The organism is Pseudomonas sp. GW821-FHT02A08, assembly GCF_059422045.1.
The window spans coordinates 1-115,343 of record NZ_JBWKWD010000007.1 but is presented as its reverse complement, the minus strand read 5'-3'; the positions used below and the strand labels follow the sequence as shown (position 1 = coordinate 115,343).

Annotated in this window: 98 protein-coding genes, 2 tRNA genes and 1 pseudogene (1 of these 101 running past the window's edge); 49 read left to right on the top strand and 52 right to left on the bottom strand. The window is 60.1% G+C overall.

Annotated elements, in window-relative coordinates; genetic code table 11:
- From AC07W4_RS07630 to ureC, 21 genes are all read left to right on the top strand, one after another.
- On the top strand, positions 1-350 hold the final stretch of the coding sequence (locus AC07W4_RS07630; protein WP_495032029.1) for a cobalt-precorrin-6A reductase. It extends 379 nt beyond the left edge of the window; 350 of the gene's 729 nt are visible here — the last part of the coding sequence; its start codon lies off the left edge, out of view; the stop codon is at positions 348-350.
- A 373-nt stretch (positions 351-723) separates the two neighbouring features.
- Complete coding sequence (locus AC07W4_RS07625; RefSeq protein WP_495032028.1) at positions 724-1,122, top strand: DUF2946 domain-containing protein; 399 nt, start codon at positions 724-726, stop codon at positions 1,120-1,122.
- 47 nt (positions 1,123-1,169) lie between these two features.
- Positions 1,170-1,649: a copper chaperone PCu(A)C gene (locus AC07W4_RS07620; RefSeq protein WP_495032027.1), complete on the top strand. Its 480-nt coding sequence runs from the start codon at positions 1,170-1,172 to the stop codon at positions 1,647-1,649.
- A 21-nt stretch (positions 1,650-1,670) separates the two neighbouring features.
- Positions 1,671-2,120 (top strand): DUF2946 domain-containing protein, encoded by a 450-nt coding sequence (locus tag AC07W4_RS07615; protein ID WP_495032026.1) that lies wholly within the window; start codon positions 1,671-1,673, stop codon positions 2,118-2,120.
- A gap of 206 nt (positions 2,121-2,326) precedes the next feature.
- Complete coding sequence (locus AC07W4_RS07610; protein WP_495032025.1) at positions 2,327-4,444, top strand: TonB-dependent copper receptor; 2,118 nt, start codon at positions 2,327-2,329, stop codon at positions 4,442-4,444.
- Between the two features lie 106 nt (positions 4,445-4,550).
- Entirely contained in the window at positions 4,551-5,930 is a 1,380-nt protein-coding gene (locus tag AC07W4_RS07605; RefSeq protein WP_495032024.1) for a PepSY-associated TM helix domain-containing protein, read from the top strand.
- 180 nt (positions 5,931-6,110) lie between these two features.
- Complete coding sequence (locus tag AC07W4_RS07600; RefSeq protein ID WP_495032023.1) at positions 6,111-6,899, top strand: ABC transporter ATP-binding protein; 789 nt, start codon at positions 6,111-6,113, stop codon at positions 6,897-6,899.
- Positions 6,896-7,855, top strand: coding sequence for an ABC transporter substrate-binding protein (locus AC07W4_RS07595; RefSeq protein ID WP_495032022.1), 960 nt, complete (start codon positions 6,896-6,898; stop codon positions 7,853-7,855). Before AC07W4_RS07600 ends, AC07W4_RS07595 begins: the two co-directional genes overlap by 4 nt.
- A complete protein-coding gene (locus AC07W4_RS07590) occupies positions 7,852-8,862 on the top strand; it encodes a FecCD family ABC transporter permease (protein ID WP_495032021.1) in 1,011 nt (336 codons plus the stop codon). Before AC07W4_RS07595 ends, AC07W4_RS07590 begins: the two co-directional genes overlap by 4 nt.
- Positions 8,863-9,062: 200 nt before the next feature.
- Positions 9,063-9,485, top strand: coding sequence for a hypothetical protein (locus AC07W4_RS07585; RefSeq protein ID WP_495032020.1), 423 nt, complete (start codon positions 9,063-9,065; stop codon positions 9,483-9,485).
- A 329-nt stretch (positions 9,486-9,814) separates the two neighbouring features.
- Positions 9,815-11,080 (top strand): urea ABC transporter substrate-binding protein, encoded by a 1,266-nt coding sequence (gene urtA / locus AC07W4_RS07580; RefSeq protein WP_008053994.1) that lies wholly within the window; start codon positions 9,815-9,817, stop codon positions 11,078-11,080.
- A gap of 163 nt (positions 11,081-11,243) precedes the next feature.
- Positions 11,244-12,746, top strand: coding sequence for an urea ABC transporter permease subunit UrtB (gene urtB / locus AC07W4_RS07575; protein ID WP_495032019.1), 1,503 nt, complete (start codon positions 11,244-11,246; stop codon positions 12,744-12,746).
- A complete protein-coding gene (gene urtC, locus AC07W4_RS07570) occupies positions 12,746-13,825 on the top strand; it encodes an urea ABC transporter permease subunit UrtC (protein WP_495032018.1) in 1,080 nt (359 codons plus the stop codon). The genes urtB and urtC overlap by 1 nt, the downstream gene beginning before the upstream one ends.
- Entirely contained in the window at positions 13,822-14,691 is an 870-nt protein-coding gene (urtD, locus tag AC07W4_RS07565; RefSeq protein ID WP_495032017.1) for an urea ABC transporter ATP-binding protein UrtD, read from the top strand. Before urtC ends, urtD begins: the two co-directional genes overlap by 4 nt.
- Positions 14,692-14,823: 132 nt before the next feature.
- On the top strand, positions 14,824-15,522 hold the full coding sequence (gene urtE / locus AC07W4_RS07560; RefSeq protein WP_495032016.1) for an urea ABC transporter ATP-binding subunit UrtE: 699 nt from the start codon (positions 14,824-14,826) through the stop codon (positions 15,520-15,522).
- A 42-nt stretch (positions 15,523-15,564) separates the two neighbouring features.
- On the top strand, positions 15,565-16,401 hold the full coding sequence (locus AC07W4_RS07555) for an urease accessory protein UreD (RefSeq protein WP_495032015.1): 837 nt from the start codon (positions 15,565-15,567) through the stop codon (positions 16,399-16,401).
- A 155-nt stretch (positions 16,402-16,556) separates the two neighbouring features.
- Positions 16,557-16,859, top strand: a complete 303-nt coding sequence (locus AC07W4_RS07550) for an urease subunit gamma (protein WP_007999380.1) — start codon at positions 16,557-16,559, stop codon at positions 16,857-16,859.
- A gap of 9 nt (positions 16,860-16,868) precedes the next feature.
- A complete protein-coding gene (locus AC07W4_RS07545) occupies positions 16,869-17,402 on the top strand; it encodes a GNAT family N-acetyltransferase (RefSeq protein ID WP_495032014.1) in 534 nt (177 codons plus the stop codon).
- 6 nt (positions 17,403-17,408) lie between these two features.
- Entirely contained in the window at positions 17,409-17,942 is a 534-nt protein-coding gene (locus tag AC07W4_RS07540; RefSeq protein ID WP_495032013.1) for a GNAT family N-acetyltransferase, read from the top strand.
- Complete coding sequence (locus AC07W4_RS07535; RefSeq protein WP_495032012.1) at positions 17,942-18,250, top strand: urease subunit beta; 309 nt, start codon at positions 17,942-17,944, stop codon at positions 18,248-18,250. Before AC07W4_RS07540 ends, AC07W4_RS07535 begins: the two co-directional genes overlap by 1 nt.
- Before the next feature lie 160 nt (positions 18,251-18,410).
- Positions 18,411-20,111, top strand: a complete 1,701-nt coding sequence (ureC, locus tag AC07W4_RS07530; protein WP_495032011.1) for an urease subunit alpha — start codon at positions 18,411-18,413, stop codon at positions 20,109-20,111.
- A gap of 223 nt (positions 20,112-20,334) precedes the next feature.
- On the opposite strand, the gene AC07W4_RS07525 is transcribed toward ureC, so the two are convergent.
- Positions 20,335-20,721: a DUF6124 family protein gene (locus tag AC07W4_RS07525; protein WP_495032010.1), complete on the bottom strand. Its 387-nt coding sequence runs from the start codon at positions 20,719-20,721 to the stop codon at positions 20,335-20,337.
- 449 nt (positions 20,722-21,170) lie between these two features.
- Positions 21,171-26,441 carry a dermonecrotic toxin domain-containing protein gene (locus tag AC07W4_RS07520; RefSeq protein WP_495032009.1) on the bottom strand — a complete coding sequence of 1,757 codons (5,271 nt, stop codon included), beginning with the start codon at positions 26,439-26,441 and terminating at the stop codon, positions 21,171-21,173.
- 247 nt (positions 26,442-26,688) lie between these two features.
- Here AC07W4_RS07520 and AC07W4_RS07515 point away from each other — a divergent pair, with 247 nt between their 5' ends.
- On the top strand, positions 26,689-27,816 hold the full coding sequence (locus AC07W4_RS07515) for a sensor histidine kinase (RefSeq protein ID WP_495032008.1): 1,128 nt from the start codon (positions 26,689-26,691) through the stop codon (positions 27,814-27,816).
- Between the two features lie 26 nt (positions 27,817-27,842).
- Positions 27,843-28,003: pseudogene (locus AC07W4_RS07510) on the top strand (hypothetical protein); the annotation flags it as partial.
- A gap of 66 nt (positions 28,004-28,069) precedes the next feature.
- On the opposite strand, the gene AC07W4_RS07505 reads toward AC07W4_RS07510, so the two are convergent.
- From AC07W4_RS07505 to AC07W4_RS07495, 3 genes are all read right to left on the bottom strand, one after another.
- Positions 28,070-33,172, bottom strand: a complete 5,103-nt coding sequence (locus AC07W4_RS07505; protein ID WP_495032007.1) for an NEL-type E3 ubiquitin ligase domain-containing protein — start codon at positions 33,170-33,172, stop codon at positions 28,070-28,072.
- Positions 33,173-33,415: 243 nt separating this feature from the next.
- Positions 33,416-33,721 (bottom strand): chaperone modulator CbpM, encoded by a 306-nt coding sequence (locus AC07W4_RS07500; RefSeq protein ID WP_495032006.1) that lies wholly within the window; start codon positions 33,719-33,721, stop codon positions 33,416-33,418.
- Positions 33,722-33,748: 27 nt separating this feature from the next.
- Positions 33,749-34,693 (bottom strand): DnaJ C-terminal domain-containing protein, encoded by a 945-nt coding sequence (locus AC07W4_RS07495; RefSeq protein ID WP_495032005.1) that lies wholly within the window; start codon positions 34,691-34,693, stop codon positions 33,749-33,751.
- 297 nt (positions 34,694-34,990) lie between these two features.
- On the opposite strand from AC07W4_RS07495, the gene AC07W4_RS07490 reads away from it, so the two are divergent.
- Complete coding sequence (locus AC07W4_RS07490; RefSeq protein WP_008001051.1) at positions 34,991-36,265, top strand: Hsp70 family protein; 1,275 nt, start codon at positions 34,991-34,993, stop codon at positions 36,263-36,265.
- Positions 36,266-36,401: 136 nt separating this feature from the next.
- Here the strand turns inward: AC07W4_RS07490 and AC07W4_RS07485 are convergent, their stop codons facing one another.
- The 3 genes from AC07W4_RS07485 to AC07W4_RS07475 form a co-directional block, all read right to left on the bottom strand.
- Positions 36,402-37,415, bottom strand: coding sequence for an AI-2E family transporter (locus tag AC07W4_RS07485; protein WP_495032004.1), 1,014 nt, complete (start codon positions 37,413-37,415; stop codon positions 36,402-36,404).
- Positions 37,416-37,666: 251 nt separating this feature from the next.
- A complete protein-coding gene (locus AC07W4_RS07480; RefSeq protein ID WP_495032003.1) occupies positions 37,667-37,978 on the bottom strand; it encodes a PsiF family protein in 312 nt (103 codons plus the stop codon).
- Between the two features lie 64 nt (positions 37,979-38,042).
- Complete coding sequence (locus AC07W4_RS07475; protein WP_495032002.1) at positions 38,043-38,837, bottom strand: AraC family transcriptional regulator; 795 nt, start codon at positions 38,835-38,837, stop codon at positions 38,043-38,045.
- 97 nt (positions 38,838-38,934) lie between these two features.
- Here AC07W4_RS07475 and AC07W4_RS07470 point away from each other — a divergent pair, with 97 nt between their 5' ends.
- Complete coding sequence (locus AC07W4_RS07470) at positions 38,935-39,822, top strand: DMT family transporter (RefSeq protein WP_495032001.1); 888 nt, start codon at positions 38,935-38,937, stop codon at positions 39,820-39,822.
- A 114-nt stretch (positions 39,823-39,936) separates the two neighbouring features.
- Here the strand turns inward: AC07W4_RS07470 and AC07W4_RS07465 are convergent, their stop codons facing one another.
- The 3 genes from AC07W4_RS07465 to AC07W4_RS07455 form a co-directional block, all read right to left on the bottom strand.
- On the bottom strand, positions 39,937-40,827 hold the full coding sequence (locus tag AC07W4_RS07465; protein ID WP_495032000.1) for an alpha/beta fold hydrolase: 891 nt from the start codon (positions 40,825-40,827) through the stop codon (positions 39,937-39,939).
- A gap of 107 nt (positions 40,828-40,934) precedes the next feature.
- Entirely contained in the window at positions 40,935-41,240 is a 306-nt protein-coding gene (locus tag AC07W4_RS07460) for a DMT family transporter (protein WP_495031999.1), read from the bottom strand.
- Positions 41,241-41,879, bottom strand: coding sequence for an FMN-dependent NADH-azoreductase (locus tag AC07W4_RS07455; protein ID WP_495031998.1), 639 nt, complete (start codon positions 41,877-41,879; stop codon positions 41,241-41,243).
- 109 nt (positions 41,880-41,988) lie between these two features.
- Between AC07W4_RS07455 and AC07W4_RS07450 the strand changes: the two genes are divergently transcribed.
- From AC07W4_RS07450 to AC07W4_RS07440, 3 genes are all read left to right on the top strand, one after another.
- Complete coding sequence (locus tag AC07W4_RS07450) at positions 41,989-42,936, top strand: LysR substrate-binding domain-containing protein (protein WP_495031997.1); 948 nt, start codon at positions 41,989-41,991, stop codon at positions 42,934-42,936.
- A 183-nt stretch (positions 42,937-43,119) separates the two neighbouring features.
- The gene (locus AC07W4_RS07445; protein ID WP_495031996.1) at positions 43,120-43,905 is read left to right on the top strand and encodes a hypothetical protein; all 786 of its coding nucleotides are present in this window, start codon (positions 43,120-43,122) and stop codon (positions 43,903-43,905) included.
- Between the two features lie 88 nt (positions 43,906-43,993).
- Positions 43,994-44,686 (top strand): hypothetical protein, encoded by a 693-nt coding sequence (locus AC07W4_RS07440; RefSeq protein WP_495031995.1) that lies wholly within the window; start codon positions 43,994-43,996, stop codon positions 44,684-44,686.
- Between the two features lie 60 nt (positions 44,687-44,746).
- Here the strand turns inward: AC07W4_RS07440 and AC07W4_RS07435 are convergent, their stop codons facing one another.
- The gene (locus AC07W4_RS07435) at positions 44,747-46,816 is read right to left on the bottom strand and encodes an AsmA family protein (protein ID WP_495031994.1); all 2,070 of its coding nucleotides are present in this window, start codon (positions 46,814-46,816) and stop codon (positions 44,747-44,749) included.
- A gap of 387 nt (positions 46,817-47,203) precedes the next feature.
- Here AC07W4_RS07435 and AC07W4_RS07430 point away from each other — a divergent pair, with 387 nt between their 5' ends.
- The 7 genes from AC07W4_RS07430 to AC07W4_RS07400 all read left to right on the top strand — a co-directional run bounded on the left by AC07W4_RS07430 (position 47,204) and on the right by AC07W4_RS07400 (position 52,539).
- Positions 47,204-47,716, top strand: a complete 513-nt coding sequence (locus tag AC07W4_RS07430) for a hypothetical protein (RefSeq protein WP_495031993.1) — start codon at positions 47,204-47,206, stop codon at positions 47,714-47,716.
- 176 nt (positions 47,717-47,892) lie between these two features.
- Positions 47,893-48,525 (top strand): TetR family transcriptional regulator, encoded by a 633-nt coding sequence (locus AC07W4_RS07425; protein WP_495031992.1) that lies wholly within the window; start codon positions 47,893-47,895, stop codon positions 48,523-48,525.
- Between the two features lie 268 nt (positions 48,526-48,793).
- Complete coding sequence (gene ureE / locus AC07W4_RS07420; protein WP_495031991.1) at positions 48,794-49,294, top strand: urease accessory protein UreE; 501 nt, start codon at positions 48,794-48,796, stop codon at positions 49,292-49,294.
- Positions 49,291-49,965: an urease accessory protein UreF gene (locus tag AC07W4_RS07415; protein ID WP_495031990.1), complete on the top strand. Its 675-nt coding sequence runs from the start codon at positions 49,291-49,293 to the stop codon at positions 49,963-49,965. Before ureE ends, AC07W4_RS07415 begins: the two co-directional genes overlap by 4 nt.
- A 23-nt stretch (positions 49,966-49,988) precedes the next feature.
- Positions 49,989-50,603, top strand: coding sequence for an urease accessory protein UreG (gene ureG, locus AC07W4_RS07410; protein ID WP_495031989.1), 615 nt, complete (start codon positions 49,989-49,991; stop codon positions 50,601-50,603).
- A gap of 29 nt (positions 50,604-50,632) precedes the next feature.
- Positions 50,633-51,205: a HupE/UreJ family protein gene (locus tag AC07W4_RS07405; protein WP_495031988.1), complete on the top strand. Its 573-nt coding sequence runs from the start codon at positions 50,633-50,635 to the stop codon at positions 51,203-51,205.
- Between the two features lie 200 nt (positions 51,206-51,405).
- Positions 51,406-52,539, top strand: a complete 1,134-nt coding sequence (locus AC07W4_RS07400) for an AGE family epimerase/isomerase (protein ID WP_495031987.1) — start codon at positions 51,406-51,408, stop codon at positions 52,537-52,539.
- Positions 52,540-52,562: 23 nt separating this feature from the next.
- On the opposite strand, the gene AC07W4_RS07395 is transcribed toward AC07W4_RS07400, so the two are convergent.
- The 10 genes from AC07W4_RS07395 to amaB all read right to left on the bottom strand — a co-directional run bounded on the left by AC07W4_RS07395 (position 52,563) and on the right by amaB (position 63,916).
- The gene (locus AC07W4_RS07395) at positions 52,563-53,468 is read right to left on the bottom strand and encodes a cation diffusion facilitator family transporter (RefSeq protein ID WP_495031986.1); all 906 of its coding nucleotides are present in this window, start codon (positions 53,466-53,468) and stop codon (positions 52,563-52,565) included.
- Between the two features lie 172 nt (positions 53,469-53,640).
- A complete protein-coding gene (locus tag AC07W4_RS07390; protein WP_495031985.1) occupies positions 53,641-54,411 on the bottom strand; it encodes an SDR family oxidoreductase in 771 nt (256 codons plus the stop codon).
- Positions 54,412-54,925: 514 nt separating this feature from the next.
- On the bottom strand, positions 54,926-55,174 hold the full coding sequence (locus AC07W4_RS07385) for a hypothetical protein (protein WP_008048120.1): 249 nt from the start codon (positions 55,172-55,174) through the stop codon (positions 54,926-54,928).
- Between the two features lie 295 nt (positions 55,175-55,469).
- On the bottom strand, positions 55,470-56,186 hold the full coding sequence (locus AC07W4_RS07380; RefSeq protein WP_008048119.1) for an ABC transporter ATP-binding protein: 717 nt from the start codon (positions 56,184-56,186) through the stop codon (positions 55,470-55,472).
- Positions 56,183-57,055, bottom strand: a complete 873-nt coding sequence (locus AC07W4_RS07375; protein ID WP_008048118.1) for an ABC transporter ATP-binding protein — start codon at positions 57,053-57,055, stop codon at positions 56,183-56,185. The genes AC07W4_RS07380 and AC07W4_RS07375 overlap by 4 nt, the downstream gene beginning before the upstream one ends.
- Positions 57,052-58,335 carry a high-affinity branched-chain amino acid ABC transporter permease LivM gene (gene livM, locus AC07W4_RS07370; RefSeq protein WP_008048117.1) on the bottom strand — a complete coding sequence of 428 codons (1,284 nt, stop codon included), beginning with the start codon at positions 58,333-58,335 and terminating at the stop codon, positions 57,052-57,054. The genes AC07W4_RS07375 and livM overlap by 4 nt, the downstream gene beginning before the upstream one ends.
- A 3-nt stretch (positions 58,336-58,338) precedes the next feature.
- Entirely contained in the window at positions 58,339-59,253 is a 915-nt protein-coding gene (locus tag AC07W4_RS07365) for an ABC transporter permease subunit (RefSeq protein ID WP_008048116.1), read from the bottom strand.
- Between the two features lie 238 nt (positions 59,254-59,491).
- Positions 59,492-60,625 carry an ABC transporter substrate-binding protein gene (locus AC07W4_RS07360; protein ID WP_008048115.1) on the bottom strand — a complete coding sequence of 378 codons (1,134 nt, stop codon included), beginning with the start codon at positions 60,623-60,625 and terminating at the stop codon, positions 59,492-59,494.
- 362 nt (positions 60,626-60,987) lie between these two features.
- Positions 60,988-62,271 (bottom strand): L-pipecolate oxidase, encoded by a 1,284-nt coding sequence (gene amaA, locus AC07W4_RS07355; RefSeq protein WP_495031984.1) that lies wholly within the window; start codon positions 62,269-62,271, stop codon positions 60,988-60,990.
- 154 nt (positions 62,272-62,425) lie between these two features.
- Positions 62,426-63,916 carry an L-piperidine-6-carboxylate dehydrogenase gene (gene amaB, locus AC07W4_RS07350; protein ID WP_495031983.1) on the bottom strand — a complete coding sequence of 497 codons (1,491 nt, stop codon included), beginning with the start codon at positions 63,914-63,916 and terminating at the stop codon, positions 62,426-62,428.
- Between the two features lie 174 nt (positions 63,917-64,090).
- Here amaB and AC07W4_RS07345 point away from each other — a divergent pair, with 174 nt between their 5' ends.
- The 3 genes from AC07W4_RS07345 (at position 64,091) to nadE (ending at position 67,267) form a co-directional block, all read left to right on the top strand.
- Complete coding sequence (locus tag AC07W4_RS07345) at positions 64,091-65,002, top strand: LysR family transcriptional regulator (RefSeq protein ID WP_495031982.1); 912 nt, start codon at positions 64,091-64,093, stop codon at positions 65,000-65,002.
- A gap of 206 nt (positions 65,003-65,208) precedes the next feature.
- Positions 65,209-66,435: a nicotinate phosphoribosyltransferase gene (gene pncB, locus AC07W4_RS07340; RefSeq protein ID WP_495031981.1), complete on the top strand. Its 1,227-nt coding sequence runs from the start codon at positions 65,209-65,211 to the stop codon at positions 66,433-66,435.
- Between the two features lie 4 nt (positions 66,436-66,439).
- Positions 66,440-67,267: an NAD(+) synthase gene (nadE, locus tag AC07W4_RS07335; protein ID WP_495031980.1), complete on the top strand. Its 828-nt coding sequence runs from the start codon at positions 66,440-66,442 to the stop codon at positions 67,265-67,267.
- A gap of 200 nt (positions 67,268-67,467) precedes the next feature.
- Here the strand turns inward: nadE and azu are convergent, their stop codons facing one another.
- Positions 67,468-67,914, bottom strand: a complete 447-nt coding sequence (gene azu, locus AC07W4_RS07330) for an azurin (protein WP_495031979.1) — start codon at positions 67,912-67,914, stop codon at positions 67,468-67,470.
- 344 nt (positions 67,915-68,258) lie between these two features.
- Here azu and AC07W4_RS07325 point away from each other — a divergent pair, with 344 nt between their 5' ends.
- Together AC07W4_RS07325 and AC07W4_RS07320 are read left to right on the top strand one after the other, a co-directional pair.
- On the top strand, positions 68,259-68,846 hold the full coding sequence (locus tag AC07W4_RS07325; protein WP_008048102.1) for a cytokinin riboside 5'-monophosphate phosphoribohydrolase: 588 nt from the start codon (positions 68,259-68,261) through the stop codon (positions 68,844-68,846).
- A gap of 68 nt (positions 68,847-68,914) precedes the next feature.
- A complete protein-coding gene (locus AC07W4_RS07320) occupies positions 68,915-69,094 on the top strand; it encodes a hypothetical protein (RefSeq protein WP_007973286.1) in 180 nt (59 codons plus the stop codon).
- A 225-nt stretch (positions 69,095-69,319) separates the two neighbouring features.
- Here AC07W4_RS07320 and AC07W4_RS07315 read toward each other — a convergent pair whose 3' ends face one another.
- The 11 genes from AC07W4_RS07315 to rnr form a co-directional block, all read right to left on the bottom strand.
- Positions 69,320-70,210 (bottom strand): transglutaminase family protein, encoded by an 891-nt coding sequence (locus tag AC07W4_RS07315; RefSeq protein ID WP_008048096.1) that lies wholly within the window; start codon positions 70,208-70,210, stop codon positions 69,320-69,322.
- On the bottom strand, positions 70,210-72,696 hold the full coding sequence (locus AC07W4_RS07310; protein WP_495031978.1) for a circularly permuted type 2 ATP-grasp protein: 2,487 nt from the start codon (positions 72,694-72,696) through the stop codon (positions 70,210-70,212). Before AC07W4_RS07310 ends, AC07W4_RS07315 begins: the two co-directional genes overlap by 1 nt.
- A gap of 88 nt (positions 72,697-72,784) precedes the next feature.
- Positions 72,785-76,060 carry a transglutaminase family protein gene (locus AC07W4_RS07305; protein WP_495031977.1) on the bottom strand — a complete coding sequence of 1,092 codons (3,276 nt, stop codon included), beginning with the start codon at positions 76,058-76,060 and terminating at the stop codon, positions 72,785-72,787.
- A gap of 366 nt (positions 76,061-76,426) precedes the next feature.
- Positions 76,427-78,730 (bottom strand): YgiQ family radical SAM protein, encoded by a 2,304-nt coding sequence (locus tag AC07W4_RS07300; protein ID WP_495031976.1) that lies wholly within the window; start codon positions 78,728-78,730, stop codon positions 76,427-76,429.
- A 216-nt stretch (positions 78,731-78,946) separates the two neighbouring features.
- Positions 78,947-80,344, bottom strand: a complete 1,398-nt coding sequence (gene dnaB, locus AC07W4_RS07295; RefSeq protein ID WP_008048089.1) for a replicative DNA helicase — start codon at positions 80,342-80,344, stop codon at positions 78,947-78,949.
- Positions 80,345-80,477: 133 nt separating this feature from the next.
- A complete protein-coding gene (gene rplI / locus AC07W4_RS07290) occupies positions 80,478-80,924 on the bottom strand; it encodes a 50S ribosomal protein L9 (RefSeq protein ID WP_007973276.1) in 447 nt (148 codons plus the stop codon).
- Positions 80,925-80,943: 19 nt separating this feature from the next.
- Positions 80,944-81,837, bottom strand: coding sequence for a hypothetical protein (locus AC07W4_RS07285; protein WP_495031975.1), 894 nt, complete (start codon positions 81,835-81,837; stop codon positions 80,944-80,946).
- 36 nt (positions 81,838-81,873) lie between these two features.
- Positions 81,874-82,104 carry a 30S ribosomal protein S18 gene (gene rpsR, locus AC07W4_RS07280; protein WP_002551829.1) on the bottom strand — a complete coding sequence of 77 codons (231 nt, stop codon included), beginning with the start codon at positions 82,102-82,104 and terminating at the stop codon, positions 81,874-81,876.
- A gap of 28 nt (positions 82,105-82,132) precedes the next feature.
- Positions 82,133-82,555 carry a 30S ribosomal protein S6 gene (gene rpsF, locus AC07W4_RS07275; RefSeq protein WP_008048087.1) on the bottom strand — a complete coding sequence of 141 codons (423 nt, stop codon included), beginning with the start codon at positions 82,553-82,555 and terminating at the stop codon, positions 82,133-82,135.
- A 306-nt stretch (positions 82,556-82,861) separates the two neighbouring features.
- Positions 82,862-83,629 carry a 23S rRNA (guanosine(2251)-2'-O)-methyltransferase RlmB gene (rlmB, locus tag AC07W4_RS07270; RefSeq protein ID WP_007973273.1) on the bottom strand — a complete coding sequence of 256 codons (768 nt, stop codon included), beginning with the start codon at positions 83,627-83,629 and terminating at the stop codon, positions 82,862-82,864.
- Positions 83,626-86,253, bottom strand: a complete 2,628-nt coding sequence (gene rnr / locus AC07W4_RS07265) for a ribonuclease R (protein WP_495031974.1) — start codon at positions 86,251-86,253, stop codon at positions 83,626-83,628. Before rnr ends, rlmB begins: the two co-directional genes overlap by 4 nt.
- A gap of 225 nt (positions 86,254-86,478) precedes the next feature.
- Here rnr and AC07W4_RS07260 point away from each other — a divergent pair.
- From AC07W4_RS07260 to AC07W4_RS07245, 4 genes are all read left to right on the top strand, one after another.
- Positions 86,479-86,565 (top strand) — tRNA-Leu (locus AC07W4_RS07260).
- A gap of 167 nt (positions 86,566-86,732) precedes the next feature.
- A tRNA-Leu gene (locus AC07W4_RS07255) sits at positions 86,733-86,819 on the top strand.
- A 237-nt stretch (positions 86,820-87,056) separates the two neighbouring features.
- Complete coding sequence (locus tag AC07W4_RS07250) at positions 87,057-88,067, top strand: extracellular solute-binding protein (protein WP_495031973.1); 1,011 nt, start codon at positions 87,057-87,059, stop codon at positions 88,065-88,067.
- Positions 88,067-89,623 carry an ABC transporter permease gene (locus AC07W4_RS07245; protein ID WP_495031972.1) on the top strand — a complete coding sequence of 519 codons (1,557 nt, stop codon included), beginning with the start codon at positions 88,067-88,069 and terminating at the stop codon, positions 89,621-89,623. The genes AC07W4_RS07250 and AC07W4_RS07245 overlap by 1 nt, the downstream gene beginning before the upstream one ends.
- Positions 89,624-89,743: 120 nt before the next feature.
- On the opposite strand, the gene AC07W4_RS07240 is transcribed toward AC07W4_RS07245, so the two are convergent.
- The 12 genes from AC07W4_RS07240 to AC07W4_RS07185 form a co-directional block, all read right to left on the bottom strand.
- Positions 89,744-91,678: a methyl-accepting chemotaxis protein gene (locus AC07W4_RS07240; protein WP_008048080.1), complete on the bottom strand. Its 1,935-nt coding sequence runs from the start codon at positions 91,676-91,678 to the stop codon at positions 89,744-89,746.
- 150 nt (positions 91,679-91,828) lie between these two features.
- Positions 91,829-93,118 (bottom strand): adenylosuccinate synthase, encoded by a 1,290-nt coding sequence (locus tag AC07W4_RS07235; RefSeq protein ID WP_046039830.1) that lies wholly within the window; start codon positions 93,116-93,118, stop codon positions 91,829-91,831.
- Between the two features lie 54 nt (positions 93,119-93,172).
- Positions 93,173-94,360, bottom strand: coding sequence for an ATP phosphoribosyltransferase regulatory subunit (locus AC07W4_RS07230; RefSeq protein WP_495031971.1), 1,188 nt, complete (start codon positions 94,358-94,360; stop codon positions 93,173-93,175).
- 313 nt (positions 94,361-94,673) lie between these two features.
- Positions 94,674-95,543, bottom strand: coding sequence for a protease modulator HflC (gene hflC / locus AC07W4_RS07225; RefSeq protein ID WP_007973264.1), 870 nt, complete (start codon positions 95,541-95,543; stop codon positions 94,674-94,676).
- The gene (gene hflK / locus AC07W4_RS07220; protein WP_008048073.1) at positions 95,543-96,718 is read right to left on the bottom strand and encodes an FtsH protease activity modulator HflK; all 1,176 of its coding nucleotides are present in this window, start codon (positions 96,716-96,718) and stop codon (positions 95,543-95,545) included. The genes hflC and hflK overlap by 1 nt, the downstream gene beginning before the upstream one ends.
- A 96-nt stretch (positions 96,719-96,814) precedes the next feature.
- Positions 96,815-98,116 (bottom strand): ribosome rescue GTPase HflX, encoded by a 1,302-nt coding sequence (hflX, locus tag AC07W4_RS07215; protein WP_008048071.1) that lies wholly within the window; start codon positions 98,114-98,116, stop codon positions 96,815-96,817.
- 12 nt (positions 98,117-98,128) lie between these two features.
- Positions 98,129-98,389 (bottom strand): RNA chaperone Hfq, encoded by a 261-nt coding sequence (hfq, locus tag AC07W4_RS07210; protein WP_007902656.1) that lies wholly within the window; start codon positions 98,387-98,389, stop codon positions 98,129-98,131.
- Between the two features lie 94 nt (positions 98,390-98,483).
- Entirely contained in the window at positions 98,484-99,455 is a 972-nt protein-coding gene (miaA, locus tag AC07W4_RS07205; RefSeq protein WP_495032074.1) for a tRNA (adenosine(37)-N6)-dimethylallyltransferase MiaA, read from the bottom strand.
- Positions 99,455-101,365: a DNA mismatch repair endonuclease MutL gene (mutL, locus tag AC07W4_RS07200; protein ID WP_008048066.1), complete on the bottom strand. Its 1,911-nt coding sequence runs from the start codon at positions 101,363-101,365 to the stop codon at positions 99,455-99,457. The genes miaA and mutL overlap by 1 nt, the downstream gene beginning before the upstream one ends.
- Entirely contained in the window at positions 101,362-102,792 is a 1,431-nt protein-coding gene (locus tag AC07W4_RS07195) for an N-acetylmuramoyl-L-alanine amidase (RefSeq protein WP_008048064.1), read from the bottom strand. The genes mutL and AC07W4_RS07195 overlap by 4 nt, the downstream gene beginning before the upstream one ends.
- Positions 102,793-103,263 (bottom strand): tRNA (adenosine(37)-N6)-threonylcarbamoyltransferase complex ATPase subunit type 1 TsaE, encoded by a 471-nt coding sequence (tsaE, locus tag AC07W4_RS07190; RefSeq protein ID WP_008048062.1) that lies wholly within the window; start codon positions 103,261-103,263, stop codon positions 102,793-102,795.
- On the bottom strand, positions 103,251-104,750 hold the full coding sequence (locus AC07W4_RS07185; protein WP_495031970.1) for an NAD(P)H-hydrate dehydratase: 1,500 nt from the start codon (positions 104,748-104,750) through the stop codon (positions 103,251-103,253). The genes tsaE and AC07W4_RS07185 overlap by 13 nt, the downstream gene beginning before the upstream one ends.
- Before the next feature lie 63 nt (positions 104,751-104,813).
- Here AC07W4_RS07185 and queG point away from each other — a divergent pair, with 63 nt between their 5' ends.
- Entirely contained in the window at positions 104,814-105,893 is a 1,080-nt protein-coding gene (gene queG, locus AC07W4_RS07180) for a tRNA epoxyqueuosine(34) reductase QueG (RefSeq protein WP_495031969.1), read from the top strand.
- On the opposite strand, the gene AC07W4_RS07175 is transcribed toward queG, so the two are convergent.
- Positions 105,875-106,486, bottom strand: a complete 612-nt coding sequence (locus AC07W4_RS07175) for a trimeric intracellular cation channel family protein (protein ID WP_008048059.1) — start codon at positions 106,484-106,486, stop codon at positions 105,875-105,877. The two genes, queG and AC07W4_RS07175, sit on opposite strands and share 19 nt — an antisense overlap.
- Before the next feature lie 150 nt (positions 106,487-106,636).
- Positions 106,637-107,179: an oligoribonuclease gene (gene orn, locus AC07W4_RS07170; protein ID WP_493725248.1), complete on the bottom strand. Its 543-nt coding sequence runs from the start codon at positions 107,177-107,179 to the stop codon at positions 106,637-106,639.
- A gap of 106 nt (positions 107,180-107,285) precedes the next feature.
- Between orn and rsgA the strand changes: the two genes are divergently transcribed.
- From rsgA to AC07W4_RS07150, 4 genes are all read left to right on the top strand, one after another.
- Positions 107,286-108,317, top strand: coding sequence for a small ribosomal subunit biogenesis GTPase RsgA (rsgA, locus tag AC07W4_RS07165; RefSeq protein WP_495031968.1), 1,032 nt, complete (start codon positions 107,286-107,288; stop codon positions 108,315-108,317).
- Positions 108,318-108,517: 200 nt separating this feature from the next.
- Positions 108,518-108,925 carry a TIR domain-containing protein gene (locus AC07W4_RS07160; protein WP_495031967.1) on the top strand — a complete coding sequence of 136 codons (408 nt, stop codon included), beginning with the start codon at positions 108,518-108,520 and terminating at the stop codon, positions 108,923-108,925.
- A 2-nt stretch (positions 108,926-108,927) separates the two neighbouring features.
- Positions 108,928-109,887 carry a caspase family protein gene (locus AC07W4_RS07155; protein WP_008048055.1) on the top strand — a complete coding sequence of 320 codons (960 nt, stop codon included), beginning with the start codon at positions 108,928-108,930 and terminating at the stop codon, positions 109,885-109,887.
- A complete protein-coding gene (locus tag AC07W4_RS07150) occupies positions 109,887-110,378 on the top strand; it encodes a toll/interleukin-1 receptor domain-containing protein (protein WP_495031966.1) in 492 nt (163 codons plus the stop codon). Before AC07W4_RS07155 ends, AC07W4_RS07150 begins: the two co-directional genes overlap by 1 nt.
- Positions 110,379-110,481: 103 nt before the next feature.
- On the opposite strand, the gene AC07W4_RS07145 is transcribed toward AC07W4_RS07150, so the two are convergent.
- The 4 genes from AC07W4_RS07145 to AC07W4_RS07130 form a co-directional block, all read right to left on the bottom strand.
- A complete protein-coding gene (locus AC07W4_RS07145; protein ID WP_495031965.1) occupies positions 110,482-110,751 on the bottom strand; it encodes a PAAR domain-containing protein in 270 nt (89 codons plus the stop codon).
- On the bottom strand, positions 110,748-112,436 hold the full coding sequence (locus AC07W4_RS07140) for a type VI lipase adapter Tla3 domain-containing protein (RefSeq protein ID WP_495031964.1): 1,689 nt from the start codon (positions 112,434-112,436) through the stop codon (positions 110,748-110,750). The genes AC07W4_RS07145 and AC07W4_RS07140 overlap by 4 nt, the downstream gene beginning before the upstream one ends.
- Entirely contained in the window at positions 112,433-114,457 is a 2,025-nt protein-coding gene (locus AC07W4_RS07135; RefSeq protein WP_495031963.1) for a T6SS effector phospholipase Tle3 domain-containing protein, read from the bottom strand. Before AC07W4_RS07135 ends, AC07W4_RS07140 begins: the two co-directional genes overlap by 4 nt.
- Positions 114,454-115,343 (bottom strand): DUF2345 domain-containing protein (locus tag AC07W4_RS07130; RefSeq protein WP_495031962.1); only part of this gene is annotated, 890 nt, incomplete at its 5' end. The genes AC07W4_RS07130 and AC07W4_RS07135, both read right to left, overlap by 4 nt.

The following is a 115,343-nucleotide window of genomic DNA, read 5'->3' as shown; positions in this document are numbered from 1 at the left end:
TGTTCACCCTCGGTCGCGAGCCTCTGCAACACCTGGATGAAATTCCTGCGGAGCAATTCTGGACCCTGCGCGCGCTGGACGTCTATCCGGGCAACGAGCGCTGCGAAGTGATCGGCGCACGCGGGCCCTTCCTGATCGACGATGAACGAGCGTTGTTCGAACGCCGGCAGATCGATGTGCTGATCAGCAAGAACAGCGGCAGCACGGCGACCGAGCCGAAGCTTGAAGTGGCGCGCGAGCGTGGGGTGCCGGTGATTGTTTTGAAGCGCCCTGAATTGCCAAGAGTGGAACAGGAGTTTGATTCGGTCGCAGACCTGTTGCGAGCGATGACAGAGCAGTTTTTAACCTGATTTTTGCGAACACGTCAGGACGCCTTCGCGGGCAAGCCCGCTCCCACAGTGGACCTCACCGAACACAAGTCCAGGGCTAGATAAAGAAACCCTGTGGGAGCGGGCTTGCCCGCGAAGGCGCCATTAGTGGCGACGCAAAGGTTGGAACCTACCAGTCACTCAGACTTTACGTACAAATCTTTAAGGAACGACTGACTCTCTTGAGATTCTGAACAATGTTTAAGCGGTGCTGGCATTCTGGAATTCGCGGCTATGATGAAATCAATGAACGCAACGCGCTGCGACACCAAACCGCACACCGCCTTTTTACTTATCGGCCCTGATCAGGCTAAATAGCCCGCGCCTGATCGCCCACCCAAACGGATTTTGTCCCATGTCCCGACAACGGCTCGCAATTGCCTGGATAGCCTGCTTCGCAGTGCTGTTCAATTTGCTCGCCATGCCGATGTCCGGAGCGATGGCGCAAACGTCGAAGTCATCTGCCGAACAGTTGTTGTGGGGCAGTTTCTGCAGCTCCAGCGGCACCAGGATGGTGGCGATTTCCATCGGCGATCTTGAACAGAAAGCCCCGCAAAGCGACGATCACTCCAACATGCAGCATTGCTGGTGCTGCTCGGGTTCTGCGCCATTGGTGGCGTTGCCGGGGCATTCGCCACAGCTGTATTTCGCGCACTTCGAATCCAACCGAAGCCTGCCCGCCACCTCGCTCCAAAGCCCTTCACCGCGCCAGCAATGGCCGAGTCTCAACCCCCGTGCGTCCCCTCTGGTGTGATTTTTTCTCGCAATTGACTGCGTTTTAAATCGTTCCGGAGAACTGCCATGTTGAACAAACTCATCGTTCTGGCTGCGTTGCTGCTGCCTGCCTGCTTTGCCAATGCCCACGAATACAAGGTCGGAGCACTGGAAATCGCTCATCCGTGGTCCCAGGAGTTGCCGCCCAATGCGCCCACCGTTGCGGCGTATTTCGTGATCGACAATGAAGGCAAGACCGCCGACCGCCTGCTCAGCGTCGACACCCCCATCGCGGGCGAAGCGCAATTGCATGAGCACGTGATGCAAGGCGACATGATGAAAATGCAGCACGTATCGAGCGTGGAAGTGCCCGCTGGTGGCCAGGTCACTTTTGCGCCAATGGCCTATCACGTGATGTTGCTGGGCCTCAAGGACCGCAGCCTGCTTGTTGACGGCAAGCGCTTCCCCATGACACTGCACTTCGAGAAGTCCGGTGACGTGACGGTCGAAGTCGCGGTGCAGAAGCAGGCGCCGGACAGCATGCAAGCGCACGTGCACAAGCCGTAATCGCCTGAGCTGAAAACGCCCATGCGCCCGCTTAGCGCCAGGTCATCCAGGCCACGCAATCAGGCATTGAGCCTGACACGCGGCAGCTGGATCAGCCTGTTCGCCATGCTGATGATCTTTATCGGTCCGCTGATTTCTCAGTCTATGCCGATGGATTCGCGCACCATGTCGATGAGCATGCCTGCGGGTATGAGCATGGACATGAGCATGGCGGCGATGGAGCATGCCGACCACGGCACGCAAACCTCCGCCGAGCATTGCCCGCCTGCCCCGGGTCAGCATGTGCTGTGGGAAAAGTGCGGCTATTGCAGCCTGTTGTTCAATTGCCCGGCGCTGACCGGTGGCGTGTCTTTCGCCAACTTCGTCATCCCGCCCGTCAACACCTTCACCACACCCTCTCCGCGCCTGGGCCATGCCCGGCAAACCTTCTTCCCCGGCGCCCGCACCCGCGCCCCGCCTTCCGTCGCGTAAACACCCACCTCCGATCTCACACGGTCCGCAAGACAGCCACAGCAACCTGTGGGAGCGGGCTTGCTCCGGGCGGCGATCCGACGAAGAGGGAGTGTCAGTCAACGTTGATGTCGTCTGACACACCGCTTTCGCGAGCAAGCCCGCTCCCACAGGGACAGCTTCAGGCTGCCGGCCGTGTCGTTTACGACTGTTCGATGGAAGTTGTCATGTCCAGGTTTTCTGCTGTCCCGTGCTTGAGCACTGCCCAAGCCTCTTTTGCCCTGAACGAGTCTTGCATTCGTTTCAGGCACGCCACCGCGATCCTCTGCGGTGCTTTGCTGGCGCCCTCTGCGCTGGCCGATGAACACGCCGGTCACAGTGAAGAACTGAGCCCGACGGTGATTACCGCCGTTGCCCCCAGCTCGCCATTGACCATCGTCACCAACCCCAAGGACCCGCGCCAACCGGTGCCGGCCAGCGACGGCTCGGATTATCTGAAAACCATTCCCGGTTTCGCCCAGGTGCGCAACGGCGGCACCAACGGCGACCCGGTGCTGCGCGGCATGTTCGGTTCGCGGCTGAACATTCTCACCAACGGCGGCATGATGCTCGGCGCCTGCCCGGGCCGGATGGACGCCCCCACTTCCTACATTTCGCCGGAAACCTACGACAAGCTGACCGTGATCAAAGGCCCGCAAACCGTTCTCTGGGGACCGGGCGCTTCGGCCGGCACCATCCTGTTCGACCGCGAACCGGAAAGCTTCGGCGAACTAGGTTCGAGAGTGAATGCCAGCGTGTTGGCCGGCTCCAACGGGCGTTTCGACAAGCTGGTGGATGCCGCTGCCGGCGGGCCACTGGGCTACGTGCGGGTAATCGGCAACACCGCACATGCAGACGACTACCAGGATGGCAACAACGACACCGTCCCATCGCGCTACGACAAATGGAACGGCGACGTCGCACTCGGTTGGACCCCGGATGCCGATACCCTGCTGGAGCTGACCGCCGGCAAGGGTGACGGCGAGGCGCGCTACGCCGGGCGCAGCATGGACGGTTCGCAGTTCCTGCGCGAAAGCCTCGGCCTGCGCTTCGAGAAATCCAACATCGGCGATGTGCTGGATACGGTCGAAGCCCAGGTCTACTACAACTACGCCGACCACGTGATGGACAACTACACCCTGCGCACGCCGTCCGGCACCGGCAAGATGGCCGGCCCGATGGCCTCCAACGTCGACCGCCGTACCCTCGGCGCCCGGGTCAAGGCCACCTGGCGCTGGGCAGATGTGCAACTGATCAGCGGCATCGACGCGCAGACCAACGAACATCGCCAGCGCGGCGCCATGGGCGTCGACGCCTACAAGGACCTGCCCTACACCAAGGATGCCGACTTCCATAACTACGGGGTCTTCGGCGAACTGACCTGGTACGCCGCCGACCGTGACCGTTTGATCAGCGGCGCACGCCTGGACCGCGCCTCGGCCAAGGACTATCGGCAGACCATCGGCTCGGGAATGATGACCCGCCCGAATCCGACCGCCGACGACACCCGCGCCGACACCCTGCCCAGTGGCTTCATCCGCTACGAACATGACCTGGCCGACAGCCCGACCACCTTGTACGCGGGCCTCGGTCACACCCAGCGGTTCCCGGATTACTGGGAGCTGTTTTCACCCAAATCCGGCCCCGCCGGTTCGGTGAATGCCTTCGATTCGATCAAACCGGAAAAAACCACCCAACTCGATTTCGGCCTGCAATACAAGACCGAAGCACTCGAAGCCTGGGCCTCGGGTTACGTCGGGCAGGTGCGCGATTACATCCTGTTCAACTACACCCCAACGATGATGGGCACGACCTCGCAAGCCGAAAACATCGACGCGCGAATCATGGGCGGCGAGCTGGGCGCCGCTTACAACTTCACCGAAAACTGGAAAGCCGACGCGACCCTGGCCTACGCCTGGGGCAAGAACAGCAGCGATGGCTCTGCATTGCCGCAGATGCCGCCGCTGGATGCCCGTTTCGGCCTGACCTACAGCGAAGACAACTGGAGCGCCGGCGCATTGTGGAGAGTGGTTGCCGCGCAAAACCGCATCGACCAGAACAAGGGCAACGTGGTCGGCAAGGACTTCGGCAAGACGCCGGGCTTCGCCGTGTTCTCCCTCAACGGTGCCTATCGGATCAACAGCAACTGGAAGGTCAGCAGCGGCGTCGACAACCTGTTTGGCAAGGCATACGCCGAGCACTTGAACCTGGCCGGCAACGCCGGCTTCGGCTACCCCGCCAATGACCCGCAAGCCATCAAGGAACCGGGGCGAACGCTCTGGACCAAGGTGGACATGAGTTTCTAACCCTTGAGGGCCCCGCTCCCTCTGTGGGAGCGGGCTTGCCCGCGATCGGTTGCGCAGCAACCGCAAAACAAACAACTAAAAGATCCAGCCAAGCGGAGCACACGTGATGAAACAACCCAAAGTGAATTTCTACAACCTGGCCTGGCGCTGGCATTTCTATGCCGGATTGTTCGTTGCGCCATTCATGGTGATGCTGGCCCTGACCGGCACCATTTACCTGTTCAAGCCGCAGCTCGATTCGCTGATGTACAGCAGCCTGCTCAACGTCCCGGCCGGTCATCACACCGTACCGGCCGACGACCTGCTCAAGCGTGTGAAAGACGCGTATCCACAAGCAACGATCAAGCAGTACCTGCCACCGGTCAATGCCGAACGCAGCGCACAGTTTGTCGTGCTCAATGGCGGCACCGAGCTGAATGTATTTGTCGACCCTTACCACGGCGACATCCTCGGCGAGCAAGACGCCAAGAAGAACCTGCAAGCCATCGCGCGGGCGATTCACGGTGAGCTGATGATCGGCACCGTCGGCGATCGGCTGATCGAACTGGCCGCCGGTTGGGGTGTGGTGCTGGTGGTGTCCGGCATTTTCCTGTGGTGGCCGCGCGGTCAGGCGGCGGGCATTCTATGGCCACGCTTGAACAGTCGCGGGCGCGTATTGTGGCGTGACCTGCACGCGGTCACCGGGTTCTGGGGCGCCTCCCTGTTGCTGGTGATGCTGCTCAGCGGCATGACCTGGACCGGGTTCTGGGGCCAGCAATACGCGGCCGTGTGGAACGTCTTTCCGGCGACAATGTGGGATGACGTACCGAAGTCCGATGTCGAGGCGCGCAGCCTCAACACCGCGACCCGCCAGACCGTGCCATGGGCCATGGAAAATACGCCGATGCCGATGTCCGGCGACCATGCCGAACACATGGCCCACGACGGTGCATCGACCGGCCCGGCCGCGCCGACTATCAGCCTGCAAGACGTACAAGACATCGCCACGCAGAGTAAGGTCGAACCGGGCTACAGCATCACTTTGCCGAAATCCGCGACCGGCGTGTTCACCATCTCGGTGTTCGCCGACGACCCGCGTAATGACGCCACGTTGCACATCGACCAATACACCGGCAAGGTTCTGGCCGACGTGCGTTTTGAACACTACGGCAGCGTCGCCCGTGCTACGGAAATCGGCGTGATGCTGCACGAAGGCAAGATGTTCGGCGTGTTCAACCAGATCGTGGTGTTGCTGATCTGCCTGATGATTCTGCTCAGCGCGGTCAGCGGCGTGGTGATCTGGTGGAAGCGTCGTCCGCAAGGAAAACTCGGCGTGCCGCCGCTGCGCCACGATCTGCCGAAATGGAAAACCGCGATGGTGATCATGTTTGCCCTGGCCGTAGCCTTTCCGTTGGTGGGTGCTTCGCTGGTGGCGGTCTGGGTGCTGGATCGTGTGCTGCTGTCGCGTTTTACCCGGCAGACTGAGGGCGCCTCATCTTCATCATGAATCAGCTGAGATGCGCGGGGCTCAATGGGCTGTAAACTCCCCCGCGCGTCACCCTCTCGCATTCAGGGTGTCCTTTCGGGCCTCTTCGCGAGCAAGCCCGCTCCCACAGGTCTTACGCAATCCCTGTGGGAGCGGGCTTGCTCGCGAAGAGGCCATCAGCATCACCTCAAGAGCCACTGCATGACCTCGCTGAACCTCGCAAACATTTCCTGGACGCCCCTGGGTCACGGTCATTGCCATCACCAATTCCAGCTGCGTGATGCCTGTGTGCATGTGGCCGCCGGTGAGTTCGTCGGGCTGATCGGCCCCAACGGCAGCGGCAAGACCAGCCTGTTGCGTTGTGCCTGGCGCTTCAACAAACCGGAAAGCGGCGAGGTCAGGCTTGATCACCACAATGTCTGGAAGCAGTCCTCACGCTGGTGTGCGCAACGCATTGCTGTGGTGTTGCAGGAGTTCCCGGACGCCTTCGGCCTGACCGTCGAGGAAGTGGTCGCCATGGGCCGCACGCCGCACAAAGGCTTGTTCGATGGCGACACGCTTGAAGACTCGAATCTCATCAATCAAGCCCTGGCGTCGGTCGGTCTCGAGGGGTTCGAAGACCACGGGTTCGCTACCCTCTCCGGTGGTGAAAAACAGCGGGTCATCCTCGCCCGCGCCCTGGCCCAGCAACCGCAACTGCTGATCCTCGACGAACCGACCAACCACCTCGACCCGCGCTATCAGCTTGAGCTTTTGAAGTTGGTCAAGCGCCTGGACATCGGCACCCTGGCAAGCATCCACGACCTCAATCTGGCGGCAGCTTTTTGTGATCGGCTGTACGTGATCAACCACGGCCGCATCGTCGCCAGCGGCACGCCGAAAGAAGTCCTGACAGTTGCGCTGCTGCGCAATGTGTTCGGCGTCGAAGCCCTGATCGATGAACATCCCTTGCACGGCTACCCACGGATCACCTGGATAACCCAACCATGAATTTGCGTTCCCTGCTGCGCTCCGGCCTCTGCCTCATGATGCTGTCGGGCTGCGCCCAGGCCTTGGCCGAAGCCACCCATTACCCGCTGACAGTCAAAAGCTGCAACCGCGAAGTGACCTTCACGCAAGCACCGCAACACGCCCTCAGCCACGACATCAACATGACCCAGATGATGCTCGCCCTCGGCCTCAAGCCGCGGATGGCCGGCTACAGCGGCGTCAGTGGCTGGAAGGCCGTGACACCCGACATGCAGTCGCTGCTCGACGGTCTGCCGGAGCTGGCGGCCAAGTACCCGTCGGTGGAAACCCTGCTCAATGCCAACGTCGATTTCCTCTTCGCCGGCTGGGACTACGGCATGCGCGTCGGCGGCGATCTCACTCCGCAGACCCTGCAGCCGCTGGGCATCAATGTGTATGAGCTGAGCGAATCCTGCGCCTTCGTGATGAAGCGCCCACCGGCCAGCCTCGAAGACACCTACAACGATCTGCGCAACCTCGGCAGGATCTTCGACGTGCAGGACCGCGCCAATGCCCTGGTCGCCCACATGCAGGCGCAAGTGGCGGACATTCGCAAAACCCTGCCCGCGCAAAGACCGCGGGTCTTCCTGTACGACAGCGGCGAAGACCGGGCCATGACCTCAGGCCGTCTGGGCGTGCCGCAAGCGCTGATCGACGCCGCTGGCGGGCGCAACATCCTGGAGGATGTCGACGCAAGCTGGACCCGGGTCAACTGGGAAAGCGTGGTCGAACACAATCCGCAGGTGATCGTGATCGTCGACTACAGCGAAATCACCGCCGAACAGAAGATTCAGTTCCTGCTGGCCAACAAGGCCCTGCAATCGGTGGACGCGATCAAGCACCGGCGCTTCATCGTCATCCCGTACGTGCAGGCCACGCCGGGCATCGATAACGTGCTGGCGGTCGCCACCCTGGCCAAGGGTTTCCACGGCGAATGATCAACCGTCGCTACGCCCTGTTGCTGATCGTCCTCGGTGCCCTGTTGCTGGTGTCGTGTGTGGTGTCCCTGGGTTTCGGCCCGGCGCGGGTACCGCTGGACGTGGTGTGGCGCATCCTGTTGCACAAACTGTTCGGCTTCGGTGTGCCGGACTGGAGCCCTGGGCAGGAGCATATCGTCTGGCTGATCCGTGTCCCGCGCATGCTGCTTGGCGCGCTGGTGGGCGCCGGGTTGGCACTGATCGGCGCGGTGCTGCAAGCGGTCACGCGCAACCCGTTGGCTGACCCACACCTGCTCGGTGTGACTTCCGGCGCCACACTTGGAGCGGTGATCGTGGTGCTGCATGTCGGTGAAATCGTTGGCCTGCTGACCTTGCCGATCGCGGCTTTTATCGGGGCATTGCTGAGCATGCTGGTGGTGCTGATGATCGCCAGCCGCCACGGTCGCCTCGACAGTGACCGCTTGCTGCTGTGTGGTGTGGCGGTGTCGTTCGTGATGATGGCGATTGCCAATTTGCTGCTGTTCATGGGCGACCATCGGGCCAGTTCAGCGGTGATGTTCTGGATGCTCGGCGGACTCGGGCTGGCACGTTGGGAATTGCTGGCGGTACCGACGGCAAGTGTGTTGTTCGGGCTGGTTTTGCTGCTGGGCATGGCGCGACCGTTGAATGCGCTGATGGCCGGTGAGCAGACGGCAGTGACCCTGGGCCTGAATGCGCGCACCGTGCGCCTGCGGGTATTTCTGATTGCATCGCTGATGACCGGGGTGCTGGTGTCGATCAGCGGCTCGATCGGTTTTGTCGGGCTGATGGTGCCGCACATCGCGCGTCGTCTGGTCGGGGCTGAGCACCGAAGAGTGCTGCCGGTGTGCGTGTTGCTCGGCAGCGTGTTTCTGGTCTGGGTCGACGTCGCCGCCCGGACGATGATTGCGCCCGAAGACTTGCCCATCGGGGTGGCCACGGCGGCGATTGGCGGGTTGTTCTTCATCGGCTTGATGCGACGTCGTTAACGCCATGTTTAATTAAAGCAAATTTCAAAACTGCATGTATGCCCGGAAAAACTTCGTATTGAGTTAACGCTTAACAAATTCATTACCACACTCATACTCCGCTCCCGCGAGTTGAATAATAAAAACACTCGCGCACTTCAATGACGATTATTCCTACACCTTAATCGTCACTACTCCTACAAGAGCGGAAAGAGGTAAAGATGTTCAAAAAACTCATCATATCCATCGCATTTGTTTCAACGCCTGCATGGGCATCCAAGCCACCCTTTACTGGCGTTGACTACAGCGGTCGATATCAATGTACCGGAATGGACAGCCATATCGGTGAGTTTGAAGGTGTTGTCGACATGAAGCTCAATGCCGAACAAAGTACCGGCGAACATGGCGCCTACGGATTTACTCTGACATTGCTCGACAATTCCCGGTATGACGGGTTTGCTGCCACCGACTTGAATTCGCTGGCGATTTACTTTGCTCATACGGATCCGTCGCTCAAGGATTACGGCGTCGGGATTGCGAAAATTGCTTCAACTCCTGACGGGAAAACTTCATTCACCAAGTACTATTACGGCCCGGAGTACGAAGGTGGCGGACATGGTTTTGAAACCTGCATCAAAAGCTGAGTTGATGCGCCACTGACTTTGTGGGAGCGGGCTTGCTCGCGAAAGCGGTAGGTCAGACACCTTAAATGGTGACTGACACGCCCTCTTCGCGAGCAAGCCCGCTCCCACGTTTGATTTGTGCTGCTCATAACATTCGCGCCCCAATGTGACGCACCTCGGCGCACCAGACCTCTGACCATGTCCTCTCATGGTGCGCCATCAAACCATGCAACCGCTCTAAAACGACATTTCCCTGCCTTTTGCCGACTGGGCACAGCCCTTGCAAAACACACCTTCAGTAGTCCGCATCTGCCAACCAAGAAAACTCATAAGTTCATGGAGATCGCACAATGAAGCGTCGCAGTTTGATCAAGGCTTTCACTCTCTCGGCATCCATTGCCGCAATGGGCATGACCTGGACCGTCCAGGCCGCCGAGACCATCAAGGTCGGTATTCTGCACTCGTTGTCCGGGACCATGGCGATCTCCGAAACGTCGTTGAAAGACATGGCGCTGATGACCATCGACGAGATCAACGCCAAGGGCGGCGTGAACGGCAAGATGCTGGAACCGGTGGTGGTCGACCCGGCGTCGAACTGGCCACTGTTCGCCGAGAAGGGCCGCCAGTTGCTGACCCAGGACAAGGTCGCCGTGGTGTTCGGTTGCTGGACTTCCGTATCGCGCAAATCGGTACTGCCGGTGTTCGAAGAGCTCAATGGCTTGCTGTTCTACCCGGTGCAGTACGAAGGCGAAGAAATGTCGCCGAACGTGTTCTACACCGGCGCCGCGCCCAACCAGCAGGCGATCCCTGCCGTTGAATACCTGATGAGCGAAGAAGGCGGCAGCGCCAAACGCTACTTCCTGCTCGGCACCGACTACGTCTACCCGCGCACCACAAACAAGATCCTGCGTTCGTTCCTGCACTCCAAAGGCGTGGCCGACAAGGACATCGAAGAGGTCTATACCCCGTTCGGTCACAGCGACTACCAGACCATCGTCGCCAACATCAAGAAGTTCTCGGCGGGCGGCAAGACTGCCGTTATCTCCACCGTCAACGGCGACTCCAACGTGCCTTTCTACAAAGAACTGGCGAACCAGGGCCTGAAAGCCACCGACGTTCCGGTTGTGGCGTTCTCGGTCGGCGAAGAAGAACTGCGCGGCATCGACACCAAGCCACTGGTGGGCAACCTGGCGGCGTGGAACTACTTCGAATCGGTCGAGAACCCGGTGAACAAGAAGTTCGTCGATGACTGGAAGGCCTACGCGAAAAAACACAACCTGCCAGGCGCCGACAAAGCAGTGACCAACGACCCGATGGAGGCCACTTATGTCGGCATCCACATGTGGGCGCAAGCGGCGGAAAAAGCCAAGTCCACCGACGTCGACAAAGTCCGCGAAGCCCTGGCCGGCCAGACCTTTGCCGCGCCGTCCGGCTACACCCTGACCATGGACAAGACCAATCACCACCTGCACAAGCCGGTGATGATCGGCGAGATCCAGGCCGACGGTCAGTTCAACGTGGTGTGGCAGACCGAAGGGCCGATCCGCGCCCAGCCTTGGAGCCCGTTCATCCAGGGCAACGACAAGAAGCCGGAGTATGCGGTGAAGAGCAACTAAGCCACTGGATGTCGGCCCTGACGAAATTGTCCGGTCCGACACAATTCCCTGTGGGAGCGGGCTTGCTCGCGAAAGCGTCGTGTCAGTCGACATCATTGCTGAATGACACTCCGCCTTCGCGAGCAAGCCCGCTCCCACAATGTCCGCGTCAAGGCGACTATTTATGCCCACCGCCCTCTACCGCTTCTTCCTCGCCATCGCCCTCTTGTTGCCGATGGCCGCCCACGCCGGCGACGCCGAAGACTTCGTCGCCGCCAATCCCGTGCAGCAAGCCAGACTGCTGGAAACCTGGGCGGCGCAGCCCGATCCGGCCCGCATCGAACTGATCAACGCCCTGCAACAAGGCGAGTTGACCGTCGACGGCCAGCCGAAAACCTTGCGCCTGAACAACCGCCTTCGGGGACTGATCGACACCGCACTGGCCAGTCATCAGTTGCTCGCTGCCGACGCCAAAATCCGTCTGGCCGCCGCGCAGCAATTGCAGAAGAGCGCCAAACCGGCACAGTTGAAATTCCTCGACCAGCAACTGGCGGGCGAGAAGAACGAGAGCGTTCACGCCGCCCTCAGCCTTGCCCTGGCCAATCTGCAATTGGTGGACGCTGACCCGGCTGTGCGCCTCGCCGCGGTGCGTTTGCTCGGCGAGACCGGCGACCCGCTGGCCCGCACCCGCCTCGAAAGCCTGCTGGAGCCGGGCGTTGAAACCGAGGCGAATGTACGTACCGCCGCTGAAACCAGCCTCTCTCAAGTCAAACGCAAACTGCTGGTCGGCGAGATGCTCGGCCAGGCCTTCAGCGGCATGTCGCTGGGCTCGATCCTGCTGCTCGCCGCCCTGGGGCTTGCGATCACCTTCGGCCTGCTCGGCGTGATCAACATGGCCCACGGCGAGATGCTGATGCTCGGCGCCTACTCGACCTATGTGGTGCAACTGATGTTCCAGCGCTTCGCGCCGCAGGCCATCGAGTTCTATCCACTGGTCGCGTTACCCGTGGCGTTTTTCGTCACCGCGGCCATCGGCATGGCGCTGGAGCGTACGGTGATTCGCCACCTCTACGGCCGTCCGCTGGAAACCCTGCTCGCCACCTGGGGTATCAGCCTGATGCTGATTCAACTGGTTCGCCTGGTGTTCGGCGCGCAGAACGTCGAAGTGGCCAACCCGGCGTGGCTGTCGGGCGGGATTCAAGTGTTGCCGAACCTGGTGCTGCCGTACAACCGCATCGTAATCATTGCCTTTGCGCTGTTTGTGGTGGTGCTGACCTGGCTGCTGCTGAACAAGACACGCCTGGGCCTGAACGTGCGCGCCGTCACCCAGAACCGCAACATGGCCGCCTGCTGCGGCGTACCCACCGGGCGCGTGGACATGCTCGCCTTCGGCCTCGGCTCGGGCATCGCCGGCCTCGGTGGCGTGGCCCTGAGCCAGATCGGCAACGTCGGCCCGGACCTCGGCCAGAGCTACATCATCGACTCGTTCCTGGTAGTGGTGCTCGGCGGTGTCGGTCAGTTGGCCGGTAGCGTGCTGGCGGCGTTCGGCCTGGGGATCGCCAACAAGATTCTCGAACCGCAGATCGGTGCCGTGCTCGGCAAGATCCTCATCCTCGCGCTGATCATTCTGTTCATCCAGAAACGTCCGCAAGGTCTCTTCGCACTCAAAGGACGGGTGATCGACTGATGAACCAACCTCTATTGATCACGGCCACGCAAAAGGCCGGCCCGAAAGTCACGATTGCCGTCGGTGCGTTGATCCTCGCTCTGTTGTTGGCATTGCCGCTGCTGTCGCTGTTGCCGGCGGACAACACGCTGCACGTCTCCGCCTACACGCTGACCCTGGTGGGCAAAATCCTCTGTTACGCCATTGTCGCGTTGGCCCTCGATCTGGTCTGGGGCTACGCCGGGCTGCTGTCCCTCGGCCATGGCCTGTTCTTCGCCCTTGGCGGTTACGCGATGGGCATGTACCTGATGCGCCAGGCCTCGGGCGATGGTTTGCCGGCGTTCATGACCTTCCTGTCGTGGACCGAAATGCCGTGGTTCTGGACCGGCACCAGCAGCTTCCTCTGGACCTTGTGCCTGGTGGTCCTGGCGCCGGGGTTGCTGGCGTTGGTATTCGGTTTCTTCGCCTTCCGTTCGCGGATCAAGGGGGTGTACTTCTCGATCATGACCCAGGCCCTGACCTTCGCCGGCATGCTGCTGTTTTTCCGCAATGAAACCGGGTTTGGCGGCAACAACGGCTTCACCAACTTCCGCACCATTCTTGGCTTCGGCATCACAGAACCAGGCACCCGCGCGGTGCTGTTTTTCGCCACGGTGCTGTTGCTGGTGGCGAGCCTGTACATCGGCTGGCGCCTGGCGCAGAGCAAGTTCGGCCGGGTGCTGACCGCCCTGCGTGACGCGGAGAACCGCCTGATGTTCTGCGGCTACGATCCGCGCGGGTTCAAGTTGTTTGTCTGGGTGTTGAGCGCGGTGTTGTGTGGCCTGGCCGGAGCGCTGTACGTGCCGCAAGTCGGCATCATCAACCCGAGCGAGATGTCGCCGACCAACTCGATTGAAGCGGCGGTGTGGGTGGCCCTTGGCGGTCGCGGAACGCTGATCGGCCCATTGCTCGGTGCCGGTGTGGTCAACGGCATGAAGAGCTGGTTCACCGTGGCGTTCCCCGAGTACTGGCTGTTCTTCCTCGGCGCGCTGTTCATCGTTGTGACCCTGTACCTGCCCAAAGGCGTGATCGGTCTGCTGAAGAAAAGAGGTGAATCATGAGAATCACGGCAACCGCTGAATTCATGCTCGAACCGGCGTTTTTCCCCGTAGAACCCAACAAGGACGCCGGCAGCAGCCGTGACGCCATCGGTCTCGGCCAGCGCGCCGGTAAAGGCTTGAACACGCGCCACGGCACCATCCTGACCCTGGAAGACATCAGCGTCAGCTTCGACGGCTTCCGTGCGCTGAACACTCTGAACCTGTACATCGGCGTCGGTGAGTTGCGCTGCATCATCGGCCCCAACGGCGCGGGCAAGACCACGCTGATGGACGTGATCACCGGCAAGACCCGCCCCAGTCACGGCAAGGCCTGGTTCGGCGAAACCCTGGACCTGACGCAGATGAGCGAAGTGCAGATCGCCCAGGCCGGTATCGGCCGCAAGTTCCAGAAGCCGACGGTGTTCGAAGCCTTGAGCGTGTTCGAGAACCTGGAACTGGCACAGAAAACCGACAAGTCGGTATGGGCCAGCCTGCGGGCGCGCTTGAACGGTGAACAAAAAGATCGCATCGCCGAAGTGCTGGAGACCATTCGCCTGACCAGCTCGGTCAATCGCCCGGCCGGCCTGCTGTCCCACGGCCAGAAACAGTTCCTGGAGATCGGCATGCTGCTGATGCAGGACCCGCAATTGCTGCTGCTCGACGAACCGGTAGCGGGCATGACCGACGCCGAAACCGAATTCACCGCCGAGCTGTTCAAGAGCCTGGCGGGCAAGCATTCGCTGATGGTGGTGGAACACGACATGGGTTTCGTCGGCTCCATCGCCGACCACGTCACCGTGTTGCATCAGGGCAGTGTGCTGGCCGAGGGGTCACTGGGGCAGGTGCAGGACAACGAGCGGGTGATCGAGGTGTATCTCGGTCGCTAAACCTGCAAATACATATCCCCTGTGGGAGCGGGCTTGCTCGCGAATGCGTCGGCACATTCAACATAAAAGTTGCCTGACACTCCGCCTTCGCGAGCAAGCCCGCCCCCACAGGAGATTGGGGAGATTATGGAAATGCTGCAAGTCGAAAAACTGCACCAGTACTACGGCGGAAGCCACATCCTGCGCGGCCTGACATTCGACGTGAAGGTCGGCGAGGTCACCTGCCTGCTCGGGCGCAACGGCGTGGGCAAGACCACCCTGCTCAAATGCCTGATGGGCCTGCTGCCCGCCAAGGAGGGTGCGGTGAAGTGGGAAGGCAAACCGATCACCACGTTCAAGCCGCACCAGCGCGTGCATGCCGGCATTGCCTACGTGCCGCAAGGCCGGGAGATCTTTGGCCGCCTCACCGTGGAAGAAAACCTGCTGATGGGGCTGTCGCGTTTCCCCGGTAGCGAAGCCAGGGAAGTGCCGGCGTTCATCTACGAGCTGTTCCCGGTGCTGCTGCAAATGAAGCAACGCCGGGGGGGCGACCTGTCCGGCGGCCAGCAACAACAACTGGCCATCGGCCGTGCGTTGGCCAGTCGCCCTCGCCTGCTGATCCTCGATGAGCCCACTGAAGGCATCCAGCCGTCGGTGATCAAGGAAATCGGAGCAGTGATCAAAAAACTCGCCGCCCGGGGCGACATGGCAATTCTACTGGTCGAGCAGTTCTACGACTTCGCCGCCGAACTGGCCGATCAATACCTGGTGATGTCCCGGGGCGAAATCGTGCAACAGGGTCGCGGCGAGAACATGGAAGCCGAAGGTGTGCGCGGCTTGGTTACCATCTAAGGTTCGATCTAATCTGTAGCATCCTGACGATAATTAGAAACCATGAATCTACCTGCCTCCCTTTTGTTCACGCCCAGCTGGCATGCCGAGCTCGAACTCGGTTACGCCCGGTTCGGCGAGACCTCGCGCCCGGTTCTGCGCCGGCATAAAGGTCCGCTGCGGGTACAAAAACACCTGTATGCCGAAGGACCGGAAGTCTGCCAGCACATCATCGTCCACCCACCCGGCGGGATTGCCGGTGGTGATCGGCTGGACATCGCGGCCAGCGTCGAACGCGATGCCTGGGCACAGATCACCAGCCCCGGTGCAGCCAAGTGGTATCGCGCCGCCGGCCCCGCTTATCAGCAACTGAAGTTGAAGGTGGCGGCCGGCGCGACACTGGAATGGCTGCCCCAGGAGACAATCATATTCAGCGCTGCCCAGGCTGAACTCAGCACCACAATTGACCTTGAAGGCGATGCGCGGCTGTTCTACTGGGACGTCGTGGCCCTGGGCCGTCCGGCCAGTGGCGAGCGCTTCGACCTTGGACACTTCCAGGCGCATCTGGATATCCGCCGCAACGGTCAGTTGCTCTGGCATGAGCGCCAGCGCATTGTCGGGGCGGACGGTTTGCTTGATTCGCCCATCGGGCTGGATGGGCAACCGGTGTTTGCGACGTTGTTGGTGACTGGGGAAATCGATAGCGACTTGCTGGAAACCTGCCGCTCGCTGCCCAACGACGTGCGCGGGGATCTGACCCAACTGCCTGGGTTGCTGGTTGCACGGTGTCTGGCCAGTGAAGCGTTGTTGGCACGGGGATGGTTGATTGAACTTTGGAAGTTGTTACGCCCCGCCCTTCTGGGTCGCGAGGCCGTGTCACCCAGAATATGGAGCACCTGAAATGCGATCGAATGTGGGAGCGGGCTTGCTCGCGAATGCGGTGGGCCAGTCAGCATTGATGTTGAATGACACTCCGCATTCGCGAGCAAGCCCGCTCCCACAGGGTTTGTATTCACAGATCCGAACTTTTTAATCTGCCCGGATGGATGTCTACGATGGACCTGACCCCACGCGAAAAAGACAAGCTGCTGATCTTCACTGCCGGCCTGGTGGCCGAGCGGCGTTTGGCTCGCGGTGTGAAGCTCAATTACCCGGAGGCCATGGCCTACATATCCGCCGCGCTGCTTGAAGGCGCCCGCGACGGCCAGACCGTGGCCGATCTGATGCACCTGGGCACCACTCTGCTGACCCGCGAACAGGTGATGGAGGGCATCCCGGAAATGATCCCGGAAATCCAGGTCGAGGCCACCTTCCCCGACGGCACCAAACTGGTCACCGTCCACCAACCCATCGCCTGAGGTCGCGCCATGACTTACCACATTCGCGATGCCGTGCATGCCGATCTGCCGGCCATTCGTGACATCTACAACGACGCGGTGCTCAACACCACGGCGATCTGGAACGAGCAAGCGGTCGACCTCGAAAACCGCCAGACCTGGTTCAGCGCCCGGCAATCCCAGAGTTATCCGATTCTGGTGATTGTCGATGCCGACAACTCGGTGCTCGGGTACGCCTCGTTCGGCGACTGGCGGCCCTTCGACGGTTTCCGCCACACCGTCGAGCACTCGGTCTACGTGCGCAGCGACCAGCGTGGCAATGGCCTCGGCCCGCAACTGTTGGAAGCACTGATCGAACGCGCCAAAGGCTGCGGCAAGCACGTGATGGTCGCCGCCATCGAAAGCGGTAACGCCGCATCCATTCGCTTGCATGAGCGCATCGGGTTTATCACCACCGGGCAAATGCCCCAGGTCGGCACCAAGTTCGGTCGCTGGCTGGACCTGACCTTCATGCAACTGACCCTTGATCCCGGCGCGCAACCGCCGAGCGTCGACCAGGAGTAATGCCCGATGAACGCCGCCCAACTGCGACGCGTCAACGTTGAAAGCTTTGCGCATTATCGCCAGGGACTGATCGACCTGCTGCTCGATGCCGTCGGCTATGGCGCCAGTGTCGGATTCATGGCGGACCTCGATGCGACCCAGGCCCACGCCTATTTCGATGAGGTCCAGGACAACCTGAACAAGGGCAATCTGTTGCTGTGGGTGGTGGTCAAGGACGAACAGGTGCAGGCCAGCGTGCAGTTGGGTTTGTGCCAGAAAGCCAACGGCCTGAACCGCGCCGAAGTGCAGAAGCTGCTGGTGCGTGAACATGCGCGGCGCCGCGGTCTGGGCCAGCAACTGATGAGCGCTCTGGAGGTGGCCGCCCTGCAGCACAAGCGCGGCATGCTTTATCTCGACACCGAGGCGGGCTCTCCTGCCGAAGACTTCTACAAGGCGCTGGGTTATACCCGCGCCGGCGAAATTCCCGACTACGCCTGCGACCCGAGCGGCCGCTACAAACCGACCGCCCTCTACTACAAGATTCTCCAAGGAGCCCATTGATGATTCCCGGTGAATACCAGATCCAGCCCGGCGAGATCGAACTCAACGTCGGCCGGCGTACCCTCAGCCTGATGGTGGCCAACAGTGGCGACCGGCCGATCCAGGTCGGCTCGCATTACCACTTTTTCGAAACCAACGACGCCCTGGCGTTCGACCGTGCCGCCAGTCGCGGCATGCGCCTGAACATCCCGGCCGGCACGGCGGTGCGTTTCGAACCGGGGCAGAGTCGCGAGGTGGAGTTGGTGGATCTGGCGGGGCATCGTCGGGTGTTCGGGTTTGCCGGCAGGATCATGGGCGATCTTGATTAAAGATCAAAAGATCGCAGCCTCGCTTCGCTCGACAGCTCCTACAGAAAAACGCGATTTACGGGGAAACACGATCCCCCTGTAGGAGCTGTCGAGCGAAGCGAGGCTGCGATAGCGAGCGACGCGAGCGGTCTCAAATACAATTGAATCCCAAGGCAAGCGCATGAAAATCTCAAGACAAGCCTACGCCGACATGTTCGGTCCCACCGTCGGTGACAAGGTGCGCCTGGCCGATACCGAGTTGTGGATCGAAGTGGAACAGGACTTCACCATCTACGGCGAAGAAGTGAAATTCGGTGGCGGCAAAGTGATCCGTGACGGACAGGGTCAGAGCCAGTTGCTCGCCGCCGAAGTGGTCGACACCCTGATCACCAACGCGCTGATCATCGATCACTGGGGCATCGTCAAGGCCGACGTCGGCCTCAAGGACGGGCGCATCGCCGCGATCGGCAAGGCCGGCAACCCGGACATCCAGCCCAACGTCAGCATCGCCATTGGCGCCAGCACCGAAGTCATCGCCGGCGAAGGCATGATCCTCACCGCTGGCGGCATCGACACCCACATCCACTTCATCTGCCCGCAGCAGATCGAAGAGGCGCTGATGAGCGGCGTCACCACCATGATCGGCGGCGGCACCGGGCCGGCCACCGGCACCAATGCGACCACATGCACCTCCGGACCATGGCACCTGGCGCGCATGCTCCAGGCTGCCGATGCCTTCCCGATGAACATTGGCCTGACCGGCAAGGGTAACGCCAGCCTGCCGGAGCCGTTGATCGAACAGGTCAAGGCCGGTGCCATCGGCCTCAAGTTGCATGAGGACTGGGGCACCACGCCGGCGAGCATCGACAACTGCCTGAGCGTGGCCGATCAGTACGATGTTCAGGTGGCGATCCACACCGACACCCTCAACGAGTCCGGTTTCGTCGAGGCCACCCTCGCCGCCTTCAAGGGCCGCACCATTCACACCTATCACACCGAAGGTGCCGGTGGCGGACACGCACCGGACATCATCAAGGCCTGCGGTTTTGCCAACGTACTGCCGAGTTCCACCAATCCGACCCGGCCGTTCACCCGCAACACCATCGACGAACACCTCGACATGCTGATGGTCTGCCACCACCTGGACCCAAGCATTGCCGAAGACGTGGCCTTCGCCGAAAGCCGCATCCGCCGCGAGACCATTGCCGCCGAAGACATCCTCCACGACCTCGGCGCGTTCTCGATGATCAGCTCCGACAGCCAGGCCATGGGCCGGGTCGGCGAAGTCATCACGCGCACCTGGCAGACCGCCGACAAGATGAAAAAACAGCGCGGCCCCTTGCCCGGTGATGGCGAAGGCAACGACAACTTTCGCGCCAAACGCTACATCGCCAAGTACACCATCAACCCGGCGATCACCCATGGCATCAGTCACGAAGTGGGTTCGGTGGAAGTCGGCAAATGGGCCGATCTGGTGCTGTGGCGTCCGGCGTTTTTTGGCGTGAAACCGACGCTGATTCTCAAGGGCGGCGCCATCGCGGCCAGCCTGATGGGCGACGCCAACGCCTCGATCCCGACCCCGCAACCGGTGCATTATCGTCCGATGTTCGCAAGCTTCGGCGGCTCGTTGCATGCCACCAGCCTGACCTTCATCAGCCAGGCCGCGCAGGAAGCCGGCCTTCCCGAGGCCCTGGGTTTGAAGAAGAAAATCGCCGTGGTCAAAGGCTGCCGCGAGGTGCAGAAAACCGACCTGATCCACAACGACTACCTGCCGAATATCGATGTCGATCCGCAGACCTATCAGGTCAAGGCCGACGGTGTGTTGTTGTGGTGTGAACCGGCGGATGTATTGCCGATGGCACAGCGGTATTTCCTGTTCTGAATTTGCCTGCGTTCAGCTCCGTAGCAGCTGTCGAGCCTACGAGGCGGCGTTCGGCTCCGTAGCAGCTGTCGAGCTTGCGAGGCTGCGTTCGGCTGCGCAGCAGTCGTAAAGTCAGACGAAGCGGTATTTCAGATAAACCTCGCATCCAGGGTTTACGACTGCTTCGCAGCCGAACGCCGCCTCGCAAGCTCGACAGCTGCTACAGAATCGAACGCAGGTTTCGTCAGTTGGTTTGTTTGGCGATTATTGCCGCCATTTCCGGTTCATCCAGGTGATCCAGCGCTTTATCCACCAGCAAATGTACGCCATCGGCCATGCGGCTGAGTGCCAGGGCCACGGAGCGGCTTGAGCCTTGCACATGGTCGGCGAGGTCGGCGGCGATTGCACTGATGGACAGCAGGTCTTGCGAGGCGTTGGCCAGGAGTGATTCGGTGTTGATGTCCGGGCAAACGCTGAAGAGCTGGCCTTTGCGTTTCGGTGGTTTTTTTCCGGTAGGTGGGAAGTGATGGTCGAGGGTGCGTTCGGCGGCTTCGTGGAGTTTGTTGGAGTCGAGGGATTCGTAGGGCGATGCCGGATCGGTTTCCGGAGGGTTTGGCGTTACCTTGAACATAGGATGAGTTTCCTAATGGTGTGCCACCCCTTTTGCGACTAAACGAAAGGGGAGGCAGCTGTACGCAGGTTAGTCGACCGGGAAACTCAGCAATCCGGCGCGCCCGAAGGCGCCCTGCGTACAACCACCATCAAGTACAGGTAAAGACCTGCATGACAGATGCACGCACAACCGAGTTAACGCGGGCGACTAAACCCGACCACTGATGAGCAGTGGCAGGGAAACGATAGAGGCCAGCCCCAAGGTGCACAAGCCGGCGGATTCTGGCGCAACCGTAGGCAATGGCACAAGGTCTTGTAGCTTTCGTGAAGTAACTTCGAGAGCGGTTGAACAAAGCTTGTCGATAAGCGTTTAAAGATGCAGGAAAGCGCTTTGTGCACGAGGAAAAACCCTCGAAAACTGAAGACGCTTCCCACACTCTTATGTCGAGGCCTTGGCATTTTCGGTTCTTATTGACCGGAAGAAACTCTCATTCGCTCCAACCCGGCCCGATCCATCGCTTGTCGAGTAAGTGTCAGAAGACGCTGCTTGGTCTGCTGATCGATATCACTCAACGCTTGGGTATAAGCCTCGTCACTCATCTGCAGACCTGCGGCGTACTCGTCTTCCTTTTTGCCCAATTCGCGACAAAGCGCTTTGATCTCCTGCTCCACGGCGGTCTTGTCAGCCGGCGCCACCACCTCACCCCGTCTCTGCAAGGCATCCTGCAACTCGGTGGTGGCGTCGATTCGTCTTTTCAAACCGTTGAGTTCTTCGCTGTTTGTCGACTCCAGCCAGGTTCGCCACAGCGGTTGATCAAGAATCCGCTCCACCAGCAAATCCCCCTCCTCCAGCGCGACGATCCGCTCGAACGCCGCGTCGATCATGTCCCTGCTGACCTCGGCCATCCTGCGGAACTGCATGCCACGGGCCTGCCACGGTAGATCCAGACGTTCTGCCAGATCGGTCATGTAGGCCAGGTGCACCTCGACCTCGTCGATGGTGCCGGTCACATTCCCCAGGCTGTCTGCCCTGCGAAAGTGCTCGCCGGCCGCCAAGCGCGCCGCGACCCGCTGGCGGGCGATTGCACCGAGTTCATCGAGCCGGGACTTGCCACATGCCAACTCCAGCAACTGTGCTTCGATCAGATCCACGCTCTGCAGCGCATAGGCCTCCTGGATCAACACCTGCATGCCCATGGCATTGAACAACTGCGTCCCGCCGTCCACGCATGCGGTGGGTGTGGCAGCTTCGGTGAACAGCTTCACCCGCAGTTCGCTATCAACCGCCATTGCCTCGATCATCCGCCAGACTTTGGCCGTCAGATCCACCTGATACTCGCCCCCGGCCCTGAAGTCGGCAGACATCGTGAGCTGACGGATCTCATTGAAAAACGGCAGCGAGTCGAATTCATCCTCGACTTCGTCCCAGGCTTGCTGCTTGAGTTGCCATTGCCGCTCGGTCATACCTGCGGACCATTGCGCGCTATCCACCGTGCCTCGAGGCGGGTAAGGACGTTCGGGGTCCATGCCGACCGATTCGATGTACATTTTGAGAATGTCGAGGTTTTCCGCCGAGATCCATTGCGGTTCGCGGCTGATCAGAGTCCTTGCCAGTAACTCGGCACGGAACGAACCGGGCGCAACGACGGGGATTTGGCTGATCGGGTTATTGCGCAGATCGAGAAAAATATTCCGCGGACGCAATTGTGCAAACAGCCCGACGGGCCAACTATCCAGCCCCGTTTCATTGAGCTGCAACACATGCAGGCGTGGCATCCGGCTAATGTCCGGGATGAGTTTCAGCGGGTTGCCGCGCAGCCCCAACGAACGTAGACCCGTCAGTTTTTTCAGGCGATCCACTGACACGGGATCCAGTTCAATGCGGTTGTCATTGAGGTACAGGTCAGTGAGGTGAGGCATCTCACTGATCACCGGCGGCACGACAGTCAGCAGATTGCCCTGCAGATTGAGGTATCTGGTTCGGCGAAACGAACCCAGAAAAGCCAGATGTTCATCACGCAGTCCGCCCTCAAGCAGGGTCAGGCGGGTGACATGGTCGAAATTGGCCGTAAGCTTCGGCAGGTTGGTCAGGTGTTGACGAATCATCGGAATTTTTTCCGGGCTCAGGTCCAGCTCCTGCGGCATTACCACGCCCGGCGCGTCGTACCCTGCGGGTCCGGTTCGCTGCCAGCTTTGCCGGATAACCTTGTAAAGCTTCTCACGCGACTGCCACTCGGCCCGCCCCGCCGCGCTGAAACGAAAAGAAGTCGTCGGTGAATCCACCCAGCGCCGCAATGCCTGGTTCAACCGATTGAACTCGACCTCCAGCGCGGTCAGCCGTTGATCGACTGAACCGCCGTTGTGCGTGAACTCCGTCAGCAAGGTTTCAACCTGTTCAGGCGAGAAGCCCGGATACAGTGACCGCGCCCGCCGCCGCAATCCCATGCCGCGCGGGACCTGCTGCGCATAACCTTGCATGCCACCGCGCAGGCGCATGACGGTCGGATCGTAAGTCGGTTTGAAATTCGGGTTGTCCCGCAGAATCGGCTCAAACAACTGACGATCCAGCGGGTGTGCCTTTATCGCTTGTTCCAGGCGTGCTGCCTCGTTGATGCCGAACCCCAGGGCTGCTCGTTGCGAATCCGGCAACGCATGCAGCACCGCGGCATACACATTGTCCGCACCATGCAGGTGTTGATCGCTGTCGTCCCTCGCTTCGTATTTGCCATCCTCATCCAAGATCAGCACTTTGCGGATCGATGCGTCGACGGGGCCGAGACTGTCGGTCAACGCGCCCCCGAATGAATACTCACGAACCTCCAGGCGCACATCCGCCGGCCAGCCCGGCAAGGCCGCCAGGGAGTGCAACTCCAGGCGCGCGGTGTCAGCGTTGTGCATGGCGTCGAGGTAAAGGCCCTCATAGGCCCGTGTCATCCGCAGTTGCTCGGCGGCCTTGCGGGCATGTTCCGCCAGCCGCAAGGGTACGCGTTTTTTTTCGCTCAGGTGTCGCACGTCCGAAGGGTGCGCCTCACCCAGCAGTTCTTGCGCCTGGCTGATCGAAATCTCTGCAAAATCCCCCTTGAGCAAATTCACCAGAGGATCGTCCGAACGGGTCCGGCGACTGTACAGAAGGTCGAACAACTGCCGCTTGCGCTGGCCCAACTGTGCCGCCCATTGATCGCGCAATGCTTCGGTACGCTTCTGCGCGTCACCGGATAACCATTTATCGAGCAGTTCGCGAAGCGCCTGTTCGTCAAGGAACCCCACCACTCGCCCGGGCAGCGCCCCCGCCAGCAGGTCAGACCAGGTCATCTGCAACGTATTGGCCGATGACGCCTGGGCATAGCCGTCCTTGATCGCCGCCCCTGTCAATCCAGGTCCCTGGAAGACTTCAATGGCCTTGTCGTCGGGCCAGCCATCCATTTCGGTCATGGATCGCACGGCGTAATCGGCCCACTCCTCGCCAATCCGGTTGGCCAGAATCTGCTCTGCGCAGGCTTGCGCATCGGTATGGGCCTTGAAGCGCTTGAGGGTATCGGCCAACAGAGCGGGAGGGGTCTCCTGTTCGACGTGAAGCCGGCGCAGCATATTTTCGTGCATGCCGCTGGCGGTCAGAATCTGCTCCAGGGTTTCATCGGAAAGTCCATCCACCGAAGCGCCCAGACGCCTGAGTATTTGCCCCTTGTCCCATTCGAGCGGTTGGTCGAGCTCCGTCTTCCAACTGCCGGCACCGTTGTGCTCCAACAGCGGCTGATAGGCATCGGCGCGAGTCGGGTGTTGAATCCGATGCCGGCCAGTGACCGGGTCTTGCCTGACTGCGTAGCATTTGTCATCACGGCGCAGCAGGTCCTGCTCCTGATGACGGTACAAGCCTGTGTCACTGGCCTTCGCCCCATCGGGCAATACGACCGGTTGTTCATAGGGAGCGAGGTCAGGGTTCCACAAACGCTCCTTGCCGCCGACCTCCACGGGTTTGAGCCCCTCGACAAACGGCGACACCTTAATCGGCGCGACACCGGTGCCGGGCAATACATGTCCGGCGCTCATGAGCGCCAATTGCGCGAAGTTGATCAAGACCCCATTGAAATAGGCAGAGGCCTGCTCCTTGTCACCCTTGCTCCAGTCCTCGATGCCTTCGGCCACCTCGGCGAGCATCTGCGCGACCATGATGCCGAGCATGGCTTCGCCCAGTCCGGGCACCAGCATTGCGGTGAAATTGAACACGTTCCAGGCGATCGACAGGTAACTGGTCAGGCGTTTGAAGCGTGCGTTGGCATCCTCATCGTCGGTCGGTACGGCAATGAGCCGAGCATCGGCAATGGCCTTGTCACGACGCGCCACAAAAAGAGCAATCCACAGATCACCTGTAATCCGGTTGGTGATGGGCTCGGCATTGGGGTTTTCAACCGCGGTTTCACGCCACCACGGCCCCATGTCGAGCGGTTCGCGCTCGCGCCAGGTGAAGGTCGTGAGACGTTCGTTGACCCTGGCGAAAAACAGCCCTTTGTCCTTCTGCGCCACAAAACGGCTGAAAAAGGCCTGGTAATCCGTATTTCTCAACTGACCCAGCAGCTCCTTCATGAACGCGGTCAGCGACGGGTACTCCTTCACGGGGTGGTCAGGATCGTCTGGAACGTAGGCGATCAATGGGCCGGATATACGGGTTTGTTGATGTATGTCGTCCCGACGCAGCAGGTCTTCTCTCACGCCCTGAGAGCCATTGGCCAGAAATGCCTGCAACAGCTTGAACTGTTCGTAGGCGTTTTCAGGCAGCACCGGTATACGCTCAGACCATTCACTCCAGAACTTTAATGATTCGGGGGTCAGTTCATCGACCAATTGCTTGATTTTCGAGGGTTCGCTAACCGCACTGAACAGCACAATGCCCGTCAACCGAAAGCCCATCAGCGACAAACGATGACTATGCAAAGGCTCGTCATACAGGGTGACGTCGGCTTTCCCCTCACGTATCTGCACCAGCTTGCGGTAGGCATGATCGCTGATATCGCCCTTTAGCTGGGCAATCAGCGCGGCCACATGAAAAGCCGCCTTTTCACTGGCCACCGAATCCCGTTGCAAGGTTCGCTGTGCCTGTGGGGTATCGGGCAACAGGACGGACTTGATGTGTCTCTGGTATTGCCCGCCGATGTCCAGGCTTCGGCACAAGGCTGCAAACGCTGGAAGGGTGATGGCCGGTTCAAGGCTGAGACTGCCCCGACTGTCTCTGCGGTATACACCGGAGCTGTTGCGCAACGCGCCAGGTGCCGTTTCGTCTTCCTCGAAGTTGTGCAGCGCTGCTTCCAGCAACGTGGATTGGCGGACACGACTGGCCCCGGTATCGATGCCGAAAATGAACTTGCTCGGCACCTCGAGCTGTACGGTGAGTTCGTTGAAGTTCTCGACCGTACTGAATTTCGACTGCAAAGCCGTTTTGAGCAACGGCTCGGCGAAGGCATTGATGTCGTGTTTAAAGTCGCCCTGGGTCTGGTCCAGTACGTCTTGCAAACGCCAGCGCTCAGCCATCAACTGCTTGAGGTATTGACGGTCGATTTCCCGCGCGCCGCTATACCACTCGGGCATTTTCGGCGTGAGCGCCAGCAGGGACTTCAACCTCTCCACCGGCGCACTTTTGATGGCGCCGGGGATCACGTCGTTTGCACGACGGTAATGTATCCCGTGACTATCGATGGACACAGCGCCCGGTATTTTCTGTGAGTTGCTTCCATGCAAATCAGACACGTTTGAATCACCTTGATGACAGGAAAAGAACTACCAGCTTATTCACCTGCACCTGAAACAAAAGTCCAAATAGCTGCTTGACCGCCTCCTGAAAAGGCTCCGAGGGATCGAAAATCAGGGAGCCAAAAACATATATCTACCACCATCGGTGTGGCCGCCTGTGCCACCGCATGAGCGGTCGTGTTTTTTCCGCCAAAGGGACTACTATTCGATTCGCTGTCCCCCGATTCATGCTCAGGTAACCGCCATGCGTCTTTCCGAATTCATCGTGCTACACGTTGATCGCATCGTCGATGAGTGGGAGCAGTTCGCCAAGTCCATCACCCCGGCCGCCGAGTCCATGGACAGCGTCGCCTTGCGCGACCATGCCCGGTCGATCCTGCTGGCCGCGGCCCGGGACATGTGCAAGCCCCAGTCACCCTCCGAACAAGCGGCCAAGGCACGCGGCGAAGGCCCGGAGAAAACCCCGAGCCTCGACGAGGCCGGTGCCAGCCATGGCGAGTTGCGCCATACCGTGGGTTTTGATCTGGTGCAGATGACCAGTGAGTTCCGTCATTTGCGCGCCTGTGTCATCCGCCTGTGGGTCAACAGCCTGCAATCGCCTGACCTGGCCTACTTCCAGGACATGATCCGCTTCAACGAAGCCATCGACGAAGCCCTGGCCGAATCCACCGCCGCCTATGCCGAAATGGTCAACCGCTCCCGGGACATTTTCCTCGCGATCCTCGGTCATGACCTGCGCGCGCCCCTGCAGGCGGTGAGCATGTCCACCGAAATCCTGCTGCGCAAAGCCGCGCTCGAAGGTGATGCGCTCAAGTGTGCGATCAATATCCAGCGCAGTACCGGGCACCTCGCGGTGATGGTCGGGGATTTGCTGGAACTGGTGCGCAATCGCCTGGGCAAGAGCCTGCCGATCGAGCCGGCGCCCATGGACCTGGCCGAAGCAGTGTACGAAGCGATTGCGCGGGCCTGTGCCGGTCAACCGGAGTGCAATCCGACCCTGACTGTACAGGGTGACACCCGCGGTACCTGGGACCCGCGCAGGCTCGATCAGATGCTGCAAAACCTGATCGGCAATGCCTTGCAGCATGGCTCGAGCAAACGTGAGGTGACCTTGACACTCAAGGGCGAGGCCGACAGCGTTCGGCTGACGGTGCACAACGACGGAACCCCCATCCCCAGCGATGCGATCCCGACCATTTTCGACCCGCTGGTGCGCAGTGCCAGCGAAGAACTCGGCGAGCCGACTACCAGCCTTGGGTTGGGGTTGTTTATCGTCAAGGAAGTGGTCGACGCCCATCAGGGGACGATTGAAGTCAGTTCCCGTGAGATTGATGGCACGACGTTTACCGTGGTGTTGCCACGCAAAATCTGAAGTGTCCCGTGAGTTGGAGAGCGGAGCGAGGCTGCCGTGACATGCAGAAAACCGATCTGATTCACAACAACATCTGCCGGGCATCGACGTTGACCCGCAGACCTGTCAGGCCCAGGCCGACGGTGTGTTGCTGTGGTGCGAACCGGCAGACACGTTGCCAATGGCGCAAAGGGACTTTATGTTCTGACTCGATAAAAAACCCCGAATGCCGCTCCTTGCGACATTCGGGGCTCGGTTGAACCAGCGCGCATCGTTACGCGTGGTTATCGCCATCTTCCAGGTCGAGAATTTCCTGCGGAGTCAACAGATCGGTCAGCTTGCGCACGGCCTCCCCTGCCTCATCAGCCAAAGCCTTGGACTGAGTGTTATAGGCATCGCTGGTCAGCGATTCTCTATCAATGTCCAGTTTTTCCAAGCGCTGCTCAATGGGTTCATAAGCCAGATCGAACCTGGAGCGGTACTTTTCTTTCAGGTACTCGCCCCAGAAATCACGGCGCGCAATCGAATCAATCTCTGCCTTCGAATCTTTCAGGCTGTTTACATGCTGCTCTGCTTCATTCAGTTTGGCGGCAGGCACGTACTGCGAACCGGTGTAATCGGCCTGCGTAGGCTGCCCCGGCAAATCGAGCTTTTCCCGAAGACTCACCCGGTAGGAAAGCCGTACTTCAATTTGATCCATGAGTGACAGTTGCCGGCCCTTCTCCCTTACCGTGGTATTGGAACGGACAATCGCTTCAATACGCTCTGTTATATCTTTGAGCGCAAATGTTTCAACCTGATCCAGGCGGAACAATCCTTTGGCCAGCTTGAGCAGTTCAGCGCCCGCGCCTTTGTCGCCAACACGTGCCAAGGCTTTGTGAACCTGCACCTTGATTTCCAGGTCGCTGAACATCAGGGCAGCACGATCGCTGCAGGTTTCTGGCTCTCCCGCCGCCTGGAACAGCTCGTCACGCAACTGCGCATTCTCTCCAGCCGCTTCCAGGACCGCCCAGACCCGAGCTTCGAGATCGGGATAAGCCTTCTTGTATTCCGCCGTTTTACTCAGTTTTTCCAATAATCGGAAAAACTCCTCGCTTTCACTGACCGCGCCACCCACTTCATCTCCGGCCGCTTCCCGATCGAGGGACTCTGTGTCGAGGCGCGTCCACAGCTGTTTTTTTGCTGTGCGTTCAGCAACAGGAATATTGCTCAGCCATCGATTGACCCTCTGCTCCGATGGCGCCAACGTGCCCCCTTCGGCCCCCCGATTAGCCGGTGCCTCGACGGGAACCGGCATCAAACCCGCGCCATCGTCATCCAGGTAAATACGCGTCAGAATGTCCGCGTACTGCTGTATGCCACGCTCGGAAAGAGGATTGCCGTTCAACTCGGTGACCCTCAATACCCGATTGATTGCCCTCGCCTTGTCCGCTGGTGGGTTCACCGCCCAATCGGGAAACGAAGTGAGCTGGTTATCACGCAGATCGACCATTTGCAGATGGCGTGGCCCAACGAGCCCTTCCGGCCATTGACTGATCCCGGTGGCCTGCAAGCGAACTTCGGTCAGCTCGGTCATCTGACTGAAATCAGGGGTACGCCCCAGCGGATTATGGCTGAGCCAAAGTTTTTGAAGATTACGCCTGCCAGCCAGTAAAGCCGCGGTTTCAGGGGTAAGCCTGATGTTGTTTGCGCAAAGGTCCAGTCTGACCAGACTCTCCAGCTTATCCAGCTGCGCGGGTATGTCTACCAGTCGGTTAGCCCGGAGATTCAACGATCGAACGTTGTAAAAGGATTCGAGAAACTCGTTGGGAGTCGCCACGAGCTCCATCTCACTCAGATTCACAAATTCCACATGGGGAAAGGTCGCGTCCAGAGCAGGAAGCGCCCCGACGATCCGACCTCGAAGGCTCAATTCGCCCCCACGAGGATAACCATGGAGAGAAAGCCTGTTTGTCATTCTTTGCCAGCAGCGCTTGAGGAGCTCAACGACCACTTGTTTTTCATACTGCTCGACCGCCACGACACTGCCGTCTGGCAAAACACGCGTAGTAGGGGCCTCCAGCCATTGCTCCGACCAATCCAGCAAACCTTGAAACTCGGCCTCCAGATTTATCAGAATCCGTTCGGGATTCTCAGCGTCAATAAACTCCAGATAGCGCTCAGCTTGCCCATCAGTGAAATACGGAAAAAGCCTGAGTACTCGCTCCTTGAACGACACCTGCAGCGGGTTCATACCGGCCCCACGCCCGGACAGCGGATAGCCCACGAGACCATCGACCCAGCGCTGAGGCGCTCTGAAACCGGGTTTGATCGGTTGCATGCCCAACCGTGAGCGCAATTCACCGCGAGTCAATACATGTTGCCTGATCAATGCCTGCAACTCCGGTCCTTGCCCCACATGGGGCAAACCTATTGCATTGCGCGATCCATCCGGCAAGGCATGCTGAAGCGCGGCGTAGATATTATCCGCGCCGTGCAAATGACCATCGTTCTGGTCACGGGCCTCGTACAGCCCCTCTGCGCTACGCACCAGAACCTTTCGGCTGGCGGCCGTTTCCGCACCGACACTGGCCCTCAGATCGCCACTGAACGAGCCGTCTCTAACTTCGAGGCGTAGATCGTTCGCCCAGCCTGGCAGCTTCTCGAGTGAGTTGAGCACAAGCATCTCGGTGTCCTGGTTGATCAGCGCCTCCAGAAACAGCCCCTCGTACGCTCGCGACAGACGCACTTCACGCTGGATCCAGCGCAGTTCCTCCGCCAAGCGCAGGGGTATGGGTTTGGTTTGAAACCTGTCGTTGAAATCCCATTTGGCCATTTGCTGTCGTTCAGTGCTGCTGGCTTCAGCCAGCAACTGTTCGATCACTTTCACGGGCACGCTGGAAAAGCGCGATTCGATCAGTTCGAGCCGCGGATCGCTGCTCTGGCTGCTGGCGCCGTAGACATCATTGAAAAACTCGACTTTATGTTGTTCGGCAAGCCGGGCGATATTCCCGCGCAGCTTCTCGACCCGCTGCTCCAGCGATTCACGAGGCGCTTCTGGCCGCAGCCCCAGCACGACATTGGTTTCGTTATCATCGAGACTTTCCAGCAGCACCCGCAACAGACGCCCATCACGCACCTGCGCATCATGTATCTGCACGACCCGTGTGTTGTCCGGTTTGGTCGCCGGATTGCGGTATTCCCAGAGGGTCTTTGCCTGCCCGTCGAGAATGCGTAGCGACAGCGAGTCCGGCCACTGGCCATAACGCGTCAGGACATGCAGTTGATCGATCGAGTCCCCTGCAGCTCCGATGGCCGGTTGGCTCTTCATTTCGGCGATGAAGCGCTCGACCTGCCGGTACTTTTCGAATCGACTGAGCGTATCGGCCAGTAGCGGACCAGGTCGCTCGTTCTCGACATGCATCTTGCGCAATACATTTTCGTCGGTGCCGCTGATGCTGCGAATCTGCTCGAGCTCTGCGTCGCTGAAGTCGCTGACGCGATGCCCGAGGCGCCTCATCAGCTCGAGCCCCGCCCAGGTCCGCGGTTGCTCCACTTCATGACGCCAGGCGCCATGGCCGTTATGAATCAGTTCGGGTGCGTAGGCATCGACCCGGGCAGGGTGCGCGATCCTGAAGTTGCCGCTTTGCGGGTCCTTGATCACTTTGAAAAGCTTGTCGCCCAAGGGCAGATACGCCTGGCCATCGTGCCGCAACAGGCCCAGCTCGTCCGGTTTCAGGCCCTCTGGCAATGCCCCGCTGAACTCATAGCGTTTCAGATCAGGCTTCCACACGCGCGTCTGCCCGTTCGGCAAGGTGACCTGCTTCAAGCTATCGAAAAAAGGCGACTGCCTTAATGGTGTCACGGGCCCGGCGCTCTCGGCGCCCATCGCCGCAACGATGGCAAGCTGAGCGAGGTTTTGCGCCACATCCATCAGATACGCAAACCCCTCATCCTTTTCGCCCTGCGCCAAGGACTCGATGCCCTCTACCAACTCATCGGTCAATTGAACCGCCATGACCGTCATCATCGCCACGCCCAAGGGGGGAACGAACAACGCGACCACGTTGAGGACCGACAGCGCAACACCCAGGTAGCCCAGCAGTTTTTCATGACGGGCCTGGGCATCGACATCCGCCGTGGACACCGCGACAAACTTTGCATCGTTGAGAAATTTGTTCCGTTGCTGGTCGACGAGGAATTGCCAAAGATCCCCGCGGACCGATGTTTCCTCCATATGGATCCTGGCATCGGGATCAGGGACTCTTTCCCTTGCATTGAATTCGCCGTTTAGTGGCTGTCGTAACGGCGTCAACCGATCATTCAGCCGACTGAAGAAGCGCGCCTTGTCCTCCTGCCTGATGAATCGACTGAAAAAATCCTGATACGCGGGATCGCGCAGCCGCTCACGCAATTCGAAATGAAATTGCTGCGCGCTTGCGTACTCTTTGATCGGGCTGACAGGATCATGGGGAATGTAGGCAACCAGACGCTGCACGGTATCGCTGTCGTTGCGATCGGGGCCGATCAGTACAATGCCGACCAACTCGGCATCGCCAAGCAGTTTCAAACCCTTGCATCGAACAGGCTTGCCATCCAGCCTCTGGTTATCCGATTTATCGTTAACCCCCAACAACATGTTGTAAACACTTGAGTCCTTATTGACCTGGTCAATATCACCCTGCATTCGCGCAAGATCGATCGCAGCAGCAAATGCGTGATGTTGACTGAGTAGAACTTTGCCGTTCAATAAATCTTCGGCCTCACCAATACCCAGTACCGAATTGACATGCGCCTGATACTGCCCCCCCACATCCAACTGCCGACACAGCTTGGCAAAATCCTCAACGGTAAAGGGTAACTTGCCCTGTGACGAAAGCAGGAATACCCGCCCCCCACTGACCCGATGAGCTGCATAGGTATCAATTTCGTCAGCCTCGGTAAAATTATGCAAAGCCGCGTCTAACAGACTGATCGATATTTGAATGGCATCTGCGAAAGGCTCGGAGCCGGGCACTGAATAACGCAATACCGTCTTATCCACATCAACCGAAACTTTGAACTTCTCCAGAATGGCCGACGTCACCAGCGGACGCGCAAATGCCTTGACGTCCTTCAGGTCAGCCAGCAGTTGATCGACATCGTTTTGCGAAGAGAAGCCTTGCTGGCTACTGACCTTTAATGCTTCCAGATGAACTTTCGAGGCAGTTTCATACCCTGCAGGAAGTGTGAACCCGACATCGCGCAACGCCTTGCGTCTTTGTGGTGTTGCCTGCAAAACCCAGCCTGGAAGTTTATCCCTGATGAATTCATGATGACGCCCTTTATTTTCAGTTGGCGTAATCGAGCTTTTATTAAAACGAGACATTTCAGATACAGACATATTTTGATTGCTCATTGAGTTTTCACAAGAGCAATAAACCTACTTAACTCCCACCAAAATAAAAAACAAAAAAACAGGTAAAAAATCAGCAGAACGCCTGCCAAACCCCGCGAATATTCAAATAGTAAAAATATATATATACCACCCACCCGAACTTTCCGGATGCCGACTTTTAAAACAATTACATCCATTAACGAATGACTCAAACCCGGGCACAAGTATTTGCAAGACCCGCGTAGCTCGCCAGTCAACTGGCGGCTACAACACCACCAGCCGCGCCAACCGCTGCTTGAGCATGCGGTTCTCGGCCCGTAGCTGCTGCACTTCTTCGAGCAGGTCCAGCGCCAGGGCGACGCCTTCCCACTCCAGGTCAAGGTCGCGCCGCAGCTTGGCGGCGCGCTTGGCCAGGGTCAGCTCATAGTCGTTGAAAACCCAGTCCTTGGGCTGAGCGCCCTGAGGTTCGAGGATGCCGTGCTCGACGATTTCGATCACGTAGGCGTCCGACAGCTCGGTCGCCTCACAGAATTCTGCCATGTCCAGTTGAACGATCAGGGGACTGCTCATTGTCAGTGACTCCTTGGTTCTATGGGATCAAAAATGCTCACGCGGATCGAACGCTGCTTTTTTCGCCAGCTCCTGCCACAAGGCCTTGATGTCATCGTCGGATTTCTTCGGCATCACGGCCTTCAGTTGCACGAACAGGTAGCCGCGCTCACCTGCCTTGTTCATCAGGCCATGGCCCTTGGCGCGCATGCGCTGGCCGTTCTGACTGCCGGCCGGCACCTTGAGGTTGATCTTGCCGGTCAGGGTCGGCACGGCGACTTCGGCGCCCAGCGCCAGCTCCCACGGTGCCAGTGGCAAGGTGATGATCAGGTTCTCGCCTTCAACATCGAATTTCGGGTGCGGTGCAAAACGGATCGTCAGGTACAGGTCGCCATTGGCGCCGCCACCCACGCCCGGAGCACCCTGCCCCTTGAGGCGAATGCGCTCGCCGTCGCTCACACCGGCGGGGATCTTCACGTTCAGGCTCTTGCTGGTATTGCTCACATGCTGGCCGGCCGCGTTGTACTGCGGCACCTGGAAGGTGACCTTCTTCGACTCGGTCGAAAGTGTTTCTTCGAGAAAAACCCCAAGTTCCATTTCCACGTCCTGCCCTCGACGTCCGGTACTGCGACGCGACTGTCCACCATTAAAGCCTGGCCCACGGTTGCCGAAGATCGAACTGAAAAAGTCCGAGAAATCGCCCGTGTCCTGGCCGCCACCACCGAAACCGCCACGGCTCTGCCAGCCTGGTGGTCCCTGGAACGGTTGGCCGTGCTGGCCATAGCGGCGCAAGTCATCATATTCGGCGCGTTTATCGGCGCTTTTCAGCGCTTCATAGGCTTCCGAAGCGTCCTTGAACTTCGCCTCGGCATCCTTTTCCTTGCTGACGTCGGGGTGGTATTTGCGCGCCAGCTTGCGATAGGCGGCCTTGATCGCCTTATCGTCTGCGGTCGGCTCCACACCGAGAATCTTGTAATAGTCTTTGAAGTCCATCGCGGGAATCACCATCCGTTATCAAATCGCGCCACGGGCCACAGCATGCGCTTGTTTGCAGCCATTGGTTTGACCGATCTCAAATTTGTGACCGGGCGGCGCGGCAGAAGTTTATCGGCAGCCGGCGGGGCTTCTTGTGAGCACTCCCGCGGCTGTCCGGTTGATGCAGGGTAGTTTGGGGGGAATGCCCCATCTTTCAAGGCATTGTTTGCGAAGAATTAGCAGATAACCGGCCTTCGAATCTGGCGCGCTCTGACATACACTGCGCGGCCGTTTTTTAACCGGAACCTGAAAGACATGAACAACGCATCTCCAGCCCGTGCCTTGGGTATCGACTTTGGCACGTCCAACTCCACTGTCGGCTGGCTGCGCCCCGGCGTGGAAACGCTGATCGCGCTGGAGGACGACAAGATCACCCTGCCGTCGGTGGTCTTCTTCAATATCGAAGAACGTCGCCCGGTGTACGGCCGGCTGGCGTTGCACGAGTACCTGGAGGGTTATGAAGGCCGCCTGATGCGCTCGCTCAAGAGCCTGCTGGGTTCCAAGCTGATCAAGCACGACACCAGCGTCCTCGGCACGGCGATGCCGTTCAAGGACCTGCTCGGGCTGTTCATCGGCCAGCTCAAGAGCCGCGCCGAAGCGTCCGCCGGTCGGGAATTCGAAGAAGTGGTGCTGGGCCGCCCGGTGTTTTTTGTCGACGATGACCCGATGGCCGACAAGGAAGCCGAAGACACCCTGGTCGACGTGGCGCGCAAGATCGGCTTCAAGGAAGTCTCGTTCCAGTACGAGCCGATTGCCGCTGCGTTCGACTACGAGTCGACCATCGAGAAAGAAGAGCTGGTGCTGATCGTCGACATCGGCGGTGGTACCTCCGACTTCTCCCTGGTGCGCCTGTCGCCGGAGCGTCGGGGTGTGGATAACCGCCACGAGGATATCCTCGCCACTGGCGGTGTGCACATCGGCGGAACCGACTTCGACAAACAGCTCAGCCTGCAAGGCCTGATGCCGCTGTTCGGCTACGGCAGTCGCATGAAGAGCGGCGCCTACATGCCGACCAGCCACCACATGAACCTGGCGACCTGGCACACCATCAACTCGGTGTACTCGCAGAAATCGCAACTGGCCCTGGGCAGCATGCGCTACGACATCGAAGACACCGGCGGCATCGACCGCCTGTTCAAGCTGATCGAACAGCGCGCCGGACACTGGCTGGCCATGGAAGTGGAAGAAACCAAGATCCAGCTGACCCACGCCGACAATCGCCACGTGCCACTGGACCGCATTGAAGCGGGCCTGAGCGTGGACCTGAGCCGTGCGCTGTTCGAGTCGGCCATCGACAGCCTGCTGGAGCGCGTACGCAACAGCGTCACCCAACTGCTGGCAGACGCCGATGTACGAGTCGACCAGGTCGATACGGTGTTCTTCACCGGCGGTTCGAGCGGCATTCCGGCGCTGCGCAACAGCGTCTCGGCGATGCTGCCGAAGGCGCGGCATGTGGAAGGGAACATCTTTGGCAGTATCGGCAGCGGTCTGGCGATCGAGGCTGCGAAACGCTACGGGTCGATGGACTGATCCAGAATCTTTGGCGCGCCCTTCGCGAGCAAGCCCGCTCCCACATCTGACCGTATTCCATCTGGAGGAACTCGGTCAGATGTGGGAGCGGGCTTGCTCGCGAAGGGGCCAGCTCAGACAACAAGAATCCAGCAGATCAAACCATCCCCACCTGCTTCAACTCGCTCTTCAGATACGCGTAATAAATCGGCCCCGCCACCACCCCCGGCAGGCCGAACGCGGCCTCGAACACCAGCATCGCCAGCAGCAACTCCCACGACTTGGCACTGATCTGCCCGCCGACGATGCGTGCGTTGAGGAAGTATTCGAGCTTGTGGATAACAATCAGGTAACCCAGCGCCGCCACAGCGACCCAGATCGACAACGACAAACCGACGATGGTGATCAGGGTGTTCGACATCAGGTTGCCGATCACCGGCAGCAGGCCGAGCAGGAACGTCAGCACGATCAGGGTTTTGGTCAGTGGCAGCTTGATACCGAACATCGGCAGGATCACCGCCAGGAAAATCCCGGTGAAGACGGTGTTGAGCAGAGAGATCTTGATCTGGGCGAACACGATGTTGCGAAACGCCTGGACCAGCAGGTGCAGACGTTCGAACAGCGCCGCAGCCAGCGGTTTGCGCTTGGTCAGGTCCGGCACCCGCTGCAAGGCAATGATCGCACCCAGCACCATGCCGATCAGCAAGGTCACGAACATGTGTGCCGCATCCTTGCCCACCAGTTGCAACTCGCTGAGGTGCTTGCTGACCCACTCGCCAATGGCCACACGGAACTCGGCGGCACTGGCCGGCAGATAGGCGTCGATGAACGGCGGTAGTTGCCCGCGTGCGCGGTCGACCACCCCCATGAACTTGTCGAGGGAAGCGCCGGGGTTTTCCGCCTCGTGCAGCAGGAAGCTGAAGGCACCGGCAAAGATCAGCGACAGCACGCTGACAATCAGAGTCCCCAGCAACGCCACCGCCAGCCAGCGCGCGCGCCGGCCTTCGATCAGCCGTTGCAGTTGCGGGGTAAGCATGTTGACCAGTTCGAACACTAGCAACCCGGCGAGCAGGCTGGGCAGCAACCGCAGCGGAATCACCAGCAGCAGTCCGCCAAAAATGATGACCCAGCTGATGATCAGCAAAACTTGACGCTGAGAAAACGTTGGCATACAGCCTCAAAAACGAACGGCGTAAAAAGGATTGGCAGTCTGCCAGCGATCCGGTGCGAGCACTAGGGATTGTGTGGGGCGACCTTGGTCGGGGGCAACTCAAGCGACTCGGCGCCCTTGTCGGCCTCTTCGCGGGCAAGCCCGCTCCCACAGGGATCCTGGATGCCTGCGCAATTTTTGTTCAGCACATAAACCATGTGGGAGCGGGCTTGCCCGCGAAGAGGCGGCACATTCACCACAAGCGTCCAGGTTTATTTTTTCTTCAGGCAATCACTCATGAACGCCTTGCGCTCGTCCCCCTTGAGGGCTTTGGTGGCGGCATCGGCGTTGCAGGTCTTCATCTTCTCTTGCTGTGGGGTCAAGGTCTTGGCTGCATCGTTTGCCGGCGGAGTCGCCTTCAGGCAGGTGCTCATGAAGGCCTTGCGCTCGTCGCCTTTGAGGCTTTTAGCCGTAGCGTCGGCATTGCAGGTGGTCATCTTCTCTTGCTGGGCCGTGTTGGCGGCAAAGCCCTGGGAGCACAGCAGCAAACCGATCATCAACAAAGGGACACGCATCATCTTCATGGAGTTTTCTCCCGGTCGCCACACCGAGGGGTGCGGCCTTGTACTGGAGTGTAGACAACCCCTGTTACACATTCCTGTTCTCCAGATGGCTGCGGCGATACTGCTCCGGCGTACATCCGGCCTGGCGCTGGAACATCGCGATAAACGCCGAGCCGGTGCTGTAGCCCATGTCGAAGGCGATTTCCTGAATGCTGCGCGGGCTATCCAGCGCTTCGATCGCCGCCAGAAAACGCAGGCGCTGGCGCCACTCACCGAAACTCATGCCCAGTTCCCGCACGAACTGCCGCGCCAGAGTGCGCTCGCTGACATGAATGCGTACGGCCCATTCCGACAAGGGCCGGTTATCCCCAGGCTCGGCCTGCAACGCTTCAAGAATTCCGAGCAACCCTGGGCTGCTGGCATAGGGCAGGTAGCACTCGTGCACCGGGGCCTGTTGCAACTGGTCCACCAATACCTGGGCCAGACGCCGATCCGCGGCCTGCTCGGGGATTTTCACGTCCCGGGCGGCGAAGTCCTTGAGGATCGCCTTGAGGATATCGCTGATGGCCAGGGTGCAGGCTCGCGATGGCAGGTCGGCGCAGACCTTGGGTGCCAGGCACACAGCGCGGTAGTTGACCGGTTGGTGGCTATAGAAACTGTGCTCGATCTGCGGCGGCACCCACACCGCGTATTGCGGTGGCGACATGAAACGGCTGCCCTCGACGTCCATGTGCAGCACGCCGTGGGCGGCGTATTCCAGCGTCCCCCAGGGATGTCGATGGGGCGCGGCGTATTCGTGGGCGTCGAAATCGGCGTAGCGGAAGTACACCGCCGACGGCAGTTCGCTGAAATCCAGCAGGTCGATATGTTTACTGCTCATGCTGTCCGTCATCGGGGGCCGGTTGTCTGGATCGAAGTATAGGCTTTCATCCAGACAAGCGGATAATTGCCCTTCATTAACGTTCTGGTTTTTCCCGATGCAATACGCTTATCCCCTGCTGGCCATTTTTATCTGGGCCGGCAACACCGTGATCACCAAAATGTCGGCCGGGGCGATCTTCCCCGCCGAGATCGGTTTCTACCGCTGGCTGCTGGCCGGGTTGCTGTTCACGCCTTTCATGCTCAAACCGGTGCTCGCCCATTGGCCGCTGATCCGCCCGAAACTGGGCAAGATCTTTGTCCTCGGTGTTCTCGGCATGGCGGTCTATCAAAGCCTGGCGTACTTCGCCGCGAGCCTGACCTCGGCCACCAACATGGGCATCATCCTGTCGCTGATGCCATTGATGTCGCTGGCCATGGCGATCATCAGCCTCGGCCAGCGCCTGACCATGGGTGCCCTTGCCGGTGCAGTGCTGTCGTTCGCCGGAGTCCTGGTGGTGGTGTCGTCCGGCAGCCTGGGCGCATTGCTCGAACACGGGGTCAACCTGGGCGACGCGATGATGCTGATCGCCACCCTGGCCTACGCGGTCTACAGCACCCTGTTGAAAAAATGGCAACTGAAACTGCCACCGCTGGTGCTCCTGTATCTGCAGGTGCTGGTGGCCGTGGTGGTGCTGTTCCCGCTGTTCCTCGCCTCACCGAAGGTCGGCCCGACCCTGCAGAACATTCCGCTGGTGCTGTACGCCTGCCTGCTGGCTTCGATGGTCGCGCCGCTGGCGTGGATGCAGGCGGTGGTGCGTTTGGGGCCGAGCCGGACCACGCAGTTTTTCAATTTGCTGCCGTTGATCACCGCATTGATTGCGGCGGTGGTGTTGCATGAACAGTTGGCGATGTATCACTTGGTAGGTGGTGTGTTGACGCTGGGCGGGGTGATTGTTTCCGAGCGCTGGACGACGGTGTTGGGGCGTAAGGTCAGCGTTGCCTGATCCGGCGCCTTCGCGGGCAAGCCCGCTCCCACAGGTTTTGTGTCGAATCTGATTTTTGTGAACAACCGGAAACCTGTGGGAGCGTGGCTTGCCCGCGATGAACGATAACGCGGTCTAGACGCCTACCGCCGCCAACCGCGCCGCATGCTCGACAAACAACCGGATCGGTTCCGCCCCCTTGCCGACCAGCCCCAGCGACTGATTGACGATATCGAAGTGATCCAGCGGATACTCATCGCCAATCACCGTCCCCAGGTGCGAGCTGTAGCGCCCGACCATGCCGTCGCAATGCCCGGCTTCGCGGACGAAGGTCTTGGCAAACAGTCGGCAACTGCGGTTGGTGCCGTCCAGCAGATTGCGCCCGCGATCGGTAATGCCCGGCTGCAAGGTGCCGGACCAGGAGTAATAGCGTACGCCGTTGACCTCTTCCGGTCCGTGACCACCCCAGGTTTCAGGCAAGCCCTGTGGATAACGCCGGTTGAACAGCGCCACGCCCGCGCTGGTGAGGGAGTGATGGGACGCATGGATATCCACCGGCAGCTTCGGTCCGCGGTAACCGGTATCCAGCCACCCCATCAGCGTGCCGACCATCCGCAGTAAAAAGCAGAGCAGGCGACCACGGACGCTGTCATGGGGATAATGCTTGTGCAGGTAATCGGCAAGCTCCGAACCATGATTCGGCCCCGCCACCGAGGTCACCGATGCCACGAGATCCGGACGCTTGGCGGCGGCGTAGCGGGCGGTCAATGAGCCTTGGCTGTGGCCGATCAGGTTGACCTTGTCAGCCCCGGTTTCCCGCAGGATTTCGTCGATGCGTGCCAGCAGTTGTTCACCGCGCACTTCGTTCGAATTGAGCGGCGAGACCTGCACGGCGAACACCACCGCACCGCCATGGCGCAGCGCCTCGACGATCCCGTACCAGTACGGATAAAGCACCAACCGGATGAACCCGAGCATTCCGGGGACCAGCACCAGCGGGTAGCGCGGGGCAGAACCTTGCGACATGGGCGGACATCCTTGTGGTCGGGCGGTGACGCAAGGCGGGATGCAAGACATCCGCCAAGCATCACCAGCGAAGATGACAACTCGACTACAAGTCTATGTCATCCGCCCTACTTCAACCCCACCACGCCCGCCACGATCAGCCCGACCGAGACCAGCTTGATCACGCTCAGGCTTTCACCCAACAGTGCAAAACCGAGAAACACCGTGCCCAGTGATCCGATGGCGGTCCAGATCGGGTATGCGATGCTCACCGGCAACTCGCGCATGGCCAGGGTCAGGAAATAGATCCCGCCCACAGCGGCCACCACAGTGATCAGCGAAGGCCAGAACCGGGTGAAGCCCTCGGCGTATTTCATGCCCATGGCGAAGGTGACTTCGAACCCGGCGGCGACCAGCAGAAACAGCCAGGCCATCTAGAACTCCCCGGCCAGCGCCAACAGGCGCCGCTCAGCCTCGGCGGCAGAGATTTCGAAGGTGCGCTCGGCGGACTCTTCGCCCTCGACAGCCACCACGGTGACGTCCGTGATCCCGATGAATCCGAGTACCGTGCGCAGTAGCGTGTCGGCATGGTTCATGGCCTCCAGCTCGCCGCCCGGGCCAAAACCGAAGCCGCCACGGCTGGTGATGATCAGGGCCTTTTTACCCTGCACCAACGGCTCGTACTGGGCCACGCCATTGTCCAGGGTGTGATCGAAGGTTACCCCCACCCGCACGATCTGATCGATCCAGGCCTTCAATCCGCTGGGTACACTGAAGTTGTGCATCGGCGTGGAAATCAGCAACACATCGTGGCCGAGCAATTCGCCCACCAGTTCATCGCTGAGTGCCAGGTCGGCCTGCATTGACAGTGGTCGAGCGTCGGGCTCGGGGTAAAACGCGGCGGCCACGAATGCCTCATTGACCGGTGGAATCAGCACCCGACCGACTTCGCGCCGGGTCAACTGTGAGTGTGGATGACGGGCCTGCCAGGCCGACAGAAACACTTCGGCCAAACGCCGGGAGTGCGAACGGTCACCACGGGGGCTGGCGTGAACAGCAAGAATTCTACTCATCTGTCTCTCCTCAGGGCTAAACTCAAACGGCTTGTGGCTTGCAGCTTGAAGCTCACCACCGTCCTCGTTCAAATGAGCAGAAATCAGTCTGGATGAATTAATTTCATCCATGGAGTGTTCAATGTTTGCCTCGTTGCCGTTGACCGCCCTGCGGGCCTTCGAATCCGCCTCACGCCTGCTGAGCTTCAAGGCTGCCGCCGAAGAACTGTCCGTCACCCCGACGGCGGTGTCCCATCAGATCCGCTCCCTGGAAACCTGGCTCGGCGTGCCGCTGTTCGAGCGTCTGCCGCGTCAGGTACGCCTGACCGATTGCGGTGAACGGCTGTTCCAGAGTCTGCACGGGGCTTTTCTGGATGTGGCGCAAAGTGTCGATACCCTGCGCCCGCAACGCAGCGGCGCCAGCCTGACGGTCTCCACCACCGCCGCCTTCGCTGCCCTGTGGCTGGTGCCACGGTTGGGACGTTTCTACGCCCGTCACCCGAACATCAATGTGCGCCTCGATACCCACTGCGAAGTCATCGATCTGCATCAGGACGCCAGTGTCGATCTGGTGCTGCGCTACAGCCTCGATGATTACCCCAACCTGTACGGCCAGTGCCTGTTCGATGAGTCCTTTGGTGTCTACGGTTCGCCGGAACAAGTGGCCCTGGCGTCGAGTCGCGCCCCGACGCTGATCAGCGTGCGTTGGCACAACTCCAGACTCTATGCCCACGGCTGGGAGGCCTGGTGCGCTCGCTCCGGCGAAACCTGGCTGAGCGGCCCGCCCGCCGTGCGCGAATACGACGAAGAGCATTACGCCCTGCAAGCAGCCATTGCCGGGCAAGGCCTGGTGCTGGCGAGCAACATACTGGTGTCCGAAAGCGTGACCAGCGGGTTGCTGGTGGCGTATCGAGGAGATATTCAGGTCGAGGGAGCCGGTTACAGCGCACTGTGTGTGCCGGGTCGCGAGCGGCATCCGCCGGTTAGGGCGTTTTTTTCGTGGCTGACTGAAGAAGCCTCGTTATCCGGGTTATTGCCAAGATCGCAAGCTCCTACAGGGCAACGTATTCTCAAGTAGGAAACTGAGGCTTTATCACTAAGCACAACTGCCTTGCCGCGCATATATGCATGACACGGCTTAATAAAATAACTCAAGGGCAAACCTGAAGTTACAAAGCACAAATAGACTTTTCCCTGCGCGCACTTATTCTAACAACCACAACCAGCCGGTTGTTCAACCAACAAGTAAAGGATTACTTTCATGCACTTGGAACAACGCCTAGAATTCATTGACTCATTACCAACACTCGATATCCAGCCGAAACTATCAACGCTATTACAGACAAGATCCATTGAAGAAATACAACCTCCTCATGACCCCGACAAACCGACCGGCAGTGCTGCACCTGGTACTATTAATGCTTACTTACCCGGTGTCCCGAAAGATGTCATTGATGATGTCGACATCTGCAAACTGGTGATGCAAAACGCCGCCACCAAAAAGTTTCCAAAAGACGAACAACTATTCGAATGGTACAAATACTACGTCAATGGCCTGTCCGCCCTTGGCTGGGTTATCCAGAACAAGCACATGCAAGAGACTAAAATCACCAAAATCGGCCTGACGATGGATTCGGTCGCCCTGGAAATTGCACGAGGACTCATCGGCAAAGACGCGGCGCTGCTGGCGCAAGTTGCGAAAAAAGCCCTTGATGCGGTGAAAGACAACCCTAGGGGTATCCAAGTTTTTGATAAGGATAAACACCTCGGCACACAAGCCAAGTTCGATATTGCGCCCGTATGGCTGGATAGCAGTGGACAGCCGAACATGATCCTCAACTGTATTTCCCTGGATGCACGGGAAAGCAAACAAGGCATTCTGTTCTGGAGATCCACCAAACAGTCCACCGATATAAAAACCGGGGCTGTGCGCGCTTATTTGAACTTGAAAGCTTTCTCGGCCGTTAGTAACGATCTTTACACAAAATTCGGCGCCTCCTCGAAAAAACTCATTGTAGATCTTCCGGACCTCGATGTCGATTTTTAACGATCGCCGAACACTATAACAACAATGAAATCGGCGCTTTTTGGCCGATTTCAACCCAACTTGCATTGAGGCCAATATGGAAATTTCAATGAATAAATCTGAAAACGATATCTATACACTTAACGGACACATTACCGTATTTTGCGGGCCGCATTCCAGCGAGCTAAAAAATGACATCTTGCACTCTGACCTATACAGCAAACTGCTCGCAAAAAAACATGGTAGTGACCGGGAGCAGCAATGGACGAGCTACACAAACACGTTGAAAAAGCTGGCTTGGGCCATTAATAGCCGATCATTTTCACGAGTGGAATTTGGAACAACCACCTTTGGGAAAATCATCCAGCAAAGCCTTGCAAGCGCATTACTCATTGATGAACACCAAGCGCTCGCCGATGCATTAATAAAGTTGAAGCAACTTCCAGACTCTTCATCCGCCGTTGAAGCCATCCTGAACAGGCTTAACGCCAACGCATTGACATCCGTCCCCGTCACCGCAAAAACGCCGCTGGCTACCAGTGCCCTGTTTACGATTGTTCGCCAGGATAAAACCATGATTACGGTGCAACTTTCGTTCGAAACTGCTGATGCCATTGATATTGGCATCCTGGACCAGGCCACGCTTTGCCCGATCAAGGATGGCAAAACCAACATCCGAATACTCATTTGCCATTTGGCTGAGCTGCAATACAACCCAATCAGAGAAACCGTCATACAGAAACTCGGGAGAAAAATTGAATCCGAGCTGCTACACATCCAGGCGCCGCCTGCAATCTCCTGATATCAACATTCGCGCTCCGCAAGCCCAACTGCTGGAGCGCTGCACAACGTTTCTTTCACATCAGTCCTTTACCGTCTTCGGCGCCTTGCCCGCTTTCATCTGCTCCAGCAACGGTGCGCACTGGTTCGGTTCGCCGCCACTCGGCGCGACCAACGCCAACAGCCCCGCCGCCGGCGCGGCAATCACCCCCAGCGCCACCATTCCGGCGCCGCGCAACATCAACGGCACGGCCTTGACCCCGGCATCGGGCTTGATGAACTTGCCCCGTACATACAAAGGCGAGCGCAATGAAATCAGGCGCCAGCCCTTGGACTCCGGGGTGATGGTCAGGTCCAGTTGTTCCGTCGCCATGTTAGCGGTGCCGTCGATGTAGACGATGGCGTTCTCGGTGTCGAATACAAACAGCCGGGTAGTCGCCAGGCCGGACTGGATACCGAAGTCGGCGGCCGCGCAATTGATCTTCACTTCCTTGTCGCCAAAGATCTTGCCAACCACGTAGTTGCCGACGTTCAGGCCCGCCAGCTCCATCAGTTCGCGACTGATGGCGCCATCGTTGATCAGCATTTTCAGGTTGCCATCAGCGCTGCCCAGCAGTTTGGCCACCGAATTGCCGCGCCCGCTGATATCAGCGTCGCCGTTGAGTTCACCGAAACTGGTTTTCATCGGTTCAAAGCCGGGGAACAACTGCTTGAGCTTGAAGCCACGGGCCGTGAGCCTGGCTTGGCCCTCCAGTGGATCGGTGCGGCCGTTCAGGCGAATCTGCGCGTCCAGCTTGCCGCCGGCCACGCCGAAGCGCAGCGGTTCGAGGCTGAGCACGCCATCGGTGAGCACCAGATGGGTATAGAGGTCGTTGAATGGCAGTTTTTCGCTGTGCACGATGCGCTTGCCGGTGAACTCCACATCGGCGTCCATATCGCGCCAGCGATCGGTCTTGAACTCTTCGACTGGCAGCACTTTGTCCGCCGGTTGCTTGCTGTCACCGCCTCGGGCCTTCTGTTCGGCGTTGGAGTCGGCACCAATCAGCGGCGCCAGGTCAGCGAACAGCAATTGATTGGACAACAACGAACCGCTGAGTTTTGGCCGTGGCTGGCTGGCCACGTAGGTCAGATTGCCATGGATGTCGCTTTCGCCGATCTTGCCGTTGAATTCTTCATAACGGAACACCGCGCCACCGGCCTCGTGCAGCTTGGCGATCAGGTGGCCATCGGTGGCATAGGGTGGCGTGTCAGGCAGGATCACGCCGGTCAGCGGGTAGAGGTTGCCCAGGCTGGTGCCCGCCAGTTTCAGGCGCAAGTCCAGGGCGCCGAGATTGAGCGGATCGGTCAGGGTGCCAGCCAGTTCGACGCTGGAATCGGCGATCTTCACCTGTGCCTGAAGCGGAAACGGCCGTGCCGCATCCTGCAACGCCAACAGCCCGCCAATCTTGCCCTGGCCCGCGAGTTTCTGGCCGTGGTACTGGCCGTTGACCTTGAGGGCGAATGCATAATCCTGGGGTGACGAGCCCTTTTCCTGCGCGGTTTTCGCCGCTTTGTCGCCGACGATATCGCTGAACGGGATCGGCTTGCCCAAAGGATCGATCAGCACGTCGAGTTGAGTCTTCAGGTTCTGGTCGTCGAGGGTGACGTGGCCCTTGTCGAAGCCGATCGCACCGATATCCACCACCCAGTTCGAAGGCTCGGCGTTCGGGTCCTTCGGGTCGAATTTGAAGGTCCAGTTGGCGCGCCCGTCAGCCAGGCGTTGCAGTTGGGCATTGGGCTCGGTGAGATCGATACGCGGGATCACCACCCGCTGCGCCAGCAATGCCAGGGGTGAAATACGCAGCTCCACCCGCTTGAGGGTGACCATCTGCGATTGTTTCGACCAGTCAGGATTGCCCAGGCTCAAGTCTTCGGCCACCACGTGAGGCCACGGTACCCAGGCGCGCCAGCCGCCTTCATCGGGCTCGGGCTGCCAGACCACCGACAGATTGCCGTTGATGGCGAACGCGCGGTGCAGTTCTTCGGAAACTTTGGCGTTGAGCGGTGCTTTGATCCGGTTCCAGTCGAAGAACACGATGATCAGCACCAGCACCATCAACAAGGTAAGGAAAGTGGAAAGGGTCCAGACAAACATCTTTTGAGTGCGCGTCATTGCACAAGGCTCCTGATACGACTGAGCGCCCCGACTGCGACGCACATGTGAAACGGTGAGCCGCAAACGGCTCGCCATGAAAGCTACGACTGATAAAAACCCGGCAGGTTTAATCGATAGACCGATTTCGCCGAATTCAGCCAGTCCAATACTGACCAATCAGTCGAACAGCGTTACCGGCCCCGCACTTTTACACGTCAAACATGGGTCGAAAATACCCAAACCAGTGCAAGACAACTCGCCGGAAACGCCCGACCTAGAGCCTCCCCAGCAAACAATCAATTCCGTTGATTATTACCATTGCGTTTATGAACTTTTATATCGACTTATCGAGAGTAGCATTGCCCTCGTACCCACTTTTTCGCACCCCCGAGGAGCACAACAATCATGAAACGCCAACTACTGCTTAGCCTTTCACTCTCGATGCTGGCCAGCACTGCTTTTGCCCTGCCAGCAGCTGACCAGGCTACCCCACAAGTGAAACAAGACCACTCGGTGTTCAGCCAGACCGTCGCCGCCGATGGCTCCGACCGTACTCCTCAGGGTCAAACCCTTGCCGAAGGCGGTAATGATCGCCTGAAAGAAAAAGGCCTGATCACTCAGGATGGCTCGGACCGTACTCCTCAGGGCCAAACCCTGGCTGCCGATGGTTCCGATCGTACCCCACAAGGCCAGACCCTGGCCGCTGATGGTTCCGACCGCACCCCACAAGGTCAAACCCTGGCTGCTGATGGTTCCGACCGTACTCCACAAGGTCAAACCCTGGCTGCTGATGGTTCCGACCGTACTCCACAAGGCCAGACCCTTGCCGCCGACGGTTCGGATCGCACTCCACAAGGTCAAACCCTCGCTGAAGGCGGTGGTGACCGTGTGATCGAACGCAACAGCGCCGTGAGCTAAGCCCCATGGCCGCCCAGAAAAAAAGCCCAATCCCCGGATTGGGCTTTTGACTTTTCAGCGGTCCGCTTGCTTGATAGACGCCACACTTCCCCGCTTGAGCCCACTACAGTCGTTCGACGCCGGCAAAGCCGATTTGCTAGAGTGCGTCGCGTCCCTGTCCAGAAAACACCCTTGCGATGCTGCCCCGCGCCGAACAGAAACAACAAACCCGTAATGCCCTGATGGACGCAGCCCGGCGTCTGATGGATGGCGGCCGAGGATTCGGCAGCCTTAGCCTGCGCGAAGTCGCAAAAACCGCCGGTATCGTACCGACCGGTTTCTATCGGCATTTTGCCGATATGGATGAATTGGGCCTGGTGCTGGTCAGCGAAGTCGGCCAGACATTCCGCGAAACCATTCGCCTGGTACGACACAACGAATTCGTGATGGGCGGCATCATCGATGCCTCGGTACGGATCTTTCTCGACGTGGTCAGCGCCAACCGTTCGCAGTTCCTGTTTCTCGCCCGTGAGCAATACGGCGGTTCGCTGCCGGTGCGCCAGGCCATCGGCCGTTTGCGTGAAAACATCAGCTCGGACCTGGCGGCGGATTTGTCACTGATGCCGAAACTGCAGCACCTGGACATCGCCGACCTGAGCGTCATGGCGGATCTGATCGTCAAGAGCGTGTTCGCCACCCTGCCGGACATCATCGATCCGCCAGTCGAGGCTTTGCCTGAGCACCTGACGCCCCAGGCAAAAATCACCCAGCAGCTGCGCTTCATCTTTATTGGCCTCAAGCACTGGCAAGGGCTTGGCAGTACTGAGTAAACCTGTGGGAGCGGGCTTGCTCGCGAAAGCGCCGGCACATTCAACATTCATGTGACAGACACTCCGCTTTCGCGAGCAAGCCCGCTCCCACATTGAACCGCGCCGCTTCAACTTGGTGCGCGAATCAAAAACAACGCACCAACTTCAACCAAAAAACTCACTCAATCGATACCATTCCTACGTCTCCTTCAGCCATTTCCTACGCATCATGTCGATTGGCAAGCCCCTTGCTCTAGCCTGAGCATTGTCCATTGCTGGAAGCCTTCCGATGCTGGTGATTCATCGCAGAATCGACCCTCAACCCGTTTGGGCCGCCGAACTGCACCTGACGTTCGAAGCCCGCAGCAAAAGCCGTTTGCGCTGTTTCAGTGCCGAGGGTGAAGACGTCGGGTTGTTTCTGGAGCGCGGCCAGCCGCCGTTGCTTGACGGCGAATGCCTGCAAGCCGAAGACGGGCGAATCGTGCGTGTCTGCGCCCGCCCCGAGCAATTGCTGCATGTCACCTGCGCCAATGCCTTCGAACTGACCCGAGCGGCCTATCACCTGGGCAACCGCCATGTCGCCCTGCAAGTCGGCGACGGCTGGTTGCGCCTGCTCGACGATTACGTGCTCAAGGCCATGCTCGAACAACTCGGTGCCGTTGCCATGAACATCGAGGCGCCGTTCCAGCCGGAACATGGCGCCTACGGCGGTGGTCATCATCATTCGCGCCACGGCGATGAAGACTTCAACTACGCGCCGAAACTGCACCAGTTCGGCGTACGCCCATGAACCCGGCCTGGGCGCTGCTGCGCCTGGCCAGCCCGCAATTGCCGATTGGCGGCTACAGCTACTCCCAAGGGCTGGAAATGGCTGTGGATAACGGCCGGGTAAACGACCCCGACAGTGCGCGACGCTGGATCAGCGATCAGTTGCTGCTGAACCTGGCACGCTTCGAAGCGCCGTTGTTGCTCGCTCATTGCGTGGCCGCCAGCGAGGAAAACTGGGACGAGTTGCTGCAGAACTGTGAAGCGCATCGCGCCAGTCGCGAAACCCGCGAGCTGCATCAGGAGAGCCGGCAGATGGGCTATTCGTTGCAGCAATTGCTCAACGGCTTGCCGGAACTCGATGCAACCGCCCGCGCCTTTCTTGAACAACGCAGCGAGCCACATCTGGCCCTGGGTTGGGCCTTGGCCGCGCGCGCCTGGCAGATCTGCCCCCAGGACGCCCTGGCCGCCTGGCTCTGGAGCTGGCTGGAAAACCAGTTGGCGGTGCTGATGAAGACCCTGCCCCTGGGTCAGCAAGCCGCCCAGCGCCTGACCAGCGAACTGTTGCCACTGCTTCAACAAGCTCAACAGAACGCCACCCGAATCGATCCCGATCATTACGGCAGCGCCGCTTTCGGCCTGTCCCTGGCGTGTATGGCCCACGAGCGCCAGTACAGCCGACTGTTCCGTTCCTAGGGCCGGTTATTTTGGAGAACCACATGAACACACAACCCCTGCGCATCGGCATCGGCGGCCCGGTCGGTTCCGGCAAAACCGCCCTGACCCTGGCCCTGTGCCTGGCCTTGCGCGAGCGTTACAACCTGGCCGTCGTGACCAACGACATCTACACCCGCGAAGACGCCGACTTTCTGGTGCGCAACGAAGCCCTGGCACCGGAGCGCATCATCGGCGTGGAAACCGGAGGCTGCCCGCACACGGCCATCCGCGAAGACGCCTCGATCAACCTCGAAGCCGTGGATCAGCTCAACCGCCGCTTTCCGGGGCTGGACCTGATTCTGGTGGAGTCCGGGGGCGACAACCTCTCCGCCACCTTCAGCCCTGAACTGTCGGACCTGACGATCTACGTGATCGACGTCTCGGCTGGCGACAAGCTGCCGCGCAAGGGCGGGCCGGGGATCTGCAAATCCGACCTGCTGGTGATCAACAAGATCGACCTCGCGCCGCTGGTCGGCGCCTCGCTGGAGATGATGGACAGCGACACCCGGCGCATGCGCAACGGCAAACCGTTCGTGTTCAGCAATCAGAAAACCGGCCAGGGCCTGGAAGAGATCATCGCTTTCATCGAGCGCCAGGGTTTGCTGACCGCGGCCTGATCACGACTTATCAACAAGGAAGCTTATCCATGACACTCAAACGCATTCTCGCCGCCCTGGCCCTGCTGCTGACCCCAGCCCTCGCCTTCGCCCATCCCGGGCATGGCGACAACGGCTTGATCGCCGGTATCGGCCATCCGCTGGGCGGTCTCGATCACTTGCTGGCGATGCTCGCGGTCGGACTGTGGGCCGCGCAGCAGCAAGGCGCCGCACGCTGGGCGCTGCCGTGCACCTTTGTCGGGACCCTGCTGATTGGCGGGATGCTGGGCTTTGAAGGAATGAACCTGCCTGCACTGGAGAGCGGGATTGCCGCGTCCGTTTTGGCTTTGGGGCTGGCGGTGGCGCTGGCTGTGCGCCCGCCACTGGTGATGGCGGTGGGTGCGACGGCGTTGTTTGCACTGTTTCATGGTGTCGCACATGGGCTGGAACTGCCGGACATGTCGAGTCCATGGACCTATGCCGCAGGCTTTGTCGCAGCGACGGCGGTGTTGCATGCGGCGGGTTATGCGCTGGTGCGGGTGTTGCCGCAGGCCGCAGCACCGCTGGTTCGACTGGCGGGCGCGGCTTCGGCGGCGACCGGGGTGTGGTTGCTGGCGGGCTAGTTCTCTAGTGCCTGAGCCGGCCTCTTCGCGGGCAAGCCCGCTCCCACAGTGGTTTGCTGTGTGGCATGGATTTCATTCACACCAGAAACCCTGTGGGAGCGGGCTTGCCCGCGAAGGCGGCCTGACAGACACAGCCTCTCTCAGGTCAGCCTCTCTGCTAACATGTCGCGCAATCGCCCCTGCCGTGACGACGCCAGCCAATGCCGCCTGTTTCCCGCTCCGCCTCTCAGCCTGAACTGACCGCCCTGTTCGCCTCGGTGCAACAGCACTTTCTGAACGTCATCGTGCCGCTCTGGCAAGGTCCGGGCTGGAACGCCGACATGGCGTTGCCCTATGAGGCGCTGGATGCCGAACACCAACCGCTGCCACCGCAACGCTACCGGGCCATGGCCTGTGCGCGGCAGTTGTATCTGTTTGCCAGCCTGATCGGTCAGGTGCCAGGCGCCGAAGAGCGTGCCGCCGCGTTGTTCCGCTCGTTGCAGCGGCACTTCCACGATGCCGAGCACGGCGGCTGGTTCTACAGTGTCGATGCCCAAGGGGCGCCGCTGGATCAGCGCAAGGACCTCTACACCCACGCCTTCATCCTGTTCGCCTGCGCTCATTACTGGGACAAGGTCCGCGAGCCGCTGGTGGAGTCGGTGCTCAACGCCTCGCTGGAAGTGGTCGCGCAGCGTTTCGCCACGGGCGACGGTCTGTACGAAGCCACGCTTGACCGCGACTGGGCATCGCTGGACAGTGGCCCTTTGCAAAACCCGCTGATGCACCTGGCCGAAGCTTTCCTCGCCACCCTGTCGGTGCGTGAAGACCTCGATGTGCAACAAGCGCTCCTCAAGTTATGCACAGCCATGCACTCGCGCTTCATCGATCCGCAACTCGGCGTGTTGATGGAAATGCCGCTGGGCTCTGTGGATAACTGGTTTGAACCGGGGCATCAGTTCGAGTGGTATTTCCTGCTGGAATCCTCGGCGCTGTTACGCAATTCGACGCTGCACGCCGATCTGGAGCGGGCCTTCGCCTTTACCGAGCACACGGGTGTCGATCAACAGACTGGCGCTGTGCGGGCAATGCTCGACTTCGGACCGGATGGCGGCGTCCGGGACGCCACGCAGCGCATCTGGGCCCAGGCTGAATACCTGCGCGCATTGACGCTGCGCCCGCACAGCGAAGCCGATGTGCTGCGCCAGTTACAGGCATTGCAGCAGCGCTCGCTGCATGCCGGTGGCTGGTACGAATGTCGTGACGAACAGGGTGAGGTCAGCCGCTGCGATATGCCGTCGACCACGCCCTATCACCTGGCGACCTGTTATCGCGGGTTGGCGCAATATCTCGGCTGACTGTGTGGCGAGGGGCAATCCGATCACTCAGTCCACTTGCGATCCCCGGTAAAACTGATGGTCAGCCATCGCGCTGCATCCGGCTTACCGAGCTTCGCGGAAATCTCCTCCCGCAAACTGTCCAGCTGCCCTATTCCATCCAGCCAGTAATCCTTCGGCAATACGATGTGAATCTCGATAAAACAGGCCCTGCCGTGTTTCTGCACGTAGGAAATGTAGTCGTCGAAACCATGCTCGACCTTCGCCACCTCCATCACCTGACGCACCTTGTCGTCCAGTTGATCCGGGACGATCCCCAGTACATCGCGCAATGCCGGTCCGAGGATTTTGAACGCCGGGGGGAGCATGCCCAGGGCCAGCAGGATCAGGATCATCGGGTCGACATACACCGCCCACTTGTCATAACCCTGAGTCTTGAGCAGCAGCGCAATCAGGAAACTCACCAGCAGTCCCGCCGACAGCATCGCGTCCACCAGCCAACTGATGTTGTCGAACTGGATCAGCGATGACTTGAGTGTGCGATTGCGTTGGCGAACGTAGAAGAAATAAATCAGTTCAATGACGGTGAACACCGCCGCGTAGAGGATCACCAGCCCGAGCTCGACCTCGCGGCCTCCACTGATGATGCCGAACACTCCGTTGAGAAAGGCATAAACGGCCACCAGGAATATGAAACTGCCTTCGATCACCAGCACCATAGGCTCCAGGTGCCAGGAACCGAACTGGAAGCGCTGATTGCTTTCCTTGGCGATCAGCCGGGCGGTGATCAGCATCAGCACTTTGATGAAGGCCGCGATCAACGAAAAAAAGCCATCGAACAGGATGGATTGGGCGCCCGACACAAAACCGGTGATGATCCCGGCGAATGTCACGGCGAGCATCAGGAAGGTCGATTGTTTGAGCAGCGACTGCTCGCCTCGATTACTCACTTGATCTCCTCTGGAACCTCTAGACCGCCGGGTGTGGCGGGGTTGTTGGGTGAGGAGTCTAGCTGATGTCCTGATTTTTCTGTTCCGGCCCCTTCGCGGGCAAGCCCGCTCCCACAGGTTTCACGTGATCCCTGTGGGAGCGGGCTTGCTCGCGAAGAACGATGACTCGGTATTAAGCCTTGCCACCACTGCGGTCAATAGCAAACCCGGCCCAGGTCTGGCTCACCGGCATCAGCTCCAGGCTGTTGATATTGATATGCGCAGGCGCATTGAGCACCCAGAAGATGGTGTCGGCGATATCTTGCGGCTGGATCGCCTCGGCGCCGGCATAAGTGGCGTTGTAGCGCTCCTGGTCACCGGCAAAACGCACCAGCGAGAACTCGCTCTCACACAGGCCCGGCTCGATGTTGCTGACCCGTACGCCCGTGCCTTGCAGGTCGCAGCGCAGGTTCAGGGAGAACTGTTTGACGAACGCCTTGGTCGCGCCATACACGTGGCTGCCCGGGTACGGGTAGTTGCCGGCGATGGAACCCAGGTTGACGATGCCGGCACCACGACCGTGGGCAATCAGGCGTGGTAACAGCAGGCGGGTGCTGTACATCAGGCCTTTGACGTTGGTATCGACCATGGTGTCCCAATCGTCCAGATCGCACTTGGGCGCAGGATCGACACCCAGGGCCAGCCCGGCGTTGTTGATCAACCCGCGCAGTTTGGCAAAGGATGGCGGCAGATTGGCAATCGCCTCCTCCATGGCCTTGCGATCACGCACATCGAGCACCAGGCCATGGACTTCGGTCTGCTTCGACAACTCGGCGCACAACGCATTGAGGCGCTCTTCACGACGGCCAGTCAGCACCAGTTTCCAGCCGGCCTCGGCAAAACGACGGGCACAGGCTTCACCAAAACCGGAAGTTGCGCCGGTAATAAACAGGGTGTTGGACATCGTGTTCTCCTTGCTTCGACTGATCGCCAGCCATTGAAATAGAAAATCAGCAGGCAGCATGCCTGATGCCGATCAGTCAGGCGAACCCAGACGCTACGCCTCCCTTGTAGCAGCTGGCGTAGCCTGCGTCCGGCTGCGCAGCAGTCGTAAATCCGGCTTGCACGATCTCTCTGACGTACCGCGAACTCTGATTTTACGACTGCTGCGCAGCCGGACGCAGCCTTCGCCAGCTGCTACAGATTGCGTTGTGGCTTAACTGATCGGCAGCAGGCAGCATGCCCGGCCTTGTTCACAGCGGCAACCACCGTTCAACCTGTTCAAAAAACGCTCAATCCAGGCAACCCCTTGACCAACGTGGCCTACAGCCATGTGCGCGCACGTTATCCACAGGCCGGTCCACAGTCTTTGGGGGCAAGTGGAAAAGCTGCAAGCCGCTATCCACAAGGCTTTGCGCGGGGTTTTGAAACTTTTTTGCTTGACCCTCAACCGCCTGCTGTGTAGCTCTTGGCCATTTTCATGACTGACGGGTCAAACCAACGATGGCGCCAAGCCAGTAACCACGGCCTTCAGCCGAGTCTTTCCAGAGTTTAATCACAGACTTATCCACAGGCTTGTCCACGTCGATTTCACGCACTTGCGCCCCGAACAAAAAGGTTGACAAAGCGGCCTGCAAGCTGCGCAAAAACACATGATCAAAAAACAACCACAGCTCTGCAAGCCACGGTTTAAAAGGCCTGCAGCCAGCTACTCCCACGTTATTCACAGCCGGTTCCACAGCAAACGGGGACAAGTCAAAACCGTGACAAAACAACTATTTGCAGCGGCTTTATGTCGCGCTTTACGAGCTTGGGAATATTGTTTTCCACAATTTCTCTAAAGCGTACCGAGCCCCCTGTGGGAGCGGGCTTGCTCGCGAAAGCGGTGGATCTGTGCTGATGATGTTGAATTTGACGCCGTCTTCGCGAGCAAGCCCGCTCCCACAGCGGAATTGCGGTGTTTTGGAGATGTAAAAAAGCCCCGGCGATTGCGCGCCGGGGCTTGTGCATAACAAAGCAGACTCAGTGCCCGCCGAGATAGGCGTTACGCACATCCTCGTTGACCAACAGCTCCTTGCCGGTGCCGGTCATGCGGATCTCGCCGTTGACCATCACGTACGCCCGGTCCGACAACCGCAGGGCGTGGTTGGCGTTCTGCTCCACCAGGAAGATGGTCATGCCTGTCTTGGCCAGTTCCCGCAGGGTGGCGAAGATCTGCTTCACCACGATCGGCGCCAGGCCCAGGCTTGGCTCATCGAGCAGCAACAACTTGGGCCGGCTCATCAGGGCACGGGCGATGGCAAGCATTTGCTGCTCGCCACCGGACATGGTCATCGCCCGTTGGGTACGCCGCTCTTCGAGCCGAGGGAACAGCTCGAACATGCGCTGCATGTCCTCCTTGGCGTACTTGTCACCGATAGGGATAGTGCCCATCAGCAGGTTCTCCTCGACAGTCATGTCAGGGAACACCCGCCGCCCTTCCGGCGACTGCGCGATGCCGTTGGAGGCGATGTAGTGGGACGACTTGTGGGTAATGTCCACGCCTTGATAAAGGATCTGCCCGTCGGCGGCCCGTGGCTGGCCGAAGATCGACATCAGCAGGGTCGACTTGCCAGCACCGTTGGAGCCGATCAGGCTGACGGTTTCCCCTTCGTTGATGTGCAGCGAGACACCTTTAAGGGCCTGGATCGGGCCGTAAAACACGTCCAGATCCTTGAGTTGGAGGATGGGTTGGGTCATACCACCTCCTCTTCTTCGGCGCCCAGGTACGCGGCAATCACTTTCGGGTCGTTGCGGATGTCGTCGGGGCCACCCTCGGCAATGACGATGCCGTGGTCCAGCACCACGATGTGGTCGGAGATGCTCATAACCATGCCCATGTCGTGTTCGATCAGCACCACGGTCAGATCGTGCTCGTCGCGCAGCAGCCGGATCATCGCGCTCAGCGCTTCGGTTTCCTGAGGGTTGAGGCCGGCGGCCGGTTCGTCGAGGCAGATGATCTGCGGACGGGTGCACATGGCCCGGGCGATTTCCAGGCGGCGCTGCTGGCCGTAGGACAGTTCACCGGCCAGGCGGTTGGCGCAGTCCACCAGGTCCACCACTTCCAGCCAGTAGAACGCGTGGTCCAGCGCATCGCTTTCGGCCTTGCGGTAGCCCTTGGTGTTGAGGATGCCGGCGAGCATGCTGCGGTTGACCCACATGTGCTGGGCCACCAGCAGGTTTTCCAGCACCGACATTTCCTTGAACAGGCGAATGTTCTGGAAGGTCCGCGCCAGGCCGGCACGGTTCACCAGGTGGGTGCCGCCGAATGCCTTGTAGAACAGTCGACTGGCGAAGGATTTCGGCGAAACGAAATCCGTTGGCTTGAACGGCTCGCCCAGCAGTTTGATGACGTTGGTCTGTTGCCCACGGATGTTGAGTTCGATCTTGCCGCCGGAGGCTTTGTAGAAACCGGTCAGGCAGTTGAACACCGTGGTCTTGCCGGCGCCGTTGGGGCCGATCAAGGCGAAGATCGAGTTGCGGTGCACTTTCAGGCTGACATCGCTCAACGCCTTGATGCCGCCGAAGTGCATCATCAGCTTTTCTACACTGAGTACGACTTCGCTCATGGCGCTACTCCTTTACGCGGGGTCACACCGGTACGGCTGATCCGAATCAGGCCACGCGGTCGCCAGATCATCATCAACACCATCAGGATGCCGAACAGCAGCACGCGGTACTCGGCGAAGCCACGCAGCAGTTCCGGGGCGACGGTCAGCACGAAGGCTGCGATCACCACGCCTATGGTCGAACCCATGCCACCCAGCACCACGATGGCGAGGATCAGTGCCGATTCGAAGAAGGTGAACGAGGTCGGGTTGACGAAGCCTTGGTAGGTGGCGAAGAACACCCCGGCCAGACCGGCCGTCGAGGCGCCGATGGTGAACGCCGAGAGCTTGACCAGCACGTGGTTCAGGCCCATGGAGCGGCAGGCGATTTCGTCTTCACGCAGGGCTTCCCAGGCGCGGCCGACCGGCATGCGGGTCAGGCGATGCTTGATGTACAGCACGGCCAGCACCACCAGGAACAGCACTGCGTAGATGAAGTAGTACTTCACGTCCGGGTTGTAGGCGATGCCGAAGAACTCATGGAACGGCACGCCGCCATCCTTGGCCCGCTTGCCGAACTCCAGGCCGAAGAAGGTCGGCAGCGGTGCCGGCATGCCGTTCGGGCCGCCAGTCAGCGACAACCAGTTGTTGAGGATCAGGCGGATGATTTCACCGAAGCCCAGGGTCACGATCGCCAGGTAGTCGCCGTGCAGGCGCAGCACCGGGAAACCGAGGATGCAACCGGCCAGGCCGGCGGTAATCGCCGCCAGCGGCAACACCGTCCAGAAGCCCAGCCCAAGGTACTGATAACCGAGCGCCAGGCCGTAGGCACCGATGGCGTAGAACGCCACGTAACCGAGGTCGAGCAGGCCGGCCAGGCCGACCACTATGTTCAGCCCCAGCCCCAGCAGCACGTAGATCAGCCCGAGGATGACCACGCCCAGCAGGTAGGAATTGGAGAAAAACGGCAGCACCACGGCGATGACAATCATCAACGGGATGATCCAGCGCAACCGTGACTTGTAGTCCGGCGCCAGCACATGCACCCCGGAGCCAGTCGTTTCAAAGCCCTCGAGGATTCTCAGGCCCTTGGCTGTCTGCAGGAACATGCTCAGGGCAAAGCGGCCGGCCATGACGATCGCCACGATCCACGCCACCCGGGTGGTTTCCAGGTTGAAGCCATAGCCATCGAGAACGACGCCGACAATCGGCCCGAACACAATCAGGGCAATGAGGCCGGCAAGAATCGCGTCAACCAGACTTTTTTTGATATCAATGGTTTTTTTAGTGGTTGAAGACATCGCTTACACCTTCGACACAAGAGGACGGCCGAGCAGGCCTTGAGGCCGAAAGACCAGAACGAGGACCAGCAACGAGAAGCTGAAAACGTCTTTGTAGTCCGAGTTCACCAGACCGGAAAACAGCGACTCGGAAATCCCCAGAATGATCCCGCCAAGCATCGCGCCGGGTAGCGAGCCAATCCCGCCGAGCACCGCGGCGGTGAACGCCTTGATCCCGATGATGAAGCCGGCATAGAAGTCGAATGTGCCGTAGTTCATGGTGATCAGCACGCCGGCCAGGGCCGCCATCGCTGCACCGATGATGAACACGTAGGAAATCACCCGATCGGTGTTGATCCCCAGGATCGAAGCCATCTTGCGGTCTTGCTGGGTTGCACGGCACATGCGGCCGAGCTTGGTGTACTTGATGATGTAGGTCAGCGCGGCCATCCCGACGAACGCGGCGACCAGAATGAAGACCTTGGTGTAGGTCAACTGAACGAAACCGGTACCGATATCAACGCGCCAGGCACCCGAGAGCAGAGTCGGAACGCCTTGTTGCTTCGCGCCCTGGGAGATCTGTGCGTAGTTTTGCAGGATCAGGGAGATACCGATCGCACTGATCAGCGGTGCGAGTCGGGTGGAGTTACGCAGGGGTTTGTAGGCGACACGCTCGATGACCCAGCCATACACCGCCGTGACGACGATGGTGAAGATCAGTGTGCCAAGCATCAGCAGCGGGAAAGATTCGATACCGAAGTAAGCCAGCAGAGCCAGACTGATTGCCGCGAGGTAAGCGGAAATCATGTAAACCTCGCCGTGGGCGAAGTTGATCATGCCGATGATGCCATAGACCATTGTGTAGCCGATGGCGATCAGGCCATAGACCGACCCGAGGGTCAGGCCATTGACCAGTTGCTGCAGGAAAATACCATCCATAACGCAATCTCACGCAATGAGAACCTGCACATGTGGCTGTGCGGTTCTTCTAAGAAAATACAGATATACGTCGGAGCAATGTCAGACACGATCAGGCTGGCCATCACCGCCCCTGTGGGAGCTGGCTTGCCGGCGAAAGCGGTGTATCAGCCAACATTGATGTCGACTGATCTGGCGCATTCGCGAGCAAGCCCGCTCCCACAAGGGGTCAGCGGGGTTCAGATGATCGAGTCAGCCCTTACTTCTGTTTTTCCAGCTGGTGGTATTTGCCATCCTTGTCCCACTGGTAAACCACGTAGTCGGAGATTTTCAGGTCGCCCTTGCTGTCCCAGGTCTTCTCGCCCATGACGGTCTTGACCGGGTTCTTCTTCAGCCATGCAGCCGCTTCTTCGCCCTTGTTGGACTTGGCACCGTTGAAGGCTGCCGCCAGGGTCTGGACCGAAGCGTAGGCGTACAGGGTGTAGCCTTCAGGCTCGGTACCGGCCTTGCGGAAGGCGTCTACCACGGTCTTGCTGTCTGGCAGCAGGCGTGGGTCGGCGCCGAAGGTCATCAGCACGCCGTCAACGAATTGCGGACCGCCAGCGGTGGTCACCAGTTCGTCGGTCACGATGCCGTCGTCGGACATGAACTTGACGTCTTTGAGGCCTTGTTCACGCAGTTGACGCACCAGAGGACCGGCTTCCGGGTGCAGGCCGCCGAAGTAGACGACGTCAGCGCCGGCACCGCGGATCTTGGTCACGATGGTGCTGAAGTCTTTCTCGCCACGGGTCAGGCCTTCATACAGCACAGGCGTTACGCCGCGCTTGACCAGTTGAGCCTTGGTGGCATCCGCCAGGCCCTGGCCGTAGGTGTCCTTGTCGTGCAGCACGACAACCTTCTTGCCCTTGAGCACGTCGACGATGTAGTCGCCGGCCACGATGCCTTGCTGGTCGTCACGCCCGCACATACGGAACATGGCGCTCAGGCCACGCTCGGTCACAGCCGGGTTGGTGGAGCCTGGAGTGATGGCGATGATGCCCGCTTCGTCGTAGATCTCGGAGGCCGGGATGGTCGACGAGGAGCAGAAGTGACCGACCACGCCAGCGACTTTCTGGTTGGTCAGGTCTTTGGCAACCGTCACAGCCTGTTTCGGTTCGCAGGCGTCATCGCCCTTGACCAGTACGATTTTTTCCCCGTTAACCCCGCCCGCCGCGTTGACCGCATCGGCCGCCGCCTGTGCACCCTTCATGTACTGTTCGCCAAATGCCGCGTTGGCACCTGTCATTGGTCCCGCTACGCCGATCTTGATGTCAGCCTGAGCAAACGCAGAAACACCCAGCGCAGTTGCCACTGCGAGGGCCAGAAAGCCTTTCTTGTAAAACGTCTGGGACATGAGGTGATGCTCCTTGGTTTTTTTAATTGGCACTACGACTTCACTGAATGCTCAGAGCAAGGGCCGTGCCATCGGTTTTTTATTCTGAAAAAAGTCGCTGCTTTCTTGTTATTTCGACTGTTTCGATCCCATTTTCATTGGGCGTGCAACCGTCTAGACCGCGGAAGGTAAAACCATTATTTTTTTGAGGCGCAACCCGCCCGCGCCATCATTGCAACCTCGGCTTTAAACGACGTGCAACCAGCCTGTAACAACGTGCGTCACCGAAGTGCACACTGCTGGTGCGAGACTGCTACAACCCGCACCACTACAGGCTAGCTGCAGATCGAAAAAGCGCCGCTTCCCACTGCAAAAATCAGCCGTCAGATAACGATCCGCAGGCACTGGCCTGCGTGATACAGCGAGAATCCCGCCTCATACAGACAGCTGCGCAACCCCACCCCGGCCAATGGCTGCATGGGTGCGAAAGGAATCGGTAGTGCTTGAGGATTTCCGTTACACAGGTAATCGGCAAAGGCCTTGCCGACCACTGTCCCCGTGGTCACGCCCCGACCGTTGTAACCGGTGACTGCCACTAAACCGGGCGCGGGTTCGAACAGACGCATCAAATGGTCGGGGGTAAAGGCGATGCAACCGGTCCAGGTGCACTCCCACTCCACCGGTTTCAGGTAAGGGAAGTAATGTTGCTGCACCCGGTCGGCCCAGGCCTTCAGGAACCAGGCCGGCTTCTGATTGCCGTTACCCAGACTGCCAAGCAACAGGCGACCGTCTTTGTCTCGACGGATACTGCTGAGCACTTGGCGGGTGTCCCAGGAACCCTGGCCACCGGGCAGGATTTGCCGGGCGGCCTCTTCGGTCAGAGGGGCCGAGGCCACCTGATAGTAATAACCGGGGAAGAAATTGCGCCGCAGTTCGGTCCAGTCGCCTTCGGTGTAGGCATTGGAGGCGATCACCACTTTCTCGGCCATGACCGAGCCCTGGGCGGTTTGCACAGACCAGCGCTGGCCCTGGCGTTCGAGTCGGGTGACCGGGGAATGATCGAATAATTGACCGCCCAGGCCGATGGCCGCCTTGGCCAGCCCCGTGGTATAGGCCATCGGATTAAGCGTGCCGGCACGGCGATCGAGCAGTGCGGCGGCGATCTTTTTCGTGCCGGTGGCTTGCTCGCAAGCTTGCCCGGTGAGCAGCTCTACCGGTGCACCGCGACGTTTCCATTGTTCTTCACGACTGCGCAAGTCGGCTTCGCCACGGGCATTGTGCGCCATGTGCAGCGTGCCTTCACGGCGTAACTGGCAATCGATGTTGTACTTGTCCACAAGGCTGAACACCAGGGAAGGCGCCGCCCCCAACATGCGGTTGAGTTGGCTGCCGACCGCCTCGCCAAACCCGGCTTCGATCTCGTCCGGGGGAATCCACATCCCGGCATTGACCAGCCCGACGTTGCGCCCCGAACCACCATGGCCGGCGCGATGGGCTTCCAGCACACAAACGGTCTTGCCTTGCTCCAGCAGATGCACCGCCGCCGACAAACCGGTAAACCCGGCGCCGATGACGCAGACATCCACCGTGACCTCCCCCTTGAGGGCCGAATTATCCGGCCTTTGCGGAGTCAGTTTTTCCCACAGACATTCTTCGCGTAACGGCATTGCCAGACTCCAACAGAAACCTAACAAACACATTCATTCAATGTGGGAGCGGGCTTGCTCGCGAAAGCGTCGGCACATCCAGCATCAATGTGACTGATAAACCGCTTTCGCGAGCAAGCCCGCTGCCACAGGGGATCACTATCCGGCTCGAGAATCAGTCAAACGTGATGCCCTGCGCCAACGGCAACTCCAGCGAATAGTTCACGGTGTTGGTCTGGCGGCGCATGTAGCCGCGCCATGCATCGGAGCCGGACTCGCGGCCGCCGCCGGTTTCTTTCTCGCCACCAAACGCGCCGCCGATTTCCGCGCCGCTCGGGCCGATGTTGACGTTGGCGATGCCGCAGTCGCTGCCCACCGCCGACATGAACTGCTCGGCTTCACGCACGTCGGTGGTGAAGATGCACGAGGACAGGCCTTGTGGCACGGCGTTGTTCAGGCGCAGGGCTTCCTGGAAATCGCTGTATCCGACTACATAAAGGATCGGCGCAAAGGTTTCATGGCAGACCACATCGCTCTGCTCCGGCATTTCGACGATGGCCGGCGACACGTAGTAGGCATTCGGGAATTTGTCTTGCAGCTGACGCTCACCGCCAAACACCCGGCCGCCTTCGCTCAAGGCCTGCTCCAGAGCGTCCTGCATATTGTCGAAGCTTTGCTTGTCGATCAGCGGGCCGACCAGATTGCCTTCCAGTGGATGGCCGATGCGTACTTTCGAGTACGCGGCTTTGAGGCGAGTAACGATTTCTTCCTTGACCGATTCATGGGCGATCAGGCGGCGCAAGGTGGTGCAACGCTGGCCGGCGGTGCCGACGGCGCTGAACAGGATCGCACGAACGGCCATGTCCAGGTCGGCGCTTGGGCCGAGGATCATTGCGTTGTTGCCGCCCAGTTCCAGGATGCTGCGGGCGAAACGCGCGGCAATTTTCGGCGCCACTTCACGGCCCATGCGGGTGCTGCCGGTGGCGCTGACCAGCGCGACACGCGGATCATCGACCAGGGCTTCGCCGGCATCGCGACCGCCAATGATCACCTGGCTCAGGTGCGGTGGCGCATCGCTGAAGTTCTTCAGCACCCGATCGAACAGCGCCTGGCAAGCCAGTGCGGTCAGCGGGGTCTTTTCCGACGGTTTCCAGATCACCGGGTTGCCGCAGACCAGCGCCAGTGTGGCGTTCCAGGCCCAGACCGCGACCGGGAAGTTGAACGCACTGATCACGCCGACGACGCCCAGCGGATGCCAGGTTTCGCGCATGTGGTGGCCAGGACGCTCGGAAGCGATGGTCAAACCGTACAACTGACGGGAAAGACCGACGGCGAAGTCGCAGATGTCGATCATTTCCTGAACTTCACCCAGGCCTTCCTGGGTGATCTTGCCGGCCTCCCAGGACACCAGTTCGCCGAGGTCGGCCTTGTATTCACGCAGGATGTCACCCAGTTGCCGCACCAGTTCGCCACGGCGCGGTGCTGGAACCTTGCGCCACAGTTCGAACGCATGATCTGCGCGACTGATGTGCTGCTCGACTTCAGCGGCGCCTTCCCAGTTCACGGCGGCAATCGTGCTGCCATCGATCGGCGAATGCACCGGCACTTTGCCGTTCTGGTACAGGGCCGGGTTCACACCTAGACGATCAAGCAATGCGGCAACCATGGGTCACTCCTCAAGCAAAAGACAGAACACGTGCAGCCGGAAATTCACGGCTGATCAGACCTGTAGTTTTAGCTGCCCGGAGGTTACTCAACAAACGACCTTTAAGAGAGATATCATTCCGTTTATTCATGCTGTGCATTGCTGGCAATAAGAAACAAGAACCAAGGACCGCCCATGCTGAATAAACGCTACTTGCCATCGATCGCTGCATTGCAGTGCTTCGAGGCCGTCACCCGGCATTTGAGTTTCACCCGGGCCGCCGAAGAGTTGAACCTGACCCAAAGTGCCGTGAGCAAACAGGTCGCGCAACTCGAAGAGCTGTTGCAGCACCTGCTGTTTCGCCGGGTACGCCGCCGCCTGCAGATGACGCCGGCTGGCGATCTGTACCTGGTTGAGGTGCGAAAAATCCTCACGCAGGTCGAGATGTCGACCCATTACCTGCGTTCCTACGGTGGCGAAACAGAAGTCCTGCGGGTTTCCACGCCTCCCACCTTCGGCGCCCGCTGGCTGGTACCCCGTCTGAAAGGCTGGCGCCTGCGGCATCCGTCGATCCATCTGGACCTGTGCAGCGAGCAGGAAGCCGACGATCTGCTGCAAGGTCGCAGCGACCTGGCGTTCTACTTCGGCCAGGGTTCACGGCCCGGCACCGAATGCCTGAAGCTGTTCGGCGAAGAGCTGGTGCCGGTGTGTGCCCCCGGCAGCCTGCCGGATACGCCGTTTACCGATCCGACGCAACTGACCGACCTGGTCCTGCTGCAAAACGCCTCCCGCCCCCAGGCCTGGCATGACTGGTTCGACCACCAGGGTTACCACACCGAGCACAGCTACCACGGCCCGCGCTTCGAAACCTTTTATATGTGTATCCGCGCCGCCCAGGTCGGTTGCGGCGTGGCGTTATTGCCGCGTTTTCTGGTGGAAGAGGAACTGGCTGACGGCAAGCTGGTCATTCCCTGGCAGCATGCAATGCCCAGCAGCGACGCCTATTACCTTGCGTACCCGGAGCACTCGGCGGAAGTGCCCAAGGTGCGGGACTTTGTGAAGTGGATGCTGGAGCAGATCGATAGCCCGCAGATATCGCAAATCTAGGGTTGCACGCTGAATGTGTGGGAGCGGGCTTGCTCGCGAAGGCGTCAGTCCAGTCAACATATATTTTGAATGCGCTGGCCTCTTCGCGAGCAAGCCCGCTCCCACAGGGGATGTGCTGCGGCTAAAAAACTGCTGGTAATCCTTGTCTCTGATATGCGCCACTAGCGCCACTGATCAATACCGCTGCAACGCTGGAGATTCCCGTTATGAGCGAGAGTGTGTTTGCCGATCGCATCGTGCAGAACCTGCTCGACACCGACTTCTACAAACTGACGATGATGCAGGCGGTGCTGCACAACTACCCGAACGTCGAAGTCGAATGGGAGTTTCGCTGCCGTAACGGCGAGGACTTGCGCCCCTACCTGGCGGAAATCCGCTTTCAGATCGAGCGCCTGGCCGAACTGAGCCTGAGCGCCGACCAGTTGAGCTTCCTGGAGCGCATCAGCTTTCTGAAGCCGGACTTCCTGCGCTTTCTCGGTCTGTTTCGCTTCAACCTGCGCTACATCCACACCGGCATCGAAAACGGTGAGCTGTTCATCCGCCTGCGTGGCCCCTGGCTGCATGTGATCCTGTTCGAAGTGCCGCTGCTGGCCCTGGTCAGCGAGGTGCGCAACCGCTATCGCTACCGCGAAGTCGTGCTGGGGCAGGCCCGTGAGCAGCTCTACCGCAAGTTCGACTGGCTGAGCGCCAACGCCGGCAGTGATGAATTGTCCGAATTGCAGGTGGCCGATTTCGGCACGCGCCGACGTTTTTCTTACCGCGTGCAGGAAGAAGTGGTGAATGTGCTCAAGCACGATTTCCCCGGACGCTTCGTCGGCACCAGCAACGTGCACCTGTCCCGGGAACTGGACATGAAACCCCTGGGCACCATGGCCCACGAATGGATCATGGCGCACCAGCAACTCGGCCCGCGGCTGATCGACAGCCAGATCGCCGCACTCGATTGCTGGGTCCGCGAATACCGTGGCCTGCTGGGGATTGCCCTGACCGATTGCATCACCATTGATGCCTTCCTCGGCGATTTCGATCTGTTTTTCGCCAAGCTTTTCGACGGTTTGCGCCACGACTCGGGCGATCCGGTGGTCTGGGCGGAAAAAGCCATCGCCCACTATCACAAGCTCGGCATCGACCCGATGAGCAAGACGCTGACGTTCTCCGACAGCCTGACCCTGCCCAAGGCGCTGGAGATATTCCGGGCACTGCGTGGTCGGATCAATGTCAGCTTCGGCATCGGCACCAACCTGACCTGCGACATTCCGGGTGTCGAACCGATGAGCATCGTGCTTAAAATGGTCGCCTGCAACGGCCAGCCGGTGGCGAAGATCTCCGACGAGCCAGGCAAGACGCACTGTAAAGATCCTAATTTCGTCGCTTACTTGCGACACGTTTTCCAGGTTCCTGCCGCCCTTTCAAGTACATCAAGCAAGGAGTGAATTCATGCAAGCCGTACAGCGTGAGATTGCTGAACAGCTCAAGGTCCAGCCGCCATTCGCCGACGAAGCCGCCCTTGAGGCCGAAGTCGTCCGGCGGGTGACCTTCATTCAGGACTGCCTGGTCAATTCCGGGCTCAAGACCCTGGTACTGGGCATCAGCGGCGGTGTCGACTCCCTGACCGCCGGCCTGCTGGCCCAACGGGCCGTCCGTGAACTGCGCCAGCGCAGCGGCGACGCCGCCTACAAATTCATCGCAGTACGCCTGCCCTACGAAACCCAGTTCGATGAGCACGATGCCCAGGCGTCGGTGGATTTCATCAAGCCGGACGAGCGCCACACCGTGAACATCGGCCCGGCGGTCAAGGCCCTGGCCAATGAAGTGGCGGCATTCGAAGGCAAACATGCGGTGTCGGTGGACTTCGTGCTCGGCAACACCAAGGCGCGCATGCGCATGGTCGCCCAGTACACCATCGCCGGCGCGACCCATGGCCTGGTGATCGGCACCGACCATGCGGCGGAAGCGGTGATGGGTTTCTTCACCAAGTTCGGTGACGGCGCCTGCGACCTGGCGCCGCTGAGCGGCCTGGTGAAAAACCAGGTCCGCGCCATCGCCCGCAGCTTCGGCGCACCGGAGTCGCTGGTGGAGAAAGTCCCGACCGCCGACCTTGAGGATCTGTCGCCGGGCAAACCGGACGAAGCCTCCCACGGCGTGACCTACGCCGAGATCGACGCCTTCCTGCATGGCAACCCGGTGCGTGAGGAAGCGTTCAAGATTATTTGTGACACATATAAAAAGACTCATCACAAGCGAGTGATGCCGTTTGCCCCGTGAGCCGTTGATGAACAAGAAAGCCCGCTGAAGAGTTGATCTTCGGCGGGCTTTTTCTTGGCGGGAGCATTTGTTGAGGCATCCGGCCCCTTCGCGGGCAAGCCCGCTCCCACAGGGTTTCAGGTGTTCACAAAAATTGTGTCCGAAACAAAACCTTGTGGGAGCGGGCTTGCCCGCGAAGAACGATGACGCGGTTTACCTGATTACTTCAGGGTCACGGTGCCTTTCATCATCGAGATGTGGCCCGGGAACGAGCAGAAGAAACCGTACTTTTCAGCGGCATCCAGCTTGGACACATCGAAGGTCACCGAGTCGGTTTCCTTGGCGCCGATGATCTTGGTGTGGGCGATCACACGGGCGTCGCCTTCTTTCAGGTAGTTCTTGTCGATGCCGGCGCTCAGACCGTCGGTGGCGATCGGCTGCATGTCGGCTTCTTTGCTCAGCACCCAGTTATGGCCCATGACGTTCTTCGGCAAGCTGCCGGAGTGCTTGAGTTCCACGGTAAACGTCTTGCAGCTCTTGTCGATGGTGATGTCCTTGGTATCGAAGGACATCTGGTCGGTGGAGTCGACGGTGACTTTGCACTCGGCAGCCATCAATTGGCTGCTGGCCAGCGTCAACAGGGATACCGCAACAAGTTTGGCAAACATGGTGAATCTCCAAGGCAGGGTTAACGAAATCGCGAATAAACAGAAGACTGCCTGAAAACTTCGCAAGTTCATATGACTTGAATCAAAAATTGTATACAACTTTCGCGCTATGGCACCGATACGAAATATCTACCGGCCAAGTGTCTGGCCCGGGCCTATCATCAGGCCGTCCCCCTTCAAATGGAACGCCTGTCATGTCGATCAATAGCCTGTTGTGCAGCTTGCTCGCCACCTATGCCTGCGGCGCCAGCGGTACGTACGAAACGCCAGAACTCGAAGTCTAGCCCTTGGAGTGCCGGGCGCCTGCCTTTACTCTGTGGCCGTGATCGACCATGGAGCAAGGCATGTCTTTAGCATCTGTTTGTGTATTTTGTGGTGCCAGCACCGGCACCAACCCGGCTTACCGCGAAGCCGCCGTGGCCCTTGGCCGGGCGTTGGCCGAGCGCAAGCTGACCCTGGTGTATGGCGGTGGCGCCGTGGGCCTGATGGGCATCGTCGCCGATGCGGCCCTGGCGGCCGGCGGTGAAGTGATCGGCATCATCCCGCAAAGCCTCAAGGACAAGGAAATCGGCCACAGCGGCCTGACTCGCCTGGAAGTCGTCGATGGCATGCACGCGCGAAAGGCGCGGATGGCCGAGCTCAGCGATGCCTTTATCGCGCTGCCCGGCGGCCTTGGCACCCTCGAAGAACTGTTCGAAGTCTGGACCTGGGGCCAGCTCGGCTACCATGGCAAACCGCTGGGTTTGCTGGAAGTGAACGGTTTCTACAGCAAATTGACGTCTTTTCTTGATCACATCGTCGGCGAAGGCTTCGTTCGCGGCCAGCACCGTGACATGCTGCAAGTGAGCGAATCACCGCAAACCCTGCTCGATGCTCTGGATGCCTGGCAACCGTCCGTAGCGCCAAAATGGGCCGAGCAAAAACCCAGCTAACGGCTCGGCACCGATACAGGGCAGAATATGCGCCGCTCAACCTCACCTTCGACCCCAGAGGATCGCCCATGGCTAAACCTAATTATTCCTTCGCCAAACGTCAGAGAGACTTGGCCAAGGAGCAGAAGAAAGAGGAAAAGCTTCAGCGCAAGAAAGCTACAGCTGAAGAAGCGGCACTGAACCCTGAGGGAGAAGTGGCGGCAGAAGACGATGTTGATGCACCGAAAGACTCGGCGCCCGACGCCTGAGAACCTCCGGGCCGGTTGATCTGATCTGGCCCACCGGATCTGTGTCCAGGGTTGGCAGCTTTGCTGCCGACCCTCACAGGCCAATCGTATGACTCCCCACTCTCGAATCAAAATGCAGTTCCCTGTGGGAGCGGGCTTGCTCGCGAAAGCGGTTTCACATCCAAAAATGATGTTGCCTGATACTCCGTCTTCGCGAGCAAGCCCGCTCCCACATTTTGATCGTTGTTATTCCAGTGGCATCACGGTTACCCGAACTTCCGGGTCGTGGTTCCCTCCTCCCAGAATCACCCCCCGCAACGGCGACACATCGGAAAAATCCCGTCCCCAGGCCAGGGTGATGTGCTCCAGTGCCGGTTGCACATTGTTGGTCGGATCGAAATCCACCCATCCCAGCACCGGGCAAAACACCGAAACCCAGGCGTGGGACGCATCAGCACCGATCAGCCGTGGCTGCCCCGGCGGTGGCTGGGTCAGCAAGTAGCCGCTGATGTACCGCGCGGCCAATCCACGGGAACGCACGCAAGCGAGCATCAGGTGAGCAAAGTCCTGGCAGACCCCGCGCCGGCGCTCCAGCACCTCCACCAGCGGTGTGGCCACCTGGGTCGCTTCGGCATCGAAGGTGAACTCGCTGAAGATTTTCTCCATCAGCGCCTGCACGCCGAGCAGCAGCGGTCGACCCGCCGGGAAGCAGCTCTCGGAAAACTCGACGAAGTTTCTCTTCAAATGCACATACGGCGATTCAAACCGGTATCGGCAGGCTTCGAGCATTTCAGGCGACAGCGGTTGGCTGCTGTAGGTCAGCGCGCTACGGGTGTCTTCCCACGCGGGTGACAGATTGAAGTCCAACGCAGGCCGGGGCAGCACTTCAATGGTCAGGCTGGCGTTGACCAGCAATTCGTCGTGGGGACGCTCGAACGCCAGCCGGGTCAGCGGATTACCGAACACATCCAGTTCATCGCGACGCGAGGTCGGCCGCGGGCTGATCTGCAATTGCCGGTCGGTGCAGCGCTGCCAGGCACAAGGCCGTGGCCACAAATGCGCCAGTTGCTGGGCCAGGGACACCGGGCTGTCGTAGTGATAATGGGTGTCGTGGAAAATCTGGTAGTGGGCGCTCATCAGACAGACACCGTGCGCTGGCTGACATCGTCGACATGGGCGAAATGTCGCAGCGCCAGGCGATCGGAAACCAGCCCGCTGGCGTCGGCGATCTCTTGCAGCAGCGCGGCCAGCCCCTCGATGGCGGCGCGAACACTGGCGTCGCCGAACAGCGGGTTTTCCAGGCAGCCCAGATCGAATTGCGCCAGACGCTCGACCAATTGCGGCAACGCTGCTTCACGCGGCACGCCAAAGTCATCGCAGAGGCGTTTGAGGGTACGGGTCACCAGCTTCAACTGGAACAACACGGCGTGAGGGTTCTGCTCGTCGAGCAATAGCAGGTCGAGCACGGGGATCAATTGCGCCACCGCCAGGTAGCGAGAACGGTAGGTGATGCTGCTGTTGCCCAGTTCCAGCAGCCATTCCAGCCCGGCCTGATCGAAAGCCCCGGCTCCCCGCAGGAACGCCGCCAGGCTGCCGCTGAGAAACTGCAGACGCTCGATCCTCCGGCCAATCATCAGGAAACGCCAGCCTTCGTCCCGGGTCATGTCGTCCAGGGCAAAGCCGGACAGCGCCGCCAGGGACATCACCAGACGGTTGAGGAAATCCAGCAACTCGCCGAAATCCGGCTCTTCGGTTTCCAGCTCCATGGCTTCACGCTGCAACTCCACCAGCGCCTGCCAGTTTTCCCGCGAGAGCTTGCCGCGCACCTGTGAAGCGGCCCACTGCAAGCGTTGCAGGTTGGAACGCAGGCTGAACGGCCAGTCATCGCCGAGCAACGCCGCCAACAGGCGCTCCGGCAACTCGCCCTCCTCGGGCAGCAACATCAGCCGTTCGCCGAGATCCACCGCTGCCTGCAGGGCTTGCGGGTCGTCGCCGTCGACATAGCGCGCCAGCATGATGCGCAGCAAACGGGCGCTGTCGTCGCAACGCTCGCAGTAACGACCGAACCAGAACAGGTTTTCCACCACCCGCGACGGCAGGTACGGATCGCGTCGCACCAGGTCATACACACCAATGTTGCGCTGGGCCTTCCATTGTTCGCCACTGGGCGCACGCTCGCCCAGTACCCAGGTGTCCTTGCTGGCGCCGCCGCGCTGCATCGACACCACTTCGGCATCGGCTTGGGCGGCGACCCGGGTCAAGCCGCCGGGCAAAACCCGATAACCCTCACGGCTGGCCACCGCATACACGCGCATGCCGATGGCACGGGGTTGCAGTTGACCGTCTTCGGCTTGCCAGATCGGCGCCTGGGACAATTGTGCGAGTTCTTGCGCCACATAGGCGTATGGACGCGCCTGCATGCGCTCGGCGAGTTCCTGCCGCTGCTTTTCGCTCAAATCACGGCCAAATACCGGCGCAAAGCTCTGGGACGGAAACGCCGGCTTGATCAGCAACTCCGGAAGTTTCTCCAGGGCCTGGGCCAGAACCGGCGCTTCACCGCACCACCAGGTGGCGATGGATGGCAGGATCAGTTCTTCGCCAAACAGGAATTGATTGATCTTCGGCAGGAAACCCAATAAACCGGGGGATTCCAGCACTCCGCTGCCGAGGGCGTTGGCCACCAGCACCCGCCCTTGCCGCACGGCTTCCAGCAGGCCCGGCACGCCGAGGGCTGAGTCGGTACGCAGTTCCAGCGGGTCGCAGAAATCATCGTCGAGCCGACGCATGATCGCGTGAACCCGACGCAGGCCACTCAGGGTCTTCAGGTAGACCGTGGCATCGCGCACCGTCAGGTCGCCGCCCTCCACCAGCGGATAACCGAGCTGGCGAGCCAGATACAGATGTTCAAAATAGCTTTCGTTGAAACGCCCCGGTGTCAGCAGCACCACCAACGGCGCGTCGCCGTCACTCGGGGCCTGACGGGCCAGGGTTTCCTGCAAGGTGCGGAAGAACCCGGCCAGGTGTTGCACCTTCAAATCACGGTACAGCTCGGGAAACGCCCGGGACACGATGGTACGGTTTTCGAGCGCATACCCCGCACCAGACGGCGCCTGGGTACGGTCCGCCGTCACCCACCAGCGGCCATCGGGTGTGCGCGCCAGATCCACGGCATACAGATGCAGAAAGGCTCCGTCGGGCGGGCTGATGCCCTGGCAGGGCCAAAGGAAGTTGTTGTGACCGAACACCAGCTCGGCGGGCAGCAGACCTTCGGCAATCAGCCGTTGCGGCCCGTAAAGGTCAGCCAGCACGGCATTGAGCAAGCGCGCCCGCTGAGCGATGCCGGCCGACAACTGTTGCCACTCGTCAGCCGCGATGACATGGGGCAGCAGGTCCAGCTCCCACGGCCGGTCCGCGCCCTTGGGGTCGGCATAGACGTTATAGGTAACGCCGTTTTCCTGAATCTGCCGGGTAAGCAGAGCCTGACGCTGCACCAGTTGTGCCGGCGTGCTGCGTTGCAACTGCTCGAACAGCCGGCGCCAGTGCGGGCGCACGGCGCCACTGTCGTCGAGCAGTTCGTGATAGGTGCCCGCCGTCAGCGGGTAGCGGTCTAGCAGGTCAGGCATGGAAAGCTCGGCAGACAGCAATGAACGGTCAGACTAACGCAGGCTCGTGATACCCGGATATACGAAAAATCCGAGCGTCGCGTACGGTTTAGAAACGTCGCAAATCGAGTGTCATTGGCAGCTCGTCGCTGATTTCCATATTGGGTATAGGAAGTTTCCCTGGCGTGTGTCCGATGCGGAAAAAACGCGCCATTCGCCGGCTCTCCGCCTCATTGGCGTTCACCGGCAAGCTGTCGTAGTTGCGCCCGCCCGGATGGGCGACGTGGTACTGGCAACCGCCCAGCGAGCGCTGCATCCAGGTGTCGAGCAGGTCGAACACCAGGGGCGCATGGACCGGGATGGTCGGTTGCAGACAGTTGGCCGGTTGCCAGGCACGAAATCTCACGCCCGCGACGAATTCGCCTACACGCCCGGTGGGCTGCAATGGCACCGGAATGCCGTTGCAGGTCAGCAGATAACGCTGGGGTGGCAAGCCGCTGAGCTTGACCTGCAAGCGCTCCAGCGACGAATCCACGTAACGCACCGTGCCGCCCATGGCGCCCTCTTCACCCAGCACGTGCCAGGGCTCGAGCGCCTGGCGCAGTTCCAGCGCAATGCCACTGACGGCGTAGTCGCCAACCTTGGGGAAACGGAACTCGAGATGCGCGGCGAACCACTCGGCCCGCACCGGATAACCGGCGGCGTTGAGGTCGACGATGACATCGGCGAAGTCTTGCTCGATAAAGTGCGGCAACAGGAAGCGATCGTGCAGCTCAGTGCCCCAGCGCGCCAGCTTCGGCGGCGCATAGGGTTCGCGCCAGAACCGCGCGACCAGCGCCCGCAGCAACAGTTGTTGCGCCAGGCTCATGCGCGCATGGGGCGGCATCTCGAACGCACGCAGCTCCAGCAATCCGAGGCGCCCGGTGGCACAGTCCGGCGAATAGAGTTTGTCGATGCAGAACTCTGCGCGGTGGGTGTTTCCGGTCACATCGATCAGCAGATTGCGCAATAGTCGATCCACCAGCCATGGCGGGCATGCCTCACCCGGTTGCGGCATCTGTGCGAAGGCGATTTCCAGTTCGTACAAGGCATCGTTGCGCGCTTCATCGACACGGGGCGCCTGGGACGTCGGGCCGATGAACAATCCGGAAAACAGGTAGGACAAGGACGGGTGGTTATGCCAGTAGCTGATCAGGCTGCGCAACAGATCCGGACGACGCAGAAACGGCGAGTCGCCCGGAGTCGCCCCACCCAGCACGAAATGGTTACCGCCGCCCGTGCCGGTATGCCGGCCGTCGATCATGAATTTCTCAGTGGTCAGTCGGGTCTGGCGCGCTTGTTCGTAGAGGAATTCGGTGCGCTCGACCAACTCATCCCAGGTCGCGGACGGCTGCACGTTGACCTCGATCACCCCCGGATCCGGAGTGATGCGCAAGTTGCTCAGGCGCGGATCGCTCGGCGGCTCATAGCCCTCCAGCAACACCGGGCACATCAGCTCTTCGGCGGTGGCTTCGATGGCAGCGACCAGTTCGAGGTAATCCTCGACCCGCTCCAGCGGCGGCATGAATAGATACAACCGGCCATCCCGTGCTTCTGCGCAGAAAGCGGTACGGGTCAACCAGTCGGCGGATTCGTCGATCTTCGGTGCGCGCTCCTGCACCTCGGCAGCTGCGCCTTGGCTTTGCAGTTGCTCGGTATCGAGCAGCGGCGGGAAGTCTTGATTCGGGTCCTGCGCATGGATGAACGGATATTCCGCCGCTTTCACCCAAGGCTGTGACCCCAGCGGCAAGCGATAACCCAGCGGCGAGTCCCCCGGCACCAGACGGCAGTGCTCGTCGCGCAGATACCAGCGCCCGCTCTGCCACTGATCGCCCTTGGCGGTGCGCGCCAGCGGCAGGACCTGGCCGATGACCTTGCCCAAGCCTTGACTGAAGACCTTGCGCAAACGCTCACGCTCCAAAGGCTCCTCCAGACGTGAGTCTTCGGCGCTGACGTTTTGCGGCAGCATGCCTTCGCGCCAGAGGTAATAGAAATTGTCTTCGTAGGCCGCAAACACAAAGCGTGTCGGAATCTTCAGGCGTTCGGCGACACTCGCCAGAAAACGCCCGGCCAGTGCTCCGTCGGCGCCATAGTCTTCCTGCTCGTCGGCGATCAGCGCGCTGTTGTGCCAGATCGGCACGCCGTCACGGCGCCAATAGCAATTGAGCGACCAGCGTGGCAGTTGCTCGCCGGGATACCACTTGCCCTGCCCGAAATGCACCAGCCCCTGGGGCGCGTAGTGTTTGCGCATACGCTGGAACAGTTCGGCGGACAACCGTCGTTTATCCGGTCCCAGTGCGGCGGTGTTCCACTCGGCGCCGTCCGGGTCATCGATGGACACAAAGGTCGGCTCGCCACCCATGGTCAGGCGCACATCGCCTTCCAGCAAGTCGGCATCGATCTGCCGGCCGAGTGCCTGGATCGCCAGCCACTGATCGTCGGTATAGGGCTTGGTAACTCGAGGCGCCTCCCAAATCCGCTCCACGGACATTTCGTGGCTGAATTCGCACTCGCAGGGTTCCACCAAGCCACTGATCGGTGCCGCAGAGGACGGATCGGGACTACAGGCCAACGGAATATGTCCTTCACCGGCAAACAGCCCGGAAGTCGCATCCAGGCCGATCCAGCCGGCGCCGGGCAAGTACACCTCGCACCAAGCGTGCAGGTCGGTGAAATCCACCTCGGTGCCGGACGGACCGTCGAGACTTTTAACGTCGGCGGTCAGCTGGATCAGGTAACCCGACACGAAACGCGCCGCCAGCCCCAGGTTGCGCAGTAGTTGCACCAGCAACCACGCGGAATCGCGGCACGACCCGGAAGCCTGGTCGAGGGTGTATTCAGGCGTTTGTACGCCGGGCTCCATGCGGATCAGGTAGTCGATGTCTTCACTCAGGCGCTGGTTGAGCGCGACAAGAAAGTCCACGGCGGGCAACGGTGTACGGTCGATGCCGTCCAGATAGGCCTTGAACTTCGGCGTCAGGGGCAGGGTTTCCAGGTACGGCGCCAACTCCTTGCGTTCATCGGCGGCATAGGCGAAGGGGATTTTTTCCGCGTAGGGTTCAAGGAAGAAGTCGAACGGATTGAAGATCGCCATCTCTGCCAGCAGATCGACCTCAATTCGCAATTCTTCGGTTTTTTCCGGGAACACCAACCGCGCCAGGTAATTGCCCTGAGGGTCCTGCTGCCAGTTGATGAAGTGCTGTGCGGGGGAGACTTTCAGCGCATAGGACAGAATCCGCGTGCGGCTGTGAGCGGCGGGACGCAGGCGAACGATCTGCGGGCCGAGTTCGACAGCGCGGTCATAGCGGTAATGCGTGACGTGGTGCAATGCGACATGAATCGACACGGCGTGCCTCCTGCGAGCCTTGAGCGTATGGGAAAGCGCGCAAGACTTATGCCATTCAGCAAGTGCTGGCGCTTTCTTCGGTTGCCTGAGGCAGTACAGCACCAAAATCGGGCGATGCAGGGAAATGGTTGAAGGCGATTGCACGTATATGTGGCAGTCAGCTACGAAGTCGTCGCCTGAGTCGACCCCTTCGCGAGCAAGCCCGCTCCCACAGTGTCCGAGTCGAATACAAATTTTGCGAACGCCTCTAAACCTGTGGGAGCGGGCTTGCCCGCGAAGAGGCCAGTGGCCCCAGCACAAATGGTTAAACCCTGAAATGCAAAACGCCAACCCGAAGGTTGGCGTTCTGTTCAGCTCAAGCGAGGCTTAGCGCGGCACGACCGGTTTGCGGGTCGGCTTGGGGCCCTTGCCCTTGGCCGCGTCCTTGCGCTCCTTGGCCGCCTGCTGGTTACGGGCGAACGCCGCAGCCTTGGCCTGTTCACGCTTGTCCCACGGGTTGCCGCCATCGCTGGCGCGCGGTGGCAGGCCGGTGTGCTGGGTCAGGATCTTGGTGGTCTTTTCCCCTGCAACCTTGTGGCTGCCGGCCGGCGTCGAGTTCTTGCGACGGGCACTCTGGTAGCTGTCAGTCGACGGCTGATGCAAAGGAATCAACTGGTTCTTGCCCGGCCCGATCAGATCGGCGCGGCCCATGCGGGTCAGAGCCTCACGCAGCATCGGCCAGCCTTTCGGGTCGTGATAACGCAAGAACGCCTTGTGCAGGCGGCGCTGCTCCTCGCTCTTGACGATAGTCACCGCGTCACTCTTGTAGGTGACCTTGCGCAGCGGATTCTTGCCCGAGTGATACATCGCGGTGGCGGTGGCCATCGGCGACGGGTAGAACGCCTGCACCTGGTCGGCACGGAAGCCGTTGCCCTTGAGCCACAGGGCCAGATTCATCATGTCTTCATCGGTGGTGCCCGGGTGGGCGGCGATGAAGTACGGAATCAGGTACTGCTCCTTGCCCGCTTCCTTGGAGTACTTCTCGAACATGCGCTTGAACTTGTCATAGCTGCCGATGCCCGGTTTCATCATCTGGTTGAGCGGACCTTCCTCGGTGTGTTCCGGGGCGATCTTCAGGTAACCACCGACGTGGTGAGTCACCAGTTCCTTGACGTACTCCGGCGATTCGACCGCCAGGTCATAGCGCAAGCCGGAGGCGATCAGGATCTTCTTCACACCCGGCAACTCACGGGCGCTGCGGTACAACTGGATCAGCGCCGAATGGTCGGTGTTCAGGTTCGGGCAGATACCGGGGAACACGCATGATGGCTTGCGGCACGCGGATTCGATTTCCGGGCTTTTGCAGGCGATGCGGTACATGTTCGCGGTCGGGCCGCCGAGGTCGGAGATCACGCCGGTAAAGCCCGGGACCTTGTCACGAATCTCTTCGATTTCGCGAATGATCGACTCGTGGGAACGGTTCTGGATGATCCGGCCTTCGTGCTCGGTGATCGAGCAGAAGGTGCAGCCGCCGAAGCAGCCACGCATGATGTTCACCGAGAAGCGGATCATGTCGTAGGCCGGGATCTTCTCCTTGCCGTACGCCGGGTGCGGAATGCGCGCATAAGGCATGCCGAACACGTAGTCCATTTCTTCGGTGGTCATCGGAATCGGTGGCGGGTTGAACCAGACGTCCACTTCGCCATGCTTCTGCACCAGTGCGCGGGCGTTGCCCGGGTTGGTTTCCAGGTGCAGCACGCGGTTGGCGTGGGCGTAGAGCACCGCGTCGTTACGGACCTTTTCCACCGACGGCAGGCGAATCACGGTCTTGTCGCGGGTCATGCGCGGGCTGGCCAGGATCTGCACGACCTTGGCTTCCTGCGGATCGTCAACCGAGCCCTTCTCCTGCTCGATGGCGCAGGCCTGGGTGTCCTGGGTGTTCACGTACGGGTTGATGATCTTGTCGATCTTGCCCGGACGGTCGATGCGCGTGGAGTCGACTTCGTACCAGCCTTGCGGCGTGTCGCGACGAATGAACGCGGTGCCGCGCACATCGGTGATGTCTTCGATCTTGTGACCGTAGGACAGACGCTGGGCGACCTCGACAATCGCACGTTCGGCGTTGCCGTAGAGCAGGATGTCGGCGCTGGCGTCGATCAGGATCGAGTTACGCACCCGGTCCTGCCAGTAATCGTAATGCGCGATGCGGCGCAGTGACGCTTCGATGCCGCCGAGCACGATCGGCACGTGCTTGTAGGCTTCCTTGCAGCGCTGGCTGTAGACCAGGCTGGCGCGGTCCGGACGCTTGCCGGCCAGGCCACCAGGCGTATAGGCGTCATCGGAACGGATTTTCTTGTCGGCGGTGTAGCGGTTGATCATCGAGTCCATGTTGCCGGCCGCGACACCGAAGAACAGGTTCGGCTCGCCGAGCTTCATGAAATCGTCTTTGGACTGCCAGTTCGGCTGGGCAATGATCCCGACGCGGAAGCCCTGGGACTCCAGCAGCCGGCCGATGATCGCCATGCCGAACGACGGGTGATCGACGTAGGCATCACCTGTCACGATGATGATGTCGCAGGAATCCCAGCCGAGCTGATCCATCTCCTCCCTGCTCATGGGCAGGAACGGCGCTGGCCCGAAACATTCGGCCCAGTACTTGGGATAGTCAAATAACGGCTTGGCTGCTTGCATGTCGATAACCGGTGTTGGCTTTCATTGAATTTCGCGGGCGCGGAATATAGCACAAATTTTGACCAATTCCGACGGCTGTGGTCGGAAATTGCGACGACCCCATCGCGGGCAAGCCCGTTCCCACAGGATTCTGGGTGATACCAAAAATAGCAGGTACACCATAAATCACTGTGGGAGCGGGCTTGCCCGCGATGGGGCCCGCTGAGACAACGAAAATTATTCGTCGTCGTCGAAGTTGTAGCTGCCCGGCGCCAGGTTCTCGAATCGGGTGTATTTACCGATAAAGGCCAGGCGGATAAAGCCGATCGGCCCGTTCCGCTGCTTGCCGATGATGATTTCGGCAATGCCTTTGTGCTCGGTCTCCGGGTGATACACCTCGTCGCGGTAAACGAACATGATCACGTCGGCGTCCTGCTCGATCGCTCCGGATTCCCGCAAGTCGGAGTTCACCGGGCGCTTGTTCGGACGCTGCTCCAGGGAGCGGTTGAGCTGCGAGAGCGCCACCACCGGGCAGTTGAATTCCTTGGCCAGGGCTTTGAGGGATCGGGAGATCTCGGAAATCTCGTTGGTCCGGTTGTCACCACTGGAGCCCGGGATCTGCATCAGTTGCAGGTAGTCGATCATGATCAGGCCGACATCGCCGTGCTCACGCACCAGACGGCGGGTCCGGGCACGCATTTCCGACGGGCTGATGCCGGCGGTATCGTCGATGAACAGCTTGCGGTCGTTGAGCAGGTTGACCGCCGAGGTCAGGCGTGGCCAGTCGTCGTCTTCAAGCTGACCGGAACGCACCTTGGTCTGGTCGATACGGCCCAGGGAAGACAGCATACGCATGATCAGCGATTCGCCTGGCATCTCCAGCGAGTAAACCAGAACCGCCTTCTCGCTGCGCAACACGGCGTTTTCCACAAGGTTCATCGCAAAGGTGGTTTTACCCATGGATGGACGGCCGGCGACGATGATCAGGTCGGACGGTTGCAGGCCGCTGGTCTTCTCGTCGAGGTCGGTGTAGCCCGTGGACAGGCCAGTGATGGCGTTGTCGGTGTTGAACAAGGTGTCGATGCGGTCGATGGCCTTGGTCAGCAGGTCGTTGACGCCCACCGGGCCACCGGTTTTTGGCCGGGCCTCGGCGATCTGGAAGATCTGGCGTTCGGCTTCGTCGAGAATCTCGGCGGCAGTGCGACCTTCAGGGTTGAACGCGCTGTCGGCAATCTCGGTACTGATACCGATCAACTGGCGCAACGTCGCCCGCTCGCGAACGATCTGCGCATAGGCCTTGATGTTGGCGACGGACGGGGTGTTTTTCGCCAGTTCGCCCAAGTAACCGAGACCGCCAACCTGTGAAGTCTGACCTTCCTTGTCCAGTTGCTCGGACAGGGTCACGACGTCGATCGGCATGTTCTGATCGGCCAGCTTGGCGATCGCACGGAAAATCAGGCGGTGGTCATGTCGATAGAAATCGCCGTCGGAGACTTGATCGAGCACGCGCTCCCAGGCGTTGTTGTCCAGCATCAGACCACCGAGTACAGCCTGTTCGGCTTCGATGGAATGCGGCGGCACCTTCAGCGCGGCGGTTTGCAGGTCGTATTGCTCGGGAGCTAAGATTTCGTTCATGGCCACTTGGTTTTTTTTGGAAAGCAGGAATGTAAAAACTGGGATGCCAGAAAGACAAAGGGCACGACCTGTAAACAGGATCGTGCCCGATGTTACCGGCAAGCACCCGAGGGTGCCAGCCGACAAGTGCTGCTTAAGCTGCTACCACGACAACGCGTACGGTGGCTTCAACTTCGGCGTGCAGGTGCACGGCTACGTCGAATTCGCCTACGTTGCGGATGGTGCCGTTCGGCAGACGAACTTCGCTCTTCTGCACTTCAACGCCGGAGGCGGTCAGTGCATCAGCGATGTCGTGAGTACCGATCGAACCGAACAGCTTGCCTTCGTCGCCAGCGGTGGCAGTGATGGTCACTTCCAGCTCGGCCAGTTGGGCAGCGCGGCTTTCAGCCGATGCTTTGCGATCTGCTGCAGCTTTTTCCAGCTCAGCGCGACGCTCTTCGAACGCAGCCAGGTTGGCTGGGGTCGCAGCGGTAGCTTTGCCGTAAGGCAGCAGGTAGTTACGACCGTAACCAGCCTTAACGTTCACTTTGTCACCCAGGTTGCCCAGGTTGGTGACTTTTTCCAGAAGGATCAGTTGCATGTGAAAATCCTCTTAACTTTTAACCTTCACCGTTCGCGTTATCGGCATCTTTCGGTGCCGAACGACCGCGAAAATCAATCAGGCTGTCGACGATGGCCAGGACCACCAGCAACGGATAGATCAGTTGCATGAACAGCAACAGCGTCACGTACAACCCCACCAGCCAGAACCTGGCCAGTCGCTTCTGCGCCACCAACCCGTGAATCAGGGCCAGCCCGGCGAACACCAGCGGTACGCTGCACAACGGCGTCAACATGGCCATCTGTGAACCGAGATTCGGCCCCAGAAGCATGCACGCCAGCAGCAACATCGCCGGCAACAGCGGGAGGCGGATAGCGCGAAACTCGCGACCAAAACCGCCCGGGTTGTACAACAACGCCTGCCAGTAGCGCCCGACAAGCAGGCTCAGCAAGCTGACGATTTGCAACAATGCCGCAATCAGGCCGGTCAGGACCGGTGCAATCAGGGACGCGAAACGCGCTTGTTCGTCTACCGACAACTTCTGGTAGACATCGCCGAGTAGCGACGGCATGACTTTGATCAAAGCCTGCGCCAGCATCTCGATCTGGGGAGCAAAAGCTGTCCCCAACACCACTGAAAACACCACTCCCATCGCTATGCTGACCAGCAGCACGCGGTTCCAGGACTCGCTTGCGCGCAAAACCAACGCAAGGCTCGCAGACCCCAGCAGCACCAGAAGTGCCCGTGGGTCGTCGGAGTACAGCCACCAGGCCAATGCCGGCAGCAGTCCCAGAGCAAGAACGCCCAGGGCGTCCCTCAATCCGCGCCGCAGGAGCACAAGGCATCCGGCGGCAGCACCCAACCAATACAACAACGGCAATGCCGCGCATCCAGCCACTACGAGAGTGGCCTGCATACGGCCGCGCATGATGAACTCAGCTATGGCCCGCATGCATTCAATCCTTTGCTACGTGTCGACTGCCCGGTCTCAGCGGCCGTGGCTGTCGGTGTAGGCCAGCAGGGCCAGGAAGCGGGCGCGCTTGATAGCGGTGGCCAGCTGACGCTGATAACGAGCTTTGGTACCGGTGATGCGGCTTGGAACGATTTTGCCGGTCTCGGATACGTAGGCTTTCAGAGTGTTGAGATCTTTGTAATCGATCTCTTTCACGTCTTCAGCGGTGAAGCGGCAGAATTTACGACGACGGAAGAAACGTGCCATGTAATTGGCTCCTTAAAAGGTCCGTGGATTACTCGTCAGCGTTATCGCTGTTGTCGCTGTCATCACTATCAGCGCTTTCAGCGCCTTCGTGCTCAGGACGGTCGCGACGCTCACGGCGCTCACTGCGGTTTTCTTCAGCCTTGAGCATCTCGGACTGGCCGGTAACGGCTTCGTCGCGACGGATGACCAGGTTACGGATCACTGCATCGTTGTAGCGGAAGTTGTCTTCCAGCTCGGCCAGGGCCTTGCCAGTGCACTCAACGTTCAGCATCACGTAGTGAGCCTTGTGAACATTGTTGATTGCGTAGGCCAGTTGACGACGGCCCCAATCTTCCAGACGGTGGATTTTGCCGCCGTCTTCTTCGATCAGCTTGGTGTAACGCTCAACCATGCCGCCGACTTGCTCGCTTTGATCCGGGTGGACCAAAAAGATGATTTCGTAATGACGCATGAATGCTCCTTACGGGTTGTAGCCTGCCGCTCAAAAGCGGTCAGACAAGGAGTGAATGACACTTATGGACTTGTGGACGCTAGACACGTTGGTGCCTGCCATCACAGCAAGGGGCGCAATTGTAGAGAAGGGGCGAGGGAGGCGCAAGGTAATTGGTGAATATTTGAACAGCCCCCCAATCTTTCCCTCACCACAAAACACTGTGGGAGCGGGCTTGCTCGCGAAAGCGGAGTAACATTCAGCAAAGATGTTGAATGTCGTACCGCATTCGCGAGCAAGCCCGCTCCCACAGGGACTGCAACTGGATCAGGACTTCTTGGCGGCAGCCTTGGCCTTGACGCTACGCTGACGCTGCGCTTCGAACAAGCAAACACCGGTCGCCACGGAAACGTTGAGACTGCTGACGCTACCTGCCATCGGCAGGTTCACCAGGTAGTCGCAATGCTCGCGGGTCAGGCGACGCATGCCCTTGCCTTCGGCGCCCATGATCAGGATGGTCGGGCCGGTCAGATCCTGGTCATACAGGCTGACCTCAGCCTCACCGGCCGTGCCGACAACCCACAAGCCGCGCTGCTGGAGCTTTTCCAGGGTGCGCGCCAGGTTGGTCACGGCAACCAGCGGAATCACTTCCGCGGCGCCGCAGGCGATTTTTCGTACAACCGGAGTCAGGGTCGCCGACTTGTCCTTCGGCACGATCACTGCCAGCGCACCCGCCGCATCGGCCGAACGCAGGCAGGCGCCGAGGTTATGGGGATCGGTCACGCCGTCGAGCACCAGCAACAACGGCGCGCCGTCGGTGCGATCGAGCAGCTCGTCGAGCATCGCCTCGCCCCAGACCTGGCTCGGACTCACGTCCGCGACCACACCCTGGTGCACGCCTTCAACCCAGGCGTCCATTTCACGGCGCTCGGCCTGGCCGACCTGGACCCGGTTTTCGTTCGCCAACTCGATCAGCGTCTGGACCCGAGGGTCATTGCGACCTTCGGCCAACCAGATCTGCTTCACGCGTTTCGGGTGGTGACGCAACAACGCTTCTACGGCATGCACGCCGTAGATCTTTTCCAACTGACTCATGGCTTGGCCTTAGGTTTACGCGCCCCGCCACTCTTGGCTGGAGCCGAGCCCGCTTTTGGCGGGCCTTTACGATGTTTGCTCGGTTTGGCTGGCTTGCCGCCGACGGCCTTGTCAGGCGTCGACCGACTGGTCTTTCCCCCAGACGCCGCTTTACCGCCGCTTTTCGCACCGGCGAGCAACGCCTGTTTCATTTCACGGCTTTTGCGCACTTCGGCGTTTTTCGCCGCCGCGTCGCTCGGGCGATAGGCTTCCACAGCCTTTTCCTTGGCAGGACGACGGCCGGTTTTCGCCGGGGCAGGCTCTGCTTCAACTTTCGCTGCAGGCGCTGCACTTTCGGTACCGCGTTTTTTACGGCCGATCGGTGCACTGATGGTTTTTTCAGCCATCTCGAAGTCGATCTTGCGCTCGTCAAGGTCGACGCGCATGACTCGCACTTCAACAGTGTCGCCCAGGCGGAAGCTGCGACCGGTGCGCTCACCGGCCAGGCGGTGGTGCACAGGATCGAAGTGGTAGTAATCGCCCGGTAGCGCAGTAACGTGCACCAGGCCTTCGACATAAATGTCTGTAAGCTCGACGAACAGGCCAAAACCGGTCACGGCGGTGATCACACCCGGGAACGATTCGCCCACGCGGTCTTTCATGAACTCGCACTTGAGCCAGTTCACTACATCGCGGGTCGCTTCGTCGGCACGGCGCTCGCTCATCGAGCACTGCTCGCCGAGCTGCTCCAGGGCCGCTTCGTCGTACGGATAGATGCGCGCCTTCGGAATAGTCATCGCACCGGCACGACGAACGTGCGGGGTGTCCTGCTTCGAATGGATCACACTGCGAATCGCCCGGTGCGTGAGCAAGTCCGGGTAGCGGCGGATCGGCGAAGTGAAGTGCGTGTACGCCTCGTAATTCAGGCCGAAGTGGCCCTGGTTATCGGCGCTGTACACCGCCTGGCTCAACGAACGCAGCATGACGGTCTGGATCAGGTGGAAATCCGGGCGATCCTTGATACCGGCCAGCAGTGCCTGATAATCCTTCGGCGATGGGCCGTCCTTGCCTTTGTGCAGGGACAGGCCGAGCTCGCCGAGGAAAGCGCGCAGCTTTTCCAGTCGCTCCGGTGGCGGACCATCGTGAACGCGGTACAACGCAGGGATTTCGTGTTTCTTCAGGAATTCGGCGGTGGCAACGTTGGCCGCCAGCATGCATTCCTCGATCAGCTTGTGTGCATCGTTGCGTACGGTCGGACGGATTTCGGCAATCTTGCGCTCGGAACCGAAGATGATCCGGGTTTCCTGGGTCTCGAAATCGATCGCGCCACGAACGTGACGGGCCGCCAGCAATACCTTGTACAGCGAGTACAGCTGCTTGAGGTGCGGCACAACGTCGGTGTATTCACCGCGCAGCTTGCGCCCTTCGGTGGCTTTCGGCGTTTCCAGCATGGCGCTGACCTTGTTGTAGGTCAGACGGGCATGGGAGTGGATCACCGCTTCGTAGAAGCAGTAGTCGGTCATTTCGCCGGATTTGGAGATGGTCATCTCGCAAACCATGGCCAGGCGATCGACTTGCGGGTTCAGCGAGCACAATCCGTTGGACAGTTGCTCAGGCAGCATCGGGATCACGCGTTCGGGGAAGTACACCGAGTTGCCGCGAACCTGCGCTTCGGCATCCAGCGCCGAACCGAGCTTCACGTAGCTGGATACGTCGGCAATCGCCACGTACAGCTTCCAGCCGCCCGAGAACAGGCGCAGCTTGCCCGGACGGGCTTCGCAATAGACCGCATCGTCGAAGTCGCGGGCATCTTCGCCGTCGATGGTGACGAACGGCAGATGACGCAGGTCGATGCGCTTCTCTTTGTCTTTCTCTTCGACTTCCGGCTTGAGCTTGCCGGCTTCCTTGAGCACGGCGTCAGGCCAGACATGAGGAATGTCGTAGGTACGCAGGGCGACATCGATTTCCATGCCCGGCGCCATGTAGTTGCCCACGACTTCAACCACGTCACCTTGCGGCTGGAAGCGTGGCGTCGGCCAGTGAGTGATCTTCACTTCGACGAACTGACCGATCTGCGCGTTGGCGTTACGACCTGGCGTCACCAGCACTTCCTGCTGGATCTTCGGATTGTCGGCAACCACGAAACCGATGCCGCCCTCTTCGAAGTAGCGGCCGACGATGGTTTCGTGAGCGCGTGACACCACTTCGACGATCATGCCTTCGCGGCGACCACGACGGTCCAGGCCGGAAACCCGGGCCAGGGCACGGTCACCGTCGAACACCAGACGCATCTGCGCCGGGCTCATGAACAGGTCGTCGCTGCCGTCGTCCGGCACCAGAAAGCCGAAGCCATCGCGGTGACCGCTGATGCGCCCCAGGATCAGGTCGAGCTTGTCCACCGGCGCATAAGTGCCACGACGGGTATAGATGAGTTGAGCATCGCGCTCCATGGCGCGCAGGCGGCGGCGCAGGGCTTCGATCTGGTCTTCCGTGGTCAGACCAAACTCTTCGACCAGCTGCTCGCGGTTAGCGGGCGAACCTCGATCAGCAAGGTGCTGAAGGATCAGTTCGCGGCTAGGAATAGGGTTTTCATATTTTTCCGCTTCACGAGCGGCCTCGGGATCGAGGGACTGCCAATCGGCCATTAGAGAGTTTTCACCTTGTCTATATGCGGGTTAGTTTGGCATAGGCGTAATGAAACGGGAAATTTCAGGCTAAGACGACCCATCTAAAGCCCTGTATCGACACCGCAACGCTGTTTTGAAGACCGCTGGCGAAATTTTCCAGGTTTTTTTGACACTGGGGGTTTACAGTTAAAAAGACGCTCCGTATAGTGCGCGCCATCGACGACGGACAACGTTGCCGATACTGCCCAGATGGTGAAATTGGTAGACACGCCAGCTTCAGGTGCTGGTGACCTTACGGTCGTGGAAGTTCGAGTCTTCTTCTGGGCACCAATTTCGAGCTTGAGATTAGTTCAATTTCAAGGCTCACACAAAAACCCGCGAAAGCGGGTTTTTGCATTCTTGAGCACTGGTTTATTATTTTTAGAATCAGGGGTTTACAGATCAAAATGCTCTCCGTATAGTGCGCCACATCAACAGCGGCAACGCTGAAGATGAATGCCCAGATGGTGAAATTGGTAGACACGCCAGCTTCAGGTGCTGGTGACCTTACGGTCGTGGAAGTTCGAGTCTTCTTCTGGGCACCAATTCAAATTCAAGGTTACGGCCTTGGATTTCACAGAAACCCGCGAAAGCGGGTTTTTGCGTTTCCGGCTTTCAAAAAATCAACACACTCCCTGTAGCAGCTGGCGAAGCCTGCTGCTACATGTGATGGCGTCGAACGCTCTAGCAAACCCTCGCCAACCTCGCAAGGCGCATTTGAGAAAGAATATCGTTTATCATTGTTGCAAGTTTTTGCAATGCGACAGTGAGGAACCCTGCGAATGATGTTTCGAAACACCCTGCGCCGCGGCTTGACCATTACCCTGCTAGGCCTGGCACTCGCCACTCCCCTCACCCAAGCCGCCGATCCGGTTGCCCTGACCCTCTACAACGGCCAGCACAAAGAAGTCGGCGACGCGGTCGCCAAGGCCTTCGAAGCCAAGACCGGGATCCACGTCAATGTGCGCAAAGGCAGCAGCAACCAGCTCGCCAGCCAGATCGTCGAAGAAGGCGATCGCTCCCCCGCCGACGTGATCTACACCGAAGAATCCCCACCCCTGAACAAACTCGGCGAACAAGGCCTGCTGGCCAAGGCTGATGACGCCACGCTGGGCGTTCTGCCCAAGGAGTACGTGGCCGGCAATGGCACCTGGATTGGCGTGACTGCCCGGGTGCGCGTCGTTGCGTTCAACCCCAAGCTGATCGATGAAAAGGACCTGCCGACCTCGGTGATGGAATTCTCCGATCCGAAATGGCAAGGCAAGGTCGGCTTCGTACCCACCAGCGGCGCCTTCCAGGAGCAAGCGGTAGCGATCATCAAGGTGCACGGCATGGACGCAGCCGAAGAGTGGCTGACCGGCCTGCGTGCATTCGGCAAGACCTACAGCAACAACATGGTTGCATTGAAAGCGGTGGAGAATGGCGAAGTCGCCACCGTGCTGGTCAACAATTACTACTGGTTCGCCCTGCAGCGCGAAAAAGGCCAGCTCGATTCCAGGCTGCATTACTTCACTGGCGGCGATGTCGGTGGGCTGATCACCGTTTCCAGCGCTGCAGTCCTGAAATCCAGCAAACACCCAAAAGAAGCCCAGCAATTGCTCGCCTACATGGCCAGCGAGGAAGGCCAGCGCGTGATCACCCGGACCACCGCTGAATACCCGCTGCACAAAGGCATGGAGTCTGATCGCGGGCTCAAGCCGTTCAGCGAACTGGAAGCACCAGAAGTCACGCCTGCCGACCTCGGCAACGCTGAAGAAGCGCTGGACCTGGAACGTGACGTTGGCCTGAATTGATGGGTGCCTCACTGTCCGCGCATCACGCGTACGCACCACGGCGCAAGCGACCGTCCATCTGGCTGATATTGCCTGTGTTGCTGCTGGTGGCGCTCAGCCTCCTGCCTTTGCTGTACGTCGGCCTTAAGGCTTGGCAAGCAGGCTGGGCAGAAGCGCTGCACTTGCTGTGGCGACCTTATGTGTTCGGCTTGCTGCGCAACACCCTCGCATTGATGATCGGCGTCACCGTTGCTTGCGGTTTAATCGGCCTGTCGCTGGCCTGGTTGCTGGAGCGCAGCAATCTGCCGGGCCGACGATTGTGGGGCGTGATCCTCTGCTTGCCGTTCGCCGTTCCGGCCTTTGTCAGCAGCTTCACCTGGGTTTCCCTCAGCGCTCATTTCGAGGGACTTGGCGGGGCTATCCTGGTGATGACCCTGTCCAAATACCCGCTGATTTTCCTGCCCGTGGCGGCAACGCTGCGCAACCTTGACCCGTCCCTCGAAGAGTCCGCGCGCACGCTGGGACAGAATCGTTGGGGCGTATTTTTCAAGGTCACCCTGCCCCTGCTCTGGCCTTCGCTGCTGGCGGGTTCGTTGCTGATTGCCCTGCACATGCTGGTGGAGTTCGGCGCCTTGTCGATCATCGGCCTGCAAACCTTCACCACGGCGATCTATCAGCAGTTCGAACTGGAGTTCAGCAACGCCAACGCGGCGATGCTCTGCGCCGTACTGCTGATGCTGTGCCTGGCGCTGTTGTGGCTGGAGTTGCGCGTGCGCGGCAAGGGTCGACACGTGCGCACCGGCCAGGGCGCGGCGCGACGCGCGGAACAGGTTCAACTGGGACTCTGGGCCGTGGCGGGACAGTTCTATTGCCTGCTGCTGGCAATCATTGGCAGCGGGATTCCGCTGGGCATGCTGGCCTACTGGCTGGCGGCGGGATCATCGGCAGCCTTTCCCGTGACGGCTATCGGCGAAGCCTTGCTGTCATCCCTCGCCCTGTCGCTGGGTGGCGCAGCGCTGTGCCTTGTGCTCGCGGTGCCAGTAGGCCTTCTGGTCGTGCGCTACAAAGGCCAGCTGGCGATCTGGGCCGAGCGCCTGCCGTATCTGCTGCATGCGCTGCCGGGACTGGTCATTGCCCTGACCCTGGTGTATTTCGCCCTGCACTACGTGCCGACGCTTTACCAGACTTCGGCATTGCTGCTGATCGCCTATGCCCTGCTGTTTCTGCCGCTAGCCCAGGCGCCGATCCGCACCGCACTGAACAAGGCGGCGCCACAACTTGAGGAGGCGGCACGCACATTGGGTGCGTCGTCATTCAGCGCTTTCTGCCGAGTGACGCTGCCGATTATTTTCCCGGCACTGGGGGCGGCATTTGCCCTGGTGTTCCTGGATGCAATGAAGGAGCTGACGGCGACCTTACTGCTGAGTCCAACCGGGCTGAATACACTGGCGACGGAGGTCTGGGCGCATACGGCGAACGTGGAGTTTGCGGCGGCTGCGCCTTATGCAGCGCTATTGATATTGGTGTCGGGGCTGCCGGTCTATTTGCTGACGACCCGGATGTATCTGAGCCGTTAAAACCGTATTCGCGAGCAAGCCCGCTCCCACATTGGCCCTTTGTGAACATCATATCTGTGTTCGACAGAGGACCACTGTGGGAGCGGGCTTGCTCGCGAAGGGGCCGGCACCAACAACCAATCAAGCCCTGAACTGCCCCAGACTCGCCTTCAACTGCGCCGCCAGACCATCGAGCACCTTACCGCTCGCCGTGGTCTCCACGACAGCCTGCGCCGCTTTCTCGGCCTGGGCATGAATGGTCTGGACCCGCCCCCGCACCGCCTGCGCGCCCTGCGCCTGATGCGCCGCCGCCTGGGTGGCCAGACCGATCGCCGCATGGACCTGCTCGACCGATGCCTGCACCGACTGCTGCAAACGCGCACTGTCACGCAGCACCAGCAAGCCTTCGTTCGCCTGGCGCCCGGCCTGACCAATCGCCGCCACCGCCTCACGCGCGCCCTGCTGCAACGCCACGATGTGCGCCTGAATATCGCCGGTGGAGCTTTGCGTCTTGCTCGCCAGCGCCCGCACCTCGTCAGCCACCACGGCAAACCCGCGCCCGGTCTCGCCGGCACGCGCCGCTTCAATCGCCGCGTTCAGCGCCAGCAGGTTGGTCTGTTCGGCAATCCCGTGAATCACCGTCAGCACCACCTCAATCTGCTCACTTTGCTGCGCCAGGCGCTCGATCACCTGGGCGCCAGTATTGACCTGACCCGCCAGCTCCTCAATCAGGCTGCCGACTTTCGCCGAAGTCCGGGTGTTTTCGTCAGTAGCCTGACGAATATCCACCACCTGCTTCAACGCCGCCTGCATGGCATGGCTTTCCGACTGGGCTTCATCAGCCATTTGCGACAGCGCGCGCAAACTCTCCGCCACCTCATCACGCTGCATGCCAGCCGCCGCATCCGCACCGGCGTTGCGCAAGGTCATGGCACCGATTTCCACGCCGGTACGCTGGGCCACATCGCCTGCCTCACGCACGATCGGCTGCAACTTATCCACAAAGCGATTGACCGCCGAGGCCATGTCGCCGATTTCATCCTTGCTGTTGATCTGCACACGCTTGGTCAGATCGCCCTCGCCCGCCGCCAGGTCATCCATGGCAACGATCAGCATTTTCAGGCGATTGACCACTCGGCGACCGAGCACCACCGCCAACAACAGCAGGACACCGAAACCCACCACCGCCAGGCACACGCCGATACGCCAGCGCAATGTGGTAGCAGCTTCCTGCACGGTGCTGGTGGTATTGGCCTTCATTTCAGCAGCGGTCGATTGCGCCGACTGCAGACGCGAGCGCATGGCCGTTGCGCTGTCGGCGGCCGCGCCTTTGAGGCTGTCACCCACCAGTTGATCGCTGCTGGCGATCAACGCCGAGAAGCGCTTGTCGAGGGCCGCCAGATCAGTCTCCACCGAAGCAGTCGAGACGCCCATCAGGACCTTGCCGATTTCTACGCCGTTAGGATTGATCGGGGCCTCGATGTAGAACACCGATGGATCGTTCTTTGCCGCATCCAGCACCTTGTCCAGTGCACGCTCGCCCTGGCCTTTTTCCAGCAGCGCCTTGTTGATCGGGTTTTCCCGGTTGAGGTAGCGCGTCAGGTGCTGGCCGGTGGCGTCGTCATACACCACGAACAGCACGTTGGGATTGCGTTGGGCCCGGCGGGCGAATTCGGAAAGTGTCGGAACGTCGTTGTCCCACATGGCGCGGGGCGCAACGGAGGCCAGAAGCTGCGCCATATCGCTGGCGGAGTCCTTCAGGTCCTTTTCCAGGGTTGAACGCAATTGCGCCTGCTCTTGCTCAAGACGCGAGGACAAACCAGCCGTGAGGCGCTGACGCGTACTGGTGGAGAGGCTATCCAGACTGGACGTGACTTCGCGTCCAGCCTGCTCAAGCTCAGCGGAAAGCTTTTGACTGTCCGCCCCCAGGCGCATGCCCAGATCGGCCTCCAGCGCGGTCACCGTGCTCCGGGTCAGAGCAACAGCTACCAGCACCTGCACCAAAAGGGCGATACCAAGGGTAACGAACACGGGCCGCAACAAACGGCTTTGTAACAACGAGAGAACGGCCGACATCTGAAATCCCTCTGCTTTGGCGCCATTAAATTGATAGCACGCCGGAAGCAATGCTTTTTTTAATGTTCACAGCAAAGGTCATGCCGTCCTACAGACAAATACGACAAAGGCCCCGATTAAGGAGCCTTTGTGTTTCACATCAACGACTTATCAAGCAAACGGATGGCGCAGGACGATGGTTTCGTTGCGGTCCGGGCCCGTCGAAATAATGTCGATCGGCGCACCGATCAGCTCTTCAACGCGCTTGATGTAGGCACGGGCGTTAGCCGGCAGCTCTTCCAGGGTTTTGGCACCCACGGTCGACTCGGTCCAGCCTGGCACTTCTTCGTACACAGGCTGCAAGCCCACGTAGCTGTCAGCATCAGTCGGGGCAACGGCCTTGCCTTCTGCATCTTTGTAGCCGACGCAGATGTTGATGGTTTCCAGACCGTCGAGCACGTCCAGCTTGGTCAGGCAGATGCCCGAGATGCTGTTCACATCGATAGCGCGACGCAGGATGACAGCGTCGAACCAGCCACAACGACGAGCACGGCCGGTAGTCGCGCCGAACTCGTGACCTTGTTTAGCCAGGTGCGCACCGACTTCGTCGAACAGCTCAGTCGGGAATGGACCCGAACCTACACGCGTGGTGTAAGCCTTGGTGATGCCCAGGATGTAGTCCAGGAACATCGGGCCAACACCCGAACCGGTAGCTACGCCGCCAGCGGTGGTGTTGGAGCTGGTCACGTACGGGTAGGTACCGTGGTCGATGTCCAGCAGGGAGCCCTGGGCGCCTTCGAACATGATGTCTTTGCCAGCGCGACGCAGGTCGTGCAGCTCGGCAGTCACGTCCAGCATCAGCGGCTTGAGCAGCTCAGCGTATTCTTTGCACTCGGCCAGGGTCTTGTCGAATTCGATGGCTGGCTCTTTGTAGTAACCCACCAGCATGAAGTTGTGGTAATCCACCAGTTCACGCAGCTTGTCTTCAAAGCGCGGCATGTTGAGCAGGTCGCCCACACGCAGGCCACGACGTGCAACCTTGTCTTCGTAGGCCGGGCCGATGCCGCGACCGGTGGTGCCGATCTTCAGCTCGCCACGGGCCTTTTCACGGGCCTGGTCCAGCGCTACGTGGAAGGACAGGATCAGCGGGCAGGACGGGCTGATACGCAGGCGCTCGCGCACCGGTACGCCTTTTTCTTCCAGCTTGGTGATCTCGCGCAGCAGGGCGTCAGGTGCAACCACCACGCCGTTGCCGATCAGGCACTGCACGCCTTCGCGCAGTACGCCCGACGGGATCAGGTGCAAGACAGTTTTTTCGCCATCGATCACCAGAGTGTGACCAGCGTTGTGGCCCCCCTGGTAGCGCACTACGGCGGCAGCATGTTCGGTCAGCAGATCAACGATCTTGCCTTTGCCCTCATCACCCCATTGGGTGCCCAGGACTACGACATTCTTACCCATAACACTTGTCCTCATTCGCGCAAACTTGGTGCCGGCGGCAGCCGGCAGGAAAACTCAAGAAGCCAGTGGCGATACTTGCCAAAGCCCGTTCTGCTGAATCAATTGCCGGTCGCAGTCCGCTTCACGGGCGGCGGCCAAAGGTTGCCCAGGCAAAGCCTGAACGACACGCTGACCCTCACTGCGCAACTGGCAAACCTGCTGCCAGAGTGCCGCATCCGTACTGTCAGGCATCCAGATACCGCCAGACGGTAGCTCGATCTCAGCACGCCCCAGGGTCACCAGGGTTTTCAAATCGGTAGAGAAGCCGGTTGCCGGACGGGCGCGACCGAAGTCGGCGCCGATGTCGTCGTAACGACCGCCCTGGGCAATGGACTGGCCAACACCCGGCACGAACACGGCGAACACCACACCGGTGTGGTAGTGGTAGCCACGCAGCTCGCCCAGGTCGAAATACAGCGGCAGCTCAGGGAAACGCACGGACAGCCGCTCGGCAATCGCCAGCAAGTCGTCCAGCGCCGCCAGAACAGGGGCCGGCGCCTTGGCCAGACGCTCGCGGGCAGCGCTCAATACTTCACGACCGCCACACAGGTCGACCAACGCCCGCAGCATGCCCGACAGATCGGCAGGCAAGCCTTCGGTCAAGGTAATGACCTCGTCGATCGCCTTGCGTTGCAAGGCATCGAACAACTGCTGCTCGACTTCACCGGACAAACCGGCCGCGCGGGCCAGGCCACGGTAGATACCGACATGGCCGAGGTCCATGTGCACATCCGGCACATCGGCCAGTTGCAGCATGGCCAGCATCAGGCTGATGACTTCGACGTCACTGCCCGGACTGCCGTCGCCGTACAACTCGGCACCCAGTTGAATCGGGCTGCGCGAGGACGACAAGGCGCGAGGCTGAGCGTGCAGGACACTACCGGCATAGCACAGGCGGCTCGGGCCTTCACGACGCAGGGTATGTGCATCGATGCGCGCCACTTGCGGCGTGATGTCGGCACGAAAACCCATCTGACGGCCCGATTGCGGGTCGATGACCTTGAAGGTGCGCAGATCCAGGTCCTGGCCCGCGCCGGTCAGCAGGGATTCCAGGTACTCGATATGGGGAGTCACGACAAACTCGTAACCCCAGCTCTGGAACAGATCCAACACCTGACGACGCGCGACTTCAATACGCGCAGCTTCCGGTGGCAGTACTTCTTCGATGCCATCTGGCAGAAGCCAGCGGTCTACCGTTGCCATTACGCCTTCCCCTATCTCCGGGCGACCAGCCTGTCGGCGAGCCTTGAGTGAAGCAGAAAATGATCGGCTTGTGCACAAACCACGCGCATGAGCGACGGAGCGAAAAGCCCTTCTACCGGCTTCGCCAACCACTTTCCTCGAAAAACTGTCGAGCCAATCGGCCCGGCATCTGCTTTAAAACAGCAATCAAACATGCAGACGCAAAAAAGCCGGGAATTTCCCGGCTGCCGCATCATACACACGTTTTCCCAAAGGATCACCCCGCCAGAGGTTTTAGCCGCCCGGCGGGGGGATAAATCAGGTCAACGCCGTATCAAGGCTTGGCTTTTTCCAGGTAGTGGAAGAAGTCGCTGCTTGGGTCGAGGACCATGACGTCGGATTTGTTCGCGAAGCTTTCACGGTAGGCGCGCAGGCTACGGTAGAACGCGTAGAACTCCTGATCCTGACCGTAGGCCTTGGAGTAGATCGCAGCAGCCTGGGCATCGCCGTCACCGCGAACCTCTTCGGATTCACGATAGGCTTCAGCCAGCAGCACGCGGCGTTGACGATCGGCGTCGGCACGGATGCCTTCGGCCAGCTCGTTACCCTTGGCGCGGTGCTCGCGAGCTTCACGCTCACGCTCGGTGCTCATACGTTCGAACACGCTGCGGTTCACTTCCTTGGGCAGGTCGATGGTCTTGACCCGAACATCGACCACTTCGATTCCCAGCTCTTTCTCGGCCATCTTGTTCAGCGAAGCCGTGATATCCGCCATCAGCGCATCACGCTCACCCGACACCACTTCGTGCAGGGTGCGCTTACCGAACTGGTCACGCAGCCCCGATTCCAGACGACGGGACAGACGCTCGTCGGCGATCTGCTTGAGGCCGGAAGTCGCGGTGTAGTAACGCTCTGCGTCCTTCACGCGCCACTTGGCGTAGGCATCGACCATCACGGCTTTCTTTTCCAGCGTCAGGAAGCGTTGTGTCGGTGCATCCAGCGTCATCAGGCGTGCGTCGAATTTACGCACCTGGTTAACGTAAGGCACTTTCACATGCAGGCCTGGCTGAACATCGGTCTGGACCACGCGACCGAACTGCAGCAACACCGCACGCTCGGTCTGAGCCACGATGTAGAAGCAGTTCCAGGCAGCGATCGCCACGACGACGCCGACAATAAGGGCGATCAGCGATTTATTGCTCATCAGCGACTCTCCCTGGTACGTGCTGGCTGTTGCTGCAGATCAGCTGCCGCACGCGCATTCGCTTCATTGCTGGTGGCTGCCGCACTGCTCACCTGGGTGCTGGTGCCGCGACCACTTTCGACCATCTTGTCCAGCGGCAGGTACAGCAGATTGCTCTGGCCGTTCTTGTTGCCGGTCACGAGGACCTTGCTGGTGTTGCTGAAGACTTCCTGCATGGTGTCCAGGTACAGACGCTGGCGGGTGACTTCAGGGGCCTTGCGGTACTCGGCGACCAGCTTGGTGAAGCGATCGGCCTCACCCTTGGCGCGCGAGACGGTCTCGTCACGGTAACCATTGGCATCCTCAAGGATGCGCTGGGCCTGACCACGAGCTTCCGGCACGACACCGTTGGCATAGGTTTCGGCCTGGTTGCGCGAGCGCTGCTCGTCTTCCCGGGCGCGGATCACGTCATCGAAGGCTTCCTGGACTTCGCGCGGTGCCGCTGCGCTCTGAACGTTGACCTGGGTAACGGTGATACCGGTGCGATAGGTGTCCATGAAGCGTTGCAGACGCTCCTTGATCTCGCTGGCCATCAGCTCACGACCTTCGGTCAGTACCTGGTCCATCGCGGTGGAACCCACCACATGGCGCAAGGCGCTGTCGGTCGCGTGCTGCAGGCTGATTTCCGGCTGATCGACGCTCAGCACGAAGTCCTGCAGGTTGCTGATCTTGTACTGCACGGTCAGCGGCACTTCGACGATGTTCTCGTCTTCAGTCAGCATCTGGCCCTGCTTGGTGTACGCACGCTCACGCGTGACGTTTTCCATGTACTTCTTGTCGATCGGCGGGAAGTAGATGTTCAGGCCCGGACCCACGGTTTCGTAGTACTTGCCGAAGCGCAGCACCACTGCCTGCTCCTGCTCGTCGACGACATAAACCGCGCTGTATAGCCAAACGGCGGCCAGCACGACCAGGCCGATGCCGAGCAGGCCGCCAAAGCCGCCACTCTTGCCCGGCCCACCGCCGTCGTCGCCACCACGTTTCTTACCGCCACCGAACAAACCGTTCAGGCTTTCCTGCAGCTTTCGGAAGGCCTCGTCGAGATCCGGTGGCCCCTTGCGGTCGCCGTTGTTACGACGTTTGCCACCCCAAGGATCCTGATTATTCGAGTTGCCACCCGGCTCATTCCAAGCCATAGCGCTCTCCATCTGATAAAGCAAAGACGCACCCACGGCGCGCCGACCAATGCTACAGAATGCCTGTCACCACGGCACAACCGCTTTCTCAGGCTTTTATTGCAAAGTGTGTTGCTCGATGAATTCCATCGGCTGCAATCCCTCGCGGCTTACCAGTCGATTCAACTCGACCCGGGGCAAACGAACGGCCAGCAAACTGATGCCTTCTTCGTCGTGTTCTTCTTTCTGCACCGCACCGAGTTCGAAGAACTGCGCACGCAGTCGAGCGAATCGTTGCGGCAAGCGCAAGGTACCGACAAACAAATCACTGCCCAGTAACTCGGCAATGGCTTGTTCAAGCAATTCCAGACCACTGCCATCACGTGCCGACAGCCAGACCCGTTGGGGCTTGCCGTTTTCGTCGCGCTGGATTTGTGGCTCAACGCCTTCAAGCAAATCGAGTTTGTTATAGACCTCGAGGATCGGCAAGTCCTGAGCACCAATCTCGCCGAGCACCACCATTACCTGCTCGATCTGCAACATGCGATCGGGTTCGGCCGCATCGATCACGTGCAACAACAGATCTGAGTTGCTCGACTCTTCGAGGGTAGACCGAAATGCTTCGACCAGCTTGTGGGGCAAGTGGCGAATGAAACCCACAGTGTCCGCCAGGACAATCGGCCCCAGATCGTCTATATCCAGACGACGCAGGGTCGGGTCCAGCGTGGCAAACAATTGGTCAGCTGCGTAGACGTCGGATTTCGTCACGTTATTGAAGAGCGTGGACTTGCCGGCGTTGGTGTACCCCACCAGCGACACGGTAGGAATATCCGCACGCGATCGGCCACGGCGCGACTGTTCACGCTGGCTGCGCACTTTCTCCAGCCGACCCTTGATCTGCCGCAGGCGAACCCGCAGCAAACGGCGGTCGGTTTCCAACTGGGTTTCACCCGGGCCACGCATACCGATACCGCCACCTTGGCGCTCAAGGTGAGTCCAGCCACGAACCAGCCGGGTGCTCATGTGGTCAAGCTGGGCCAGTTCGACCTGGAGCTTGCCTTCATGGGTACGGGCGCGCTGGGCGAAAATATCGAGAATCAGACCGGTACGGTCAATCACGCGACACTCGAAAACACGTTCGAGGTTACGTTCCTGACTGGGCGTGAGGATGTGATTGAAAATCACCAGATCGGCCTGTTCGGCTTTGACCAGGTCGCGCAGTTCCTCGACCTTGCCACTGCCAATCAGGGTCTTGGCGGTTGGCCGATGACGCGGCACGTTAAAAAACGCGACGGTCTCGGCACCCGCCGAATTAGCCAATTCCTGAAACTCCTGCGGATCTTCGCGCGCCTCAGGGTCCTGTCCATCCAAGTGAACGAGGATTACTCGCTCACCACCACCGTGGCGCTCAAAGAACAAAGGAGACTCCTATCAGGCGTTACCTGGCTCAGCGTCACCTGCTTCGGATTCGGTTGCGCTAGGCAGACGAATTGGACGAACCGGCACCACTGTAGAGATCGCGTGTTTGTAGACCATCTGGCTTACGGTGTTTTTCAGCAGGATAACGAACTGGTCGAAAGACTCGATCGTGCCTTGCAGCTTGATACCGTTGACCAGGTAGATGGACACCCCAACTTTCTCTTTACGTAAAGTATTCAAGTAAGGGTCTTGTAGCGAATGCCCTTTTGACATGTGCCGCACTCCTTTAAGGATTCAATATAAAAAAATAGGTAATCAGATGGCTTTGGCCGCCACACCCCCAAGGATAGACGGCAATTGCAAGGACTCAGCTCAATATGGAGATGGCCCCAAGGTATTTCAAGGCGCGCGGCAGATTGTCGCAATCGAGACTGTCCAGCCAATGCAGATCAGTCCAACTGCGCAGCCAGGTGAACTGGCGTTTCGCCAATTGGCGCGTGGCAATGATTCCACGCTCCTGCATCTCGGCTGACGTCAGCTTGCCATCCAGGTAGTCCCAGACTTGGCGGTAGCCTACTGCACGTATAGACGGCAACCCGGCATGCAGGTCACCTCTATTACGCAGGGCTACGACCTCGTCAATGAATCCCTGTTCCAACATTAAAGTGAATCTTTGTTTAATTCGCTCGTGCAGTACCTGGCGATTTGCCGGGGCAATAGCCAAGTTCGCGACAGTATAGGGCAATTGTTGCAGTCCCGAAGCGGCTGCTTCAGTACTTTGCACAGATTGTTGCAAACGCAGGGCGGTCATGCTTTGACCGCTGACACGATAAACTTCCAGCGCTCGACTCAATCGCTGGGGATCGTTCGGATGTATTCGCGCCGCGGACTCCGGGTCGATCACCGCCAATTGTTCGTGCAAGGCTTGCCAGCCAAGGCGTGTAGCCTCTTCTTCGATTTGCGCGCGGACCTCGGGATCGGCGGCCGGCATATCCGCCAGACCTTCGACCAAAGCCTTGTAATAGAGCATGGTACCGCCCACCAGCAGCGGAATTTTTCCGCGCGCGGTGATATCGGCCATGGCTTGCAGGGCGTCACGGCGGAAATCCGCGGCCGAATAGCTCTCGGCCGGGTCGAGAATATCGATCAGACGGTGCGGATATTGCGCCAGCAGCTCTTTGGAAGGCTTGGCGGTACCGATGTCCATGCCACGGTAGACCAGCGCCGAATCGACACTGATCAACTCGCAAGGCAGGACCTTGGTGAGTTCGATGGCCAGGTCGGTCTTGCCGGCGGCGGTCGGGCCCATCAGGAAAATCGCAGGTGGGAACTGGCTCATCAACGACCGCGCAAGAACAGTTTGTCCAGATCGTCCAGACCCAGTTGGGTCCAGGTCGGTCGGCCATGGTTGCATTGACCGCTGCGTTCGGTGTTTTCCATGTCACGCAACAGGCCGTTCATTTCCGGCAAGGCCAGGCGCCGATTCGCACGAACCGCGCCGTGGCAGGCCATGGTCCCGAGCAATTCGTTCAGGTGCGCCTGAATACGGTCGCTGGTGCCGAACTCCATCAGATCAGCCAGGACGTCGGCGACCAGCCGGTTGGCCTCGGCCTGCTTGAGCAGTGCCGGAATCTGCCGGATCGCCAGGGTTTCCGGGCCCAGACGCTGCAATTCAAAGCCCAGGCGCTGGAACCAGGCGACATGTTCCTCGGCGCAATCGGCTTCACGCTGACTGACGGCCAGGGACTCCGGCACCAGCAACGGCTGGCCGCTCAGGCCTTCGCTGGCCATCGCCACCTTCAAACGCTCATACATGATCCGCTCATGGGCGGCGTGCATGTCCACCAGCACCAGGCCCTGGGCATTTTCCGAAAGAATGTAGATGCCCTTGAGTTGCGCCAGCGCATATCCGAGCGGCGGGATGTCGTCCTGCCCGGCCGGCAGCGCGACGGCATTGGCCTCGGGCAGCGGCGCAAAAAACTCACGATAGGCGGCCTGAGCTTCGGCGACAGGCACACCGGACTGCGGACGCGGCGTGTATTGATACTGATAACCCGCGCCAGCGCCCGAACCCGCCGGCGCATTGAACGACGGCTGAGCCTGGGGCTGTTCCAGCAACGCATTGGCGGCCAGGCGCATTTCGCCCTGGGGCCCGAATTCACCGGCTTCGAGGCCGGTAGGCCGGACGATGGCCGTGGCGACCGGCGCCGCCAGTTGATCGTCGGGGCGCACATCGCCCAAGGCGCGGTGCAAGGTGCCGTAGAGGAAGTCGTGAACCATGCGCCCTTCACGGAAGCGCACTTCGTGCTTGGTCGGGTGCACGTTGACGTCGACGCCGGTCGGGTCGACTTCGAAAAACAGCACGAAGGTCGGGTGCCGTCCGTTGAACAGCACGTCGCGATAGGCCTGGCGCACCGCGTGGGCCACCAGTTTGTCGCGCACGGCACGGCCATTGACGAAGAAATACTGCAAATCGGCCTGGCTGCGGTTGAAGGTCGGCAGGCCGACCCAGCCCCATAGATGCAGGCCGTTGCGCTCGATTTCGATCGGCAGGGCCTGCTCCAGGAAGCCCGGCCCGCAAATCGCCGCCACGCGCCGGGCACGGGCCGCATCATCATGGGCTTCGTGCAAGCTGAGGATGGTCTTGCCATTGTGGCGCAGATGGAACGCCACATCGAAGCGCGCCAGGGCCAGGCGCCTGATCACTTCTTGCAGGTGATCGAATTCGGTTTTTTCGGTCTTGAGAAACTTGCGCCGCGCCGGCGTGTTGAAGAACAGGTCGCGCACTTCCACCGAAGTGCCCACCGGGTGGGCCGCAGGCTGCACGCGGGGCGCCATGTCCCGGCCCTCGGTCTCGACCTGCCAGGCCTGATCGGCGTCGCGGGTGCGGGAGGTCAGGGTCAGGCGCGCTACGGAGCTGATCGATGCCAGGGCCTCGCCGCGAAACCCCAGGCTCATGACCTGCTCGAGGTCCTCCAGATTGCGGATCTTGCTGGTGGCGTGACGGGCCAGGGCCAGCGGCAGGTCATCGGCGGAAATGCCGCTGCCATCGTCGCGCACCCGCAGCAATTTGACGCCGCCCTGCTCCACATCGACGTCGATGCGTTTGGCACCGGAGTCCAGGCTGTTTTCCAGCAGCTCCTTGATCACCGAAGCCGGGCGCTCGACCACCTCACCCGCGGCAATCTGGTTCGCCAGTCGCGGGCTTAACAGCTCGATTCGCGCGCCGTTGTTCACGACCTGATTCATTCTTTTGCCGCCAATTCAGTGCCCGGAATGGTCAGGTGCTGACCGATCTTGAGCTCATCGCTCGACAGGTTGTTGGCACTGCGCAGGGTGGCGGGCGACACCTGATAGCGCACGGCGATCATCGCCAGGGTCTCGCCCGGGTTTACGCGGTGGTCACGCGGTCCCTGCACAATCTTGCCGGAGTCGCGCAGCCAGGCAATGTAAGTGCCCGGCGGCGGGTTCTGCTGGAAGAACTGGCGCACGCCGCTGCTGATCGAACGCGCCAGCGCCTGCTGGTGGCTCGACGCGGCAAGCTTCGAGGCTTCGTTGGCGTTGGAGATGAACCCGGTTTCCACGAGGATCGACGGAATATCCGGCGACTTCAGCACCATGAACCCGGCCTGCTCAACCCGTTGCTTGTGCAGCGGTGTCACCCGGCCGATGTTGCTCAAGACTTTCTGGCCAACGTTCAGGCTGGAGGTCAGGGATGCCGTCATCGACAGGTCGAGCAGCACGCCGGCGAGCATGCGGTCCTTGTCATCGAGGCTGACGTTGCCGGCACCACCGATCAGGTCGGAACGGTTTTCGCTGTCGGCCAGCCAGCGGGCGGTCTCGGAAGTCGCGCCGCGATCGGACAGGGCAAATACCGAAGCACCGAAAGCGGCGGCAGAAGGCGCGGCGTCGGCGTGGATCGAGACGAACAGGTCGGCGCCTTTCTTGCGGGCGATTTCGGTACGGCCGCGCAACGGAATGAAGTAGTCGCCGGTACGGGTCAGTTCGGCGCGGAAACCTTTCATGCCGTTGACCTGCCGTTGCGTTTCGCGAGCAATCTGCAGCACCACGTCTTTCTCGCGCTGGCCTCGGGAGCCGGAAGCCCCCGGATCTTCGCCACCGTGACCGGCGTCGATCACCACTACGATGTCGCGTTTGCCAGCCGGGGCTGGCGGCAATTTGATTGCAGGCTCCGTCGGCGTGACCGGCACGGCGGGCACCGTGGCGACCGACGGTGTCGGCGCTGGTGGAGGCGCGGCGTCTGCGGCGTTATCGAACAGATCGACCACCAACCGATTGCCGTACTGGGCGTTCGGCGCCAGGGAGAAGCTTTTCGGCGTCACGGCCTTCTTCAGGTCGATGACCACCCGCAGGTCGGTCGGCGTTCGTTGAGCCGAGCGCATGGCGGTTATCGGGGTATTCGAGGTGTTGACGTTGAGCGGCGCACCGAGGGTCGCGCCATTGATGTCGATGACCAGACGATCCGGAGCCGTCAGGGTAAAGACGCTGTGTTGCACCGGGCCGGTCAGGTCAAACACCAGTCGTGTGTTGTCCGGTGCCCGCCACAGACGAACACTGTTGACCTTCGAATCGGCCACAGCGTCGACGGTCACCGCCAAAAACAACACCCCTACGGCAGCCACCAACGCGCGAAAGCGCATACCTAACCCCATCATCTATTTGGATTCCAATGCCAAAGCGGCACACCAGGACTCGCCACGCGAACCCTGGGATAAAATTTTCAGCGAACGCCCGCTGTCTTGCGGGCTAATGGTAATGGTCAGGTCAGGCTTTGGCAAAAAGCCTGCACCTTTATCGGGCCATTCGATCAGACACAGGGCATCGTCTTCGAAGTAGTCGCGGATACCGAGGAACTCTAGCTCTTCCGGATCGACCAGACGGTACAAATCGAAATGAAAGGCGCGAATATCACCGATCTCGTAGGGCTCGACCAGGGTGAAGGTCGGGCTTTTGACTGCCCCGACATGCCCCAGACCGCGGATGATGCCTCGGGACAACGTGGTTTTTCCCATCCCCAGGTTGCCCTCAAGGAAGATCAGGCCATGGCCTTGGGTGATTCGGGCAATGCGTGCGCCAAAGTCGCTCATGGCCTGCTCATCAGCCAGGTACAGGGTTACTTCAGACACGGTGCTTGCTCCTCCAACAACTGACGAATGACTGGAATCAGATCACTGGCCGCCAGCCCACGGCCCGATTTTCCTTGTTGCTCGCCGGCATTGGCGTGCAGCCAGACCGCCAGGCAGGCCGCGTCGAATGGCTCCATGCCCTGGGCCAGCAATGCGCCGAGCACACCGGCCAGCACATCGCCCAGACCGGCGGTGGCCATCGCCGGGTGCCCCTGACGACACAGCGCCAGACGCCCATCGGGATGGGCGATCAGGCTACCGGCACCTTTGAGGACGACGACAGCCGTATATTTTTTACTCAAGGCATGGGCTGCGGCGGGACGGTCAGACTGAACGTCGGCGGTGCTCACCCCAAGCAAACGTGCCGCCTCCCCCGGATGCGGGGTGATCACGCACCCCTTGGGCAGATTGACCTGCCCGCCAGCCAGCAGATTCAAGGCATCGGCGTCCCAGACTTGCGGCAACGGCGCATTGGCCGCAGCCGACAACAGGCTGCGCCCCCACCCTGCCTGGCCCAGACCCGGCCCGACCACCAACACCGATACCTTCTCAAGCAGCCCCATCAGTTGATTGGCCGACGACGTGCCCAGCACCATGGCTTCCGGAATCCGAGAAAGCGCTGGCGAAACATGTTCCGGACGGGTGGACAGCGAAACCATGCCCGCACCGCTGCGCAGTGCACTTTGTGCACTCAGCAAAATTGCCCCACCGTAACCGCGATCTCCACCAATGAGCAGCACATGGCCGAACTTGCCTTTATGGGATGCCGGCGCCCGGGTCGCCAGACGCGGCAGGTTAGCGATACTCAAGCGCCGAGCCGTGAACGCAGTGCCGTCGAGCAACTGCGGATCAGCCTGCAAATCGTTGAACACCAGCTCACCCGTCACATCCGCGGCATCACCGGTGAACAACCCCACCTTCAAGCCAATGAACGTGACCGTAAGGTCGGCATGCACGACACAACCAAGGATGCGGCCCGTATCCGCGCACAACCCTGACGGAATATCCACCGCAGCAACCGGCAGTCCGCTGGCATTGATTGCGGCGATGGCGCTGGCATACGGCTCACGGACATTACCGCTCAGGCCGGTGCCAAGCAAAGCATCCAGCACAATGCCGCGCAATCCGGATTGTGCCGTCCAGGGCTCGACGAGCACGTTTTCGGACACCGCCTCGGCATGGGCCAACGCCGCATCACCCTGCAAGCGCTGCGGATCCCCCACCGCCAGCACCCGCACCGACCAACCGGCGCGCTGGGCCAACACGGCCACCAAATACCCGTCGCCTGCGTTGTTGCCATGTCCGGCCAGCACGCTCAGTTCGTTCGCTGTCGGCCACTGCCGCACCAGCGCGCGCCACGTCGCCCGAGCCGCGCGCTGCATCAATTCGAAGCCCGCCGTACCGGCGGCGATCAGGCTCGCGTCGAGTGCTCGCACCTGGGCGGCGCTGTACAGCACGTCGGGTAATTCATCTTTAGTGTGTGGCATGCGTCTTCGGGCTCCGATGTCTGGCAGAATTATACGCATCTCAGTTCCGGTTTCTCTCGCCTCATGCCTGCTATTACCACAGACCTGTCCGCCCTCGCCCAATCCATCAAGGACTGGGGCCGCGAGCTGGGCTTCCAGCAAGTCGGCATCAGCGGCCTCGACCTGGCCGAGCATGAACAGCACCTGGAACGCTGGCTCGAAGCCGGCTACCACGGCGAAATGGACTACATGGGCGCCCACGGCAGCAAGCGCTCGCACCCCGAAGAGCTGGTACCGGGCACTTTGCGCGTGGTGTCCTTGCGCATGGATTACCTGGCCGGCGACACCCAAATGGCGAAAGTGTTGGCCCAACCGGAAAAAGCCTACGTATCCCGTTATGCCCTGGGCCGTGATTACCACAAGCTGATCCGCAAACGCGTGCAGCAACTGGCGGAAAAGATTCAGGCCGAGATTGGACCGTTCGGCTTCCGGGCTTTTGTCGACAGTGCCCCGGTGCTGGAAAAAGCCATCGCCGAACAGGCGGGGCTTGGATGGATCGGCAAAAACACCCTGGTCCTCAATCGCAAAGCCGGCAGTTACTTTTTTCTCGCCGAACTGTTCGTCGACTTGCCGCTGCCGGTCGACCCGCCCCACGCCACCGAACATTGCGGCCGTTGCAGTGCCTGCCTCGACATCTGCCCGACCAACGCCTTCGTCGGCCCCTATGTACTGGACGCCAGACGCTGCATTTCCTACCTGACCATCGAACTCAAAGGCGCGATCCCTGAAGACCTGCGGCCACTGATCGGCAACCGGGTGTTCGGCTGCGATGACTGCCAGATCGTCTGTCCGTGGAACCGCTTCGCCCGCCCGTCCGGTGAAGGTGACTTCAAGCCGCGACACAACCTGGATAACGCCGGGCTGGCGGAACTGTTCATGTGGGATGAAGAGAGGTTTCTCAGCAGCACCGAAGGCTCGCCGCTACGCCGGACCGGTTACGAAAACTGGTTGCGCAACCTGGCGGTGGGCCTGGGCAATGCGCCTTCAACGATTGCGGTGCTGGAGGCGCTGAAGGCGCGACGGGAGCATCCGTCGGAACTGGTGCGCGAACATGTCGAATGGGCGTTGCGGCAACACGCTGAACGTCACGTTTCGTCGTTGTAGACGAACTTGGGCATTTCCCAATGAAAACGGATCGCCAGCAAGCGCAGCAGAAAACCGCCGAACAAAGTGATCAGAATCGACTGTTCACCGGGCAATTGCAGGTAGATACACAGCATGTAACACCATGCCGCCGCAAACGAAACGCTGGCATAAAGCTCACGCCGGAAAATCAGCGGAATATCGTTGCAGAAAATGTCCCGCAGGATGCCGCCGAAAACGCCGGTGATCACGCCGCTGACCGACGCCACCAACATGCCATGCCCCATTTCCAGGGCAGTGATGCAGCCGATCAGGGTGAACGCCACCAGGCCCATGGCGTCCAGCACCAGGAACAGTGAACGCAGATGCCGCATCCAGCGCGCGGTGAACACCGTGATCATGGCGGCAGCCGTGGTCAGCACCAGGTATTCCGGGTGTTTGACCCACGTCAGCGGGTAATGCCCGAGCAGCACATCGCGCACCGAACCGCCCCCCAGCGCAGTGACGCAAGCGATCAGCACCACGCCAAACCAGTCCATGCCACGACGCCCGGCAGACAGGGCGCCGGTCATGGCTTCGGCGGTGATGGCGATCAGGTAGAGCATCAGCAACATGGTGGCGGTCCTTGCGAAAAGGCGCGCAGTCTACTCACTTTCACAATTCCCATGTAGGAGCTGCCGCAGGCTGCGATCTTTTGATCCTGTTTTTTTGAGAATCAAGATCAAAAGATCGCAGCCTGCGGCAGCTCCTACAGGGGAGTCAGATCAGGACTTGATGAAATGCTTGCGGTAGTGCTGCAACTCGGCGATGGATTCACGGATGTCGTCCAGCGCCAGGTGGGTGCTGCCCTTCTTGAAGCTGTCACGCACGTCCGGCGCCCAGCGCGCGGCCAGCTCTTTGAGCGTGGACACGTCGAGGTTGCGATAGTGGAAATAGCTTTCCAGGGATTTCATATGGGTATAAAGGAAGCGACGGTCCTGGCAGATGCTGTTGCCGCAGATCGGCGATTTGCCCTTCGGCACCCACTGTTCCAGGAAGGCGATGGTTTCGGCTTCGGCTTCGGCCATGCTGATACGGCTATCGCGAACCCGCTGGGTCAGCCCCGAACCGCCATGCTGACGGGTGTTCCACTCGTCCATGCCGGCGAGTATTTCGTCGCTGTGGTGAATGGCGATCACCGGGCCTTCGGCCAGGGTGTTCAGGTCACTGTCGGTGACGATGGTGGCCATTTCGATAATGACGTCGGTATCAGGGTTCAGACCGGTCATTTCCAGGTCGATCCAGATCAGGTTCTGCGGATTTTGCATATTCGGCTCCTAAGCAATGCTGCGCAGTTTAGCCTAGGCCGGTGGCCGGGCGTGCTAAACTCGCGGCCGTTTTACCTAATCGCTGCATTCTTTATACGGAACACCCATGGCCAAACGCCAACTCAATCGCCGCCAAAACTGGCGCATCGAAAAGATTCAGGGCGAACGCGCTGCCCGCGCCGCCAAACGCGAGTCCTCGGCTGTCGAGGCACTTGAGGGCGGCGATCTGGGCCCGGAACAGCACGGTCTGGTGATCGCGCACTTCGGTGTGCAGGTTGAGGTCGAGGCCTGCGACGGCGAGCTCGCCGGCCAGGTGTTCCGTTGCCACCTGCGCGCGAACCTGCCGGCGCTGGTGACCGGCGATCAGGTGGTGTGGCGCGCCGGCAACCAGGGCATCGGCGTGATCGTGGCGCAACTGCCGCGCAACACCGAGCTGTGCCGCCCGGACAGCCGTGGTCAGCTCAAGCCGGTGGCGGCCAACGTCGACATGATCGTCATCGTGTTTGCACCACTGCCCGAGCCCCACGCCAACCTGATCGACCGCTACCTGGTGGCGGCCGAACATGCGGGCATCAAGCCGCTGCTGCTGCTGAACAAATTCGACCTGATCGACGAAAACAATGCTCCTGCGCTGAATGCCTTGCTCGCCGTATACCGCACCCTCGGTTACCCGGTGCTGGAAGTGTCGGCGCATCACGGTAACGGTATGGAGCAGTTGCAGACGCAACTGGACGGACGCATCAGCGTGTTCGTCGGCCAGTCCGGTGTCGGCAAGTCGTCGCTGGTCAACAGCCTGCTGCCGGATGTCGAGACCCGCGTCGGCCCGCTGTCCGAGCTGTCCGGACAGGGCACCCACACCACCACTACCGCGCGGTTGTTCCACTTTCCCGGCGGCGGTGAGTTGATTGACTCCCCGGGTATCCGTGAATTCGGCCTGGGCCACGTCAGCCGTGCCGACGTCGAAGCCGGCTTCATCGAGTTCAACGACCTGCTGGGTACCTGCCGCTTCCGCGACTGCAAGCATGACCGCGAACCCGGTTGCGCCCTGCTCAAGGCCCTTGAAGACGGTCGCGTGCAGCAGCAACGGATGAACAGCTACCGCTCGATCATCGCCAGTCTGCCGGAAAACGGCTACTAAACAGACGTGCCGGTCGCCCTGACTGCAGCGGGGCGGCCGGCGGCTGGATCTTTCCCCCCACTTAAACATCAGATTTTTCTGTAAGGCTTGCGCACGCTTGCTTGTAGGGCATTTCTCTTTCCGCCCCCACCTCTTGTAGCCGCCCTGTAATCGCCTAAGTTCAAACCCTCTTCGCACTCCAGCGACACCGAGGGACACCCATGCAAACCTACCATCTGTTCATCAGCCACTCGTGGAACTACTCCGACGCCCACGACAATCTCGTGCGCCTGCTCAACGCCAAGCCTGGTTTCACCTACAAGAATTTTTCGGTGCCGCCGGACAACCCGATTATCGGCGCGAAAACCGACAAACAACTTGAGGAGGCCATCGAAAACAAGATCCGTCCGTGTTCGGCGGTATTGATCATGGCCGGGATGTACTCCACCTACAGCAAGTGGATCAACAAGGAAATCGAGATCGCCAAGCGTATGGGCAAGGTGATCATTGCGATCAAGCCGTTCGGCGCCGAGCGGATTTCCACGGTAGTACGTGAGGCGGCGCATGCCGAGTGTGCCTGGAACACCAACAGCATTATCGATGCGATTCGCAAGCATACGGCGGTGTAACCATGCGCAAGGGACTGTTTATCGGCATCAACGACTACACCCATGTGTCGCGCCTGAGCGGTTGCAGCAATGACGCCATGGCCATGGCCTCGGTGCTGAAGACCGACGCCAATGGCGATCCGAACTTCAAGAACATCGTACTGACCTCCGCCGAGGACTACCTGAGCCGGGAAAAACTCGAAGACCAGATCCGTGAGCTGTTTGCCGGGGACTGCAATGTCGCGCTGCTGTACTTCGCCGGCCACGGCAGCTTCGACACCGACACCGACGAAGGCATGTTGATCCCGCAGGATTACAAGAGCGCCAAGGACGGGATACGCCTCAGCGACATTCTCAACTGGGCGAGCAAGGCCACGAAGATCAAAAACAAAGTGATCATTCTCGACTGTTGCCAGAGCGGCTCGGCCGGTGAACTGCGCGCCTTGCGCAGTGAAGGCAGCGTGGTCGGTGAAGGCATGACCATTCTGACCGCCTGCAAAAAGGAAGAGCCGGCGATGGAGGGCGCGCAACACGGCGTGTTCACCGGACTATTGCTCCAGGCGCTGCATGGTGGAGCAGCGAACATCCTGGGCAAGATCACACCCGGCAGCCTCTATTCGTTTGTCGACAACGCCCTCGATGCCTGGGAACAGCGCCCGGTGTTCAAGACCAACGTCTCGCAGTTCATTTCCCTGCGCGAAGTGTCGCCGCTGATCCCCAAGGAGATCCTGCGCAAACTCCCCGAATGGTTTGCCGAAGCGGAGTCGGTGTACCCCCTTGCCCCCAGCTTTGAGCCCACCGAGCCTGAATTCAACCCGGAGCACGGCGACGTCTTCGCCCAGTTGCAAAAGTGCAACCGCCACAGCCTGGTCGAACCGGTGGACGCCGAGCATATGTACTACGCCGCCATCCACTCCACCGGCTGCCGCCTCACCGCCCTCGGCGCCTATTACCGCGAACTCGCGATCAAGGGACATTTCTGATGCCAGTGTTTATCAGCTACCGCCACATGGACCGCGCCCACGCGGTCAAAATCAACGCGCGCCTGATCCAGGCCAACATCAAGACCTACCTCGATGTGCTGGATGCCGAATCCCAGACCACCGACGACATCACCGGGGTGATTACCCGCAACATCAGCGAGTGCACGCACCTGCTGGCAGTGGTCTCGGAGAAAACCGCGCAGTCCTGGTGGGTGCCGTTCGAAATCGGCGAGGCGACCATCACAAATCGGCGTATCTGCTCGTTCAAGACCGGTCCGACCGAGCTGCCGCTGTACCTGGACAAATGGCCGAAGCTGGCCAGCGACCGGGACATCGAGTTCTTTATCGATGCCTATCGCAACGAAGCGACGCTCAAGCGTTCGATGGCACTGGATTCGGTGACCGGTAGCGAGTCAGTGCGTAGCGTTAACAAATCCAATGCGGATCGCTTTCACGCCGAACTCAAGACCCGAATCATCCGCGGCTTTTAATCCAGACAACACCGACTAAAAAGCCGACATCGTTGTCGGCTTTTTTGCAAAAAACTGAAGCCACCAGCCGCCGCGCAATAAAGAGATAGCCCGGTGTTTCGGCCTAGACCACCTGCACATACTGAGCAGTGCTCGCCACGCCATGACAACCGCAGGCCAGGAGATGGCCCTGCAATACGACCGGAATGCCGTTCATACGCCGGCGCGGATGCCCTTCGACGAAGGCAAACTCGCCCAGATGCAGTGGGCAGGAAGCCTTGTCACCCAACACCGTCGGGGTTTTTCCATTGAGGGTATGCGTGCCTTCAAGCTGGCAGGAAACCACGGTGCCGCCGCTGCTGGTGGCGTCGCCCAGGCAAATGGGATGGTTCATGTTCTGGGTACACCGCCGTTAGGGGCGCCGAACTTGAAAGGGTCGGCACCACGGTTCTCACGGTTCCTGGCTTTGCGCGCTTCGTCCGGTGGGTGGATCATCTGTACCGTCAGGCTGCCGTCCTCGCCGGTGTACACCACTGCGCTGGCTCCGCCGTCCAGGTAGCTGGCCATGGTCGCCAGGTTGATTTCCACCAGAGCCCCACTGACCCCGGTATTGCCCAGACGCCGACCGATGTCGTAACCCTCATCGACATTGCCCAGCTCGATGCCATGGCCGTCCGTATTCAGGCCATGCAAGGCAATGGTCAGGGCAATTTCAGCGTCCCGGTTGTCGGTGGTGTCATAGAACACGCGGACCGGCTTTTGCCCTTTGGGCAACGTCTCCACCGCCTGTAGCCAGCCGGCTTGCAGGGCCTTGGCCTGCAGGGCCGGTTTTAGTCGCTGACCGTGTTCATCCTGCATCGAGACCTTGATTGGCCGGTGCAGATAACCCAGCACCGGCGCGGCGTCGAACTCTTTGACCTGATGCTGGGCCCAGCGGATGGGTAGCCATGGGGAGGGTTCGAAATAGCCTGGCCCGCGGTTGTTGATGGTTTGCCAGAGTGTGGGGAGTTGGGATTGCCAGTAGGCGGTGGACATGGTGGTAGCGGGTAGCGAGACTTTAGCCCCCTTGGCGCGTTCTGCGGCTTCGTACCACTCCAAAAATGCTTTATCACGATCCCAGTAAAAGGCCCACAGCTTGCCCAAGTCAGTGTTTTTGTTCTGGTTGTCCTCAGGCTCGTGAGTGGCATAAGGGCGAATGTACCGATCCACCCGATCCGAGCGGGTGACCAGCAGCCCGGTCATGCTTTCGTACACCGTGGGTACCACCTGGACGCTTTGCAACCCCGGAGTACCAGGCTTGCGATAGACATCACGCGTCACGTCACCATCCCGACTCACGATCAGCGCTTGTGGAACTTGGCGGTTATCGTCAAAAAACTGAAACAGGCGCTCAATCATGCCTTGCGCGTGGGTGGTGCTTTCATCGTCCTGCCAGAGAAACTGGGTAACCCCAAGGGTCGCCTTATTACGACCTGAATTGATCAAGCCGGCGGCTCGGTAGCCTTTCTCATAAGGGTCTGGAGGGCCTAGCGCAAACACCGGGATTGGCCAATACGCCACTGACCCGTTTGCTGAATGCTTGAACGCCACACGAATGTTGATATTCCTGGTGATTTCCCGAGAGCTTAAAGAAGAATCATAATCCTCGGGGTCTCGAGAATAGATTGAAGCGAAGTTGTTGTTCTTTTTTTTAACTTCTCGCCATATCGATGATTGATGCCAATCATCCACTGCCATCCCCACCCCGCGGATTTCCAACGCGTAGGTTCGCACCCGCGTAGCTTGCTGCTCGGCGATTTGCGCCATGACGTTGGCTTTATAGGCGGCGAGCCCCGCCTTTTCACTGGCCACGGCTTTGCCCCACCAGTGAACGCTGAAAATCAGCAGCAAGGGACCCAGAATGGCGGCGATTCCCCAGCGCAGTACCGGGTTGAAGTTGCGAAGTTCCACGTTGTTTTCCTGTGCCTTGATGTGGACCAGCCAGACGAAGCCGAGCCAAAGGATCAGCAGTACGCCGGCGATCCAGAGATAGGGCTTGAGTTTCGGTAACGTTCGGGGGCGGGGTTGAGGATTGCTCACAAGGCACCTCCTTTTTTAGCGGCGCCGGCAAGCAGAGCGGGTGGCGTCAGCGAGACCAGATCGGAGGGCGGGAAAACACCCCTGTCGTAATACAGATAACTGGCCCTCACTAATGCCTGAGCCTCAGCGCTGAGTCGCGACCACCCAGGCAACTCACTGGTCGTCGTAAATACCTCTTCATCCATCTTCCAATCCGCAATCGCCACCAACACCTCACGCATGGCCGGGTCATCGAGGCAATGGGCCTGGCCAATGGCAATGTCCATCGCCGTCACCCAACGCTGGTTTTCCGGGCTGCGCAGAATTGCCGAGTGATAGGAGTTGGCACCCCAGGCCCCCTGGTCACGTTCCATGCGCGCCCGAGCTTCTCGCGGGGTCTCCTCGCGCTCGTGACAAGAGCTGGAGCTGGAGCGGGCCGGGCCTTTTCGCACGGCGCGTGTATGCTCCTCCGGATCGTCGGATAGCCCGTTAAATCGGCTCAGCGCCTCCTGCTGCGTGGTGTTCGGGGCGTCATACTCGGCGGGCATTTTGATCCACAAAAAGGTCGCGGCGTCCTTGCCCAGCGCGATGCTCTTGGCCACCTCATCCGGTTTGTCCAGGCCAGCGCGGGTCGGGCTGCCTTGGATGGCTTCGCCACCGAACATCTGCGGCGCATGGGGCGGATTCAGGGCTTCAGCGTTGATCAGGCGTTCCTGCCCCTTGGCGATCGGCGCTTGCGAAGCCACTCCGGTGACAAAGGAAGCGCCCGGGTAGCGGTGTTCACCTGGCGCGCGGATGAATTCGGGTTGTGGCGACTTGCCCACCAGCACCGGCTCGCCGTCACGATGACGTTTGGTCCACAGCCGTTGATAAAAGCCTAATGATTGCAGCGCCATCATCGCCGGCCGGCCATCCGGCGTTGCATCCGGCACGCCGTAGGTGCCAATGCCCTGCACGTCGTCCAGGGCCACGGTGGTGTCGTCCGGGCAAAAATACAGGTACACCTTGCCGCGATTGTCGCGCTCGGGGAAAACGCTGAGGTTGCCGAGCTTATCCTGGTGGGTCCCTTGTGTCGGTGACCATTGCGGGCCACTGCGACCGCCATAGGTTTTGGCTTCCCGGAGCGCGGATAACGCTGGTTGGGCATGGGGCGTTTGCGTGACCGCCGTGACGATACGGATCAGGGTGGCGAGGGTGTCATGGTTCTTGGGGGTGACGTCGCGCAGGACGCTGTAAGGTGTGTCAACGAGAATCAGGGTGTCGGCGCAACGCTGCCCCTTGTCCACCAGCAGGGCCTGCGCCAGTAACGCGATCAGGGTGCCTTGGCTATGGCCCATGATGGTGATGGTTTCATCGGGGGATACCCGGCGAATTTCCCTGACCAGCATCGCCAAACGATGGGCGGCCAGCACAAAGTAATGCCGCAGCGGCGCATTGGCGAAGAGCAGGTAATTGTTCGGCTTGATCAATTCGACCATGCCGGTTTTCCGGTTGGCCTTGAAACCCTCGCCATACATCTCTTCCAGGTTGTTGGTGGCATTGACAAAAAAACCACCGGCCTTGGCAAAGTGACGATCCAGGCGATTGCCCTGGATATCCTGAAACTGATTGCGCATCCGGAACGGATCACCGGCGTCATCACGTTTGACGTGTTCCGGCGCGGCGCGATAGCCCCAGTAGAACGGGATCATCAGGCTGCGGGTTTTGGGATCGTCCGTGTCGCGCTGATACAGATAAGTGTCAGGGTCGTCGGGTATTTGTTCTTCTTTATCTTTCCACGTTTCCCGAGGCGTTTTTTCGGCCTTGTGGTACTTGGCCCCATACCGCCCCGCCTTCAAATCCGGCCGATCCAGCCGCTCGTTAACCCCCTGGCACAACCCGGTTTCCACCGACTCATAGGACGCCCCGGGATCATTCACGCCATGCAGGAAGATCACCACCCCCGGCAGGTCGGCGGGCACTTCCATGTTGCGCACGGTGTTGCAGTTGGGCATCAGGCGGGTGGTGAGTTGCGCCACGCAGTACATTTCTTCGCTGCTCATTGGCGGCCACCGTTCGGGCCTTTGTCACGCATCGCCGCCGTTTGCGCCTGATGCATCTGCTCGCGCTCCACCCGCTCGGTCAGTCCGCTTGAATCCGTCAGTCCTTGCACCGTACTGCCATCCTCCAGTTTGATTTGGTAAGCATGCTCGACCGCCAGTCGGGCGCTGCCGTCGTCGTGGCCGGGGTAGTGAAAGGCCAGGCGTTGAGCGGCAGGGTCACGACCAAACGTGGGCACCGAGGCACTGTCGGTCTTGGGCCCCACCCAATCATGCTCGCCGGCATGCACAACGGCCTTGCCTTGCGTTCCGATCTCGACCCCGCCACCGATCCTGATGTAGCTGCCGTCATCGGCCACCAGGCGGATGGTGGGGGCGGTGATGAGCACCTCGCCTTCGGCCGCCGACAGGTGCAGGTGCTTTTGCGCGTTGAGCACCATGTCGTCGTCCTGGGCCTGCACCAGCACCTTGCCGCGATTGGCGATGGCGTTGATGCCCTCGTCCTGGGCGAAGGCGCTGATGCCTTTGCCGGCGTGCAGGCGCATGGCTGCGCCGCTGGTCAACTGCAGGTGATCCTGGGCGGTGGTGTCATGGTTTTCACCAGCGTAATGCACCTGCGAGCGCGGCGTGGCACTGGCAATGCCGGCTTCAGCCGCCACCGCGACCACCGGCTCGCCCGGACTGTTGCTTTCGGGGGCCGGCCATTGATTCAACGACTGGCGCAACGCCTCGATGCCCTGGGTGTCGATCTGCCGGCTGCCACGGGCAGCGGCGGTCTGGCCGAGGGCCTGGAACAGCTCGCCGCACTCGGCCAACAGCTTGAGCAGTTCTTCGCGGTCCAGTTGTGAGCCCTGCGCCGCGTGGCGAGCGTAGGTGGTCAACAACAGCC

Excerpts from the sequence above, each read along its gene's own strand:
- AC07W4_RS07625 (WP_495032028.1), top strand. The coding sequence starts at position 724 with ATGTCCCGACAACGGCTCGCAATTGCCTGGATAGCCTGCTTCGCAGTG.
- AC07W4_RS07620 (WP_495032027.1), top strand. The coding sequence starts at position 1,170 with ATGTTGAACAAACTCATCGTTCTGGCTGCGTTGCTGCTGCCTGCCTGC.
- AC07W4_RS07615 (WP_495032026.1), top strand. The coding sequence starts at position 1,671 with ATGCGCCCGCTTAGCGCCAGGTCATCCAGGCCACGCAATCAGGCATTG.
- AC07W4_RS07610 (WP_495032025.1), top strand. The coding sequence starts at position 2,327 with ATGTCCAGGTTTTCTGCTGTCCCGTGCTTGAGCACTGCCCAAGCCTCT.
- AC07W4_RS07605 (WP_495032024.1), top strand. The coding sequence starts at position 4,551 with ATGAAACAACCCAAAGTGAATTTCTACAACCTGGCCTGGCGCTGGCAT.
- AC07W4_RS07600 (WP_495032023.1), top strand. The coding sequence starts at position 6,111 with ATGACCTCGCTGAACCTCGCAAACATTTCCTGGACGCCCCTGGGTCAC.
- AC07W4_RS07595 (WP_495032022.1), top strand. The coding sequence starts at position 6,896 with ATGAATTTGCGTTCCCTGCTGCGCTCCGGCCTCTGCCTCATGATGCTG.
- AC07W4_RS07590 (WP_495032021.1), top strand. The coding sequence starts at position 7,852 with ATGATCAACCGTCGCTACGCCCTGTTGCTGATCGTCCTCGGTGCCCTG.
- AC07W4_RS07585 (WP_495032020.1), top strand. The coding sequence starts at position 9,063 with ATGTTCAAAAAACTCATCATATCCATCGCATTTGTTTCAACGCCTGCA.
- urtA (WP_008053994.1), top strand. The coding sequence starts at position 9,815 with ATGAAGCGTCGCAGTTTGATCAAGGCTTTCACTCTCTCGGCATCCATT.
- urtB (WP_495032019.1), top strand. The coding sequence starts at position 11,244 with ATGCCCACCGCCCTCTACCGCTTCTTCCTCGCCATCGCCCTCTTGTTG.
- urtC (WP_495032018.1), top strand. The coding sequence starts at position 12,746 with ATGAACCAACCTCTATTGATCACGGCCACGCAAAAGGCCGGCCCGAAA.
- urtD (WP_495032017.1), top strand. The coding sequence starts at position 13,822 with ATGAGAATCACGGCAACCGCTGAATTCATGCTCGAACCGGCGTTTTTC.
- urtE (WP_495032016.1), top strand. The coding sequence starts at position 14,824 with ATGCTGCAAGTCGAAAAACTGCACCAGTACTACGGCGGAAGCCACATC.
- AC07W4_RS07555 (WP_495032015.1), top strand. The coding sequence starts at position 15,565 with ATGAATCTACCTGCCTCCCTTTTGTTCACGCCCAGCTGGCATGCCGAG.
- AC07W4_RS07550 (WP_007999380.1), top strand. The coding sequence starts at position 16,557 with ATGGACCTGACCCCACGCGAAAAAGACAAGCTGCTGATCTTCACTGCC.
- AC07W4_RS07545 (WP_495032014.1), top strand. The coding sequence starts at position 16,869 with ATGACTTACCACATTCGCGATGCCGTGCATGCCGATCTGCCGGCCATT.
- AC07W4_RS07540 (WP_495032013.1), top strand. The coding sequence starts at position 17,409 with ATGAACGCCGCCCAACTGCGACGCGTCAACGTTGAAAGCTTTGCGCAT.
- AC07W4_RS07535 (WP_495032012.1), top strand. The coding sequence starts at position 17,942 with ATGATTCCCGGTGAATACCAGATCCAGCCCGGCGAGATCGAACTCAAC.
- ureC (WP_495032011.1), top strand. The coding sequence starts at position 18,411 with ATGAAAATCTCAAGACAAGCCTACGCCGACATGTTCGGTCCCACCGTC.
- AC07W4_RS07525 (WP_495032010.1), bottom strand. The coding sequence starts at position 20,721 with ATGTTCAAGGTAACGCCAAACCCTCCGGAAACCGATCCGGCATCGCCC.
- AC07W4_RS07515 (WP_495032008.1), top strand. The coding sequence starts at position 26,689 with ATGCGTCTTTCCGAATTCATCGTGCTACACGTTGATCGCATCGTCGAT.
- AC07W4_RS07505 (WP_495032007.1), bottom strand. The coding sequence starts at position 33,172 with ATGAGCAATCAAAATATGTCTGTATCTGAAATGTCTCGTTTTAATAAA.
- AC07W4_RS07500 (WP_495032006.1), bottom strand. The coding sequence starts at position 33,721 with ATGAGCAGTCCCCTGATCGTTCAACTGGACATGGCAGAATTCTGTGAG.
- AC07W4_RS07495 (WP_495032005.1), bottom strand. The coding sequence starts at position 34,693 with ATGGACTTCAAAGACTATTACAAGATTCTCGGTGTGGAGCCGACCGCA.
- AC07W4_RS07490 (WP_008001051.1), top strand. The coding sequence starts at position 34,991 with ATGAACAACGCATCTCCAGCCCGTGCCTTGGGTATCGACTTTGGCACG.
- AC07W4_RS07485 (WP_495032004.1), bottom strand. The coding sequence starts at position 37,415 with ATGCCAACGTTTTCTCAGCGTCAAGTTTTGCTGATCATCAGCTGGGTC.
- AC07W4_RS07480 (WP_495032003.1), bottom strand. The coding sequence starts at position 37,978 with ATGAAGATGATGCGTGTCCCTTTGTTGATGATCGGTTTGCTGCTGTGC.
- AC07W4_RS07475 (WP_495032002.1), bottom strand. The coding sequence starts at position 38,837 with ATGAGCAGTAAACATATCGACCTGCTGGATTTCAGCGAACTGCCGTCG.
- AC07W4_RS07470 (WP_495032001.1), top strand. The coding sequence starts at position 38,935 with ATGCAATACGCTTATCCCCTGCTGGCCATTTTTATCTGGGCCGGCAAC.
- AC07W4_RS07465 (WP_495032000.1), bottom strand. The coding sequence starts at position 40,827 with ATGTCGCAAGGTTCTGCCCCGCGCTACCCGCTGGTGCTGGTCCCCGGA.
- AC07W4_RS07460 (WP_495031999.1), bottom strand. The coding sequence starts at position 41,240 with ATGGCCTGGCTGTTTCTGCTGGTCGCCGCCGGGTTCGAAGTCACCTTC.
- AC07W4_RS07455 (WP_495031998.1), bottom strand. The coding sequence starts at position 41,879 with ATGAGTAGAATTCTTGCTGTTCACGCCAGCCCCCGTGGTGACCGTTCG.
- AC07W4_RS07450 (WP_495031997.1), top strand. The coding sequence starts at position 41,989 with ATGGAGTGTTCAATGTTTGCCTCGTTGCCGTTGACCGCCCTGCGGGCC.
- AC07W4_RS07445 (WP_495031996.1), top strand. The coding sequence starts at position 43,120 with ATGCACTTGGAACAACGCCTAGAATTCATTGACTCATTACCAACACTC.
- AC07W4_RS07440 (WP_495031995.1), top strand. The coding sequence starts at position 43,994 with ATGAATAAATCTGAAAACGATATCTATACACTTAACGGACACATTACC.
- AC07W4_RS07435 (WP_495031994.1), bottom strand. The coding sequence starts at position 46,816 with ATGACGCGCACTCAAAAGATGTTTGTCTGGACCCTTTCCACTTTCCTT.
- AC07W4_RS07430 (WP_495031993.1), top strand. The coding sequence starts at position 47,204 with ATGAAACGCCAACTACTGCTTAGCCTTTCACTCTCGATGCTGGCCAGC.
- AC07W4_RS07425 (WP_495031992.1), top strand. The coding sequence starts at position 47,893 with ATGCTGCCCCGCGCCGAACAGAAACAACAAACCCGTAATGCCCTGATG.
- ureE (WP_495031991.1), top strand. The coding sequence starts at position 48,794 with ATGCTGGTGATTCATCGCAGAATCGACCCTCAACCCGTTTGGGCCGCC.
- AC07W4_RS07415 (WP_495031990.1), top strand. The coding sequence starts at position 49,291 with ATGAACCCGGCCTGGGCGCTGCTGCGCCTGGCCAGCCCGCAATTGCCG.
- ureG (WP_495031989.1), top strand. The coding sequence starts at position 49,989 with ATGAACACACAACCCCTGCGCATCGGCATCGGCGGCCCGGTCGGTTCC.
- AC07W4_RS07405 (WP_495031988.1), top strand. The coding sequence starts at position 50,633 with ATGACACTCAAACGCATTCTCGCCGCCCTGGCCCTGCTGCTGACCCCA.
- AC07W4_RS07400 (WP_495031987.1), top strand. The coding sequence starts at position 51,406 with ATGCCGCCTGTTTCCCGCTCCGCCTCTCAGCCTGAACTGACCGCCCTG.
- AC07W4_RS07390 (WP_495031985.1), bottom strand. The coding sequence starts at position 54,411 with ATGTCCAACACCCTGTTTATTACCGGCGCAACTTCCGGTTTTGGTGAA.
- AC07W4_RS07380 (WP_008048119.1), bottom strand. The coding sequence starts at position 56,186 with ATGACCCAACCCATCCTCCAACTCAAGGATCTGGACGTGTTTTACGGC.
- AC07W4_RS07375 (WP_008048118.1), bottom strand. The coding sequence starts at position 57,055 with ATGAGCGAAGTCGTACTCAGTGTAGAAAAGCTGATGATGCACTTCGGC.
- livM (WP_008048117.1), bottom strand. The coding sequence starts at position 58,335 with ATGTCTTCAACCACTAAAAAAACCATTGATATCAAAAAAAGTCTGGTT.
- AC07W4_RS07365 (WP_008048116.1), bottom strand. The coding sequence starts at position 59,253 with ATGGATGGTATTTTCCTGCAGCAACTGGTCAATGGCCTGACCCTCGGG.
- AC07W4_RS07360 (WP_008048115.1), bottom strand. The coding sequence starts at position 60,625 with ATGTCCCAGACGTTTTACAAGAAAGGCTTTCTGGCCCTCGCAGTGGCA.
- amaA (WP_495031984.1), bottom strand. The coding sequence starts at position 62,271 with ATGCCGTTACGCGAAGAATGTCTGTGGGAAAAACTGACTCCGCAAAGG.
- amaB (WP_495031983.1), bottom strand. The coding sequence starts at position 63,916 with ATGGTTGCCGCATTGCTTGATCGTCTAGGTGTGAACCCGGCCCTGTAC.
- AC07W4_RS07345 (WP_495031982.1), top strand. The coding sequence starts at position 64,091 with ATGCTGAATAAACGCTACTTGCCATCGATCGCTGCATTGCAGTGCTTC.
- pncB (WP_495031981.1), top strand. The coding sequence starts at position 65,209 with ATGAGCGAGAGTGTGTTTGCCGATCGCATCGTGCAGAACCTGCTCGAC.
- nadE (WP_495031980.1), top strand. The coding sequence starts at position 66,440 with ATGCAAGCCGTACAGCGTGAGATTGCTGAACAGCTCAAGGTCCAGCCG.
- azu (WP_495031979.1), bottom strand. The coding sequence starts at position 67,914 with ATGTTTGCCAAACTTGTTGCGGTATCCCTGTTGACGCTGGCCAGCAGC.
- AC07W4_RS07325 (WP_008048102.1), top strand. The coding sequence starts at position 68,259 with ATGTCTTTAGCATCTGTTTGTGTATTTTGTGGTGCCAGCACCGGCACC.
- AC07W4_RS07320 (WP_007973286.1), top strand. The coding sequence starts at position 68,915 with ATGGCTAAACCTAATTATTCCTTCGCCAAACGTCAGAGAGACTTGGCC.
- AC07W4_RS07315 (WP_008048096.1), bottom strand. The coding sequence starts at position 70,210 with ATGAGCGCCCACTACCAGATTTTCCACGACACCCATTATCACTACGAC.
- AC07W4_RS07310 (WP_495031978.1), bottom strand. The coding sequence starts at position 72,696 with ATGCCTGACCTGCTAGACCGCTACCCGCTGACGGCGGGCACCTATCAC.
- AC07W4_RS07300 (WP_495031976.1), bottom strand. The coding sequence starts at position 78,730 with ATGCAAGCAGCCAAGCCGTTATTTGACTATCCCAAGTACTGGGCCGAA.
- dnaB (WP_008048089.1), bottom strand. The coding sequence starts at position 80,344 with ATGAACGAAATCTTAGCTCCCGAGCAATACGACCTGCAAACCGCCGCG.
- rplI (WP_007973276.1), bottom strand. The coding sequence starts at position 80,924 with ATGCAACTGATCCTTCTGGAAAAAGTCACCAACCTGGGCAACCTGGGT.
- AC07W4_RS07285 (WP_495031975.1), bottom strand. The coding sequence starts at position 81,837 with ATGCGGGCCATAGCTGAGTTCATCATGCGCGGCCGTATGCAGGCCACT.
- rpsR (WP_002551829.1), bottom strand. The coding sequence starts at position 82,104 with ATGGCACGTTTCTTCCGTCGTCGTAAATTCTGCCGCTTCACCGCTGAA.
- rpsF (WP_008048087.1), bottom strand. The coding sequence starts at position 82,555 with ATGCGTCATTACGAAATCATCTTTTTGGTCCACCCGGATCAAAGCGAG.
- rlmB (WP_007973273.1), bottom strand. The coding sequence starts at position 83,629 with ATGAGTCAGTTGGAAAAGATCTACGGCGTGCATGCCGTAGAAGCGTTG.
- rnr (WP_495031974.1), bottom strand. The coding sequence starts at position 86,253 with ATGGCCGATTGGCAGTCCCTCGATCCCGAGGCCGCTCGTGAAGCGGAA.
- AC07W4_RS07250 (WP_495031973.1), top strand. The coding sequence starts at position 87,057 with ATGATGTTTCGAAACACCCTGCGCCGCGGCTTGACCATTACCCTGCTA.
- AC07W4_RS07245 (WP_495031972.1), top strand. The coding sequence starts at position 88,067 with ATGGGTGCCTCACTGTCCGCGCATCACGCGTACGCACCACGGCGCAAG.
- AC07W4_RS07240 (WP_008048080.1), bottom strand. The coding sequence starts at position 91,678 with ATGTCGGCCGTTCTCTCGTTGTTACAAAGCCGTTTGTTGCGGCCCGTG.
- AC07W4_RS07235 (WP_046039830.1), bottom strand. The coding sequence starts at position 93,118 with ATGGGTAAGAATGTCGTAGTCCTGGGCACCCAATGGGGTGATGAGGGC.
- AC07W4_RS07230 (WP_495031971.1), bottom strand. The coding sequence starts at position 94,360 with ATGGCAACGGTAGACCGCTGGCTTCTGCCAGATGGCATCGAAGAAGTA.
- hflC (WP_007973264.1), bottom strand. The coding sequence starts at position 95,543 with ATGAGCAATAAATCGCTGATCGCCCTTATTGTCGGCGTCGTCGTGGCG.
- hflK (WP_008048073.1), bottom strand. The coding sequence starts at position 96,718 with ATGGCTTGGAATGAGCCGGGTGGCAACTCGAATAATCAGGATCCTTGG.
- hfq (WP_007902656.1), bottom strand. The coding sequence starts at position 98,389 with ATGTCAAAAGGGCATTCGCTACAAGACCCTTACTTGAATACTTTACGT.
- miaA (WP_495032074.1), bottom strand. The coding sequence starts at position 99,455 with ATGAGCCAGTTCCCACCTGCGATTTTCCTGATGGGCCCGACCGCCGCC.
- mutL (WP_008048066.1), bottom strand. The coding sequence starts at position 101,365 with ATGAATCAGGTCGTGAACAACGGCGCGCGAATCGAGCTGTTAAGCCCG.
- AC07W4_RS07195 (WP_008048064.1), bottom strand. The coding sequence starts at position 102,792 with ATGATGGGGTTAGGTATGCGCTTTCGCGCGTTGGTGGCTGCCGTAGGG.
- AC07W4_RS07185 (WP_495031970.1), bottom strand. The coding sequence starts at position 104,750 with ATGCCACACACTAAAGATGAATTACCCGACGTGCTGTACAGCGCCGCC.
- queG (WP_495031969.1), top strand. The coding sequence starts at position 104,814 with ATGCCTGCTATTACCACAGACCTGTCCGCCCTCGCCCAATCCATCAAG.
- AC07W4_RS07175 (WP_008048059.1), bottom strand. The coding sequence starts at position 106,486 with ATGTTGCTGATGCTCTACCTGATCGCCATCACCGCCGAAGCCATGACC.
- orn (WP_493725248.1), bottom strand. The coding sequence starts at position 107,179 with ATGCAAAATCCGCAGAACCTGATCTGGATCGACCTGGAAATGACCGGT.
- rsgA (WP_495031968.1), top strand. The coding sequence starts at position 107,286 with ATGGCCAAACGCCAACTCAATCGCCGCCAAAACTGGCGCATCGAAAAG.
- AC07W4_RS07160 (WP_495031967.1), top strand. The coding sequence starts at position 108,518 with ATGCAAACCTACCATCTGTTCATCAGCCACTCGTGGAACTACTCCGAC.
- AC07W4_RS07155 (WP_008048055.1), top strand. The coding sequence starts at position 108,928 with ATGCGCAAGGGACTGTTTATCGGCATCAACGACTACACCCATGTGTCG.
- AC07W4_RS07150 (WP_495031966.1), top strand. The coding sequence starts at position 109,887 with ATGCCAGTGTTTATCAGCTACCGCCACATGGACCGCGCCCACGCGGTC.
- AC07W4_RS07145 (WP_495031965.1), bottom strand. The coding sequence starts at position 110,751 with ATGAACCATCCCATTTGCCTGGGCGACGCCACCAGCAGCGGCGGCACC.
- AC07W4_RS07135 (WP_495031963.1), bottom strand. The coding sequence starts at position 114,457 with ATGAGCAGCGAAGAAATGTACTGCGTGGCGCAACTCACCACCCGCCTG.